Here is a 113,318-nt window from a genome sequence, read left to right on the forward strand (position 1 = left end):
CATCATCATGGCGCCCACCACCACCAGGGCCGCGGCTGCGACCTCGAGCGGAACCACGCTGGTGAGCGGGGTCAGGAACATCGAACCCAGGAACAGCAGACCGGTAACCACCGATGCCAGGCCGGTGCGGGCGCCTTCGCCGATCCCGGCAGCGGAGTCGATGTACACGGTGTTGGACGAGCCCGACGTCGCGCCGCCGGCTACCGCGCCCAGGCCTTCGACGATGAAGGCCGACTTGAGCTTGGGGAACGTCCCGTCCTTGTAGGCCACGCCGGCGCTCTTGGCGAGGCCGGTCATGGTGCCCATGGCGTCGAAGAAGTTGGTGAACACCAGGGTGAACACCAGCATCGTGGCCGCCAAGCCGCCGATCCGCGAGAACGAACCGAAGAGGTCGAAGTGGCCCACCAGGCTGAAGTCCGGGGCGGAAACCAGCTGGCCGGACAGTACCGGGGTGTTGAGGTGCCATCCACCGGGATTGGCGGCGCTGCCAGGCCCGATGTGCAGGACGGCCTCGACGACGGCGGCGAGGACCGTGGTGGCGACGATTCCGATCAGGAGGCCGCCCTGGATCTTACGGGCCACGAGGATTCCCATGACCAGCAGACCGACAATGAAAACAAGGGTAGGTATAGAGGTGATGGAACCATCATTGCCGAGCTGTACCGGCGGTCCGCCTTTTGTGGCGCGGACGAAGCCGGAATCGACGAAGCCGATGAAGGCGATGAACAGGCCGATGCCAACGGTGATGGCGGCCTTGAGTTCCTTGGGGACAGCCTTGAAGATCGCGGTCCGGGCACCCGTGACGCCGAACAGGACAATCAGAATGCCGTTGATAACCACGAGGCCCATGGCTTCCGGCCAGGTGACTTCATGGATGACGGCGACTGCGAGGAAGGAGTTGATTCCCAAGCCTGCGGCGAGCCCGAACGGCAGGTTCGCTATGAGGCCGAAGAGGACCGTCATGACACCGGCGGTCAGGCCGGTGACTGCCCCCACCTGTGCTGCGGACAACCATCCGCCGGCCACATCCGTGGGCGCGTTCTGGGCCGAGAATCCGCCCAGGATCAGGGGGTTGAGGATAACGATGTAGGCCATCGTGAAGAACGTGACGATGCCGCCGCGGAATTCGCGGGCCAGCGTGGAGCCACGCTTAGTGATCTGGAAGAAACGATCCAGGAAGGAGTTCGACGCCGGGGGCCTGGGGCTGCCGCCCCGCTGTGCCAGTCCGGTTGCCGTGTGCTTTTCGCGCGCATCTGTCTGCCCTGCACCGGAAGGCGCAGCCTGCTTTTCAGTTGCCGTTCGCATTTCTGCGGGGTCCAGGATTGTCATTTTCAGCCACCGGCCCTAGTAGTCAATCCTGGAGTCAAGCGTGTTCCAGGTGTTGAAGGGTTCCAGGATCGCCGGTGCCTGGGGGTCGCCCAGTTCCAGCTTGGTGACCGGCATGAGGGTGTCCCGGTCCTCGTTCTCGAAGTATTCGTAGAAGACGGCGTCGTCGAAGCCGACGGACGCGGCGTCGTGCCGGTCTGCTGCGAACACTACGTTGCCGATGCGGGCCCAGAGAGCCGAGGCCAGGCACATGGGGCATGGCTCGCAGCTCGTGTAGAGGGTGGCTCCGCTGAGATCGAAGGTGCCGAGCTCGCGGCAGGCATTGCGGATGGCGGTGACCTCGGCGTGGGCCGTGGGGTCGTTGCTTGCGGTGACCCGGTTGACGCCTTCGAAGGCGCGGCCATCCGCGGTGACAATGACGGCGCCGAACGGCCCGCCGCTGTTGAGGACATTGGCTGTTGCCAGCTCAATGGAAGTGGCCAAGAAATGTTCGGCCGTGACGGTGGTACTCATGTGCGACTTCCTTAGTGCTGAGGAAGCCTGTAACCAGGGAGGCATCTGAACATGACAGACCAGTGCTGCGATTACCAGGCTTCAGCATGTGCTTTTGAAGGTTTCGCCTGGTAGATAGCTTCCCGGAGTCCGGGTGCCCGCCTTTGGCAAATTGAGATTAGCACCGGAGATGTGAGCCGCGCCATAGTTTCTGGAAAAAAAGTTTCGACATGTGAAATTCACGGTTGATGCCGGGCAGGAGGTCGGGCCTGGGCGCCGGTCACATTGACGCACTTCGGCGAGCCACCTACGCTGGGTGCCACCGGCAGGGTTGACCTCCGGAACCTGGATCAGCAGACAGGAACCACTGAGCTGGAACGCATCTACGCCGACCAGACAAGGATTCCCGTGTCCCCGACATCCGATTTCCAGCCAGCAGCCCCGGCAACGGACCCAGCCTCTTCACGGCTCTGGATCAAGAATCCCCTCGACGTGTTCACCGCCAACGGGCTCGACGCCCGGGGCGGCATCGTGGTCAGCGACGGGAAAATCGCGGAGCTCGTCCCCGCAGGAAAGCGCCCTTCCGCGCCATGCCATGAGACCTTCGACGCCGGCAGCCACGTCTTGCTGCCAGGGCTCATCAACACGCACCACCACTTCTACCAAACGCTCACACGTGCCTGGGGCCCGGTGGCCAACGCTCCCTTGTTTCCGTGGCTGCAGAACCTGTATCCCGTGTGGGCGCGGCTGACGCCGGACAGCCTCGAGCTTGCCGTGAAAGTAGCGCTTGCGGAACTGCTGCTCTCGGGCTGCACCACCGCGGCCGACCACCACTACCTCTTCCCCGCGGGACTTGAGGACGCGATCGACGTCGAGGTCGGCGTCGTGCGTGAACTCGGCATGCGCGCCACGCTCACCCGCGGGTCCATGACGCTGGGCGAGGACGACGGCGGCCTCCCGCCGCGGTCCACTGTGCAGCGCCCGGAGGTGATCCTCGCGGACAGCGAACGCCTGATCGGGAAGTACCACGAACGCGGAGACGGCGCGGTCATCCAGATCGCATTGGCCCCCTGCTCGCCGTTCTCGGTGACCAGGGAGATCATGGCCGAGAGCGCCGCCATGGCCGAACGGCTGGATGTCCGGCTTCACACGCACCTCGCGGAAACCATTGACGAGGAAGATTTCTGCCGCGAGATGTTCGGGTTGCGCACCGTGGATTATCTGGACAGCGTCGGCTGGCTCGGAAAGCGCACTTGGCTTGGCCACGGCATCCATTTCGACGACGAGGAGATCGCCCGGCTGGGTGCCTCGGGCACCGCCGTCGCGCATTGCCCGACGTCGAACATGCGGCTCGCGTCCGGCACCGCACGGGTGCTGGAACTTGAGGCCGCCGGGGTTCCGGTAGGGCTGGGAGTGGACGGTTCGGCGTCGAACGATGCCTCCAACATGATCCTCGAAGCGCGGCAGGCTCTGTATCTGCAGCGGCTTCGCTACGGAGCGGACGTCCCGGTGGAACGCGCCCTCGGCTGGGCGACGCGGGGATCTGCTGCGGTGTTGGGCCGCACCGACATCGGCCAGATTGCTCCCGGCATGCAGGCAGACCTTGCCTTTTTCAAGCCCGACGGGCTCCGCTTCTCCGGCAGCCATGACCCCATCGCGGCGTTGTTGCTCTGCGCGGCGGACCGCGCCGACCGCGTCATGGTGGGCGGCAAATGGCGCGTTGTGGACGGCCGGATTCCGGATCTGGACATCCCGGAACTTATTGTCAAACACTCAGCCGCCGCACAGAAAATCATCAGCGGTTAGGAGTAGCCTCTCGATTAGGTCGTAGATCAGGAGGCAAATCATGACCGTCCCCCAGCACAACACGCCGACTCCTCCAGGTTGGTACCCGGACCCCTCGGGCTCCGGGCAACTACGGTGGTGGGACGGTAACGCCTGGACTGGAAACGCTTGGAACCCACCGACCGAGCCCGGCGCGGGTCAGCCCGGCGCGGGTCAGCCCGGCACAGGTCAGCCCGGCACGGGTCAGCCCGGCGCGGCGTGGCCTGCGGCCGCGCGGCCAGGGCAATACGCCGGCCCTCCGCAATACGCAGGACCGGTCCAGCCCGCGCCGCGCCCGGAAATCAGCAGGGGGACGCCGGTCTACAATCCGTTCATCTGGCTCGTCACGCTGCTGCCGGTGATCACGCTGATCATCCTGCTGCTTTGGAATCCGGTCTTTCACGTGCGGTATGTCGGCGCTCGTCGCGTGCCAACCCTCGATCCCAGCGCGTTCAGCGTTCCATATTTCCTGCTCGTTATCTCTTCCTGGCTCATCTACGGGGTCAGCGTTCTCCTGTCCTACCTCGACTGGCAAAAGCTGCAGAGGGACGGGGTGGTCCGCCCCTTCCACTGGGCATGGGCCTTCCTGGGCGCTGGAGTCTACGTGGTGGGCCGTTCAGTGATCGTCCATAAGGTCGCCCCGCAGCGCGGCCTCGCGCCCGTTTGGGCACTGATAGGACTGACCGCCGTGAGCCTGATTCTGGTGTCCGTCAAAGTGAGCATGATCGTTTCGACTATCGCCAAGGCCCTGCCGGCGTAGGGTCCTCCTCGCTCGACGTTGACCGAGATCGTGGGTGTGGCCCGGGTGCTGCGTTCTGGAACGCAGCACCCGGGCCACACCCACGTTCTCACCGAAAAAGGTTCGGCGGGCGGCACCTCACCCGGGCCACACCCACGTATTCGCCTAAGAAGAACGCTGCCGGCCGAATACCGGAAGGGCGCGCAGCCAGCGGGAGAAGGTCCCGGGCATGCGGTCGCAATCGGCCGGAATGTAGAAGTCAGGATCCGTGGCGCCGAACGGCAGGTACAGTTCCTGGCCGGGCGCCGGGAATTCCACGACGTTGTTCTTATCCTGCGAGTCCATCTGTCCTCCTATTTCATGCGCTCAAGTTCTCCACGAATTTTCCGTATCTTGGAAAACATTTTTTGTTATATGGAAATGGTAGGGGGGATCCGCGAACCCCGTCAAGGGGTGCCCAGGGAACCAGGCCCCCGCCGGCAGCCGCCGTCGGTCACAATCAGAAAGTAAGTAACGATTCTCCGGAAGTGATGTACACCACTGGCAAACGTGGGCTACGCTTTCTTCAATTCGTGGCGCAGGTCACGTAACCTGGGAGCAGCAGGCAGGGTCGTAATGAGCTGGCATCAACGGATGCCGGCTCTTTTTTGTTGGGTCGGCTCCACCAGAAACGCGTATGAAACACGCGCTTAATTTCATTGGTGGACCTTAGTGGTTCCACCTCATAGAAGTTGGGATATGACCATGAGCAACAACATCGTCCTCGGCGACAACCAGTACGGCAAGGCAGAAGTCCGCGTCGTCAAGGTCACCCGCGACACCGACCGCCACCAGATCGAAGACCTTAACGTCACCTCGCAATTGCGTGGCGACTTCCAGGCTGCGCACCTCCAAGGCGACAACGCACACGTCGTCGCCACGGACACCCAGAAGAACACCATCTACGCCTTTGCCCGCGACGGTATCGGCTCCCCCGAAGCCTTCCTCCTGCGCCTGAGCGAACACTTCACCTCGGGCTTCGAGTGGGTCACGGGTGGCCGCTGGGAAGCCGAGGCCTACACCTGGGACCGCATCCAGGCACACGGCTCCGAACACGACCACAGCTTTGTCCGCAAGGGGCAGGAAGTCCGCACCGCCGTCGTAGTCCGTGAAGGCAACACAACGCACGTCATCTCCGGCCTCAAGGACCTGACCGTCCTCAAGACCACACAGTCCGGCTTCGTGGGCTATCCCCGCGACCGGTACACCACGCTGCCCGAGACCACGGACCGCATCCTCGCTACCGACGTCTCGGCCCGCTGGCGTTACAACACCGGTCTCGACGCTGCCGGCACCGACTTCAACAAGAGCTACGAGGACATCAAGGCCCTGCTCTTGGAAGGCTTCACGGAGAACTACTCCCACGCCCTGCAGCAGACCCTGTTCGACATGGGCAAGAAGGTCCTGGAGGCCCACAGCGAAGTGGACGAGATCAAATTCTCGATGCCCAACAAGCACCACTTCCTGGTGGACCTCAGCCCGTTCGGCCTCGACAACCCCAACGAGGTCTTCTTCGCCGCGGACCGCCCGTACGGCTTGATCGAAGCCACGGTCCAGCGCGACAACACCACACCTGCCCCGGCTGCGTGGAACGGCATCGCCGGCTTCTGCTAAGCAACCAGGTACCCGCCCAACTGACTCGCAGCAAGTGTCGTTTTGGAGCCCCAAAACGACATCAAATGCGAGTCAGTTGGGCAATCCCCCGCACCCAAAACCACATTGTTAGCCAGACAACGTTAGCCAGACAAAGACGTCTGCCATGAACCAAGAAAGTCTGCCATGAACACGAAGAATAAAACCCGCCCCGCAGCGTCCGGTCCAGCCCGCCCCGAGGACCAGCGCCTCTCGATCGGGAGCACGTTCGCCTACGGCTTCCAGCACGTCCTGACCATGTACGGCGGCATCATCGCCCCGCCCCTCATCATCGGAGCCGCCGCGGGCATGTCCTCGCAGGACATCGGGCTCCTGATCGCGGCCTGCCTGTTTGTCGGCGGCCTCGCCACCATTCTGCAGACTGTCGGCATCCCGTTCTTCGGATCGCAGCTGCCACTGGTCCAGGGCGTGTCCTTCGCCGGCGTTTCCACCATGGTGGCGATCGTCCACGGAGGCGGCGGAATCCAAGCGGTGTTTGGTTCCGTCATTGTGGCGTCATTGATCGGCCTGGCGATCACCCCCCTTTTCTCCAAGATCATCAAGTTTTTCCCGCCTGTGGTCACGGGTACAGTCATCACCACGATCGGGCTGACACTCATGCCGGTCGCGGCGAACTGGGCCATGGGCGGCAACGCCGCCGCCCCCAACTACGGCAGCGTGGCGAACATCGGCCTGGCTGCGGCCACGATGGGCATCGTCCTGCTCCTCAGCAAGGTTGGAAACGCGGCCATCTCGCGTCTTTCCATCCTCCTTGCCATGGTGATCGGGACCGTCATCGCCCTCGCCACGGGAATGGCCGATTTCTCCAAGGTCGGCCAGGGTCCGATCGTAGCTTTCCCCACGCCCTTCGCGTTCGGTGCTCCAACCTTCGAGATCGCGTCCATCGTTTCGATGCTGATCGTCATCCTGGTCACCCTGACCGAGACCTCGGCGGACATCATCGCCGTCGGGGAAATCGTAGGCACCAAGGTCGATTCCAAGCGCATCGGCAACGGCCTGCGCGCGGATATGCTCTCAAGTGCCGTTTCGCCCCTCTTCAACTCCTTCACCCAGAGCGCCTTCGCCCAGAATGTCGGACTCGTGGCCATCACGGGCATCAAGAGCCGCTTCGTGGTCAGCGCCGGCGGGCTCATCCTGGTGGTCCTCGGCGTGCTGCCCGTCCTCGGGCGAGTTGTCGCAGCGGTTCCGACGCCCGTCCTGGGCGGTGCCGGCGTCGTACTCTTCGGAACGGTGGCCGCAAGCGGCATCCGGACGCTCTCGAAGGTGGAGTACCGCAACAATATGAACCTGATCATCGTGGCAGCGTCCATCGGCTTCGGCATGATCCCGATCGCCGCACCGAAGTTCTACGACCAGTTCCCGTCCTGGTTCTCCACGATCTTCCACTCGGGCATCAGCTCGGCCGCCATCATGGCCATCCTGTTGAACGTGCTGTTCAACCACTTCAAGGCCGGCAACTCGGACAACCAGTCGGTGTTCGTCGCAGGTACCGGCCGCGTGGTCAGCGAAGCGGACATTGCGTGCCTTGCGCACGGTGACCGTTTCGAGAACGGCAAACTGATCGACGCCGAAGGCAAGGAAGTGCCGCTCACGTCGGACACTTCGGCCGAGCACTGACCCCTTTGTTCCGCCGAACTGGCAGGTGTTGCCCCTCTCGCAAGGAACGGGGCAGCACCTGCCAGTTCGCGTTGCATACGTTTTTGCCACCTCCGCGTGAGACGGTTGTTTCATGAGGATCGATGAGCGAATCGAACAACACTATTCGGAACTTGGGCCGCAGGAGCAAAAGGCCGCAGACACCCTGCTGGACCGCCTGGGCGACCTGGCTGTCTACAATGCGGCCGAGCTCGCTCAGCTAAGCGGCGTCTCCAAGGCCACCATGAGCAGGCTCTTTCGCCACCTCGGATTCGCCGATTTCAACGAGGTGAAGGAACACACGCGGGGCCTGAGGTCCAGCGGAGTACCGCTCGCCAAACAGGAGGCCGACGGCGGAATCCCCCTGCATTTGGCAACGGAACAGCAGAGCCTGAACCGGCTTTTCGAAACGCTCGACGACGATCGCCTCCGCAAGGTGACGCAGCAATTGGCCGAGGCCAGCAAGGTCTTGCTGATCGGCTTCCGCAACAGTTTCCCTGTAGCCCTCCACCTACGGCAGCAGCTCCTGCATTGCCGCCCCGCGGTAAATCTGGCCCCACAGCCGGGCCAAAGCGTGGGTGAGGAACTGGCAGGGCTGGACGCGAACGACGTCGTGGTCCTGATCGGCTTCCGGCGCCGGCCGGACGGCTTCCACCAGGTCCTGAAGGCCGCCACCGCCACCGGCGCGAGCACCATCCTGATCGCGGACCCGAGCGCCCGTTGGCTTGCGGCGGAGGCCTCCGTTTGGATCGAATGCCCGGTGGAAGGCAGCGCCGCCTTTGACAGCTACGCCTCGGCCATGAGCCTCATGAGCATCCTCGCGAACGGCGTGCTGACCGCGCGGGGGCGTCCGGGAAGGGACCGTGTCAGGGAAATAACCGGCGTCTACGACTCTCTGGGAGAGATCGAGCGGCGGTAGGCGAACGCGGCCCGAACCCGGCGTCGGGCAAGCGTAAAGAAGAGTTAGCGGCCCGGAAACGGCATTGAAACATCTGTTCCATTCAATTGAATCAGTGAAACGACTGCCCCTGTCGTGGATAACCCTGATTCGAGGAACCGATGGCCGAAGCACAACTCGCCCCAGAGAAAACCGGCACAGAGCAACCCGGCACCCTGCTGGGCAGCCCGATTGACGAAGCCGCAGCACACCGCGATCCGCGGCTCAGCAATGAAGACTTGGCGCCCCTGAAGAACCAGCGCTGGAGCAGCTACAACCTCTTCGCGTTCTGGATGTCAGACGTCCACAGCATCGGCGGCTATGTGACGGCGGGCAGCCTCTTCGCCCTCGGTTTGGCCAGCTGGCAAGTGTTGGTCGCCCTGCTGGTGGGCATCGTGATCGTCCAGGTTTTCTGCAACCTCGTGGCGAAACCCAGCCAAAAGACCGGTGTACCGTACCCCGTGATCAACCGCGCGGTCTTCGGCGTCAAGGGCGCCAACATCCCGGCTATCATCCGCGGCTTGATCGCCGTCGCCTGGTACGGAGTTCAAACCTTCCTGGCCTCCGAAGCCTTGGTGATCGTGTTCCTGAAGTTCTTCCCCGCCATGAAACCGTTGTACGACGTCCATCAATACGGCTTCCTTGGCCTCTCTGCCCTGGGTTGGATTTGCTACGGAATCCTCTGGGTGGCCCAGGCCGCATTGTTCTGGAACGGAATGGAAAGCATCCGCAAGTTCATCGACTTCGCCGGTCCAGCCGTATACGTGGTCATGTTGGTCCTTGCCATCTACTTGGTTTCCAAGGCCGGCATCAGCAACATCAGCCTGAACCTGTCCGCCGGCCAACCGCTCGACTTCGCTGCGTCCATCCCGGTCATGATCTCCGCGATCGCCTTGGTCGTGTCCTACTTCTCGGGTCCCATGCTCAACTTCGGCGACTTCGCGCGTTATGGCAAGAGCTTCAAGGCCGTCAAGAAGGGCAATCTCCTGGGCCTGCCGGTCAACTTCCTGTTCTTTTCGCTGCTGACCGTCATCACGGCGTCGGCCACCACCCCGGTCTTCGGGCACCTCATCACGGACCCGGTCAAGACCGTTCAGGAAATCGATTCGGTGTTCGCCGTGCTGCTCGGCGGGCTGACCTTTGTCATCGCAACTGTGGGCATCAACATCGTGGCCAACTTCATCTCGCCGGCGTTCGACTTCTCCAACGTCAGCCCCCAGAAGATCAGTTGGCGCATGGGCGGCATGATCGCCGCGGGCGGATCCGTCATCCTGACCCCTTGGAACTGGTACTCGAACGACGACGCCATCCACTACACGCTCGGCGTGTTGGGGGCGTTGATCGGCCCGCTCTTCGGCATCCTGATCGCCGGCTACTACCTGGTGGGCAAGCAGAAGGTCTGGGTTGAGGACATGTACACGATGAAGCCCGACGGCAAGTACTGGTTCCGCAACGGCTACAACCCCAACGCGGTGAAGGCAGTGGCCTTCAGCGGCGTCGTCTCGATCGCTTCGGTCCTGATCCCCAAGGCGCTCCTGGACTCGGGAGCCACCACGGTCAACGCAACCTGGATCGGCAACTACAGCTGGTTCCTCGGTTGCGCCTTGGGCCTGCTGACCTTCTGGTACTTCGAAAAGCGCTCCCCCATGATCAACCTGGAGCCGAACGGCGTCGAAGCGAACGACGGCGCCCTCGTCTAGGGAACCCCGCGCCTAAGGAACCCCTCCGCCGAGCTGGCAGTTGTTGCCCCTAATTCGCAAGAATAGGGTCAACAGCTGCCCGTTCGCGCGAAAGAAGGCAAGCTTAGTTCTGGTTCAGCTCGGCCGAGATCGCGAGGGCAGCTTCCCGCAGGAGCGGTACGGCGCGGTCGGCGAAGTGCTGGTCCACGCGGGACACGGGTCCGGAAACGGAAATGGCGGTGGGCGTCGGAGCGTTGGGGACTGCCATCGCGAAGCAACGGACGCCGATCTCCTGCTCTTCTTCGTCGATCGAGTAGCCGCGTTCGCGGATCCGGTTCAAATCGGCGAGCAGGGAGTCGATGTCCCCGATGCTCTTTGCCGTAGGAGTCGGCATGCCCGTGCGGGCCACGATCCCGCGGACCACCTCGTCATCCAGCTGGGCCAGGATGGCCTTCCCGACGCCGGTGTCGTGCGTATGGGCGCGGCGGCCCACCTCGGTGAACATGCGCATGGAGTGCAGCGACGGAACCTGGGCAACGTAGATGACCATGTCGGAATCCAGCACGGCCATGTTGGACGTTTCGCCGAGCCGGTCCACGAGGGACTTCAGCTGGGGACGGGCCAAGGCACCGAGCTGCTTGTTGGCGCCTTCGCCAAGCCGGATGAGCCGGGGACCCAGCGCGTAGCGACGATTGGGCAGTTGCCGGATGTAGCCGAGGGACACCAAGGTGCGCAGCAGGCGGTGGATGGTGGGGAGCGGCAGGTCTGTCGACGACGACAGTTCGCTCAACGTGACGTCTCCGCCGGCGTCGGTGATGAGTTCCAGCAGTTCGAAGACGCGCTCGACGGACTGCACGCCTCCCGAGGGCTTTTCAGCCATTCCGTTGTCTCCTATGGCTCGGAATCCGACAACTCTTATCCGCATCGTGAAAAGAGTTGCTTAGAACACTCAAGATACAGCACACGACGCCGGAATGCTTGCCCATCGATGAGGGCTTGTGTTTCCACTTCGTAGATAATAATATCCATAATACGAAAACATTCGGTTTGAGCGGAGGCCCGTTACGGGCCTTGTACGAGGAGGAAATTCAATGGCGAACCCGAGCCCCGGAAATTCGATCACCCTGCGCGTCGCCGCGCCGTCGAGCTTCACTGCCACGAGCGAGTTGGCAGCCGCCGTCGGCGCCGCCGGTGCAGCCGTCACCGCGCTGGATGTGACCGAGTCGCACCATGACACCCTGGTTGTCGACGTCACCTGCAACACCACGGACGAAGACCACGCCAACCGCGTCAAGGACGCCCTCAACGCGCTCGACGGCGTCACGGTCCAGCACGTCTCGGACCGCACCTTCCTCATGCACCTGGGCGGCAAGCTCGAGGTCGTCCCGAAGGTGGCCCTGCGCAATCGCGACGACCTTTCGCGCGCCTACACTCCCGGCGTCGCACGCGTCTGCCTCGCGATCGCCGAAGACCCGGCCGCTGCCCGTAACCTGACGGTCAAGCGCAACACGATCGCCGTCCTGACCGACGGTTCGGCCGTCCTTGGCCTGGGCAACATCGGCCCGGCCGCAGCCCTGCCTGTCATGGAAGGCAAAGCCGCGCTGTTCAAGCAGTTCGCCAACGTCGACGCCTGGCCGGTCTGCCTGGACACCCAGGACACCGAGGAAATCATCATGATCGCCAAGGCCATGGCTCCGGTCTACGGCGGCATCAACCTCGAGGACATCGCAGCCCCGCGCTGCTTCGAAATCGAGAAGCGGCTCCGCGACGAACTGGACATCCCCGTCTTCCATGACGACCAGCACGGAACGGCAATCGTCACGCTCGCAGCGCTCGTCAACGCGCTGCGCGTCGTTGACAAGAAGCTTTCCGAGGTCAAGATCGTGGTCTCCGGCGTCGGCGCTGCCGGCTCGGCGATCATCCAGCTCCTCAAGGCCCAGGGCGCGCAGCACATCGTCGCGGCCGGCCGCTCCGGCGCCATCCACTCGGGCGAAAAGTACGACGACGAGCACCGTTCCTGGATTGCCGCGAACACCAACGAGGCCGGCTTCTCCGGCACGCTGCACGAAGCCCTCGACGGTGCGGACGTGTTCATCGGCGTCAGCGCTCCGCACGTGATCGGCGAAGAGCAGGTCGCCTCGATGGCCGAGGACGCGATCGTGTTCGCCATGGCCAACCCCACCCCGGAAATCGATCCGGTGATCGCGTCCAGGCACGCAGCCGTCGTCGCCACCGGCCGGAGCGACTTCCCCAACCAGATCAACAACGTGCTGGCCTTCCCCGGCTTCTTCCGCGGATTGCTCGACGCCGGAGCGTCGGACATCATCCCGGAAATGCTGGTGGCCGCCGCGGAGGCTATCGCCAACCGGGTTGCAGATGATGAACTGAATGCGAGCTACATTATCCCCAGCGTCTTCGACCCCCACGTTGCCGCCGACGTCGCCGCAGCCGTTGCGAACGCGGCAAACGCAGCAAACACGCGGCAGCAGCAAACGCAGGCCGCTAGCGCTCTCTAGGAAAGGACCATCCCATGGCTCTCACAGTCACAGACCCCCGGCCGATCGAACGAGCCGAGGAGATCCTGACTCCCAAGGCGTTGGCCTTCGTGGAGGAACTGCACCGCCGTTTCGCGGGCACCCGCAATGAGCTCCTGGCAGCCCGTGTCGCCAAGCGTGAAGAAGTGGCCCGCACCGGCCGCCTCGACTTCCTGCCCGAAACGCAGGACATCCGCGACGGTGACTGGAAGGTCGCCGAAGCACCGCAGGCCCTGCAGGACCGCCGGGTCGAGATGACCGGCCCGGCGTCCCCCGCCAAGATGGCCATCAACGCCCTGAATTCCGGCGCCAAGGTATGGCTCGCCGACCTCGAGGACGCCAGCACCCCGACGTGGGCGAACGTCATCGACGCCATCCTCAACCTCCGCGACGCCGCCCAGGGCACCCTGAGCTACACCTCCCCGGAGGGCAAGGAATACCGGCTCCGCACGGACGCGCCGCTCGCCGTCGTCGTCGCCCGCCCCCGCGGCTGGCACATGGACGAACGGCACTTGCTGCTCGACGGCGAACCGACCGTTGGCGCGCTGGTGGACTTCGGCCTGCACTTCTTCCACGTGGCCAAGCAGCTCCTGCTCAACGGCCAGGGCCCGTACTACTACCTGCCCAAGATGGAAAGCCACCTCGAGGCCCGCCTGTGGAACGACATCTTCGTCTTCGCCCAGGACTACCTCGGGATCCCGCAGGGCAGCGTGCGTGCCACCATGCTGATCGAAACCATCCCGGCCGCATTCGAAATGGATGAGTTCCTCTACGAACTGCGGGACCACGCGTCCGGCCTGAACGCCGGCCGTTGGGACTACCTCTTCAGCATCGTCAAGTACTTCCGCGACGCCGGCGAGTCCTTCATCCTGCCGGACCGCGCGTCCGTGGTCATGACTGCTCCGTTCATGCGCGCCTACACCGAGCTGCTGGTCAAGACCTGCCACAAGCGCGGCGCCTTCGCCATGGGTGGCATGGCTGCCGTCATCCCGAACCGCCGCGAGCCCGAAGTCACGGCCCAGGCCTTCGAGAAGGTGCGCGCGGACAAGACCCGCGAAGCCAACGATGGTTTCGATGGTTCCTGGGTGGCGCACCCGGACCTCGTCTCCACCTGCCGCGAGGTGTTCGACTCGGTCCTGGGCGACAAGCCGAACCAACTGGACAAGCAGCGCCCGGAGGTCTCCGTGACCGCCGAACAGCTGCTGGACATCTCCTCCGCCGGCGGCCACGTGACCGAGGCCGGGCTCCGGCTGAATCTCTACGTCGCCGTCGCGTACACCGCAGTCTGGCTTTCCGGCAGCGGCGCCGTCGCGATCCACAACCTCATGGAAGACGCCGCCACCGCGGAAATCTCCCGTTCCCAGGTGTGGCAGCAGATCCGCAACAAGTCCGTCCTTGCCGACACAGGCAATACGGTCACCCGCGAACTGGTCACCCGGATCCTCGGCGAAGAGACCGACCGCCTGCGCAGCGAGGTTGACGCCGAGTCCTTCGAGAAGTTCTACGAGCCGGCCAGCCGCCTGATCGCGGACATCTGTCTGTCCGAGGATTACACGGACTTCCTCACCACTCCCGCCTACGAGCTGGTGTAGGAATGGCCGCATCCTCCTTCCCGGCTTCTTTGACTCCGTCGGATTTCGCCGCGATCGACTCCCAGCTGGCCGCTACCGACCGGCTCCTGGAGCGCAACTACCCCGGCGACGACGGCACCCGCCAGCCCGTGCACACGGTATACGTCCCGGCGGACCGTTTCACGCCGTCGCTCTCCGCGGAATGGGGCGCCCAGGCGATCACGACGGCGGAGGCCCACGGCGGTCTCGAAAGGCTCGGTGCGCTGCTGGGCCAGGAGCCCGAACTGGCTGCCGCCGTCGCCACCCGCGTGGCTGCCAAACTGCGTAGCGAGCCGATTGAGGACTTGCGCCTCGACTTCGAGGACGGCTACGGCGACCGGGGCGACGAAGCAGAAGACGTCGCGGCCGTAGCGGCTGCGCAGGCCGTCAGCGAAGCCGTTGCCGCGGGTTCCGCCCCGCCGTTCATCGGCATCCGGTTCAAGTGCTTCGAGGCGCCCACCCGGACACGTGGCCTGAAGACCCTGGACCTGTTCGTCTCCACTTTGGCCTCGGCCGGTGAGCTGCCCGAGGGACTCCTCCTGACCCTGCCGAAAGTCACCACAGTGGCCCAGGTACAGGCCATGGACTTCGCGGTCTCCCGGCTCGAAGAGATCCACTCCCTTCCGGCGGGCCGGCTCCGTTTTGAAGTCCAAGTGGAAACACCCCAGCTGATCCTCGGCCCGGAGGGGACCTCTCCCGTGGCCCAGCTTCCGCACGCAGTTCCGGGCCGCATCAGCGCACTGCACTACGGTACCTACGACTACTCCGCTTCGCTGCAGATCTCCGCGGAGTACCAGTCCATGGAGCACCCGGTGGCGGATTTCGCGAAGGAAGTCATGCAGTTGGCCGTTGCGGGCACGGGCATCCGGCTCTCCGACGGGTCCACCAACATCATCCCGGTGGGCGACAACGTGGAAAATGCGTGGAAGCTGCACGGCCGGCTGGTCCGCCGTTCCCTTGAACGCGGCTACTACCAGGGCTGGGACCTGCACGCTGCCCAGTTGCCGAGCCGGTTCGCGGCAACGTATGCCTTCTACCGCGAGGGCCTGCCTGCTGCCGCGGCCCGCCTCCGCAACTACGTGGACCGCACCGAAGGCGGCGTCATGGACGAACCCGCCACTGCCCGTGCCCTCGCCGCCTTCGTCCTGCGCGGCGTCCAGTGCGGAGCGGTGGGTTCCGAAGAAGTGCTGGCGCTTGCCGGCGTCGAACTCTCCCGGCTGACTGCACTGGCGCATCCCCGGCTGGCACAATCTACCTCCAAGTAAGGATCCAATGATGGGAAAGTACTACTACCCCCAGGGCGGGCTGCCGCCGCAGACCCACCTCACGACGGAACGGGCCATCGTCACTGAGGCCTACACCGTGATCCCCAAGGGTGTCATGACCGACATCGTGACCAGCACCCTGCCGGGTTTCTCCAACACCCGTTCCTGGATCCTGGCCCGCCCGATTTCCGGATTCGCCACCACGTTCTCCCAGTTGATCGTGGAGATTGGCCCGGGTGGCGGCGCTCCCAAGGCCGAGTTCGAGGCAGGCGTCGAAGGCGTCGTCTTCGTCACCAAGGGCAAGGTCAACCTGACCCTCGACGGCGAACTGCACGAGCTCGAGGAGGGCGGTTATGCCTACCTGGCCGCCGGTTCCTCTTGGGGCCTGGAAAACGTCTCCGATGACATCGTCTCCTTCCAATGGATCCGCAAGGCCTACGAACGGCTTGAGGGTTACGAGGCAAAGTCCTTCGTGACGAGTGATGCCGAGGTGGAACCCACCGCGATGCCTGACACCGACGGCGCTTGGAAGACCACCCGGTTCACGGATTCCAGCGACCTGGCCCACGATATGCAGGTTAACATTGTGACGTTCCAGCCAGGCGGGGTCATCCCGTTCCCGGAGACCCACGTCATGGAGCACGGCCTCTACGTCCTTGAGGGCAAAGCCATGTACCTGCTCAACAATGACTGGGTGGAAGTGGAAGCCGGCGACTTCATGTGGCTCCGCGCCTTCTGCCCGCAGGCCTGCTACGCCGGCGGTCCGGGCCAGTTCCGATACTTGCTGTACAAGGACATGAACCGGCAGATCAAACTGACCTAGGGGTTTCCTGCCCGGCCACCCAACTGACTCGCAGTTAATGTCGTTATGAGCGCTCATAACGACAACTACTGCGAGTCAGTTGGGTTTGGGCCGCACCCAGGTTCCCAGCGTTGACCCCCTCGCTTCCGAAGAGGACGATCGAAACTACGGGGGCAAGGGCGCCAGCCGTTGCCCTGCGGCGTAGCTTCAGGAGGCAGCCATGGAGGCTGCGCGGGCCTCTCGGACTTCCCGCGTATCCCGGACTTCCCGGCGAGCGCGGGCGGCCTTCGTCTTGGCTTTGACCTTGGCGTCCGGCGCCTGCACCTACCCTCCGACACGTGAACCCCCGGCAAGTAGCTCATCGTTCGATTCGCAAGCAGCACTTCCGGAATCCCCTGTTGTGGACTTCTTCGCGCATGAAATGCTCAACCGGGGCGCGCCGGCCGTTGTCGTCCAGATCAAAGTCCGGGGCCGGGAATGGTCCCAGGCCTACGGGAGCCAAGACGTCGAGACCGGCGAACCGGTAGCCGTGAACGACCGGATCCAGGCTGGCGGCATCACGCAGTCGATGGTGGCGGTCTCGGTGCTCAAGCTGGTCCAGGAAGGAAAGCTGGGCCTAGAGGACCCCGTCACGCAGTACTTCCCGGAATTCGAGCAGCTCGTCCACCCGCCCGGCCCCGTCACAGTCCGCTCCCTGTTGAACCACAGCTCCGGCCTGCCCGACGCCCCGGAAGCCATCTTGAAGGCCATGCCGCCCAAGCAGGCCATCGACACGAGGTTCAGCATCGAGGACTACCTCCGGATGGCCGGGACCGTGCCGTGGGCGCACGCCAACTTCCAGCTGTTCCGCTACTCGGATGCCAACTACTTCGCTCTGGCCGCGATCGTACAAAAACTCCGCGGCCGGCCGATCGGGGATGTCCTGAAGTCAGATATCTTTGTGCCGCTCGGAATGAGCCACACCTCGCTGGCGGCCGAGCCGGACCGGGATGCCCGCGACATGATCCAGAGCTACGAATTCATCGACGGCGAGCGTATCAATGCCTCGCACCCGGAGTACCTCGTCGCTTCTCCCGCAGAGGGAGCCATCTCCACGGTGGGCGATATCAACACGTTCTATGCAGCGCTCATGCAAGGCAGGCTACTCACAGCGGATACCCTCCGCGACATGCAAACCCTGTGGCAGGAGAACCACGGACTCGGGTTGCAGCGTTGGAATGACGAATGCAGGAACGGCTTCTACTACGGTTACGGCGGCAGCACCTGGTTTGCGAGCATCGCACTGTCCACGAGCGACGGGAGCCGCCAGATAGCCATGAGCTTCGCTTATCCATCCGACACGGACAAACACATTGAGTCGACGGACGGCAGCGGCCAACCGGAATTCGCGCAACTCCGCGAGGTGGCCATCGCGGCGCTGAACGGGCTCTGCTGAGCCGCGCCGCATCCTGCTAGGGTCTGACCATGGATGAGAAATTGGGGAAATTCATCGAGGACTTCGGAACACTGACAAGACTGGCCCAGTCCGGATTGGACCAGGCGGACGACGGCGAGCAGCTACTACAGGCGTTGACCGGGCACCTCACCGTTCCCGCGCACGAACTCTCGGTCGTGACGGAGGAGATCCCGCCGCACCGCCTGGTGGATGTGGACATCGTCATGGAAGGGCTGGCTGGCCGGGATCCGGACTACCGGCTGGTGGGCATCGGAGGCGGCGATCAACGCCACCATATGTCGTTCAGCGATATGCTCCAGCAGTCCCGCAGCTACCCGCGCTTCCCCCTCGCCCAGCCGGACTACACCAATCTGGCCACGGGTCCGGAGCAGCAGCGCCAGGCCGTGGCGCTGGGACTCTGGCTTTTCCACTATGACGGCTCGCCTGTGGCGGTGCTCCAGCGCGGGGCAAAGATCGACCGTGGCCGGCAGACTGCCTCGCTCGAAGTTCTGGCCACCAGCCCCGCCGTCGCTTCCGGGCTCCTGGCCGAAGTGCGGCGCGATATGGAGCACCAGAGCGTTTTCAAGGGCCAGATCATTGCCCTCGCGGTCAGCGATTACGGGCCGAGCATCAGTGGGGTGACCTTCATAAGGCGCCCGGAGCTGGCCAGCAGCGATGTGGTCCTTCCGGATGGACTCCTCGACAAAGTGGAGGGCCACACCCTGGGCATTGCCCGGCAAGCAGACGTGTTGGCAGCACACGCGCAGCACCTCAAGCGCGGCCTCCTTCTCTACGGGCCGCCCGGCACCGGCAAAACACACACGGTCCGGTACCTGCTGAGCCAAAGCGAGGGTACGACGGCGGTGCTCCTCTCCGGCGGTTCGCTTGCCAGGATTGCCGAGGCAGCCAAGGTTGCCCGGGCCTTGGCGCCGTCGATCGTGGTGCTGGAGGATTGCGACCTGATCGCCGAGGACCGCAGCTTCGGCCATGGGCCCAAACCGCTGCTCTTCGAGGTGCTCGATGCGATGGACGGGCTCGACGACGATGCCGACGTCGCGTTCGTGCTGACCACCAACCGCGTGGACCTTTTGGAGCGGGCGCTCGCCCAGCGGCCAGGGCGCGTGGACCTGGCAGTGGAAATCCCGCTTCCGTCCAAGCACGAGCGGGTGGAACTTTTGAAGCTGTATTCCAACGGAGTCGCGTTCTCCCGCCCGGCTATCGAAGCCGCCGCGGCCCACACGGCCGGCACCACGGCGTCGTTCGCGAAGGAGCTGATCCGGCGTTCAGTCGTCGCGGCAGCGCTGGCCGGCGAGACTCCCGGCGATTCGCACCTGGTCTCCGCGGTGGGACAGCTCATGGCCGACGGTGAGGCCCTGACCCGTAGCCTGCTCGGGAGCAACGGCCGCGAGCCCATCGCAAAGGAGTAGCCCCGCTTGAGCTCAGGACGCGCTCACTCCGCGGTTCCCTTTTGTTCGGACTCCTGGTCCGCGGGCGTCCACGTGAGCTTGACCGTGGCTCCGTCGTTGTTCTCGTCGATCCTCATGCTCAATTCCTCGCCATAGAGGAACTCGTGTTCAAAATGCCGTCCGTCAATGCGAGCCGCATCCAGGAGCTTCGTCATCGCCGTTGCCATCGCCCGGCCCCAGTCATGCGGATTCTTGCTGGACGCTTGTTCAAGGGCTGAATAGCTGACCATAAATCAATTGTTCTCCGGCGCGCGGACTTCTGCCAGCTTCAATCTTGGCGCAGGGTTCATGACCTTGGGGACGGGTCAGTTGGCGGTGTCCGGGGGCAGGCGTAGTCCCGCCGCGGCCATATCCGCGGCCAGGACACCGCCGAGCTTGGCATGCCCGGCTGGGTTCAAGTGCACACCGTCCACGAGATCCCCCTCCACGTGATATTTGGTGATCCAGTCCCCAACGCTAAAGAATGTCGCTCCGGCCTTTGCCGCGATATCTCCCAGCAGTGCGTCAACCTGCGTACGGCGGCCCCCGCCGGCGTCGGCGCCCTTGGCGAGGGTTCCGATCATCGCGATCTTCGCCAGCGGATACCTCTTTCTGAGGGCTGCAATGAGCCTGTTGGCATTGCTCGTGATCTGCTCATCACTCACTTTGCGGGCAGCGTCGTTACCTCCGCCTTGGACCACGATCAGGGGTGGTGCCCCATAGGGGAGCACCCAGTCTCCGCGTTGCAGCGCGTCGATGTAATTGCCGGTGTCGCTCGTCGCGGCTACGAAGCCCGTGCCTCCGCGGCCAACTGTGTACACCTTGTAGCCGATGGAGCCCAGGGCGGCCCGTGGCCAAGATCCCTCAGGCTGGGCCTGGGAGTCCCCGATGAGGATGGCGGTGTGCCGGACGTCCGCGAGGATGATCTCGTTCCGGTTGTTGCTGGGGTTCTTGTACAAGGACCCCACAGGAAGCTTTGACGGATCCTGCCCGGAATCAGGTTTCTTGGGACCTTGGCCCGCTGCCGCCGGACTCCCCGAGGGAGCAACGGGTGCCGCTGCCTGCCTTCCGCTGGATGGGTCGCTCGGTTGAGCAGGCGCCTGTGAACAGCCCGCCAAAAGGACTCCGGCGGCGATCACGGATGCAGCGGAGCGGAATATGCGAGATTTGTGCATCGACCTGTCCCGGGCTTGCTTTCTGTTCGTCTAAGCGTTGCAGGAGCAACTTTCCATTGCTCATAGACCGGTGGCGGAACGAGCCGACAGCCTGCCTACGTCGGAGTCTATTGGATCGGGACGGGGAAGGTCACGGCGAGGTGGGAATTATCCTCGCCGGGCGGTCGGTGTGGAAGAATTTCATTTCGCAGCCCCATCCTTCCGACGCACAGAGAGGAACCCCGTGCACGCACCGGCGCCCGAGCCGGAAATCCAAGCCGTCCCCGATGTCCGCTTGCGGCGATCATGGACGGGAAGACTGCGCTCAGCGCAGCTCACGTTGGGTTTTGTCATCGTTTTCTGGGGATTGGGCGCGCTGACCTCCAGCGTCGCCACGGGGCCGGATGCGCAATTGCGGCTCAATTTCGCCCTTACGCCCCGCTCGATACCTGATCACTGGTGGGCCGCTGTGACCTCCGCCTTCTGGGCCAGGGACCTCGGGGGCTACGTTCTGGAAACTGCTTTGGTGCTGCTGCTGGGTGTTCCGTTGGAACGGCGAATGGGACGGCGGGCGTACGGAATCGCCGCGGTCTCCACCCAGATTCTGGGCGTTGGCATTGCCCTCGGATTCCTTGCCTTGGCCCAAGGGTTGCTCGGCAGCTGGACAGCGGAGATAGGCAGCCACCTCTTCGTGGGTCCTAGTGCGTTCATCATCGGTACCACCATGGCGGGTACTGCGTCCATGGCGACCCTGTGGAGGCGCAGGATCCGGCTTGTCGCCTTCGCCTTGCTGCTCCTCCTGGCCCTGTACAGCGGAGGATTTGCGGACCTGGTCAGGCTCGGCGCCGCAGGTGCGGGCACAGTCCTCGGGCCGCTGCTGATGGGCCGTCGGCCACGGTTTGCGCGCCCGGTCAGTTCCCGGCACGAAGGCCGGGTGCTGCTCTCGCTGCTCATTGCCGCATCGGCGATCGGTCCGGTAGTCGCCGGCCTCATACCGCATGCGGTAGGACCGCTGTCCATCCTGCGTTTCCTGTTTACCAACATCCAGCCCGTCGATCCCCAAACGCTCCAGGCCGTGTGCTCGGATCCGGCGCAAGCGAAAGACTGCGCCGTCGCGCAGCTGCAGTTGCGCGCCGGCGCCGGCGGAATCTTCATGGCCATCCTTCCGTCTTTCCTCCTGCTGTTGCTTGCGGAGGGCCTCCGTCGCGGACGGCGCTTTGCCTGGGTGGCGACACTTTTGATACAAGTAGGCCTTTCCGTCCTGGCCGGAATTGCACTGGCCGGAGTCTTGCAGCCGGCTGCTTCGGCTACCGGCGCGAGCGAGGGGATTGTCGCCATCGAAGGATCGGCTTCCACGCAGCCGTTCACCTTGGCCTTGCCGCTGCTTCTGCCCCTCGCGCTGACCATCATTCTGCTCGCGACCAGGCGGCTGTTTCATGTGCAGGCGCCGAAAGGGACGTACAGACGCCTCGCCGTGCGGGTACTTGCAATAGCGGCTGTGCTCAGTGTCGTCTATGTCGGCGCAGGGCTCTTGCTCGCGCAGGAATTCTCCCCAGTACCGGGGCTGCCGGATCTACTGGCGGATGTTCCTGACCGGTTCCTTCCGCTGGGCTTCGTCCTGGATGTGCCGCCGGCGATCTTCCCCCAAGGCACGTCCGCCGTCCTCGTGTACGAAGGCGTCGGGGTCGTCTTTTGGGCTGTCGCGGGTGTCCTGATCTTCAGGACGTTCCTCCACCAGGCCCACACCCGGCACGACGCCAGTACTGAGCGTGCCCGGAAGGTCATCAAGGCGTGGGAGGGAAGCTCGCTGTCCTGGATGACCACTTGGCCGGGAAACATGTACTGGTTCTCCGCTTCCGGACTGTCCTTTGTTGCCTACCGGGTCAGCACGGGGGTTGCGCTCACGCTGGGCGGCCCGGTGGGACCCAAATCCGAGATGACCACTGTCTTCGAAGAATTTGCCCGCTACTGCAGGGGCAACGGGTGGACGCCGTGTTTCTACTCCGTACCCCAGGAATTGCGCGACCACGCGGATTCCTCCGGATGGAGCTCTGCACAAGTGGCCCAAGAGACGGTCCTGCCATTGCATTCGGTCTCCTTCAAGGGAAAGAAGTTCCAGGACATCCGTACGGCGTTGAACAATGCCGCCAAGGCGGGCATCCGCTACGAATGGACGAGTTACGCCTCGGCTCCTTTCTCGGTCCAGGTCCAAATCGAGGAAATCTCCGAAGAGTGGGTGGCAGACAGGAACATGCCTGAAATGGGCTTTACCTTGGGCAGCCTCGATGAACTCGACGACCCCGAGGTGCGCTGCTTGCTTGCAATCGACAAGCGCCACACAGTCCACGCAGTCACGTCCTGGTTGCCCGTATACCGCAACGGGCACATCGTGGGCTGGACCCTTGATTTCATGCGTCGCCGTAGCGGCGGCTTCCGCGCCAGCATCGAATTCCTGATCGCTTCCGCGGCCCTCAGCCTCAAGGATGAAGGATGCGAATTCGTGAGCCTCTCCGGAGCGCCCCTGGCTCGGGTCGAAGAGGATCCTTCCGAGATGCCGCTCCCAAGGCGACGATCCCGGCCTCCAGGCAACCTCGACCGCTTGCTCGACTGGTTGGGGGCGACTTTGGAACCGGTGTACGGGTTCAGGTCCCTCCTGGCATTCAAGGCGAAATTCCAGCCCCGGTACGAGCCGCTCTACATGCTCTACCCGGACGCCGCTTCCCTGCCTGCCGTCGGGACCGCAGTGGCACGGGCCTACCTGCCAATGCTCAATCTCGGAGCGGGTCTGGCCTTGGCAGGCCGGATCTTCCGCTGGCCAAAGCGCTCCGGAACGTCAGGTCAGAGCCGCCCCTGAAGCCGCCGACGACGAGTCCGACGGGGGGCCCGACGTCGGGACCCCACCGATCGGGACATTGCTGTGGTGAGCTTTGCCGTGGTGGAGCTGCAAGGCACTGAGCACCAGGCCGAAATGGCTGAAGGCCTGGGGCGTATTGCCGAGTTGGCGGCCCGCATGTGCGTCCCATTCTTCGCTCAGGAGGCCAACATCGTTGCGCAGGGCCAGGAGCCTGTCGAAGAGGGCTGTCGCCTCTGCCCTGCGTCCCGCGCCCAAGAGGGCGTCGACCATCCAGAAGGAACACGCAAGGAAGACGCCCTCCCCGCCCGGCAGTCCGTCGTCGCTGTCTTGCGGACGGTAGCGCAGCACAAAGCCGTCTTCCGTCAGCTCACGCTGGATGGCGTCAATGGTGCCGATCACGCGCGGATCGTCGTGCGGCAGGAAGCCCACTTTGGGGATGAGGAGAAGGCTCGCGTCCAGTTCCTTGCTCCCGTAGGACTGGACGAAAGTATTGCGGACCGCGTCGAATCCGTGGGTCATGACTTCGTCATGGATGGTGTCCCGCAAAGCCTCCCAGCGATCTAGCGGACCGGGCATCCCGGATTCACGGATTCCGCGGACCATGCGGTCAGCCGCGACCCAGGCCATCACCTTTGAGTGCACGAAATGGCGACGCGGGCCGCGTACTTCCCAGAGCCCGTTGTCCGGTTTGTCCCAGGTGCTCTCGAGGTGGCGCATCAGTGCGGTCTGGATAGCCCAGGACTCATCGCCGACTGTCATCAGCGATGCCCGGGTCAGGGACAGGCAATCAAGGACTTCCCCCCAGACGTCCAGCTGGAGCTGCTCCGCGGCCGCATTCCCGATGCGCACGGGCTTCGAACCCTGGTATCCGGAAAGCCACGTCAGCTCCGTCTCGGGCAAGCGCCGGCGACCGTGCAGGCTGTACATGATCTGGAGGTCGGCCGGGTCGCCGGCCACTGCGCGGAGTAGCCAATCCCGCCACGCGCTGGCCTCCTCGGTATAACCCGCGGCCAGGAAGGCTTGAAGGGTCAGCGTGGCATCACGCAGCCAGCAATAGCGGTAATCCCAGTTCCGCGGTCCGCCGATCTGTTCGGGGAGCGAGGTGGTGGCGGCGGCAACAATTCCCCCGGTAGGCGCATAGGTGAGGGCCTTCAGCGTGATCAAGGAACGCTGAACGGCTTTCCGGTAGGGTCCCCGGACGTTGCAACGCCTGGACCAATCCGTCCAGAATGCCGCCGTGTCCTCGAGGGCGATATCTGCCTCGACGGTGCGGGGCCGCCGTTCGTGGCTGGGTGCCCAAGTCAGGACGAAGGGGATGTGGTCACCGGCGTTCACCGTGAACTCGCTGACCGTGGTGAAGTCCTTGCCTACCAACGGCGCCGGGGTCTTGAGATAGACGGAGTCCGGACCGGCAACGGCGCGGAGGCCGTGCCTGTCGCGGCGCACCCAGGGCACCACGTGTCCATAGTCGAATCTCAGGATCAGTTCCCCGCGCATCTTGACCGTACCGCGGATCCCTTCCACCACGCGCACGATGTCCGCGACGGCGTCGCGCGGCGGCATGAAGTCGATGACCCGGACATGCCCTTCTTTGGTTTCCCACTCCGTTTCCAGGATGAGCGTTCCGTCCCGGTACTGGCGGCGCGTGCAGATTCCCCCGGTTTCAGGTGCCAAGAGCCAGCGCCCTGCTTGGGGGGAATCCAGGAGCGCGGCGAAGCATGCGGGCGAATCGAAACGCGGGAGGCACAGCCAGTCTATGGAGCCCGCCGTGCTGACCAGGGCTGCTGTGTGCAGGTCCCCGATCATTGCATAGTCTTCGATTCTTTGGCCGGTAGAGGGTTGACCGTTCACAGTCCCTTCCCTAGTGCTGATTCGATGGCGGCTATGGCCTTGGCCGTGATCTCTTCCCGCCGGCCGGAACCATCCACGGCGAGCACGATTCCGCGTTCGGAGTATCGCTCGACCACTGCCTGTGTCTCGTTGCGGTAAAGCTCCAGGCGACGCCGGATCACCGGTGCCGTGTCATCGCTTCGGCCCTGTTCCTGCGCCCTGAGGAGCATCCGCGCGACGAGCTGGTCGTCGTCGACCGTTAGTTCGACGACGGCATCGAGTTGCTGCTGGTTGCCGGCCAAAATGCCGTCCAGTGCCTCGATCTGCGCCGTCGTTCGGGGATATCCGTCCAGGAGGAATCCTGCCAGGACATCGGCGTTGCCAAGCCGCTGACGGACCATGGCATTCGTGACGTGATCCGGGACGAACTCGCCGCTGTCCATGTACTTGCTCGCTTCGGCTCCGAGTTCTGTCTTGCCCCCGACGTGCGCGCGGAAGATGTCTCCCGTGGAAATGGCAGGTATGCCGAAATGAACGGCGATGTGCTCAGCCTGGGTACCTTTGCCCGAGCCAGGAGGCCCCATGATGATCAATCGCAAGTGTCACCTATCCGTTCGTGAAGCGGTTTTGCGTGCCCCGGCGTTGTGGCTCGAGCTTAGCAACTGTGGAGCGCTCGTGGCAGGGCTGCGGCAGGCTGCTTCAGACCGTCGCGGGGTCGGTGTTGGCGCCGCAGAGGATCACGGCCACCCGTTCCCCTTCTGCCGGAACATATGCTCCGGAGTTCACGGCCGCGAAAGCGGCGGCTGCGCCATGCTCCACGACAATCCGGTACTGCTCCCAGAGCAGGGCGCGCGCCGCGGCGATGTCGTCGTCGGACACCAGCACCGTCCGGACTCCGGTGCGGACGGCCACCTCGAAGCCGATCCGGCCGATCTGCCGGGCGCCCAGGGAATCCGCGGCGATCCCGGAGACTGCTACGTCAACGGGTGCGCCCGCAGCTAGTGCCGAATAGAGGGTGGGAGCGTTGTCCGGCTCGACGCCGACAACCCTGGCGTGGCCTTCGACGGCGGCCGCGATTCCCGCCATGAGGCCGCCGCCTCCTACGGCCACCACCACGGTGTCTATCCCGCCCAGTTGTTCCAGGAGTTCCGAGCCGACGGTGCCGGCGCCAGCGGCGATTTCGGGCTGATCGTAGGCGTGGCAGTAGATTGCGCCGGTTTCCGCGGCGTAGTCGAGGGCGGCCTCGAACGCTTCGGCGTACTCGGTTCCGCGCTGGACCACGGTGGCTCCGCTGGCCTTGAGCTTCTTGACCTTCACGGCAGGTGCGGTCTCGGGGACAAAAACGGTCGCCGGCACACCGAGTTGTGACGCGGCATAGGCATTCGCAAGCCCCGCGTTGCCTCCCGAGGCGACGACGATTCCAACATCGTCCTTCAACTCCCCGCGCTCCCGCGCGGCGAGCACGCGGTTGAAAGCGCCCCTCGCCTTGAACGTCCCCGTGTGCTGCATGAACTCGCATTTGAACCACAATTGCCCGGGCACCGTTCCGGCATCGGCTTCGAAAACGGGTGTGCGGCGGATCCTCCCGGCAATCCGGGCGGCAGCTTCATCGACGTCGACGCGTGTGATCATGGGAAGTCCTCGTTCCGGGCGGTCAGAGCAGGTGCAGGGCTAAGACTCAGGCTATCGCCTAAAGCGTGGGCCCACGCCGCCAGGGTTCCGGTGGGGACTAGAGGGATTCGACGTCGGCTGTTCCGAGCTGCTGCCGGCGAGCCTGGCGGTTCCGCAACCAACGGCGGGCAAGGTCAACTGCGGCCCAGATTCCGGCGAGGGGAGAGAGCACCACCACGCCGTAGATGAAGATCAACCACGTCAAGATGGCCAAGGGCTGCTGTGCTCCGCTCAACCAGGACAACCCGCCGAGCAAGCCGAGTGTCCAGAACAAAACCACGCCCAAGAGCACTGCTCCCGCCGGAAAATACTCACTCCTCACAACAGCCATCAGTGTCTCCACCGGCTGCCACCTGCCTTCCATCACCGCGCCCGAATAACTTCAGTATGCATCCGGAAAAACGCCAGACAGGGTCAGCGCGCGGGCGAAGTGACGAACATAACCGCGGGGGGCGTGTCGCCACGGATTTCGGGGCCTATGTGACGCGTGGAACGGCGGCGTAGTCTGTAAACACGCACGGTTGATAGCTGGAAAAATGGCTCCGAAGAACAACCCGAAAAGTGGTTTGGCCAGGGTCCTGCGAAGGGTCTTCGGATTCTTCCTGGTGAGCGCCATCTGTGGCGTGCTGGCCGCCGGATTGGCAGTCCCCGGTGTGGCGTCGGCCGGGCTGGCCGTCAGCGGTTCGATCAAGTACTTCGACAACCTACCGGGTGATCTGGTGGTCAACGCGCCGTCACAGTCGACCAAAGTGCTCAGCGCAGACGGAAAGACGATTGCTACCTTCTATGCGGAGAACCGTGTTCGGGTCAGCCTGGACCAGATGTCGCCCGACATCAAGGACGCGATTGTCGCCATCGAGGACAGCCGCTTCTACGCGCACGGCGGCATCGATCCCCAAGGGATTCTCAGGGCCTTAGCGTCCAACTTCACGAAGGGCACCAACGAGGGCGCGTCCACCCTGACCCAGCAGTACGTGACAAACGTCCTGAACGAGTCCCGTTTGGCGGCAGGCCAGACCGGTCAGGTGGTACTCAGCGGTCAGAAGACCATCGGCGACAAACTGCGCGAGATGAAGCTCGCCGTCGAACTCGAGAAGAAATTCACGAAGGACCAGATCCTGGAGGGCTACCTCAATATCGTGTTCTTCAACAGGGACGCGTACGGAATCGAAGCGGCGGCACAGCACTTCTTCAGCGTTTCAGCCAAGGACCTCAGCCTTCCACAGGCCGCGCTTCTCGCCGGCCTGGTCAACAGTCCCAGCTACTTCGACCCCTCCGTCCATCCCGACAACTCCATCCAACGGCGCAACCTTGTGCTGTCCGACATGCTCGCGCAGCACAAGATCCAGCAGGCAGCGTATGCAGCGGCCGTTGCCACTCCCCTCAAGCTCAATATCACCCCTGGAAAGCAAGGCTGCGCCGCAGCAGATATTGCCGTGTATTTCTGCGACTACATCTCCCACCTCATCCTCAATGATCCGGCCTACGGTGCCAGCGTCACGGACCGGGAACAGCTTCTGTACCGCGGCGGGCTGACGATCACCACCACCTTGGACAGCCGCCTGCAGGGGGTGGCACAGCAGCAGGTCGATGCCACGGCAGGGGCGAACCCGGACAAGTGGGGCGCCTCCTTGGTCTCGGTGCAGCCCGGCACGGGCAAGATCCTGGCCATGGCACAGAACACGGTTTTCCTGGCCGCGCCCGGCAAATTCGATACCCAGCTCAACTTCAACGTTGATTCCGTGGACGCCAACGGCAGTGACCTCAACGGAGCCGGAGGCTTCCAGCCAGGTTCTGCCATGAAGCCGTTCACTTTCACCGAATGGCTCAACGAGGGCAAGTCCTTGACCACAGTGGTGGACGCGTCGCAGAGGGTTTATCCACTCGGATTCCCTTGGAAGGACAGCTGCGGGAAGGTACTCGGCGGCTACAGCACGGCCCAGAAAATCGCCGGCCTTGGCACGGCTGACGATCTCCGCAACAACGACGAGGGCTACTACCGCCCGATGCCCGTCAACTACGGGCTCTACAACTCCATCAACACCGCAACCTTCGCCGAGGCGGCCCAGCTCGACTTCTGCGGCATCCAGAAAGTGGTCGACGCGGTGGGTCTCCACAGCGGCGTGGACAACTCGCCCGTGAACATGCACCAGCTGGGCAATCTCCTTGGCGGCACCGAAATATCGCCCCTCGTGATGGCCGACGCCTTTGCCACGTTCGCCAACGACGGCACGTACTGCGCGCCGATCGCGATTGTGGGCATCACGGATCCATCCGGCGGGAAGCTGCCCGCCCAAGCCAGTTCATGCCGCCCGGCCATCAAGCCCGAGGTTGCCCGCGGCGTCGACTCCGTGCTCCAGGACGTCCTGAAACGGGGATCCGGCATCTACATTCAACCGAAGGTCCAGGACCTGTTCCCTACCGCGGCAAAAACGGGAACGAACAACAGCAACGGCTCTACCTGGGTGGTCGGATTCACCACCGGGCTCGCCACGGCGTCCTTCTTCGGCGACACCATGGCCGGGCAGAGCCGGGCCGGACAGAACGTCACCATCAACGGCAAGTTCTACACGGCCATCGACGGCTACATGCTCGCTGGGCCGCAATGGGCCAATTACATGACGCAGGTCGCCGGACTGTACCCGGCAACAGCATTTCCTGCGCCGCCCGCGTCCATGGCGGGAACGCCCACGCCGAGTCCTACCCGCTGAGTTTCAGAATTTCTGTCCAGTAGCACGGATCATCACTTCGGAGACGTCGACGCCGGGTGGCTGGGCAAGTGCCCAGAGCATGGTTCCTGCCACGGACTCCGGGTGGATAGCGGCGTCGGGAGCGTCCGTCCATAAGGGAGTGTCTACATGGCCGGGGGCGATGTGCAGCACCCGGACGCCGGTTCCCACGAGCTGCTGACGGAGGGATTCGGCGTAACCGGTCACGGCCCATTTCGTGGCCGTGTAGAGGTTTCCGGGGTACACCTTGCGCCCTGCCGTGCTGCCCATGAGCACCATGTGCCCCCGGTTGGCCTTGAGCTGCGGCAGGGCGGCCTTGGCCAGTATCGCGGGGCCGTACACGTTGGTCAGCACCATGTCCCGCCAGCGATCCGGGTCGCCGTCGGCAAGATCTCCTGCGGCGGAGAAACCGGCGTTGGCTACCGCGACGTCGATTCCGCCGAGGAAGTCCGCTGCAGCGTGGACGGCTCCACGGGTCCGTTCCCAGTCCCCTGCGTCTGCCACCACTCCGCCCACGTGCCCGAGCCTCGAGCACGACTCGAGGAACGCCGCGAGCCGCCCGGCGTCGCGTCCGGTGGTGAAAACGGAGTGGCCGGCGCGGAGTGATTCCCGCACGAGGGCGGCGCCGATCCCACTGGTGCCGCCCGTGACCATGATGCGCACTATGCCCGCGTTCCCATCAGGGAGGGATCCGCGATGCCGATGTAGCGGGTTTCAAGGTATTCTTCGATGCCTTCGCTGCCGCCTTCACGGCCCAGCCCGGACTGCTTCACACCGCCGAAGGGGGCCGCTGGGTTGGACACGATGCCGGTATTCAGCCCGAACATGCCCACGTCCACCCGCTCGGAAAGCCGGATGCCGCGGTTCAGGTCCCGGGTGTAGGCGTAGGCGACGAGTCCGAATTCGGTGTCGTTGGCCAGCGCGATGGCTTCGGCCTCGGTTCGGAAGCTGACCACGGGTGCCACTGGTCCGAAGACTTCTTCCTGCAGGATCCGCGCGCTGGACGGCACGTTCGTAAGTACCGTGGGCGGGTAGAAGTAGCCATCACCGTCCGACGGCGCACCCCCCGTAAGTGCCGTGGCTCCCCCGGCGATGGCGTCCTGCACCAATTCATCCACCTTGGCGCGGCTCTTGGCGTCGATGAGGGGCCCGATGTTGGTGCCCCCGGCCGAGCCGCGGCCAAGCTTGAGTGATCCCATGCGGTCCGCGAGGCCCTGGCTGAATTGAAGGGCGAGCGACTCGTGGACAATAAAGCGGTTGGCCGCCGTGCAGGCCTCCCCCATGTTCCGCAGCTTGGCCAGCATGGCTCCGTCCAACGCCGCCTCCAGGTCCGCATCCTCGAAGACCAGGAACGGCGCGTTGCCGCCCAGCTCCATGGAGGTCCGCAGCACTTGGTGGGCGGAGTCGGCGATGAGCTGCCGGCCCACTCCGGTGGAACCGGTAAAGGACAATTTCCGCAGCCTGCTGTCCCGGATCAACGGTCCGGTCACATCGCCCGGGCGCGTGGTGGGGATGACGTTGAGGACCCCCGCAGGCAGGCCCGCTTCCTGGAACACATCCGTGAGCAGCAGGGCCGTCAGCGGGGTCAGATTGGCCGGTTTGAGCACCATGGTGCAGCCTGCGGCGACGGCCGGCGCGATCTTGCGGGTGGCCATGGCGAGCGGGAAGTTCCACGGCGTGATGAACAGGCATGGACCCACGGGCCGCTTGGTGACCAGAAGCCGGGACTTGCCATCCGGCGCCGTGGAATAGCGGCCGGAGATACGCACGGCTTCCTCGGAAAACCAGCGCAGGAACTCGGCGCCGTAGGCCACTTCGCCCCGGGATTCTGCCAGTGGTTTTCCCATTTCCAAGGTCATCGCCAGGGCGAAATCGTCGGCACGCGCGGTGACCAGCTCGAAGGCGCGACGCAGGATTTCGCCGCGTTCGCGCGGCGGCGTCGCGGCCCAGCTGTCCTGGACCCGGGCGGCGGCGGCCAGCGCGCGCTCACCGTCGGACGGTGAGGCATCCGCGATCCACGCCAGCGTGGCACCCGTCGAGGGGTCCTCGACCGCGGAAGTGGCGCCGTCGAACGCGTCGATCCATTCGCCGTCGATGAAAAGCTGCTTCGGCAGCGATGCGATGAAATCCAGTTCCGGGTCGATCGTGGCGGGTGCGGGCACGGCGGGCGCAAGGGTGTTTTCCACTTAGAGTGCTTTCTCGAGGATCGTGCGGATTTCGACGGCGGTGGGCGGCACCGGCGTGTTGTTGATGACGGCATCGGCCAGGGTGTCTTCCACGAGCGAATCGAGGTCCGCCAGAGTGACGCCGAAATCAGCCAGTCGGGCCGTCATGCCGACGTCGCGGGCCAGGGTGGCGACGGCGGCGATCGCGGCCTCGGCGTTGGCCTCGACGGCGGCAGCCGTATCCCCCACGCCCAGGGCGAAGGCCAAGCGGGCGGTGCGGTCCAGGCGGTTGCGTAGGTTCAGCCGGAGCACGTCCTCGATCACCAGGCACAGCGCCAAGCCGTGCGGTATGTTGAAGCGGCCGCCCAGCGGGTGGGCGATGGCGTGGACTAGACCGAGACCCGTGTGGGAGAAGCCGACGCCAGCGATGTGCGACGCCAGGAGCAGCTGGGAGCGGGCCTCGATGTCCGATCCGTCAGCCACTGCCCGGGGCAGGAACTCGGCCACCATGGACACCACGTGGAGGGCGATGCCGTCCGAATAGGGGTTCCGTCGGATGGAGGAGTAGGACTCGATCGCGTGGGTGAGCGCGTCCATCCCCGTGGCAGCGGTCGCCTTCGGCGGCAGTCCGAGCGTCAGCTCAGGGTCGAGGACGGCCGCCTTGGGCAACGCGGATTCGTGGCCGACGTAGAACTTCCGGTGGGCCTCGACGTCGGTGACCACACCGAAAGCGTTGACTTCGGCGCCGGTGCCGGCCGTCGTCGGGACCGCCACGATGGGCAGCGCCGGGTTGGCGAAGTGGTTGCTATAGTCCAGCCCTGCACCGCGGGCCGGGTTCACGGCTCCCAGCGAGATCCCCTTGGCGGCGTCCATGGAAGATCCGCCGCCCACGGCCACGAGGACGTCCACTCCGGAGGACGCGGCCAGGTCCGCGCCAGCGTCGACGCAAGTGGTGGTCGGGTTGGGGGTAACGCCGTCGAAGACAGTGACGCCCAGTCCGGACGCCTCCAGCGAGGCACGGACGGCGGCCACGACATCGGTGGTGGCGAGGAACGGGTCCGTGACGATCATCGCCGACGTGGCGCCGAGCGCGACCACGATCCCGCCCACCTCGGCGACCTTCCCTCGGCCGAAGTACGCCGTTGGTTTGGGATCAAGGGTCAGTTCGCTGGAGGCGAGCTCCGCGTGGATCAGCATCCGGGTGTGCATGTCAGGCTCCTTCTGCTGCGATAGCGGGCACGATTGCGGCCCGCAACTGCATTCCGATGGCGTCTTCGTAAAGTTTCACGGGCGTCATTTCGCCGGCTTTATCGCCGTAGAGGGCCTTGGCCCGGCGGTAGAGCTGCTCCACGAGCGACGACAGTTCCACGGGGACCCCCACGGAACGGGCGAGGTCCACCGAGAGGCCGAGGTCCTTGCAAGCCAGGGCTATCGCGAAGCCTTCGTCGTAGTCACCGTGGTTCAGGATGGACAAGACATCGTTCTGGACGAAGTTCGAGTTGGCCGGGCTGGCGACGAGGGCCTGCCGTAGGACTTCCAAGTCCACGCCTGCCTTAACTCCGGTGCTCAGGACCTCTGCCGTGGCTACGAGGTGGGAGAACCACAGCTGGTTGATCATGAGCTTCACGGCGTAGCCTGCTCCGTGGCCGCCCACATGCAGGATCCGCTCGGGGTCCCCCATTGCCTCGAACACCGGGCGGAGGCGCTCGACGTCGGCAGCCTCGCCGCCGATGAAGATCTGCAGCATGCCGTTCGCGGCCCCGACAGACATACCGCTCACGGGCGCGTCCAGGACGCGGACGCCGCGGGCCTCCCCGGCTTCGCGGACCCGGTTCGCCACGTCCGGAACGGAAGTGGACATGTCCACCCATGTCCCGCCGTCGGGCAGTCCCTCAAGGATGCCTCCCGGACCCATGGCGACGGATTCGACGTGCTTAGGGGTGGGGAGCATGGTGATCACGACGTCGGAGCCGGCGGCGACTGCCGCTGCGGTGTCCGCCCATTCGGCGCCATTGGCAAGGAGTTCGGCGGCGGACCCTTTGCGGACGTCGTTGACGACCAGATGGAAGCCGGCGGACTGGAGATTGCGGGTCATGCCAGAACCCATGTTGCCGAGCCCAATGAAGCCGATGCGGACCGTTCCTGGGGTGAAGGCCGGTTCGGGGGAAGCCGCCCCGGCGGCAGGATCGTGGGTTGTTGCTGTCATATCAAGTCTCGATTCCGATAGTCAGGCGTCATCCAGGGCTGCGTCGCCCAGGTTGATCCATGTGGTTTTCAGGGCGGAGTATGCGTCAAGGGCGTGCAGAGAACGGTCCCTGCCGAAACCCGATTCCTTGAAGCCGCCAAAGGGAGTGATGATGTCTGCGACGTCGAAGGTATTCACCCACACGGTGCCGGCGCGCAATTCGCGGGCCACGGTATGTGCCTTCGTGATGTCCTGCGTCCAGACACTTGCCGCGAGTCCGTACTTGCTGTCGTTGGCCATCCGGACGCCCTCCGCGGCGCCGCGGAACGTGCTGACGGCTAGGACCGGCCCGAAGATTTCCTCCTGGCCGATGCGCCCGGAGTTGTTGACGCGGTCCAGGACCGTGGGCTCCAGGTAGTAGCCGTTTTCGACGCCGGACGGACGGATCCGGGTGCCTCCGCTGGCGACCGTGATGCCCTCGGACTCGGCGACGCGGTAGTAGCCCAGGATGCTCTCCAGCTGGCGCTCGTCGACGATGGCGCCGATCTGCGTTGCAGGGTCCAGCGGGTCGCCGAGCTGCAGGGAACGGCCCACCTTGATGACTTCTTCGAGGAGTTCGTCGTGCACACGCTCGTCTACGAGGAGGCGGGAGCCGCCGTGGCAGGTCTGGCCGGCGTTGTAGAAGATGCCCCATGCGACGGCGGACGCGCACGCTGCGATGTCGCCGACGTCGTGCAGCACCACTTGGGGGGACTTTCCGCCGAGCTCCAACGCCACCTGCTTGCCGTTGGATTCGGAGGCGTAACGCTGGAAGTACCTGCCCACCTCCGGGGATCCGGTGAAGGTGATTTTGTCGACCAACGGGTGGCGGCCCAGGGTGGCTCCGGCCACGTGTCCCAGGCCGGGAACGACGTTGAACACGCCGTCCGGGACACCGGCCTCTGTGGCCAGCTCGGCAAGGCGCAGGGCGCTGAGGCTCGTCTGTTCGGAAGGCTTGAGTACGACGGAGTTCCCGGCTGCCAGGGCCGGGGCCACTTTCCAGGCGGAGATGATCAGCGGGTAGTTCCACGGAACGACGGCGCCGATCACGCCGAGCGGTTCCCGCGAGATGAGGGCGAGCGCGTTGCGCGGAGTGGGCGCGACGTCGTCGTACACCTTGTCGAGGGCTTCCGCGTACCAGCGGAAGGTCCGGGCGCAGCTTGGCACGTCGACGGCGAGCGCGTCGCTGATCGGGTGGCCGCTGTCCGTGGATTCCAGGAGGGCGAGTTCCTCGAGGTTCTCCAGGATGAGTTCGGAGAGCCGCGTGAGGACCTGTTGGCGGTGGCGCCGGTCGGTCTTGGACCACGCACCGGCCTCGAAGGAGCGGTGCGCGGCGACGACGGCGTCGTCAACGTCCTGCTCCCCGGCTGCCGCGACGCGGGCGGTGACCGAGCCGTCGCGGGGCGAGACCGTGGGGAACGTTTCGCCGCTTCGGGCGTCGCGGAAGCCGCCGTCGATGTACAAACCAGTGGAAGGGCGCTGGGCGCCAGCCCTCTGGATCCAGTCGTTCTTCGTTGCTGTCATTGCGGGTTCCTTAGACCGAGTACTTCTTGACGGCGTCGTAGTCGATGACGGCGCCCAGGCCCGGAAGGTCGGGTACGCGGAGCGCACCGTCGGCGTCGATGTCCAGCGGCTCCATGAAGAAGTCGCGTCGTTCGGGAGTCCAGCCGGGCGGATCGTAGGGGAATTCCAAGTATGGCCCCGCGTCCACGCCGGCGGCTACGTGCAGATTGGCCAGCAGGCCCAGTCCGTTGCTCCAGGTGTGCGGAGTGAAGAAGCGGTGCTTGAGGTTGGCGGTCTCGGCCACTTGCCGGGCCCGGTACATGCCTACAGCCAGAGCGACATCGGGCTGGTAGATGTCGTAGGCGTCGGCTTCAATGAGTGCCATCATCTCGGGCATGCTCCGGACCATTTCTCCGCCCGAAACCTGGATGCCGGTCTGCTCGCGAACACGCTGGGCACCCTTGATGTCGGATTGCGGCAGCGGCTCCTCGAGCCAGCGGACATCCAATTCGGCCAACTGCGTTGCGAGCTTGTGGACCTTCGCCAACTCCAGAGCCGGTTCGATGTCGCCGCTCATGCGCCACATCTGGTTGAGGTCCACCATGAGGTCGAAATCGCTGCCGACGGCTTCCCGGGCCGCACGGACGGATTCCACGCCTTCCTCAAGGTGGTCCCGGGCGATCCTGATCTTCATCGCCTTGAAGCCGCGGTCCTTGGCAGCGAGCGCGGATTCGGCCCGGGCAGCAGGGGCCTTGAGTTCGCCGGAAGAGGCGTAGGCCAGCAGTTTGTTGCGCGCTCCCCCGAAAAGAATGGCCACGGGCAGCTCGGCCACCTTGCCGATGATGTCCCAGAGCGCCGCTTCCAAAGGCCAGTAGCGGCCGCCATGGAAGTTGATGGTTTCGATGCGGCGGACCTGGTTGAGGATGGCCAGCGGATCCGTGCCGATGAACAAGTGCTCGTAGGCCTCGAACCCGTCCATGGTGTCGCCCGAGCCAACGCCAGTGATGCCTTCGTCTGTTTCCACTTCCACGAGCGTGGCCGGGAACGTGGTACGCGGTACGGGGTCCCACGCTGCGTTGAAGGGCGGGTCGAGGGGCAGAACCATGCGGGTCAGCCGGATGGCGGTGATCTTCATTGTTGTCAGCCTCGCGGAGTGAAGAAGGGATTGGACGGGACGTTGCGGGCCTCGATGACGGCCGCCGTTGAGGGCAACTGTTGCGCCCCGTTTTCCAGGGCGGTGCGTGCGGACTCGCGGTTGTTCCGGTAGACGGCGTCTTCGTCGTCCGCGCCAGGGTTGACCCAGACGGCGGCGATCACCACATGGGAATCCGCCTGTTCCGCGGTGACGGTACCCTCTGCCAAGGCATCCGCGACGCCCGCCGCGATGCCTGCCTGCGCGGCGCCCCAGATGAGGTTGCCGTGCCGCTCATTGGCGGGAGCCGCTTTGGTGACGAACAGTGTCAACGGCTTGACTGGCAGGGAGGGCCGGAGGACGGTGACGAAGGGGACATGTCCAGCGCTGGGCGTTGCGAGGGCAGTGGCCCAGGCGGTGCCCGCCGGGCCATCCCTGTGGCCGAGGACCGTGTTCACATGGGCCGCGTTGAGGCCGTCGCCTACGAATGATTCGCCGATCTGCACCGCAGTCATCGCTAGATCAGTCCTTCCGACTTCAGCCAGTCGCTGGCAATCTTGTCCGGATCGTCTCCATCGACGTCGGCCTTGGCATTGAGCTTCTGCATGACCTCGGTGGTGAGCTTCGGGGAGACCTTAGCCATGATGTCCGCGATGGCGGGGTACTTGGCGAGCATGTCCGCCTTGATGGTGAGGGCGCCCTGGTAGATCGGGAAGAACTGCTTGTCGTCCTGCATGACCTGGAGCTTCAGTGCCGAGATTCGGCCGTCGGTTTCGAAGACTTCACCGAAATTGCAGTCCTGGCCCTTCTGGGTGGCGGTGTAGATGACGCCGGTGTCCAGCATCGAGACCTTCGCGTCGGGACTGAGGCCGTAGGCCTTCTTCAGCCCGGGCCAGCCGTCGTCGCGGGTGGAGAATTCACTTTCCATGCAGAAGGTCTGCTCCTTGGCCGGCAGTTTCGCGATGTCGGAAAGGGACTTGATGTTGAGCTCCTTGGCCTTGTCCTCGCGGATAGCGAAGGCATAGGTGTTGTTCAACGGCGCCGGGTCCAACCATGCGATGCCCTTTTTGGCGTCGGTGGCCTTCACGGCGTCGAACATTTCCTTCTTGTCCTTGATCGGGGTGGTCTGCTTGTTGTACGTGATCCAGGACGTGCCCGTGTACTCCCAGTAGCCCGCGAACTGGCCGGTTTCGAAAGCCGTACGGACATTGGCGGAACCAACCACCTTGGTGTTGGTAGTGGTCTTGGCGCCGTGGGCGTTGAGCACCTGGCTTGCGATGTTTGACAGGATGAACTGCTCGGAGAAGTCCTTGGCTCCAAAGACGCCGGTCAGTCCGTCGAGCTCTTTGCCCTTGGCCGTGTCCGTGGATGAGCTCGCGGAGCCGCCACATGCGGTCAGGCTCAGGGCGGCAACGACGCCGGTGGCCAGGAGTGCGAGTACTGGTTTCTTCATGTTGGGTCCTTTGCTGAAGTGGGCAGGCGCCACTGGGGGAAGGCTTGGAGGATTTTGGGGTTTTGGTTCAGGAGGGTTCTTGGTGTCAAAGGCGTGGGGACTCAGAGGCCTTTGGGTTTGAGCAGGTCTTCGGCCAGCCCCGCGATCCAGTCGATGGCCAGGGCGATGCAGGAAACCACTACGGCTCCGGTGATGAGCACGGGCCAACGCTGGAGTTTGAGGCCGTTGACGATCATGTCGCCCAAGCCACCGGCGTTGATGAAGGTGGCCACTGTGGCCACCCCGACGCAGAACACCAAGGCGGTGCGCAGGCCGCCCACGATCACCGGGATCGCCAGGGGCAGCTCGATCCGGGTAAGGACCTGGAGGGGGTGCATGCCCATTCCCCGGGCCGCTTCAGTGAGGCTCGAGTCCACTTGTTCCAGGCCCACGAGGGTGTTCCGCAGGACGGGCAGGACGGAGTAGGCCACGAGGCCGACGAGGGCCACTTCGAAGCCGAGCTTCCAGACAATGGCCAACAGGATCACCAAGCCGATTGCCGGAGTGGACTGGCCGACGTTGGCAATGCCGAACACCACCGCGTGGACAGTCCTTGAGTGGATACGGCTCAGCGCGATGCCGGCCGGGATGGCAATGACGGCGACAATCGCTGACGCGACAACCGTCAACCGCAAGTGCTCGAAGGTGCGGTCCTGGAGGTATTGCCAGTTCAGGGTCCGTTGTTCGATTGAGTCCAGGGAAAGCGATCCGAGCCACAAGAACAGCGCGAGCAACGCGAGCACGATGACAACCGGGGTGCCGAAGCGCTTGACGGCGAAGTACTTCCCTCGCCGGTTGGATGCCGTTCCGAAGGCCGTGGCAAGATCCAAGGTGGCCTGGGCTGTCATGGCCGGGCTCCGCTCAACGTTCCGCCGGCCAATGCGTCGGGGAGGACTTCGGCCCCCAGGACGGCGGAGATCTTCTGGATGTCGATGGAGCCGACAGCCCGGCCATGCGCGTTGACTACTGCAACTGGGGTCCCGCCGGAGAGGACCAGGGCATCCAGCGCGTCACGGAGCGAGTCGGTGAGGCTGACCTCGATGGCACCGCGGACAGCGACGGTGGGGCCGAGCGTGGCTTGGTTCACCGGGATTAGCCCCAGGCGTTTGAGGGCCGCGCCGTGTCCGACAAACTGCGAGACGTAGTCGTTGGCCGGATGTGCCAGGATGTTCGCCGGGGTGTCGAATTGCTCAATCTGCGAGCGCTCGGACAGGACAGCGATGCGATCGCCGAGCCGGACCGCTTCGTCGAAGTCGTGGGTCACGAAGACGATCGTCTTGCTCAGCTTTTCCTGCAAGCGGAGGAATTCGCTCTGCAGCTTTTCGCGGGTGATGGGGTCCGTTGCGCCAAAGGGCTCGTCCATGAGCATGACGGGCGGATCCGCAGCCAGGGCCCGTGCCACGCCCACCCGCTGCTGCTGGCCGCCGGATAGCTGGCGCGGGTAGCGGGAAGCGAACACCTTGGGGTCAAGTTCGACGACGGAGAGCAGCTCTTCGACGCGGGCTTGGGTCTTGTTCTTGTCCCAGCCGAGCAACTTGGGGACCACGGAGATGTTCTCGGCGATGGTCATGTGCGGGAACAGGCCGATTTGCTGGATCACGTAACCGATCCGCCGGCGGAGCTCGTTGGGGTTCAGCGAGAGGATGTCTTCGCCGTCGATGGTGATCGATCCAGACGTCGGCTCAATGATTCGGTTGATCATCTTCATGGTGGTGGTCTTGCCGCAACCCGAGGGGCCAACGAACATGATCAACTCGCCTGGAGCGATGTCCATGGAAAAGGAATCGACGGCGGGTCCGGCCTGGCCGGGATATGTCTTGGTGACGTCTTTGAGGACGATCCGGGCGCCGGCTGCCGGACGCAAGATTGTTTCAGACACGAAGTCCCCTTGAGGTAGTGAGGCGGCGGATGGCAACGAACGCTGCATCCAGCAGCAGGGCGAGAACAATGACGCCGACGGTTCCGACGACGGCGAAGTTGAGGGCATTCTTTGAACCAAGGCTGGACAAGCCTTTGAAGATCATTCCGCCCAGGCCTGGTCCGCCCACATAGGCGGCAATCGCGGCGATTCCCATGGAGAGCTGCGCGGAGACCCGCACGCCGGTAAGGACGACGGGCCATGCCATGGGCAGCTGCACCCGGAACAGCGTCTTTACTGTTCCCATTCCCATTCCGAGGGCGGATTCGGAGACCGCGGGTGGGACCTCGCGCAGTCCAACAACCGTGTTGCGGATGATGGGCAGCAGCGCATAAAAGGCGAGTCCCACGATGGTGGGGGTCCAGCCGAGGCCCAAGACCGGGATGAGCAGCGCGAGCAAGGCCATGGATGGGATCGTCAGGCCGACGCCTGCACCGGCAATGGCTACCGAGCGGCTGATCGGCTTGTTCCAGACAAGCACTCCGATGCCGACGCCGACTACCGTGGCGATCAGCAAGGAAACCAAAACAACCACAAGATGCTGGGTGGCGGATTCGGCGATGTCTGCCGATCTCTTTGTGAGGAACAAACCGAAGTCCGAGAAGAACGAGTCGTTCAACGTGATCCTCCTTTTCACTTCGTCGGGTCAAGGATGGGGACTCACAACTGCGTGAGCCATGCCACAACCGTATGAGGTGAGTTCCCTTTTGCGCAATGCGAGTTGTTGATATGTCAACTCGACATTGCTATGGTCGTTTTGTGAGTGACTCAAATGCTTCAGCTGCCCCCCGCCCTGCGCGGCGCAATTCATCCGGCCTGCGGCGCGATCTGGAGCTTCTGGAAATCCTGGGCTCCCCGGAGTCGGTGGCCGCCTCCGGATTGGGCGTGAGCAAGGTCGCCGAAATCGCGGGCCGGGACAAGGCCCAGGTGTCCCGGACGCTTGCCACCCTCGCAGAGGCCGGCCTGGTCGACAGGGACCCGGATAGCCTCCTGTACAGCCTTGGATACGGGCTCTACGCCTTGGCCGCGCGGACCGCGGAAGCCAGGATGGTCAGTGCTTCGACTCCGTTCCTCAAGCGCGTCTCGGCAGCCACCCACGAAACCACGCACCTCTGCGTGCTGCGTGGCGGCACTGTGCTTACTTTGAAGAGTGAGATGTCCAACCACACGTACAGGGCACTCGGCTGGGAAGGCGTCAGCGTTGACGCGTGGGGCACATCCTCCGGCCGCGTGCTGGTCAGTGACTGGGACGCCACAGCCCTTCGCGATTGGTATGACACCAACGCCGCCAAAGCCTCGGAATTGCAGGATCTCTCCCCCCTGGCGTTGGAAGCAGGGCAAGGCCAACCCGGCCACCGGCCCAACAAGATCCAGAGTTTCGAGGACCTTTGCGCCGAAATTTCCCTGATTCGCCGGCGCGGCTATGCAGTGGTGGACGAAGAGTTCGAACTAGGAGTGGTGGGCGTTTCAGCTCCTGTCTACGACTTCAAGAAACGGATCGTAGCGGCGTTCAATGTCAGTGCCCCGAAGCAGCGCTTCGGCCGCCATCTGGAGCAGGCCGGGGCTCTGGCGGCGAAAGTGGCAATGGAGTTCTCGGCATCACTGGGTGCGCCGCTCGGGTAGCGCGATGACGTGGTCGAGGAGCACCTCCCTGTTGACGCCAAGGAGGGCCGCGGCGAGACTCGCGATCAGGTCGAGCACATAGTCTTTGCTGGCATTGCCGGCCAGCACATCCATGACCAGCCCGTCCTCCTGGGCCACGAGGGTGCGCGCGATCTTGGGCGGAGCAAATACTGGAAGGAACTCACCGGCCTCCACGCCCTCGGCAATGACCCTTTCGTAGATGAGCTGTTGGGCGCTGGTGAGTTCGTTTTGCATCCGCCGATGCTCCGCGTCCCTGAGCGAGTGGGGCCAGTACTCGTAGAGTATCCGGGAGACATCGTTATCCAACCCTGCGGTGGTTCCTGCCCGAATAACCGCGGCGAGGCGGACAGTCGGGCTCATATCGGCGCTGACCGCCTCCGACAGCTTTGCAAGCAGGCGGTCGGAGGAAGCCTTGACCGCGGCGGCCGTGATATCGGCAAGGCTCCCGTAGTAGTACAGGACGGCGTTGGCGGCCATACCGGCCTCCGCGGCTATTGCGCGCAGCGTTGCGCCTTCCGCACCATCCCGGGCGGCGACAGCTTGCGCCGCTGCCACGATCTCCCGTCGACGCACTTCCCTTTTGCTGAGCCCTGCCATTGCCGTCCCCCGCTTCGATGCCTGTTGACAACCAGCCTAATCGAGTATTGAATGGCATTCAAATTTGAATGTGATTCAAATAACTTGATTCGATGAGGAGTCTCCATGTCACATCACCTTCCACCCCCCACCGCTCCACCCCTCGCTGCTCCGCCCCCCGCTACCACCAAAGGACTGAAAGCCGGATCGATCGGCATCGGCCCAACAGTGGCCTTGGGGCTCGCCGCGGTTGCCCCGGCGTACAGCCTTGCCGTAACCCTCGGCTTCGTTGTCCTCGCAGTGGGGACGAGCACGCCCGCCGCGTTCCTTCTGGGGTTCCTGCCCATCTTGTTCACGGCCTTCGCGTTCCGGGACCTCAACCGGGAAATGCCCGACTGCGGCGGAGTTTTCGTCTGGATCTCACGAGTGTTCGGGCCGTGGGCCGGCTGGTTTTTCGGTGGTTGGGTGCCTCAGATCGCCACCTTCATCGCCAGTGCGGCCCTGGCCCAGGTAGCCACGACATACCTCCTCACCTTTCTGGGGCTGGGCTGGGCGGCCTCCCAACCCGTAATCGTCGTCGCCATCGCGGGCGGGATGATCGCCCTCAGTGCTGTTGTGGCAGCCAGGGGCATCGAATTATCCGCCTGGCTCCAGTACGCACTGATTGCCTTGCAGCTGGTTGCCCTAGGCGGGTTCTGCATTGGAGCCTTTACCGCCATGGCCGCCGGCAGTTCAGTAGCCGGTGCGGAGACGCCGGTCCTGGACTGGTTCAATCCCTTTGCCTCCGGCGATCTTTCCGGCCTGGTCCACGGCGTCATCCTGTGCCTGTTCATCTACTGGGGCTGGGATTCGCTCATAGCGGTCAATGAGGAAACGACCGATCGCAAAGGCACACCCGGGCGGGCCGTGGTCATCACCACCGTGATCCTGCTGTTCTTCTACGTCGTGACCGCGACCGCCGCCGTCGGATTTGCCGGGACCAAGGGGATCACGGATCCGGCGACCGTCTCGGACGTCCTGTCCGTGCTCGGTCCACAAGCCACCGGCGGCATCTTCGGACAGGTCATCATTCTCGCCGTCGGGATCTCGGCATTGGCGGCCCTGATGACCGTCGCGATCAGCACTCCCCGGTCCTGGCTGAGCATGGGAACGTACGGCGCGCTGTCCGCAGCCACAACGAAGATGCATCCCTCCCGGGGGACACCCACCACGTCAATCGCCTGGTGGGCCTTCCTGAGCATTGCCGTGACAATAGTGCTCGCATCGATCAGCGCCGACTTCATCGGCCTCGCCATTCTTTCAGTCGGCCTGATGATCGCCGCATACTACGCCGTAACCGCACTGGCCTGTGTGGTCTACTTTTCCCCCGAGATGCGCACTTCAGCGCCTGCCCTCCTGCTCAAGGGCATCCTCCCTGGCCTGGGTGCCCTCCTGATGACTGGTGCGTTTGCGTACAGCGCCATCGACATGTTGTCACCCGAATACGCGGGGCTCTCCTGGCTTGGCATCGGAACGGTGTTCTGGATCGGAATCGGGGCCCTCGCCCTGGGCGTCCTGGTCATCGCGATCATCCGCCCGAAACTGCCTTCCTACTTTTCCGGACAAACGATCCCCAGGGGAACCTTCTCCACCCGAAACGAATTGCAATCCATACTCAGCACCGAAACCGAGGCATAAATGCGAGTCCTTTCCATTGCGGCAATCCAGACGAAGCCCGTTCCCTACGATGTCGAAGCAACGTGGGAACGGTTTGCCGCCCAGGCCGAAACCGCCAAGCACCTCGGCCCTGGAGTCGATGTCATCGTCGCACCCGAACTGCTGCTCGCAGCGCCCGGGGAATTCCTGATCCCGGACCCGGACGGCGAGACGCGTTCAGCCGGGCCCATCCCAAGTCAACTCACACATCGCATTTCCGCTCTGGCCCGCCGCCTGGGAGTCTGGCTCGTACCCGGATCCCTCTTGGAAACAGACGGGGGAAACACCTACAACACGGCAATCGCAGTTTCCCCTGAAGGCGAGATCGTTGCCCGATACCGGAAGCTCTTTCCGTGGCGTCCGTTCGAAACCACCACTCCCGGCGACTCGTTCGTGACTTTCGACATCCCTGGCCGCGGACGGGTGGGCCTCGCCATCTGCTTCGACGGGAGCTTTCCGGAAGTATCCCGGCAGCTGGCATGGCTGGGCGCAGAAGTCATCATCCAGCCCACCCTCACCACAACCCGAGACAGGGAAATGGAAATCGTGATGTCGCGAGCCAACGCCTTCGCGAACCAGGTATACGTGGTCAACGTCAACGGCGCCGACCCATCGGCTGTGGGAGAAAGTGTCATCGTCGATCCGGAAGGCACCATCATGCAGCAGGCCAGGGGAGGCGAAGAGATCCTCTTTGCCGTCCTGGACCTCGACAGGGTCACGCAGGTCCGGCGCTACGGCACACTCGGCATCAACAGGCCTTGGTCGCAGCTCCAGGACCAACAAGGAATCTTGGCCTACCCCATGTTCGGCGGAGCGCATTTCCAGCCGCCTTCGTGGACCACTTCCGGCATGGACGATCCACGCGCGAACCAATTCAGCTCCTCGGCTTCCTGACAGTCTCGTTGAAAGGGCAACGTCCCTGCCAAGTAGCACGCGTACCCCCGGCCGCCCGGGGGTACGCGGATTTCCTGTGAGTTTCGGAAGAGTTGGGCTACCCGCAATTGAATCTGTCGTGAACGTTCCGCGGTGAGGCCCATTCGGCGAGACGGATCCCTTCCCTGCAACAAGAATCATCCGGGGACGCATTCTCGATCGATAAGAACGCAATAGCGAAGGGTCTTACTTTGATGAAGACAGCCAAGAAAAAAGGGCTTGCCTCAGCAGCGGTCCTCGGAGCCGTACTGATGGCAGGATCCGCGGTGGCGCCGGCGATGGCCGACGACGCTTCCCGTGGCGGCCAGGACGTTCAGGGCAAGCAAGGATCAGACAGCAAGGGCCAAGGCGGCCAGGGCGAAACATCGAAGCACGTCCTGCTGCTTTCGGTGGACGGCCTCCACCAGAAGGACCTGGATTTGTACGTGAAGAACCACCCGACGTCGGCACTGGCGTCGCTGGTCAACCACGGCACCAGTTATACCCACGCCCAGACTCCCGTGCCTTCGGACTCCTTCCCCGGCATGGTCGGCCAGATGACCGGCGGAAATCCCGGGACCACCGGCGTCTACTATGACGACACCTTCAACAGGGCACTCCTGCCGGCAGGCACAACTGACTGCAAGAACACTGCGCCCGGCGCCGAAGTGGCCTTCACCGAAGCCGCCGACAAGAACCCGAACGCCCTCGACGCCGGCCAGGGCCTGTCCGGGCTTCCGGCGAGCATCCTGAACATGACGGGACAGCCCGGTGCACTCCTTGACCCGGCCGCGCTCCCGGTTGACCCGGCAACTTGCAAGCCGGTTTACCCGCACCAGTACTTGAAGGTGAACACGGTTTTCGAGGTGGCGAAGAGCGCCGGCCTGACCACGGCGTGGTCGGACAAGCACCCGGCCTACGAGATCCTGAACGGCCCCTCAGGCAAGGGCCTGGATGACCTGTTCACCCCTGAGATTAACAGCAAGGCCGCCGCTCCGTTCACTGGCGACTGGACGCAGGACAACGCCGCAACCCAGCAGTACGACGGCTACAAGGTCCAGGCCGTGCTGAACGAAATCGACGGCAAGGACCACTCAGGCACCAAGGCGGCCGCAGTACCGGGCATCTTCGGGATGAACTTCCAGGCCGTCTCGACGGCTCAGAAGCTCCCGACGTCGGACGGCCTCACCGGCGGTTACCTCCAGGGCGGCACCGTCCCCGGGCCGCTCTTGAGCAAAGCCCTGGACTTCGTCAACGCTTCCGTGGGTAAGTTCGAGTCAGCGCTGGCGGCTTCCGGCCATGCAAAGGACACCACGGTGATCCTTTCTGCCAAGCACGGACAGTCGCCGATGGACGCTTCGACGCTGACGAGGGTGCCTGACGGCGCGATCATCGACGGCCTGAACGCAGCATGGAAGTCGGCCCACCCCGGCTCCGCGGACCTCGTGGCGTTCTCCACCGACGACGACATCATGCAGCTGTGGCTTTCGGACCACTCGCAGGCCGCAGCGCAGTTCGCCAAGGACTACCTCGCAACGCACGGTGCCGCCGGGAACGACATCAACGGAGCTGCCAAGACCGTGACAACCTCGGGGTTGAGCAAGGTCTATGCGGGCAGCGAAGTTGCAAACTACTTCGGCACCCAAACCAGCGATGCACGCTACCCGGACATCCTGGGGATCGCCCAGACCGGCGTTGTTTACACAGGCGGCAAGTCCAAGATCGCCGAACACGGCGGAGCCAGCGCGGACGACCGCGATGTGCCGCTCGTGATCTCCGGGGCCAATGACGAACACGCCCGGACCGTGACCACCACGGTCGAGACGACGCAGATTGCGCCGACCATCCTCAAGACCCTTGGCCTGGATCCCAACAAGCTGCAGGCCGTGCAGATCGAGGGGACCAAAGCACTCCCCCAGCGCTGATCCAGCGCACTTCGAACACTGGAGGGGTTCCGCGGCCGGACGGCCGAGGGGCCCCTCCCTTGTACTCATCCGAGCCTGGGCTGTACGAAAAGGACCGTTCCGCTGGCTAAGCCTGCATTGGGCGCCACGCCGCATCTGCTTACAATCAAACGTCAGCAACTACTGAGGGAACCATGAAGAAAATCACCACAACCCTGCTCGCGGCCGGGCTCCTCCTCTCCGCTTCAGCCTGCTCGGCACCGCAGCAGCTGAGCACCGCGGACACCTGCAGCCGGGTCAAGACCGTTATCTCGAACCCCACGAACACCACGGACAAAACGGGAACCATCCGCGTAGCCAACCAGCTCCGCCCGATCGAAGTCGTGTCCTCGGATGAGCTGAAGCCCACCCTGAAGACGCTTGTGGACTACCTGGACGAGTCCTCAAAGGACAAGCCGGATACCGCGAAGCTCGATGCCATGAAGAACGATTACCAGAACGCGGGCACCAATTACGGCAAGTACTGCGGCGGCTAAAGGCGGCTTGCATTCCCGACCCGAGGACTGGCCATCGGCGCCCGGTCCTCGGGTGGCCGTCATCGCCACAAGTGTCCGCTTTATCGGGTTTTTCCTGCCAATGAACGGACGCTGAAAGCCCATGGATGGTCCGAACCCGCAGGACGTTTTCCGGATTCCCGGATACCTGGCTTTCTGGTCGGCCTACACGGTGTCAGGCTTTGGAACCTACATCACTACCTTGGCGCTGCAGGTCTTGGTGCTGGATGGGCTCGGAGGCACCGCGACCGACGTCGGATTGCTGAACGCGGGCCGGTGGCTTCCTTACCTCGCTTTCGGATTGGTTGCTGGTGCCCTCGTCGACCGACGGCCACGGAAGCCCGTGCTCATAGGGACAGACCTCGCGCGGGGGATCCTTCTGCTGGCCATTCCGGTTCTCTACGCCGTCGGCCGGCTGAACCTCGTTGTCCTCATCGTCTTCGTTTCATTTTTCGGAGTGTTCTCTCTCTTCGGCGACGCCGCATCCCAGTCGTTTTTCCCACGGATCGTGGCCAAGCGGGATTTACTCGCGGCACACGCGAGGGCCGACCAAAGTGATGCCGTCGCCCAGACTTCCGGTCCGCTCATTGCCGGCGGCTTGGTCACTCTCCTGGGAGCTCCCTTCGCCGTCCTCGCAGACGCCGCATCCTACTTATTTTCCGCGCTGGCGATCTCCCGGGTTCGCGTTCTGGAGCCCCGGGAAGCTTCCGGTACGTCCCTGCGCGGTCTCCGCCCGGACATCGCCGAGGGACTCCGCTGGGTCTACCGCCACCGCGTCCTTGCACCAATGGCTGTCGGATCCCACGTGTGGTTCCTCTCCAACAGCATGCTCGGAACCGTCTTCGTGTCCTTCGTCCTGCTCGAACTGAGGTTGTCTCCGTTCGAACTTGGCATCACGCTTGCGACCGCTGGAGCCGCCGGGCTGATCGGAAGCAGCTTCTCGACCAGGTTCGGGATGAGATGGGGAGCCGGACGGGCAGTGATCATCTGCAACGGCTTCATGTCCATCGCTTGGGCGATCATCGCCGTCGTGCCTGCCGGCAGCAGCCAGAAGTGGCTCGTGATTCTCTTCCTGGCCGCCGGGCAAGCCCTCTATGGACTCGCCCTCGGGCTGAGCAACGCGAACGAGATGGGCTACCGGCAAGCGGTAACCCCGGACCACCTGCAAGGACGCATGAACACCACAATACGGTCCGCGAACCGGGCGATGATTGTGGTCGGCGCACCCGCAGGCGGTCTGCTCGCGGTATCAATCGGATACCAACCGACTCTGTGGATCGGTATCGCGGGATTCATGGCGGCTGCGGTGTTCCTTGCGGCATCGCCGTTCCGTTCGGCGCGGCACGGAGACGCTGTCCAGGGCAACCTCCAGTAGCGGCTGCGGCTCCGCCCGCAGCCCGGCGCCCGCGTTACAGCGCGGTGTGCTTCCCGAACGGATGGTGGCCCGTCGCCGGCTGTCCGTGGCTCCCCAGCCATTCGGACAGGGCCTCGCGCAGGATCTCGCTGGGCGTGAGGCTGAGCGTTTGCGAAGCCGACTCCAAGGCGCGATCCAATTCCTGGGGAATCTGGAAATCCAGGGGCGAGGGATGGTTGCCTTCCCGGGCATCGGCAGGCAAACCATCACCGCGCAACAGCTTGCCGACGGCCGGCTTCATGTCGTTTTCGGTCCACGCCGAAAGGCGCTCGAAATGAGTCACATCCCGTGTCATGATTTTCCCTCCCAACAATCAAGCATCCTCCGTTGGCGGGTCGCAGTCACCATCTGTGAGTAATTACTCTCTAACTATCGCTGCAATCGCGTTCCGGCGCGGTCGTCGACGTCGGTGTGCCCCGTGCATGGAACAGCCACGGGGATCATTTCCCGCTTCGGCGGCCTGCCAGTCGCTGGAGCACCGCCACGATTTTCGGCGGCCCGGGCTGTTTGACGACGCCCAACTGGAGCATCGCCGTCAGGTCATCGCGGGTGGCCCAATGCTCAGCCAGCTTGCCGTCCTCGATCCTGAACCAGTGCGATTGACGCGCGGACATGCGTTTGCCGGTGGCAGGACCCCGCCCGTTAAGCCGCCCGAGGTTGGTGCCTTCCGACAAGACGCGGACGGCCACCGTGTCGCCGTCGGCGGCAATCGCCTCGATCGTCATGGTGATGTCGGGAAACTGGGCAAGTAGCCACTGCACTGTTTCACGCATCGCCTTGGGGCCTACGACGGCGCCCGGCTCGGTAGTCCCGAAAGGAGCCCAGGCGTGTTCCACATATGAGTCGGCCATGATTTCGTCGCAAACGTCCAGCTGTCTCTGGTTCCAGATTTCCTCGAAGTGGCGCCGCACCAGCTCCTTGTTGGCTTCACTCATTGGAAGGCCTCCTCCGGATAGGCGGTCCCAGCGGAGGTCGACCGGGCCCGTTCGAAGACCCAGGAGTCGCGGAACGGACCCGGCGCTCACGCTTAAGGGTGAGACCGCGACGGACATCGATCAGCCAGGGCTGGTGCCGTCAGAGTGATCTTAGGGCTTGGGCCGATTCCGGTCTAGGGAATCGGACGCCGGGGACCGCAAAAAGTTCATCGGCGCAAGAGGTAGTCCGCAACGCCAGCCGGATTCGACAGCCCAAGGAGATGCCCGCCGGGCAGGACATCCGGCTCAAGCCCTAGGCGATCGCGGGCTACCCTGCGTTGGAATCCGAGCGGGAAGAACCGGTCTCCCTCACCGCTGAGCACTCTGATGGGCACGGCCGGCCATTCCACGAATTCGCAGCTCGACGCGAAGACCGCATTTGCCTCGGGCCGCTGATACGGTTCCCCCTCCGCCGCGATCTCTGGTGGAACGTCATGCAGGAAGTACTCGTTCGGATCGAACTCTGCGCTGTAACCACCGGCTGCCGCAGCGCGCTTGCGCGCCCCTTCCCAGCCCGTGTTGTCCCACCAGGCACCGGGGGTCTCCCCCGGGTTGGGAATCATCGCGTTGACGAAGACGATCTCCCCGACGCCGGTGCGGGCAGCCACCATGGGCGCTGTGAAACCGCCCAGCGATTGCGCAACAAGCACGACGTCGTTCCGGCCACCGATTGCCGCCTCAACCAAGCGCGTGTACTCGGGCAGGCCTGCGTCTTCGTCATCCCCCGGCAGATCAACAGCGACGGCATCTTGGCCCGCCTCCTGCAAGAAGGGGACGACGCGGCTCCAATACCAGGCTGAGCCGCCTGCTCCGGGCACGAGCACGAACAATCTCACGGGGCATCCCCTGTGAAGCCATCAGCAATCGGACCAAGGCCCGGCGTCGAAGTCATGCCCACATTCTTCCCCAGATCGCCGCGCCCGCAAGGGATCCGCCGCAGATGCCTTGGACCGGTCTTTCCCTGCGGGAGGCCTAGTGGGAGGATGCCTATAGGTGCGGACCCGCTACGTGAAGGACCGGAAACGACATGTCGACCCAGGAATCCTTGGAAACAGAACGCAAGTACGACGCTGACTTGGAAACACCCCTTCCCGTGTTCGTGGACATCACCGGCGTCGAGCAGGTCGCTGACCCTGCCGATCATCAACTCGAGGCCGTCTACTTCGACACGGACGGCCTCATCCTTGCCAAGCACCGCATTACCTTGCGGCGCCGCACCGGCGGCACCGATTCCGGCTGGCATCTGAAGCTGCCCGCAGACCGGGACGCCCGTGTGGAAATCCATGCGCCGCTAGGGCAGCCCGAGACCGTTCCCGAGGAACTGGCGGAGAAGCTCCTGGTCTTCACCCGCGGCGAAGAGCTCCGCCCCGTGGCCCGGATCCATACCCGCCGCACGTTGCATCGGCTGCACGGAAGCGATGATGTCACCCTGGCCGACTTCGTGGATGACCATGTGACCGCCGAGACCTTGCACCCAATGCAATTGGAGCGGCGATGGCGGGAATGGGAAATCGAGCTGGTCCACGGCGACGAAGCCCTGTTTGAGAGTGCGGAGCGGGTTCTGTCAGGGGCGGGCGCAACCCCTTCCGGGCATGCTTCCAAACTGGCCCGTGCCTTCGGGACCGCCTGGCCATCCCCCTTGCCCACACCACCAAAAGCGCGCCGGAAGGGTTCCGCGGGAGACGCAGTGGTTGCCTACATTGCAGCACAGATCGCCGAAATCACCGCACTGGACTCCGGAGTCCGGCAAGGCGTCGACGACGCCGTTCACCGCATGCGCTCGGCCGCCCGTAGGCTCCGCTCGACTTTGTCCGCCTACGGCAGGCTCTTCGACGCCGACGCCGCGGATCGGCTCAAGGCAGAACTGAAATGGCTGACCAAGGTCCTGGGCAAGGCCCGGGATGCTGAGGTGCTGCGCGACCGGATCGGGGAACTGCTGAATGACCAAGCCGATGGCGTCGTGCCCGCTACAGCCGCCTCCAGGATCAGCGACGAACTCGAGGCTGCCTTCAACTCCGGTTACCGCGAGATGCTCCGCTCCTTGGGAACGAAACGATATTTCCGGCTCCTGGACGCCCTTGAAACGTTCCGCGACGATCCTCCTACAAGACCTCGAGCCAGAAAAAAGGCCCGTCCCGTCACGGCCAAGCTCACCGCGAAAGCGATCAAGCGGGTGCGTCGTTCCCAGAAGGAAGCGGCCCAGCAGGCTGGAGCGCAACGTGACCTGGCATTGCACCAAGTCCGCAAAGATGCGAAACGGCTGCGGCATGCAGCCGAAGCCCTGCAGGACGTCCACGGCAAACCCGCTGCGAAGCTGGCACGCAACGCCCAGAAGATCCAGAAGATCCTAGGCGAGCACCAGGACAGCGTTGTAAGCCGTTCGGTGCTGCTCCGCCTCGCAAACGATACCGACGGGTCAGTGGAGGACAACTCGCCTTACGGCCCCCTGCTCGCTGCCGAAGAGCAGCGAGCCGCGGACTCCGGGGCCCGCTATGAAAAGCTCGCCAGGAAGAAGCGCCTGAATCCCCTGTGATGAACGCAACTGTGTGGGACGCAACTGTGAGGGACCGGGCCGGGCCTGAGTGAATCAGCCTTCGCACTCCACGCAGTACGCGTGGCCGTTCTTCTCGCGGGCGATTTGGGAGCGGTGACGGACGAGGAAACACGAGTAGCACGTGAACTCGTCTTCCTTCTGGGGAACGACCGCAATGATGAGTTCCTCGGCCACGAATTCGCCACCTGGTACCTCATTGCCTTCAAAAGCATCGGCCTCGTCCAGCTCCCGTACAACGCTGCGGGCGTCCGGAGCATTGGCAGACTGCAGGGCCTGAAGTGACGTGCTTTGGGATTCCGCGACGTCGGAGCGGAGTTCGTCGTAATCGGTTGCCACCTGGGGTTATCTCTTCTCTTGTATATTTGCTGGCGAATGTGCAACATACACCATGCAGCTGCTATTCCCCACATAATGGCGAAAATCGTGGCCCGATCGTCATGACAGCTTTCGACGGCGGCACGCGGCTCGAGCGCCCGATCAGGCCTATCGGGCTCGATCAGGTCCGCCGTCAGGTCCCGCATCGCGTCCGACATCGCGGTGGAGGTCCCTGTCCAGCCCGTGGCCGCTGGCGAGCTGCGCCAGCAGCACGTCGAGCTGGCCAATCTGCTCAGTTGTCAGCGGGGCCAGAAGCTCCGCTTCATGCTGTTCCGCGATCCCGCGCAGTTCCCGCAGTATGCCGTTGCCAGCGTCGGTGAGGTGTAATTCATAGTTCCGCCTGTCTGTGCTGCTGCGCACCCTCTCCACGAGGCCGCGTTGCTGAAGCGAGTCGATGAGTGAAACCACCCGGCTGGGGACGGCACCGAGCCTGTCCGCAAGGGAGCGCTGGCTCAACCCGGGGACGCGTCCGAGCAGGCGGATGACACCGGCGTCACTGGGCGTGAGGCCAATCTCCCGAGTGCGGTCGGCAAAGCGTGACGACGCGACGGCGCCCAGCTGCGACAAAAGAAAAGCGGTCCGTTTCGGCCGGCCCGGCGTGGCTAAGTCCATGGATTCAGAATACAGGCTTGACAGAATAATTCTAGAGGTGAACTATTTCAGTAGTGACGCAATTATGGAAAGTTCAGCCACTACTAGAAAGGTTCAGCCATGAGTAGCCGTTCGATTCCCGATGACGGCCGTCCAGCCCGGTCAGGCGGCCCACACCCCGGCGTTCTTGCCCTCGTCAGCCTGGGCATCTTCCTCGCCGGCCTCATCACGTCCGCGATCCTGACAGGTGGCCAAACCTTCGTCTCCCCCTTTGCCTCGACGGGGCAGGTGGCCGCATTCTTCCAGCAAAACGTCGCTGCCATGCGGGTAGGCGGAATGCTCCAATTCGGCTCCGCCGTGCCATTGGGGATCTTCGCGGCCACCGTCTACGCCCGGCAGCTCCGGCTCGGCGTACGCGTTCCCGGGCCGGCCATTGGCTTCTTCGGCGGCGTCAGCGCAGCCATCTTCCTGATGCTCTCGGGTTCCGTGACCTGGCTGCTGAGCCGGCCGGAAATCACCACGGATGTCACGCTCACCCACGCACTCGCGTTCCTCGCGTTCATCACCGGCGGGGTCGGCTTCGTCGTCGGAATCGGCCTCCTCATGGCGGGCATCGCCGTCCCGGCACTGATCCTGGGCTTCATGCCCCGCTGGCTGGCCTGGACCGGACTGGTCATTGCCGCACTGTCCGAGTTGAGCTTCCTGTCCATGGCGATCGAGCCTCTTCAGTTCCTGCTGCCGGTCGGACGCTTCGGCGGCCTTCTCTGGCTCGTTGCTGCGGGCTTCCTGCTCCCACGCAACCGGGCTGCCGCGAACCAAGAGCCGCGGGCGCACGCGCCCGGCGCAAGCCGAATGCACGGCACAAGCCAAACGCCCGGCGCAAGCCGGACAGCGCCATGACGACGCCGGATCCCACCCGGCCGCTGTCCGGCAAGGTCATGCTCGTCACCGGAGCCAGCCGCGGAATCGGTGCGGAGATCGCGGCTGCGCTGGCTGGCGCCGGCGCACACGTTGTCCTTGCCTCACGTGACAGCGCCGGCCTGTCCGAGCACGTCAACGCCATCACGGCGGCAGGCGGGAATGCCGTAGCCATCCCCGCGGATGTGAGTGATGAGGACTCGGTGAAAGCCCTAATGGCACAAATCCAGGACCGCTTCGGCCGGCTCGACGCCGCGGTCAACAATGCCGCAGGTGGCGGGCGGGCCCCGGCGCCCCTGGCCGAGTGGGCGAGCGCGGAGTTCGATAGCGCCATCGCCGTCAACCTGCGCGGAGTGTTCCTCTGCCTGAAGTACGAAATCGAGCTCATGCTGGCAAACGGGAACGGCGGGGCGATCGTGAACATGTCCTCCACAGCCGGCGAACAAGGCGTCGCCGGCATGAGCGGCTATGTGGCGAGCAAGTTCGGCGTCGGAGGTCTGACCCGGGTGGCCGCGCTCGACTACGCCTCACAAGGGATCCGGGTCAACGCGATCGCTCCCGGACCCATCCTCACCGAGCGACTCACCGGCGCCGGCCAAGCCGCCCAAGACCATGTGGCCGCGGCCGTGCCGCTGGGCCGGATCGGCTCGACGGCCGAGGTTGCTGCTGCCGCCGTCTGGCTCTGCTCGGACCAGTCCTCGTTCGTCACCGGAACCGTTCTCGCCGTCGACGGCGGCCGGCTGGCAGGAACGCCTGCGTTCAACACAAGCAGGAAGGAAACCCAGCCATGAGTGAACCCCGTTCTGACATCGAAGAGCTCAGCGTTCTCTGGGCAAGCGCCGAACGGAACAATGACGCCGCGACACTGGACAAGCTGCTGGCGGAAGACTTCACGGCCGTCGGCCCGCTTGGATTCGTCCTCACACGAGTCCAGTGGCTCGATCGTTACCGCGAAGCAGCCTTCGTCAACGAACAGTTCGAGTGGACCATCAACGGCGTTCGCAGCTACGGCGACTCGGCCGTCGTTATTGGGATCCAGAACCAAACGGCCGCCTACCGTGGACATCCTTCCAGTGGCCAGTTCCGCGTTACGCAGATCATGATCCGGCGGGACGGGCGGTGGCAGCTCGCGGGCCTGCACCTGTCACCCATTGCGCAGCCCGAGGCGCCTGCCGAATAGGGAAGGCTTGGGTGCCGGCTTCGAGACCAGGATGACTGGATGCAGAGGCCGCCTTCCCACCCATGGACCTCCGGCCAGCTGCGCAAGCTTGGCAACTGTCTGCGCGACGGGCTAGAGAGAGGGTGAGTAGCATTTCAGGATTCCTGATTGTGTATAACCGGCGGACATTCGACCGCCAGGTAACTGAGTTCCCCGGAGCCGATGGGCCCCGCGAAACGCTCAAGCAGCGACTGCGCCTTGAACGCGAACGCCACGACCACGAGATCGAAATCGAAATCGCCTCATTGAACAGCGACTCCATCGAAACCATCCAGCGAACCCACTCCCGATACTTCACGGGCAAAGAACGCCTCGTAACTATCTAGCTCAATAGCGCGCTAGAGGGGCAGCCACCGCGTCATGGCTGCCCCTCTACTTTTTTGTGCGGTATCAGAATCGGCGGTTGTTGGATCCGGGAACCCCGGCCTAGCCGGGACCGTTCCAGATGCGACGCCACCACGGCCGCTTGCCCGCAAGTTCCTGGTTCACGGCTTCCTGGGCCGCACTTGCCTCGGCTGCCGCCGCCCGGCGCTCGCGCCAGCGTTCCAGCTCGACGCCGACGTCGCGGGTTTTCGTGATCACCGGCGGGCCGCCCTGGAGCTGGCGCCGCGCGTCGATGACCCGGGCGTTGAAGTCCTCCACCAGATCGCGCACCTGCTTTTCCGAGTACAGCGCATCGAGCTTTGCATCCAGTTCGGCATCCTCGGTGCGGAGCAGAATGGCCTTCGGGCCAAGGCCACTGAGATGCTCGCGCTGAATGAGGCCTTTGACCCACCAATCGGGATCGTAGCGCTCCCCCAGCCCCGGGATCGGCTTGCCCGCGTACTTCAGGTTGTCGAATTTACCTTGTGCCATGGCGTCGCGGATCAGGTATTCCACCCGCGCGGCGTCGTCCACCTTCTTGCGCTTCTGCCGCTCTTCTTCCTCGGCGGCCTCAACTTCGGCTTCTTCCTCGGCCGTCATTCCGGTCGCGCGGACATTCCGCAACTCCATGGCCCGCTCCAGCCGGCGCTTGAACGCACTGTCTTCGCCATTCACGGCTAATCACCGCCTCTGCTTGCGGAAATCCTGGATCTGCGTCCAAGTATTCCGCAAACGGGAGATTGCCGGGATGGCTCGCACGGAACGCTGCCTCTGTTCACGCCCAGCGCAGCTCACTAACCTGACTGGTAACGGCTAGTTCAGGAAGAGGGTCACCATGGACGAACAGGGCATTCTGCACCGCATCCAATCGCTGGTGGAGGAGGAGCGGGAGCTCCGGGAGAAGGCCGAGGCGGCCCCGCCGGGCCCTGCGCACGCCCCGGACCGCGCAAGACTGGAGCGCATCGAGCAGGACCTGGATCAGTGCTGGGACCTGTTGCGGCAACGGCGGGCCAAGAGACAGTACGGGGAGAACCCGAACGAAGCCAAGCCACGGCCCCCAAAACAGGTGGAAGGTTACACGGGCTGAAGCCTCAGGAACACGGGACGACGACGGCGGGAGGCTCCCGCCGTCGTCGTTTTGCCGTTAAAGCTCCCTACAGCGCCGCCCAACGGCATTCACACAGGCTCCTGGCTAGCCCCGGATACTGAGGTAGATACCTGTGTGGTCCAGCTCGCCAAGCCCCTGAGAAACCATTGTCTGAAATGCACGGCGGACACTGTTGGAAACCGGAAGATCGAGTCCAGCTTCTGCCGCGACCTCGGCAATGAAGGTCAAGTCCTTTAGCTGGTTCTTTGCAGATCCGCCGCCTTCGAAATCGGCGTCGATCCAGCGTTGGCCCTTCTGCCGCAGGACTTCGGAATTTGCCAGGCCACCGGCAAGTATTGACTGCACGGCACCAAGATCCAGCTCGGATGCCTCGGCTAGCGCCATGGCCTCCGAGATTGCCGTTACTGTTGCAGCCACGACGATCTGGTTGCAGGCCTTGACGATGGATCCAGCGCCCGTTTCCCCGAACCGCAAAACGGTGGAACTGTAGAGCCCGAAAAGTGACCCGAGACGCTCAACGATGTCCAAAGGCCCGCCGGCCATGATGCTCAGCCGCCCCTCTTCGGCGCCGATAGTACCGCCACTGAGCGGGGCGTCGATGACGGTTACTCCATGGACCTTCCGGTATGTTGCGGCGAACGCCGCGACAGCGACCGGCGACACCGTGCCGTGCACTACCAGGATCGGGCTTTCAATCCTGGCCGCCCTCCACCCCGCGAGGAGGCCGGCGGGTCCGTCAAGCAGCCCCTCGACCTGGGGAAGATCGGGTAGGACAGTCAGGACCACCTCGCTGGCGGCTTCCGCCGGAGAGTCCACGGCACGTCCTCCGGGGATCGCCCTGGCCTTGTGGGCCGTACGGTTCCAGAGTTTCAGCGGCACGCCGGCAGCGATCAAGTTCCGGGCAATCGGGGCGCCCATTGGTCCCGTACCCAGAAGGGCCACGGAAAAAGGAACAGCAGAGGACTCAGCGTTAGTCATCTTTGCCATTGCCTAGAACGGGATCAGTCCGGCCAGGGCGGGCAGGAAGGTACTAAACCACGGCACCGCCGCGAGCACCAGAAGCCCAACGAAAAGGGCAAGCAAATACGGCCAGAAGTGTTTGAGGCTGTTTTCCACTGTCTCCCGTGCGGTTGCACACGCCACGTAGAAGCCAACACCGGCCGGAGGAGCGAACGAGCCTATGCCCATGGAGATGATGAGCACCATGGCGTACTGCACCGGGTTGACGCCGAAGTCGGTCGCGATCGGCAGCAACAGCGGGGCGAAGATCAGCACGGCAGGGAGTCCCTCGAGGAGCTGGCCCATGATGACGAGCAGGATGACGGTAAACAGCATGAAGAGGATCGGGGAATCTCCAAGGCTGGACATGAGGTCGTGAATTTGCTGCGAGACACCGGCTAGGGCAAGGGTCTGGGCGAGCGGAGAGGCGGCAGCGATGATGAAGAGCACCATCCCCGCCGTCGTCGTCGTTTCGCGGAGGGTGTCGCCGAGCAGTCGCTTGCTGCCCCGGCGGTAGGCCGCGGCAAGGACGAATGCGTAGGCGACGGCGACGGAGGAAACTTCCGTCGGCGTCGCGAAACCGCTCAGGATCCCGGCGACCATGCCAACAGGCAGGAGAAGCGTGGGAAGCGCGAAGAACGTGGCCGAACCGCGTGCCCGCCAGCTCGCCTTGGGGCTGCCGACTCCACCTTGTTTGCGTGCTCGCAGGAACACGAGCGCCATGACCACGAGAGCCAGGAAAGCAGCAGGCACAAAACCGGCAAGGAACAGCGTAGTGGTCGAAATCGTGGTGATGGAGCCAAGGACGAGAAGCACGATACTGGGCGGGATGGTTTCACCCATGATGGCAGACGCCGACAGTACGGCGACAACCTCGCCGCGCGGATATTTGCGTTCTTCGAGCATGCCGCGCATGGTGGTGCCGACGGCCGCGACGTCGGCAACTTTGGACCCCGAGATGCCGGAGAAAATGTACATCGTCACGACGACCACCTGGAGCAGTCCCCCGCGCAGATGCCCGATGAGTGCATCGACGAGCTTGGCCAACGGGAGGGTGAGTCCTGCGGAGTTCATCACTGTGCCGGCGAGGATGAAGAAGGGGATCGCCAACAGCACGAATCCCTTTGCGCCCGAGGCCATGCCGATCGGAATGGCGCTGACTTCGGAAATTCCTCCGAGGTAGAGATAGATCCCGGAGGCCAGGGCGAGGACGAAGGCGATAGGGAGTCCGAGGAACAGCAGGATGAACAGAACCGCGAGCACGGTGCCGAGGAGGACGTTCGGCGAGGCGTAGTAAAAGAGTGGAGGGGCGAGAAGTACGACGCCGACAAGGGCGGCCGCGATAGCGGCGGCAATCAGGACGGCGCGCCGTCGCTGCCGCCAAAGCTTGACGAGTGCGAACCAGGCAATGAGGACCATGCCCAGCGAGAACGGCATGGAGACCCAGAACACAGGGAGCTGGAGGATGGGGGTCTTTTCCTCGATTTGCTGGATGAGGGTGGGGACGAAGAGGGCCAGGGCTCCGGCGCTCATCACGAAGACGAGCCAATCCACCAGTGCGGCCAAATAGGGCTTCCACTTAACGGGGAGCCTCATGATCAGTGCCTGCACGGACATGTGGGCGCCCTTGGGATATGCGATGGCCCCACCCATGAACGCGATGGTCAGTAGTGCGATCTCGGAGACTTCCTGGGTCCAAAGAACTGAATCGCCGGTGATGACGCGGACCGTGATGTTCAGCAGGATGACGACGAGCTCGGCGAGGATCGCGGCGCCCACAATCCACTCCAAAGTCCGGTCCAGCCATTTCGCGCCGCTCCAGCCCGAGGCGACGTGGCCCGTGTGCAGGATCTCTTCGGCATCGGGCGGGAGGGTCTCTTCCAGGTCCCGGGGGGCGGCGAGGGTGTGTTCCATTGTGTCCAGACTTTCGACGTTGAGAGCGGAATTGGCGGGCAGGGTGGGCATTGGGGTGGGAACCCGGGAGGGCTCCCACCCGGTAACGGATTACTTGGCGGGCGCGAAGGCCACCGCTTGGTCGAAGAAGTCTTTTCCAATGAGCTTCGAGAAGTCCGGGTACAAGCTCTTCGAGACGGCCTTGAACTCTTCGATGCTGGAAGCGCTGAGCTCGTTGGCCTTCATGCCCTTGGCGGTCAACTCGTCCAACTGCTTCTTCGCTTGATCTGTGTCGTAGGTCGTTTTGAACGAGGCAGTTTCCGTCGAAGCGTCAGTGAGCGCTTTTTGCTGGTCCGCGCTGAGTGTCCCCCATTTCTTTGACGACAAGGCGAGTACCCAGGCGTCGTTGATGTGGTTGGTCAGCGAGACATACTTCTGCACTTCCGAGAACTTGTTGGTCCACGGCACCTCGATCGGATTCTCCTGGCCGTCAATGGTGCCGGTTTGCAGGCCGGTAAAGACTTCTGAGAACGCCATGGTGGTGGGGCTCGCGCCGAGCTTGCCGAAGAAGTCCGTCCACAACGTATTGCCTGGTACCCGGATCTTCAGTCCCTTGAGGTCCGAAGGCTGGGTAATAGGACGAACAGAGTTGGTGATTTCACGGCCTGTCCTGGTGAGGAAGCTCAGGGCGACAGTGTCCTTCTTGGCGAGCTTGTCCTTCAGGTCTTGGCCGGGTTTACCCGCCAGGAACGCGGCCTCTTCGGTGGTGTCCTTGAAGAGGTAGGGGATGCTGATCGCGTTCATTTCCGGCACCACCGAGGCGTAAACCGAGGTTGAGAGGATCAGGGCGTCCAGCGAGCCGCCCTGCAGCCGCGTGACGGCGGCGTTCTGGTCGCCGCTGAAGCTCGTGCCATTGGGAACGACGGTAACCACGACCGATCCGCTGGATGTCTTCTTTACCTGGTCCGCGAAGTGCTGCGCAGACACGCCTACGGAAGAAGTGAGCGGGTCAGGAATCGACAATTGGATCTTGGCGACCGGTGCGGCCTGGCCGCCACTGGATGCGCCGGCGGCGGCACATCCAGCAAGGGCAGTTGCAGCCAGGCTGCAGGCGAGGACTCCGGTGATGGCGCGGGTCTTGGTGTTCATGCGATGCCTTTCTTCATTGGAAGGATGCGATCCGGATGACGGAAGCAAGGAGGTTGGGTCAAGCGCCCACGGAGGCGGTCTGGGCGATGAACGCTTCGGTTTCGCGGCGCAGCTCAAGCGCCTGGGAAAGCGAGTCATCAATCACGACGTCGTCCCAGCGGACAATCGCTCCCTTGGCGACGTCGTTGCACAGTTCCACGTGGTGGGCCAGTGCCACCGGCAGTGCACCGGTAGCCACCGAGTGCTTGGCCGAAACCAGCTTGCCCCACACCGTAAATCCGCCCTCGCCGTCGAGGAATTCGCCGGCCTTGAGATCCTTCTTTGCGGTGGCGACCACGTCTCCGAAGAAGCCGATGGGCGCGCCTGTGGCAATTCCCCGAATCGCCGCATTTGCGATCGATACGTTCAGCTCGAGGCCGACGTAGTGGTACGGGCGGTAAAGAGCTGCGTACTGGCCGGTGGGGTCCGAGTGCCAGGGATATTCGTTGAAGCAGCTGGAAACGTAAGCGTTTGTTGCCTTGACGACGACGAAGACGCCCTCCTGCGTGTTGTGGCTGATCCAGCTGCCATCACGGTTCACGCTGGACATGACGTCCACGCTGCCTTCATGGGCCAGCGAGCCCCCGACGTCGTTTGGCCGGCAGATCGTGGCGATCTCCTCGACGTTGCCCGGCGTGAAGCTGAGCCCGGAGTCCGACGGTTCCAGGCCCGCACCGTTGGCGACGGCGGCCATCTCGATTGCCGCTTTTGTGCCGTCCCGGAACGAGGTGTGCATGTACGGGTTGAGCTGCCCGGAGTCCGTGAGTTCCTTCGAAAATTCCCAGTTCTCCCAGACATTGTCAGGATTCATCGCGTGATAGTGCTCAAGGTACTTGGCACCCTTGCCCGCGCAGACCACGTCGAAACCGCTGGTACGTGCCCAGTCCACCAATTCCATGATGAGGGCAGGCTGGTCGCCGTAGGCCATCGAATACACAACACCGGCCGCTTCAGCACGCTTGGCCAGAGCCGGGCCCGCCAGCGCGTCAGCCTCAACGGTCACCATGATGATGTGCTTCTTGGTTTCGATGGCCCGCAGTGCGTGCTTGATTCCCACGATCGGGTTGCCTGTGGCTTCCACGATCACGTCGATGTCTACGTCGAACAGTTCGTCCGCGTTGGCCACGATGGCCGTGGTGCGGTTCTTGAGCGCCGTGGCAATGTCGGGAGCAATCTGCTCGACCGGCCATTCAACCAAGGCGAAGGCCCCTTCCGCGCGCTTCACGTTGATATCGGCGATGGCGACGACGTGAATCCCCGGAATGTTGTTGGCCTGGGCGAGGTACATGGTGCCGTAACGTCCCGCACCAATGAGGCCGACCCTGATCGGACGACCTTCCTGCTCGCGGTCGCCAAGGAGTTTGTGAAGGTTCACTGGAGTCTCTCTTCATTGGGGTGCGATGCGAAGGAAACCTGGCCGCTTGAGCGGATGGCACAACTTCTTCGTCGCATACTGGCTGAAATCAATCCGGAGTGGAACCGGTTCCACTTTTGTACCACTCAGTGCTAAGCTGTGTCAACGGCTCCGAGCCAAGCGCATCCATGAGGAGGACTGCTGGCCACGTGGAGCCGAAGCATGGACTTACGCCCAATGAATTCCCCCAAGGAGGAGTGGTGAAGAAGGCTCCGACCATCCGCGATGTCGCGGCGACTGCGGGAGTATCGGTCTCAGTGGTGTCACGGGTGCTGAACCCGGACTCAGGCCCCGTCGCGCCGGCTAAACGGCAGGAAGTCCTCAGGGTCATCGATGAACTGGGCTACCGTCCGCGGGCCGCGGCCCGCGAACTGAGCGCGGGTCACGCGCTCACCATTGGACTGGTGGTCACCGACCTCTCCAACCCGTTCTTCGCGCGGCTCGCGGACCGAATTGTCTGGGAGGCCCGCGGCCATGGCGTCCAGGTGGTCTTGATGACAACGCAAGAGGATCCGCACTTGGAAGCGGATTCACTGGACACCCTCCTGGACCGCTCTGTCAGCGGAGTCATAGCAACCCCAACCGGTGGAAACATCGAAAAGTGGGCGCGTCTTCAGGATCTGGGGGTGAACGTAGTGTTCGTCGACAGGACCATCGAGGAACTCGCCGACGTGGACGTTGTCAGCATCGAGAACTTTGACTCGGCCCGACGCTCCACGGAGTACCTCATCGGCCTCGGCCACACCCGGATAGCACTCGTGACGGGCCCACGCAGCACGTCGACGGGGCGATCAAGGATCAGCGGATACCGGGCCGCCCATGAGGACGCATCCCTCGCCATCGATCCCCTTCTCATCCGTGACGTGCCGTTTCGTGGAGACTCGGGCGGTGACGCCGTCGGCTCCCTTCTTGCCATGTCGCAGCCCCCAACCGGTCTCATCGTGGCCAACACCGCCCAGGTTCAAAGTTCGGTCCGGCGGCTGGTCCAGGGCGGAATAAAGATCCCGGACGAACTCTCCGTGATCGTCTTCGATGACAACCCGTGGACCGAGCTGATGTCGCCGCCGCTCAGCGTCATCCGACAGCCGCTTGACATGCTCGCAGTTCATTCCCTTGAGCTCGTCCTGGGTCGAATGCAGGGCAAATTGCCCGAGGGTCCCCGTCTTATCGAGGTCAAGGCAGATTTCCTGCCGCGCAGCAGCTGCGCACCGCTCACCCAAACCGCTATTCACTAAGGAGAACCCATGCCCGTCGTCGTCACCGCCACATTCACCCCCAAGGAAGGATTGTTTGACCAGGTCGTCGCCGCCCTGTCTCCGGCCATCGCGGAAGTCCATCAGGAGCCCGGCTGCCTGCTGTACGCCATCCACGACTCACCGAACGGCCAGATCCTCATGATCGAGAAGTGGGAGTCCGCCGAATTGCTTGACGCCCACGGCGACGGCGAGCCGGTCAAGAGGCTCAACGCTGCCCTTGACGGACTCCTTGACTGCCCGGTCGACGTGATGCGCCACGAGCCGATCCCTGCGGGTACTCCGCTCCAAGGCGCGCTCTAGAAGCAAGAAAAAACACAGGACGACGACGGCGGGAGGCTCCCGCCGTCGTCGTCCTGTTTTAAGATGCGCGCTACAGCGCCGACCAGCCGCCGTCGGAAGCGAGGATGGCGCCGTTGACGTTGGTGCCGTCGTCGCTGAGCAGGAAGGTGATGGAGGCCGCCAACTGCGCGGCTGTGGCCGGCGTGGGGACGGTGGCCTGCATCAGCGGACCGCGGCGTTCGGCGGCCAACTGGGATCCCCACACCGCCTCGATGTTGGTGAGGGTGGGCCCGGGGGCCACTGCGTTGAAGCGCAGCCCCTTCGGCCCGTACATCACGGCCGAGTTCTTGGTCAGGCCGACTACGGCGTGCTTCGACGCCGTGTAGGTAGCACCTGCGGCGGAGCCGCGCAGCCCGGCCTCGGAGGCGACGTTGACCACGGAGCCGGCGCCAGCCTCGAGCATCAGGGGCACCACCGCGCGGGGCAAGCGCATGAGCGCTGTGACGTTGATCCGGAAGACCCGCTCCCACATGGCGTCGTCCACTTCGTGAATCGGAGCGAAGTTATCCATGATGCCGGCGATGTTGGCGAGGGCGTCCACGCGGCCGCCGGCGGCAACGACGACGGCGGCAACGGTCTCCTCGGAGGAGATGTCGCCCGCCACGGGCACGAGGTCCAGGCTTCCGTTTTCGTCCACCAAGGCATCCAGTCGCTCCTTGCTGATGTCGGCGGCGATGACGCGCCCGCCTTCCTTCGCGACGCGCAGGGCCGTAGCCTGGCCGATGCCCGAGCCCGCCCCGGTGACGATCACCGTCTTCCCGGCAAAACGGCCAGTGATGGCGGCTTCCTGCCATGCAGTCTCGTTGCCCATGTTGTTCCTCCGAACGTGTTGGTGGCGTTTCCCTTACCTTATGACACTCCGTGTCATTATGTAAGAGTGGATACTGGAGAGATGCCCTCAGACCATACGAAGCCCGGCGTCGGGCGCTCCACCGGACGCCCGGCGACAATTGATCCGGACGCCGTGGCCGGCGTCGCGCTCCGTCTTTTTGCCGAGAACGGCTACGAACGGACATCAATGGAGGACATCGCACGCGCGGCGGGAATCGGACGGAAGAGCCTCTACCGCTACTTCCCGAACAAAGCTGACCTCGTGTGGGGCGGCATGGAACCGGTGGTGGAAGCCTCCGGACAGGTGCTGGAGGCCGCTCGCGCAGCGGAGACGTCCGACAGCGATGAGGGTGACGGCGACATTTCCGACGGCGGCGTCCTCGCAGGACTGCGGGCGGCCGCCATCGCCGGGGCTTCGGCGATCCCGGACCTTTCCGTCACGCGTGGGCGCCTGCGCCTGATCGCGGAGCACCCTGAGCTGGCGAGCAGAAGCTACGATGCCCTGGCTCCACAGCGGGAACGGGCGCGGCTTTACCTCGTGGCGCAAGGCGTCAGCGAAAGCGCGTCGGGCTATCTGTGCGCCGCCTATCTCGGGGCGACCTTCGAGGCCTGGATGCAGTGGGCCGCCGGCACGGATGCGGATCCGGTCCCGTATTTGGTAGAGGCCTTGGGAGTGCTGCGGGTTCCGGGTGCCCGGCCCGGCGGATAACCTATGCCTGGGAGGGCAAATGACTGTTCGAAGCGCGGGAATTCTGTTGTACCGTCGGCGCTCCACGGCGGAACTGGAAGTGTGGATAGCCCACATGGGCGGCCCGTTCTGGGCCCACAAGGATGCGCGCGCCTGGTCCATTCCCAAAGGTGAATACCTCGAAGACGAGGATTCCCTTGTGGCCGCCAAGCGTGAATTCGCCGAGGAGATGGGCACTCCCCCGCCCGCCGTCGAATATCACCAGCTGGGCATCTTCCGACAACCGTCGGGCAAACTCGTGGCGGCTTTCACGGCGGAGTCGGACTTCGACCCCGTGAGAATCGTGAGCAACACCTTCGAGCTGGAATGGCCGCGGGGATCCGGCGTCATCCGGAGCTATCCGGAGATCGACGACGCCATCTGGGCCACGGAGGCAGTTGCCCGCACCAAATTGGTCAGCGGGCAGGTGCCGATCCTTGACGCGTTGATCCGGCACCTTGGGAGCCACTAGGCCTGGACGATCGACTCGATGGGCCGCGGGGAAAGTATCGGATCCGCGTGACGGTGGAGAACCTTCCACTCCCCGTCTTCCCGGCGGAAAATCGTCGTCACCCGAAGGGGTATCGGGGACACCTCATCAGACCCGCCAACCTTGGCCCGTGCCCATTCGATTTCGACGATGTACGCAAGCTCCGTCCCGACATACCCGGAGATTCGTTCGAATCTGATGGGCTCGCCCTCCCTCAGCCCGGAAGACGCACGATCCATGGTCGCTTCGACCGCACTCGAGCCCCGCGCAGGCGGGCCGAGCGGATTAGCGAGCGTCACGTCACCGCGCTTTGAGAACAGCTTCTTCTGCTGCTCCGGGTCTCCCTTGACGAACGCATCGAGCGCTCGATGGTACTTCTCCACCATCAGATCGAGATCGGAATCGGACATTGGTTCCTCCAGCCTCGCTTCGCCTTGGCGCGGTACGCCAGGGGCCATGTTCGGCCATCGTGGCACCGCTCAACAGGGATGTCCATAGAACGAAACTCCCGGGCCCAGACCGGTCAGGAATGGAGAAGCGCCGCTTCCGGGCCGCGCCTAGAATGGCGGTCATGGACAACACCGTCCACGCCAGCTTCGTCCCCTAATGACTTCAGGAGTGATCATGAGCGACTCTTCCAACGAAGGAATCAAGACCGTGCTGCATCCCGTTACGGACCTCGCCGCGGCGAAGGCTGTGTACACGGCTTTGCTCGGCATAGCGCCGCAGGCCGATGGGCCGTATTACGTCGGCTTCGACGTCGCGGGCCAGCACATCGGGCTCGTTCCGGGAGGCGGACCGCAGGCCATGACCTCGCCCGTTGCTTACTGGCACGTTTCGGACATCGAGGCGAAGCTGGCCGAGGTGACTGCCGCCGGCGCTACCCTGAAGGAAGCAGCCCGCGACGTCGGGGGCGGCCGTCTGGTTGCCACCGTGACCGACCCGGACGGCAACGTCCTGGGGCTGCTTCAAGATCCCCAATAGCCAACCAGACTCGCCGACGAAGACCGCGAAGACGACCCCGCGTAAAAGATGGAGACACCATGAGCACGGCCACGAGCACGGACACGCAGTCGCCTGAGCTGCATACTGCCGACACCCACGATCTGATTCGCGTGCAGGGTGCCCGGGAGAACAATCTCAAGGACATCAGCATCGAGCTGCCTAAGCGCCGGCTGACGGTGTTCACGGGCGTCTCCGGTTCGGGCAAGAGCTCCCTCGTGTTCGCCACGATCGCCGCGGAATCGCAGCGCATGATCAACGAAACGTACAGCACCTTCGTGCAAGGTTTCATGCCGACTATGGCCCGGCCGGACGTGGACCTGCTCGAAGGACTCACGACCGCGATCATCGTCGACCAGGAGCGAATGGGCGCAAACCCCCGTTCCACAGTGGGTACCGCCACCGACGCCAACGCCATGCTGCGCATGCTCTTCAGCCGGCTTGGCCAGCCGCACATCGGATCGCCGCAAGCGTTCTCGTTCAATGTCGCCTCGATCTCGGGCGCGGGCGCGGTCACCGTAGAGCGCGGCGGCACCACGACGAAAGAGCGCCGCAGTTTCAGCATCACGGGCGGCATGTGCCCGCGCTGCGAAGGGCGGGGTTCGGTCACGGATTTCGATCTGACCGCCCTGTACGACGGCGGCAAGTCGCTCGCCGAGGGCGCCCTCACGATCCCCGGCTACAGCATGGACGGCTGGTACGGCCGCATCTTCAGCGGCTCCGGCTTCTTCGACATGGACAAGCCGATCAGCAAGTACACCAAGAAGGAACTCCACGACCTGCTCCACAAGGAGCCGACCAAGATCAAGGTCGAGGGAATCAACCTGACCTACGAGGGCCTGATTCCCAAGATCCAGAAGTCTATGCTTTCCAAGGACCCGGAGGGGATGCAGCCACATATCCGCGCCTTCGTCGAGCGGGCCATCACCTTCACGACCTGTCCCGATTGCGATGGCACCCGGCTCACCGAGGCGGCCCGCTCGTCAAAGATCAAGGGAATCAGCATCGCGGACGCGTGCTCGATGCAGATCAGCGACCTTGCCGAATGGGTGCGCGGGCTCGACGAACCGTCGGTGGCACCGCTCCTCAAAGGGCTGCGGCACCTCCTTGACTCGTTCGCTGAGATCGGGCTCGGCTATCTCTCGCTCGACCGGCCGGCAGGAACGCTCTCCGGCGGTGAGGCGCAGCGCACCAAGATGATCCGGCATCTGGGATCCTCGCTCACGGACGTCACCTACGTCTTCGATGAACCCACGATCGGATTGCACCCGCACGACATCGAGCGCATGAACAAGCTGCTGCTGCAACTGCGCGACAAGGGCAACACCGTGCTCGTCGTGGAGCACAAACCGGAGGCGATAGCGATCGCCGACCACGTGGTCGACCTCGGTCCCGGCGCAGGCTCCGCCGGTGGCGAAGTGGTCTTTGAGGGCACCCTCGAGGGGCTGCGTTCCAGCGGCACCCTGACCGGGCGCCACCTCGAGGACCGCTCAACCCTCAAGAAGACCGCACGGAAACCCGCGGGCGCACTGGAGATTCGTGGCGCGGCTGCGAACAACCTGCGCGACGTCGACATCGACATTCCGCTCGGGGTCCTGGTTGTCGTCACGGGCGTCGCCGGATCCGGCAAAAGCTCGCTGATTCACGGCTCGCTGTCCGGGAGGGACGGCGTCGTGTCGATCGATCAGGCGGGGATCAAGGGCTCGCGGCGGAGCAACCCCGCGACGTACACCGGGCTGCTCGAGCCCATACGCAAGGCGTTCGCGAAGGCCAATGGCGTGAAGCCGGCACTGTTCAGCGCGAATTCCGAGGGCGCATGCCCCACCTGCAACGGCGCGGGCGTCATCTACACGGATCTCGGGTTCATGGATACCGTGTCCACCCCCTGCGAAGAGTGCGAAGGCAAACGGTTCCAGGCATCGGTGCTCGAATACCGCCTCGGCGGCCGCAACATCGCGGAGGTGCTGGCGATGTCCGTGAAAGAGGCCGAGGAGTTCTTCTCCGACGGCGAGGCCCGCATTCCGGCGGCCCACGCGATCCTGCAGCGGCTGGCCGACGTCGGACTCGGCTACCTCAGCCTCGGCCAACCGCTCACCACACTTTCCGGCGGCGAGCGGCAGCGGATCAAACTCGCCACCCACATGGGCGAAAAGGGCGGTGTGCTGATTCTCGATGAGCCCACCTCGGGCCTGCACCTCGCCGACGTCGAACAGCTGCTTGACTTGCTGGACCGGCTCGTGGACTCCGGGAAGTCTGTCATCGTTATCGAGCACCACCAGGCGGTCATGACGCATGCCGACTGGATCATCGATCTCGGCCCGGGCGCGGGTCACGACGGCGGCCGGATCGTTTTTGAGGGCACGCCCGCCGATCTCGTCGCCGCCCGCTCAACCCTTACAGGCCAGCACCTGGCGGCCTACGTGGGCGGGTGACCTGGCGGTAAACGTGCCCAGAGAAAGGGACCCAGAAGCAGTCAATAGAATAATTTCGCCAACCACTTGCAGGAAAGGAAAGTTCACCCTGTCATAACTAGCGGCCAAGTCCGAGGGTGCAACCGGTGCCCACCCCCTCACGGAGCGAGAAATCGGTGGTTGATTCTGAATCGATCTAGTTTAAGCAAGACAAAGGAGAGTCGCTCACGCACAGTAGGGAACCGTTCGAATCCACCGGCCCGGGCGTCGGTGCCGAACAGCCCCCTGTGAGACATGGAGCATCTTAGGCAAATCTTGAGCGAATTCTAAACTGTTCTTGGGGTTGGAATGACATACTTGTAATACCACATATTGTGGTTGCGTGAATGGGCTACTACCATATGTAGTACTTGGATTCGAAGCTTTGCAAGTACCGCCAATGGCGTCCACCAAGCAGATCGGCTCAAACGAAGGGGACAGGATGGCTTTGCTTAGTGGGGAATTCTCAACGGCGCTAGGACGTATTGAACCGGGGGCTGACAAGGAAAACGCCCCGGAAGCTCATCAATTGGTTCGAAGCGTGCTTGAATCGGACGCAACACTAGCTGAGTACGGGATCAAGAGTGTGCTGATCGGCTCCTACAAGCGACGCGTCTCGATTCGACGAGTAAAAGACGTTGATGTTTTTTGCATGCTTGAGGAACTTCCAGTCGGTGTGACGTCCAAAGAAATCCTGGACAAATTCTTCGAGGTTCTACACGGAGCTTTCGGCCGTGACTCCAGCGGGCACCAGCGAACGAAACGTCAGGACCGCAGCCTTCAGGTGGATTTCCCAGAGTTCGACCTATACGTCGATGCCGTGCCGGCGCGACCTCATTGGGACAAGAACTCCTGGGAGATCCCCAAACGCGGTCAAGACAATGACTGGCAGCAGACGAATCCGGATCTTCTGACCTCGCTGACGCAGCAAATGAACGACGCGCATGCCGCGATGTATGTCCCCACCGTCAAGTTACTGCGCCAAACGCGTAGGGCACTCATGGGCCATTCGAAGCCGGGCGGCTTCTTCATCGAAATTGCCACCTATCAGGCGTTTGCGAGTGGGGCAGTGGTGGGGCAGAACCAAGCAGACTATTACGCTTCCGCACTGGCCGTAGTCGCAAAGTTGATCAAGAACCACGTTGACTACGGACTCAGCATCGGAGATCCCACGCTGCCCGGGCTCCCACTCTCAGTGCGTGCCAAGACGGAAGAATTTGAGCGCCTAAAGACCACGTTTGCGGGAGCGTCTGAGTCGGCAGCCCGGGCCTTGGCAGAAGAAGACCGTGGAAAGGCGGCCCTGGGATTCCGGAATCTTTTGGGCGTAAACGGTGACGGTGAAGAGGTCTTTCCGATGCCTGCAGGCTACGAGGAAGACGGGACAAAGAAGGAGCGTCTCATCGTACCGGGCGACGCGCATGTCCCGGCAGGGAGCCGCAACTTCGGGTGAAAGCGGCATGGGATGAGGAACTTGCATCACACCGGGCCGAATTCGAGGAGGGCCTGGCCAGAGCGGGATTCCGGCTAAAGGAGTCCGAGTGGCGCGGCACTGTTGATCGTGGTGGATCAACAGCACAGGTCACAGTGGTTCTGCCCGATCAGTTCCCGTTGTCGCGCCCGAAAGTCTACCCAGCCGACGAAGCGTCAGTTCCCTGGTCTTGGCATCGAGAGAGAGATGGAGCGCTCTGCCTCATAGCTGAGGAAGACTACTCCGATCTCTGGTGGATCAATGTTGGTGACTTCCTTGCCCACGTCTCGCGCTGGTTCGTCGAGGCGGATCGAGGATGGCCGAACGACAGACCAGACCTTGATCTGGACCGATACTTCGAATCGAGCACGGATTCAACACTCATTCTCTACGGCGACTTGGACAGGTATAGGAACGCCTATGTGCGGTTCGCCCGCCAGGCCAACAACACACTCGTCCTCAAGGGACTTGGACGCCGCAAAGGAAACTCCTACCGAAAGTCCTTCTATGGATACATCGGAGAACTTGGAGAACTCACGGTGCCCCCAAGGTCTTGGGAGGACATTGTTGCGCTGTTGCCGGAAGGGACGACGCTTGAGTCTGCCATTACTGCCGACTGTGTGAGGCTCCTCCTCTTACGCTACACACGCGGAGAACACCATGGCGTACTCACCCTCGACGTCCAACCTAACTCCAACGGAGGCATGAGCGTTCAAAGCCGCGTCAGCGCCAGCACGGTATTGGATGCACGAACACTTCGAGCGGGTCCAAACCGTCGTGTTCTTTGCCGAAAGTCCGTGGCCATAGTCGGGGTGGGCGCCATAGGCTCACACACCGCAGATCTTATGATGCGCGCAGGCATTGCGAAGATGACCTTGGTGGACTCCGACGTGCTCAAGCCCGGAAACGTCGTAAGGCATCTCGCCGGCCCTGCCCATGTCGGGTTACCGAAAGTCGAGGCGGTTGCGAGGACCTTGAAAACCAGCGATGGAGTGAAAGCCATTGACGTCATACCCAAAGTCACGAGGATCTCCCGAGGCGAGGAAGCGCTGAAATTGGTCGAGCAGCATGACCTCGTTATCGACACATCCGCCGACTTCAGCTGCACAGCCCTACTTAGGGCCGCGGCACACGCCGCGGGCAAGCAGATCGTCAGCGGATGCATCCAGAACCGCGGGCGAACGGCTCGTGTCGACATCCTGCCAGCCCGGGCCGATCAGCAACCAGTACCGGATTCCCGTGGTCTTCAATTCAACGAGGACAACGTCCCAGACCTTTATGAAACCGGTTGTGCTAGCCCCGTTTCTCCGGCGACGCCGCACATAGTTGGTCTGGCGGCGGCCCTGACATCCCACTACGCCGTGGAACTTCTGTCAGAAAAGCCAATTGCGCTGGCCGGGCACGTCGTTCATCTTGGTCTCGAGGCACCGACATGAGGCCGCGCCAGCCGATCGTCCATCTGTCCCACCAATCTGCCGCACGTATTCTCGGCCTGGCCGAGCTGGCCCTTCCGTTTGAAAGCGGCGGCATCCTCGTCGGTTACCGCGAATCAGACGACATTGTCGTGTCCGAGGTGTTGCTCGTTCCACCAGAGTCCGTCGGTTCGAGTCATTACCGGCGCGATGGCAGAGTCGCCGACACGCTTCTTCAGGAATATTTGCAGACCGGTAGCGAAATAGAGGGATACGTCGGCGAGTGGCACAGCCATCCAGCCCCAATTGGACCAAGCCGCCTAGATCTCAGAACTCTCAAGGAACTCGCGGCGGTCGCAGAGGGGTCGGTGGCGCTCATCGTCTGTGCTTTCACCAAGGATCAGTCCCACCACACCTTTCATCTGCGTTGGGCCCGTCGCACGGCGGGCCACCGGATTTCACTAACGACCCCAGAGTTACGTCAGAGCTACTCCGCACCAAGCACTCCCGTTCCCGATCAGGAGATCCGTCAATGAATACATTGAAGCCAGAAATTTCCCCGGATGGCCCGTATTTCGTGTCTTACCGGCAGAGCGATGGCACGGACACCGCTGTCCCTGTTGCTTGGCTCTTGCGCGCCGCAGGACTGCCGGTGTGGCACGACCAAACGGACCTTCCGCCGGGGAATACCGAAACCAGGCTCGATGAAGCTCTAACGGGTGGACTTGCCGGCGCGGTACTCGTTGTGACCCCGGAAATGCAGTTTAGCGGGGTCGTTCGGCACAGAGAATTACCCAAACTGCTAGAACTGGACAGAGATCCGCGCTTTGGGTTTGGCATTGCCAACACGGTTCGAAGCACGTCCGGTCGCGTCGACTACGCTGCACCGGATCGAATACTTGATCAGGTGCCCGGAACGTTGTCAAACAAGAAGCAGCACTCCGTGGACACCGCCGGGGAACGGAGACAACTCATTAGAGATCTAGTCATTGCCCATATCCACCAAAAGAGGGCGGCGATCCGCGACGCCGATTCGACCATTCGAATCATGACCCAGACTAGGACACCACCCCAAGCATGGGAGGAGGATACGGCCGATCTGAAGGTCCGCATCCGGCCCGGCCAAACAGGACGGCTTCCAAATCTCGAGGGTTTGGAAGACCTTGCACTGGCGTTGCCCATCGTTGCGGACGGTGTTTCGGCCAGTGGCGCGAAAACAGTTCACATCAGTGGCGGCATGCATCTCTCTGTCGCACTTGCCGTCGGCGCCGCGCTGCCTTCGACCATCGTCAGGAAGATTCTTGTGGAGGATGTCGACGGCAACGTATGGGTGTCGGGGCCGGCTACGCAAGCGCATAGTGATCCCGAACTTCTCGTTCGGCACAACCACCTAGTCAATACAATCAGTCCGGACGGCAGCTCGAAGGTGCTCGTATACATGGACCTCATGCCGACGCCGAGCGATGCGGCGCTAAAAACTGTCCTTAGAGACAGGGCGGGCGAGTTTGTATCCTTTGAGCATTTCAAGTCTCGCTCCGGCCAGATGATGAGTCACACCGATGCGCCGTCTTTGGCCGCTGAAATGCTCCATAAGATCAAAAAGATCTCGGGCGAGAATTCGAATGCGGAGATTCACCTTCTCTTCCGCGGCCCATACGCGCTTGCGGTGCTGCTTGGAAGACTGCTCAACACCCTAAGGGTCGTGGCATACGAGTGGGATGACACCCCCACAAAACCTGATTCCGGACCAGCACCAAGGTACGAGCCGGTCCTGACTCTGTGCCCGAGTGTTCCAGAAGGACCAATCAGCAGGATCCATCCGCGGCAGGAACCGGATGCTGTGATGGCGACCGCAACCAAAAACTGACCGAGAATGCAGCCTGTGTTGTGACCTGCCGGGCTCGAATTTTGAACGCCCGAGCCAGTCGGGTCAGTCTTCGAAGTCGGCCAGGGCTCTTTGTCTCCGGGTACGTGCTGTTTCGAAATGAACTTTGACAAAGTCTTAGTGTGCCGCGGATCGATTTGCCTCACTCAGGTAGGTTACGGCGCGCTACATCAGGGCACAGTGCGGTGCTCGCGGTCTTCCTTCTTCACCGTTGCCTTGATCGTCTGTGTCCTAACGGACCTGATTTTCCGGCCGCCAGCAGGCTCCAAGGAAATGCGAAGAACACGGGCATGACAGCCGAAGTGTAAGACGGTTGGCGGTATGGCGATGCTTGATCAGCTCCTACCGGCGTCCGGCGAGTGGATGAAAAGGCTGGCGAGCGCGGTGAGAAGAAGAAGCGACGCCGCGATGATGAAGCTGGTCTGCATACCGTGGACGAAGTTCGTGCGGTCTGCGATGAGAGCGCCGAAGACGGCGATGGCGACCGCGCCGCCCACTTGGCGGAAGGTGTTGAAGACCGCGCTTGCCGTGCCCGCTTTTTCGCTCGGGACGCTCGCGAGTACGACGGCGGTGACCTGCGGCATCGCGATCGATCCCCCCGAACCCGTGAAAATCAAGAAGACACCGACGAGCAGCGGCGACCCCAGCGGCGCCGTGAGAAGCATCGCAGTGAGCCCCACCACCATGGACGTCAATCCGACGACCACCGGCACCCGCGTCCCGAACCGGTTCGAGAGGGTACCGCTGACGATGTTCCCGACGATGCTGAACGCCGCCGAAGGAAGGAACGTGAAACCGGCCTGAAGAGGTGTCAGCCCGAGGTGCTGTTGGAGAAACAGACTGACCACAAAGACGGTCCCGAAGTGGCCAACCATGAACGCGAAACCGACCGAGAGCGAAATTCTCATGCCAGTGGAGCGAAACAGCTCAAGCGGCATCATCGGGTGCCGGCCGCGCGCCTGGATCAAAAGGAAAGCCGCGAGGCTAACCCCTGCGAGCACCAAGCTACCAATCACGGGTACCGTGCCGAAGCCCTCGGTCCCTCCCGTAATGAGTCCGTACATCAACGCGGTCAGGGCAACGATCGCCGCGGCCTGGCCTGCCCAGTCGAACGGAGTCGGCCGTCGCGGGGACGTCGCAACGGAAGCCAGGAGCACCAGCATCGCGATGCACACGGGAAGGTTGATGCCGAACACGAGCCGCCAGTCCAGTGTGGTGAGGAGGCCGCCGACAAGCGGTCCCACGGCTCCGGCGACTGCCCCGCCAACCGCCCAGATCCCGAGTGCATGTGCGCGACGGCGGGGATCGGGAAAAGCTTGCCGGATCAGCGCCATCGACGCCGGCAGCATGATCGATGCGGCACCTCCTTGGAGGAAGCGGGCGGCAATGAGCACTCCCGACGTCGGCGCGAGTGCGCACGCGACCGACGCCACCAGAAACAGTGCGATACCCCATCCCAGCGCCCTTTTAGCACCGATCCGATCCGAAAGGTTCCCTGCGAACAGCAACAACGCGGCGAACATCAGCGTGTAACCGTCGATCACCCATTGCAGGCTGGCCGTTCCGCCCCCGAGTTCCTTACCGATGCTGGTAAGCGCGACATTGACGATCAGGATGTCGAGGGTGATGAGGAAGAACCCCAGCGACGCAATCATGAGCGTGAGCCGTGCCCGGGGTGCATCGGCCATGGCTGAGGGAGGAACCGGAGCCGGAAAAGTGGTTTCGGGACGAGTCATGGTTTAAAGGAAACAGCCTATGCAGAAAACAAGGGAGACTCTGTCCTGAGGGGTACTGGCAGTGACCCCTTCAGAGGCGCCGTTACCGCAGTTGGGCGCCGCCGTCGGGCACCCGCCGTCGGGCGCTTAGGCGACCAGCACCGCGGCAGCGCTGTCCATGTGCTCGAGGATGGTCTTGCGCGCCAGCGATGCATCACCGGTCTCGATGGCCGCCACGATGTCGTGGTGCCGCTCGACGCTCATGTTCTTGACGCCCTTTTCCAGTCCGGCAAACATGATGGACATCCGGATGGATCCCTCCAGCGACTCCCAGGAATGGAGCAGGGTCTCGTTTCCGGTAAGGCGACACATGGTGCGGTGGAATTCCAGATCGGACTCGATCCGTTCCTCGAGGCTTCCCTTGGCCGCGGCGGCCATGGCATCGATGGCGGAGCGCAGGGAGGCGATCACCTGTTGGCGGTCCGGCAACTCGCAGAGCGTGCGCGCAGCGAGGGACTCCAGGGCTGCCCGCACGGAGTAGATATCGCGGATTTCCTTGGCGTCGAGATGGCGGACGGAGAGCCGGCCGCGCGGACCAGCGGACAGCAGGCCTTCCTGCTCGAGTTGCCGCAAGGCTTCCCGGAGCGTCCCGCGGCTGATCTGGAGCATGTCCGACAGCTCGGTTTCCACCAAATGGCGTCCCGGCGCCAGCTCGCCGCTGGTGATGGCGGTGCGCAGGGCAGAGAGCGCCTGCTCGCGGAGGCTCTTCTTTTCCAGTCCCAGAAGGGGTGCTGTTGCTCCGGCCATCATGTCCGTCCTCAATGTCAGTGGTCGACTGTTTACAGTCGGCGTGTTAACTGTTGATCTTACGGCAGGAGCGCGGAACCGGCCCATGCCTGCTCCGCGCTCCTGCCAACGAATTGCCAGGCTCAGCCCAGTTCAGCGAGGACCTTCGCCACGATCCGCTGTACCGACAATCCGTAGCGCTCGTGCAGGGTGGGCAGCGCACCGGCGTCGAGGAACTCATCCGGAAGCGCCACCGGAACCACCCGCTTGCCCAGCCCAGCCGTGACCACGGCGGAGGCCACGGTTTCGAACAAGCCGCCCACCACGCTGTGGTTCTCCAACGTGACGGCCAGGCGGTCGGTGTTCAGTTCCGCCAGGACGGTGGCGGCGTCGAACGGTTTGATGGTGGGCGCATGCACGACGGCGACGTCCACCTTGTGCGCGGCAAGCGCCTCCGCTGCCTGCAGCGCACGCATGGTCATCAGCCCGCTGGACACGAACACGACGTCGTTGCCACCACGAAGCACCTTCGCCTTGCCGAGTTCGAACGCGTAGTCGTACTCGTCCAGCACAGTGGGCACGTTGCCGCGGAGGAGGCGCAGGTAAGTGGGACCGTCGCTGGCGGCCAGTTGCGGCACAGCTTGTTCGATGTCCACGGAGTCGCATGGATCGACGATGGTCAGATTCGGCATGCCGCGGAATATCGCCATGTCTTCGGTGGCCTGGTGGCTGGGGCCGTACCCCGTGGTCAGCCCAGGGAGTCCGCCGACGATGTTCACGTTGAGGTTCGGCTCGGCGATGTCGAGGCACAGGAAATCGTAGGCCCGGCGCGCGGCGAACACGGAATAGGTCGAGGCGAACGGCACCAAGCCGGTCTCGGCCAACCCTGCGGCCGCACCGAAGAGCAACTGCTCAGCCATGCCCATCTGGAAAAACCGCTCCGGGAACGCCTTCGCGAAGATATGCATGTCCGTGTATTTGCCCAGGTCGGCGGTGAGCCCGACGATTCGCGGGTCAGCCTCGGCGGCCTTCACCAACGCGTGCCCGAAGGGTGCGGCAGAAGTCTTCTGGCCCGGATCCGCGAAGGACGCGATCATGGCCGAGGTTTTCAGCTTGGGGGCTGCACCCTTCGAAGCGGTGACGGTGCTCATCGGCCGGCCTTCCCGTTGGATCCTGCAGTCAGTTGCTTGCGGCAGAGCTGCCATTCGTGTTCTTCGATGCGCATGAAGTGCGCCTTTTCACGTTCCTCGAGCAGCGGCACGCCGCGCCCCACCTTCGTGTCGCACAGGATGACGGAAGGACGCCCGACGGCGGCGGCCTGGGCGGCTGCGTTGTCGAACGCGGCCAGCAACGCGCCGACGTCGTTCCCGTCCACCCTCTGGGTATACCAGCCGAAGGCCTTCCACTTCTCCATCACGGGTTCGGTCCGGAGGACGGTGTCCGTCTTGCCATCTGCCTGGAGGGCGTTGATATCCACCATCGCGGTGAGGTTCCCCAGTTGGTGGTGGTGCGCGCCCATGGCGGCTTCCCAGGTGGATCCTTCGTCCAGCTCGCCGTCAGAGAGGAAGTTGTACACCCTTGCCCCGGAGCCCTCTTCCGATTGAGCGCGGTGCCGGAGGCCAAGGGCCATTCCGACGGCGATGGAGAGCCCGTGGCCAAGCGACCCTCCGGAGATTTCCATGCCCGGCGTGTATGTCGACATCCCTGACATGGGGAGGCGGGAATCGTCTGAGCCGTAGCTTTCGAGTTCCTCCACGGGAATGATTCCGGCCTCGGCCAGGGCTGCGTAGTGGCCGATCGCGTAATGGCCCGTGGAGAGGAGGAAACGGTCCCGGCCCTCCCACTCGGGATCATTGGCACGGTAGCGGAGCTGGTCCGCGTAGACCGCGGCTAGCATGTCCGCCGCACCGAGTGCCTGGCCAACGTAGCCCTGCCCCTGGACTTCGCCCATGTTGAGGGCGTGGTGCCGGATCCGGGTGGCGGCTGCGCCCACGCGTTCGATACGTTCCATCGCCGTTTCTCCGATTCGTCCTGCCGTTTTTTGGTCCTGGGCCACCGTCATTAGACATTCACCGACTGGGGGGTGCTTTTGGTGGCCTCATCGGCCAACTCGCGTTCCCGCTTGCCCCAGGTTTCTCGGGTAGCCAAAGCCGCCCAAAGACCGATGGCCGCGTACAGGCCGAAGAGCAATGCCGGGCCCATCCATCCGATGGCGACGAAGAGCAGGGTGGTGATGAAGGGGGTGAAGCCCGAGATCGTGGCCGAGATCTGATAGGCCAGTGAAGCTCCCGAAGCGCGGGTTTTCGCCTGGAACAGCTCGGGGAACCAGGCGCCCTGGGCGCCGGCAAGCGAGTTCTGGCAGACGCCGTAGGAGACGGCGATCGTGGCAATGATGAAGATGAACAAACCGGTGTTGACCAGCAGGAACATCGGGATGGCAAAGAGCACTGCAAAGGCGCAGGACCAGATGTAGACGGGACGCCGTCCGATCCGGTCCGTCAGCCGTGCCCAGGCCTGGGTTGCGAAGATGCCGATGGCCGAAGCGATGCAGAGGGCCACCAGGGTCTGGGTCTTATCCGCCAAGTGCTGGCTGTTCAGGTAGGAGATCATGTACGTGATGGAGACGGCGTAGCCTGCGGTCTCGGCAATGCGGAGGCCGATTCCCTTGACGATGTTGCGCCAGTCGGTCTTCAGGACCTCGACGATGGGCGACTTCACGATTGCGCCGCTCTCCTTGACCTCGTCGAAGACCGGGGATTCCGGGACCTTGGAGCGGATGATCAAGCCGACGACAACCAACACGATGCTGGCGAGGAACGGAATGCGCCAGGCGAGTTCGCCGCCAAGCTGGACGCTGACAAGGAACGTCAGGTTGGCCAGCAGGAGTCCCACGGGGAATCCGGCCTGGACGATGCCCGTGTACTTTCCCTTCTTCTTCCACGGAGCGTGCTCATAGCTCATCAGGATGGCGCCGCCCCACTCGGCCCCGAAGGCCAGGCCTTGGACGATGCGGACGAATACGAGGAGCGCGGGCGCCAGGAGGCCCACTTGGCTGTAGGTGGGAAGAAGGCCGATCAGGAACGTAGCCACACCCATCAGGATCAACGAGGCCACGAGGACGGGCTTGCGTCCCAGCTTGTCGCCCAGGTGGCCGCCGATGATGCCGCCGATAGGCCGGGCAGCGAAGCCGACGCCGAGGGTCGCGAAAGCGGCGAGGGTTCCGGTCACGGGATCGCCCGTCGGGAAGAAGGCCGTTCCGAAATACAGGGCAGCCGCGGTGCCGAAGCCGATGAAGTCATAGGTTTCGATGACTGCGCCCACGCCGGAGCCGATGGCGACGCGCCTGGCGTCCTTGGTGCCGTGGACCGGACCGCGCATGGTCAGAGCTTCTTTGCTCATTGGTGAATCCCTTTCGAAGAGCGACTGAGGCTAGGCGCTTCAGCACTGTCGACTGTTAACACATGATACGCCAGTGTGACCTGCATCATCCATTTCTGTCAACAGTCAACTTCAAGGGTTGACTGTTAACAGTTAACTTAGCTACTGTGGTTCCCATCACTACTGCCTTCGGGCACAACTGGAGGAAACGAAGATGTTCAACTCCCGACTCGGTTGCTCGTCCATCAGCTTCCGGCACCAGGATCTACCCACGGCATTGCGCACCATCAATGGCCTGGGCTTTGAGGAAATCGACCTCGGCGCACTGCCGGGCGTCTGCGATCACGTCCCCTATGAGCTTGATTCCGACGCCGTCGCGGCCGTGGCTGCGGAGGTTGCCGCCTCGGGGTTGCGGGTCCGCTCGGTCAACGGCGATATAGGCGACCTCAATGCAGTGCTCGACGCCGGCCAGCGCGTCGCCCGCCAAAGTCACCTTGATGCGCTCCTCACCCTCACCGCCAACACCGGCGCGAAGGCCCTGGTCCTCCCCTGCGGCGCCTTGTCACACGATCCTGTCCGGAGCCTCGACGAGGACCTGGACACCATCGCAGCCCAACTCATTGGTGCCGGACAGCGCGCGGCGGAGTTCGGCGTCGAACTCTGGACCGAATCCCTGCACTTCCTCCGGTTCTGCTGGAACCTCGGCCGCGCGGACCAGCTGGCCGCGCGGCTGGCGGGCTCCGGCGTCGGGATTGTCATGGACTTCAGCCACATCGTCGCCGCGGGCGAAGACCCGCTCGAGTACATCGAACGCCATCAGGGCCGGATAGCACATGTCCACCTGCGGGACGCGGTACCGGGCAACATCAACCTCAGCATCGGAAACGGCCAGGCTGACTTCGCCGCCGGACTCAGCTCGCTGGCAGCCACCGGCTACAGCGGCCATTTCTCGCTCGAGCTCGAAACCCGCGATGTCACCCACGACGAACGCCCGGCAGCGGCCGCCAAAGCCGCCAGCTTCATCACAGACCTCATCTGACTTTCACAACAACAAACCCAAGGAGCATCATGACCACCACCATCCAGCGAACCGCCGTCCTGACCGGGGCAACCTCGGACCGGGGCATCGGCATCACCACCGCACGCCGCTACGCCAGTAACGGCTGGGCAGTGGTGATCCTGGACCTCGACGGCGAGAAGTCCGCCAAGGTCGCAGCGGAAATCGGCAACCAGTTCAACGTCCCTGCGTTCGGGTACGAGATCGACGTCGCCAACGAAGCTTCCGTCAACGCGGCGTACAAGGCAGTCGCCGCCGAGATCAGCGCAGGCAACCTCCCCGCCGTCGGCGCGCTCGCCAACATCGCGGGCATCACCTCCCCTGTGCCGTTCCTCGAAACCACGCTCGAACTCTGGCACAAGATCATGGACGTGAACGCTACCGGCACCTACCTGGTGACCAAGGCTTTCCTGCCTGACATGATCGCCAGCGGCTGGGGCCGCATCGTCAACATGTCCTCCGTCTCCGCCCAGCGCGGCGGCGGCGTCTTCGGCAAGGTCCCCTACTCCGCCGCAAAGGCAGCCATCCTCGGCTTCACCAAGGCATTGGCGCGCGAAATCGGCGCAACCGGCGTCACCGTGAACGCCATCACTCCGGGCGCCGTGGACACGAACATCCGCGTCGGCAGCACCGACGAGCAGGAAGCCGCCATCAACGCTGGGATCCCGCTGGGCCGCAACGCCACCACCGAGGAAATCGCCGCCGTCATCACGTTCCTGTCGTCCGAGGAATCCGCCTACCTCACCGGCACCACCATCGACATCAACGGTGGAAGCCACATCCACTAGCAGTCCCCGCATCCGTAGCCGAAAGAGCCCACGATGACCAAAATCTTCAACGATCCCGCCGATTTCGCGGACGAAGCCCTCGCCGGCTTCTGCGACCTCCACTCTGGCCTGGTACGCCAGGTTCCCGGCGGCGCAGTGCGCCGCCACCGCCCCGAGCAGCCCAAGGTCGCGGTCCTGGCCGGCGGCGGATCCGGGCACTACCCGGCATTCGCCGGACTCATCGGCGCGGGATTTGCCGACGGCGCCGTCGTGGGCAACATCTTCACCTCGCCGTCCGCCCAACAGGCCTACTCCGTGGCCAAGGCCGCGGACTCCGGCGCCGGAGTGGTGTTCACTTACGGCAACTACGCCGGGGACGTCCTGAACTTCGGCATGGCGAGCGAGCGCTTGGCTGCGGAAGGCATCGCCGTGGAAAACGTCCTGGTGACGGACGACATCGCGAGCGCGCCGCCGTCGGAATCTGCCAAACGCCGTGGCATCGCGGGCGACTTCACGGTCTTCAAGGTCATGGGCGCCGCCGCCGAAGCGGGAGTCGGGCTGGCCGACGTCGTGCGCTTGGGCCGGAAGGCCAATAGCCTGACCCGTACCATCGGCAGTGCCTTCCACGGCTGCACCTTCCCCGGCGCCGAAGCGCCGCTGTTCACGCTCAAGGACAAGCAGATGGGACTCGGCTTGGGCATCCACGGCGAGCCAGGATTGTTCGACACCGATCTTCCGCCGGCCAAGGAACTCGGCCAGGAGCTCGTTGCGCGGCTGTTGGCGGAGACTCCGCACGGAGCGGGCAACCGCATCGCGGTCATCCTCAACGGACTCGGCTCCACCAAGCACGAAGAACTCTTCGTCCTGTGGCTAACCGTGGCTCCGTTGCTGCGCGCAGCCGGGTACATTTTGGTCCTGCCGGAGGTCGGCGAACTGGTCACCAGTCTGGACATGTCCGGCGTCTCCCTCACCATCACCTGGCTCGACGAGGAACTCGAACCGCTTTGGACGGCGCCGGCCGAAACGCCCGCTTACCGGCGCGGCAACGCGGCGCTTGCTGGCGGTTTGTTTGCCGAGGAAGCGTACGACGGCGGCCCAGTCGCCACGGAGTTTGCGGCCACCCTCGACTCGCGCAACTACGCCGCGAACTGCGCTACCGCGCTCGAGGCGGCCCGGAAAGCACTGCACGACGCCGAATCTCACCTTGGCGACATGGACGCGGTAGCGGGCGACGGCGATCACGGCCGCGGGATGGTCCGCGGAATCGACGCCGCCTCTGCCGCAGCCGCGAAGGCCTTGGCCGATGGTGCCGGAGCCGGCGATATGTTGGCAGCCGCAGGCGACGCCTGGGCGGACAAGGCCGGCGGAACGTCGGGCGTCCTGTGGGGCGCGGGCCTCCGGGCATTCGGCGAGTCCCTCGGCAATGACGAGGCGCCGGAACCGGCTGAACTTGCCGCGGCCGTGACGGCGTTCGCTGCACGGATCACTGATCTGGGCAAGGCCGAGATCGGCGACAAGACCATGGTGGATGCCCTGCTCCCCTTCGCCGAAACCTTCAGCAAGCGCGTCTCCGAGGGTGTCCTTCCGGATGTTGCCTGGGCCGAAGCCGCGGCGGCGGCCACCTCGGCCGCGCAAGCCACGGCTTCTCTCCGTCCGCTCAAAGGACGGGCCCGGCCGCTCGCCGAGAAGAGCGTGGGCACAGCCGACCCCGGAGCCACATCGCTGGCAATGATCTTCACAGTCATGGGCCCGCATCTTGTGAGTGCCGGGAAGGTCGCAGCATGACTACGAAAGGTTTCCGACTCATCCTGGGCGCCGATGAAGCAGGCGTGGACTACAAAGACCGGATCATGGCGGACTTGCGGGACGATCCCCGGGTCAGCGAAATCATCGATATCGGCGTCAACCGCGGCGACTCCCCGGAGGACTTCACCACGCCCTATCCGTACGTCGGGATCAAGGCGGGCGAACTCATCCGGGACGGCCGTGCTGACCGGGCGATCCTGTTCTGCGGCACGGGAATCGGCGTGGCCATCGCGGCGAACAAGGTGGACGGCATCCGCGCCACCACGGCCCACGATTCCTTCTCGGTGGAGCGATCCATCCTGTCCAACGATTGCCAGGTACTCACCATGGGCCAGCGCGTCGTCGGGGTGGAACTGGCCAGCAGGTTGGCACGGGAATGGCTCGGCTACGCCTTCGATCCGGCCTCCGCGTCGGCCGACAAGGTCAAGGTGCTCACGGATTTCGAGGGCTGCTGATTCCCGTCCCCCGGTCCCAACTGACTCGCATTTGTTGTCGTTTAGGGGCCTCATAACGACAACAACTGCGAGTCAGTTGGGTCTTACACCACCCGGGGTGGGCCTCAATTTGGGGCAGGCGTAGGGTGGAATGTGGACGATAGGAGCACTTCATGAAGAAAATCCTCATGGTACTGACCAGCGTTTCCGAGCTCGGCGATACAGGAAAGAAGACCGGCTACAACGTGGCCGAGGCCGCACATCCCTGGAAAGTCTTCAAGGATTCCGGACACTTCGTCGACTTCGCATCCATCAAGGGCGGCCAGCCGCCGCAGGATGAAGTGGACCCGCAGGATCCCATCCAGGTCGCCTTCACGACAGACGAGACTACGCGCGCCGGTCTCTACAACACGGCCCGCGTGGACGTCGTTGATCCGGGACAGTACGACGCAGTCTTCCTCGTGGGAGGCCACGGCACAATGTGGGACTTCCCGGACAGCGAAGGCCTGCAGAACCTGGTTGCGAGCGTCTACGACGCCGGTGGTGTGGTTGGCGCCGTCTGCCACGGACCGGCGGGTTTGGTGAACGTGGACCTGGCCGACGGGTTCCGGCTCATCGGCGGCCGGGAAGTGGCGGCCTTCACCAACGACGAAGAAGTTGCCGCAGGCATGGACAAGGTCATCCCGTTCTTCCTGGCCGACCGGCTCAAGGAACAGGGCGCGATCCACGTGTTCGCCGATGTCTTCGCAGAGAAGGTCGCTGTCTCCGAGCGGTTGGTGACCGGGCAGAACCCTGCCTCTGCCGCTGGTGTTGCGAAAGAGATGGAGAAGCTCCTGGCGGTGGTCATCCGCCAGGAAAAGGCCGAGGAACAGCACGAGGCCGAGGCCCTTCGCGCAGAGAAGGACGCCAAAAAGGCCGCTGCGGCAGACACAGAGCAGTAACGCCTGCAGCTTATTGATACTGGCGGCCGCCCCGATGACGGGGCGGCCGCCATTTTCGTCGGAGCTGCCGCCGGTATCGGCGACTGCCGAGAAGCGACTCGCGAATTCCACCCCAATTTCTTGCTTGCTCTTGACAATGGCTCCCTGAACCGGTTCAGTAGAGGTAACAAAACCGGTTCAGTGATCCCAATCACCAAGTGGCAATGAGGCAAACATGACAGTGACCATCAACGACGTTGCGCAGGCAGCCGGCGTGAGCAAGGGTGCCGTCTCGTACGCGTTGAATGGGCAGCCCGGCGTCAGTGATGACACCCGGGAGCGCATTCTCAGGGTAGCCAGGGAACTGGGGTGGAAGCCGAATCTTCGCGCCAAGAGCCTGTCTTCGGCCAAGGCCTTCGCCGTCGGGTTGGTTGTGGCAAGGGACCCCCGGCTTTTGGGCACGGACCCTTTCTTCCCCGCGTTCATCGCCGGGATCGAGACCACGTTGGTTGAGCACGAATACGTCTTGGTCCTCACAGTCGCCGCCAGCGCCGACGCCGAGGAACTGGGCTATCGGAAGCTGGCCGCCGATAGCCGCGTGGACGGAGTCATCCTTACGGACATGAGGGTTGACGACTCCCGGATCGCTTTGTTGAAGAGCCTCAAGATTCCGGCCGTCACCCTTAATCGGCCCGAAACCCCCTCGCCGTTCCCTGCTGTCTGCATGGACGATACCGAAGGCATCGCGGCCGCCGTCGAACACCTCGTTTCGCTGGGACACACCAGAATCGGGCACGTGGGCGGACCGCAGAGTTACATTCACGGCCGAAGCCGGCGCTTGGCTTGGCAAAATGCCATGTCGAAAGCGGGGCTCGAGGCCGGTTCCTTCATTGAGGCGGACTTCACGGCAGCCGGCGGATTGGCGGCTACTGCGGAACTGCTTCGCTCGACCCAGCGGCCCACAGCGATCATCTACGCGAACGACCTCATGGCCACTGCCGGACAGTCCTACGCCCAGTCCCTCGGGCTGGCTGTTCCGGGTGATTTATCCATCACGGGCTACGACGACACCGAGCTCGCCAGGTACCTCAACCCTCCGTTGACCACTGTCCCAGCCGATCCGTTGCTCTGGGGCCGTGTTGCCGCGCAGCAGTTACTGAGCCTCCTCGGCGGAGCTCCTGCGGAAGACGTCTATCTGCCCTCCCCGAAGCTGGTAGTCCGCGCCTCCACCGGACCTGCCCCCGGCACGCCGGATAACTAACCGCCTTCCACGTCCAGTCTTACGAATATCGATTTACCCGCAATTGTGTGGGGTTATTTGCCATTCCCGTTTGAAGGCAATGTCGCCGCCGCATATTCAGTTTTCACCCGCAAAAGGAGTTGCAATGAAGCACGGAAAAATTAGTTCGAGAGTCCTCTCCCTTACCGCTATTGCCGTTATCGGAGCCGGCCTGGCCGCATGCGGTGGAGGCGCCTCCAGCGGCACAGCTTCTGGAGCGAACTCTGCCACCACAGCCAAGGGTCCCATCAAGATCTGGTACTCCAACAACGAGTTCGAGGTGAAATGGGGCAAGGACATGGTGGCCTCATGGAACGCTGCCCACCCGGACCAGCAAGTCGATGCACAGGAAATCCCGGCAGGCAAGAGCTCCGAAGAGGTTATCGGGGCAGCAATTACCGCCGGTAACGCCCCCTGCCTGGTCTTCAACACGGCTCCCGTGGCGGTTCCGCAGTTCCAGAAGCAGGGTGGCCTGGTCCCGCTGGACTCCTTCCCGGACGGCGCCCAGTACATCAAGGACCGCACCGGCGATCTCGCCAATCAGTACAAGTCCTCCGACGGCAAGATGTACCAGCTTCCGTGGAAGTCCAACCCGGTGGTCCTCTTCTACAACAAGGACGTCTTCGCGAAGGCCGGACTGGACCCGGCAAACCCCAAGCTTGCCACCCAGTCTGAGTTCCTGGATACTGCCCGCACCCTCGTGAAGTCCGGCGCGGTTGCCAACGCCGTGTGGCCTTCGCCCACGAGCGACTTCTACCAGCCCTGGTTCGACTTCTACCCGTTCTATGCAGCCAGTTCAGGTGGCACCACCCTGCTCAAGGATGGCAAGTCCACCTTTGACAGCGATCAAGGCAAGCAGGTCGCCACGATGTTCCAGACCCTCTACAAGGAGAACCTGGCATCCAAGGAAGCGTACAAGGGGGACTCCTTCGCCGACGGCAAGGCCGGCATGTCCCTCGCAGGCCCTTGGGCCGTCGCCGCTTACAAGGGCAAGGTGAACTGGGGCACGGTCCCGGTCCCGGGTACCCAAGCCCAGACCAACGGCTCCACCTTCTCCGACGCCAAGAACATCGCCATGTACTCCTCGTGCAAGAACCAGGGCACCGCGTGGGAGGTCATGAAGTTCGCCACCAGCAAGGAACAAGACGGCAAACTCCTCTCCGGTACCGGCCAGATGCCGATGCGCAAGGATTTGGCCACCACGTACGCGGACTACTTCAGCCAGAACCCGGCCTACAAGACCTTCGCCGACGAAGCCGCACGCACCGTGGAAGTCCCCAACGTGTCCAACTCAGTCCAGATCTGGCAGACCTTCCGTGATGCTTGGAGCAAGTCCGTGATCTTCGGCAACCAGAGCATCGACGACGCTTTCAAGGGTGCTTCTGACAAGATCAACCAACTGGCAGCCCAGAAGTAGCAGGCGAATCCCCATGTCACTTCGCTCAGCTGGGGGTCCCGCTACGGGAGACACTGCCGGGCGGACCGTGGACCAGCGGCAGGCGCCCAGGAAACGCAAGAACTTCCTGGGCCGCCAGCCGCTGGGACTGCTGTTCAGCGCCCCCTACGTCATCTTCGTCCTTGGAGTGTTGGCATATCCCCTGGGGTACGCCGTCTACATCTCCTTCCACCGGTTCTTCTTCACCGCTCCGGGCGTCGAGGTTGACCGTCCCTTCGTGGGGTTGGACAACTACATCAACGTCTTGTCCGATCCTGAGGTACAGCGTTCCTTCGCCAATATCGGCATCTTCCTGATCATCAACGTGCCGCTGACCGTGGGCCTGTCCCTGGTCCTGGCCAACGCTTTGAACCGCGTGACGCGGCTCAAGACCTTCTTCCGGGTCAGTTACTACGTCCCGTACGTCACGGCGAGCGTCGCCGTCGTCGGGGTCTGGCTGTTCCTGTTCCAGCAGAACGGGCTGGTCAACGCCATTCTGGGGCCGCTGGCCCCGAACCCCTCGTGGTTGACGAATTCCTGGCTGGCAATGCCAACGGTTGCTTTGTACGTGACGTGGAAGCAGTTGGGATTCTTCATCCTGCTGTACCTGGCCGCGCTCCAGAACATCCCGGACGAGCTCTACGAGTCCGCCTCGGTGGACGGCGGGAACAAATGGGTCCAGTTCTGGAACATCACCGTTCCGGGAGTGCGCTCGGCCAGCGTGCTGGTGACCCTGCTCGCCACCATCACCGGAGCGAACCTGTTCACCGAGCCCTATCTGCTCACTGGCGGAGGCGGCCCGGACGGAGCCTCGACGTCGCCCGTGTTCCTGATGTACCAGAAGGGAATCCTGCAGGGGAATCCCGATGTGGCAGCAGCGCTGGGTGTGGTGCTGGTGATCGGCGTGTTGCTGATCGCCCTGATCCAGAAACGCCTCGTAGGCGGGAAGGAGGACTGACGTGTCGATTTTCAATAAAGCGCCTCTCAGGAACGACGACGACGACGCCCGCCGGCCACGTGCCGGCGCTTCCGAAAGCGCGGCCTCCGAAGCCCCGGCACCCGCATCCGCGGCCTCCCGCAAGGGCGGTTCCGTGGCGAAGCGCAAGAACCTGGGCGTGGGCAGCTTCTTGCTGCTGGCCCTGGGAGCCTTCGTCTTCCTCTTCCCGTTTTACTACATGTTCATCGGCTCGCTGCAGAGCAATCCGGACACTTCCGTGGGCGGAGCGTTCCCTAGCCCGGCAAACATCACCGGCGAGAACTACAGCAACATCAACAACTCGATCGACCTGCTGAAAGGCCTGGTCAACTCGGGTGTTTTCACCGGCGGCGTCATCTTCTTCACAGTGGTGTTCGGGCTCCTGGTGGGCTATGCGCTCGCCCAGATGCAATTCCGCGGTAAAGGGTTTGTCTTCGGGATGATGCTGCTGGTGCAGATGATTCCGTTCCAGCTCCTCCTCATCCCGCTGTACGTCATGATCGTGCGGGACTACGGACTCGCGGACACGTACCTGGGCATGATCCTGCCGTTCGCGATCAATTCCACCGCAGTGTTCGTCTTCCGTCAGTACTTCATGCAGCTGCCCTCCACCTTGTTCGAGGCCGCCCGCATCGACGGAGCCAGCGAACTGAGGATCCTCTGGCAGATCGCGATCCCCTTGGTCCGGCCCGCCATTGTCACGGCAGTCCTGCTGACTTTCATCGGCCCGTGGAATGAGTTCCTGTGGCCGTTCCTCGTCACCAAGGACCAAGCCATCCAGCCGCTCGCCGTCTCACTGGCGAACTACATCTCGAACATCGCCGCCACGGCATCCAACCCGTTCGGCGCCATCCTTGCCGGTGCCTGCGTTCTCGCGGCCCCCGCCGTCGCGCTGTTCATCTTCTTCCAGCGCCAATTCATTTCCACCAATATCGGATCAAGCGTAAAGGGCTAAGCTCTATGACTTCCTCAACTTCAGCACTCCCCACCGTCCCGTTCACCCTCACCCGCGCCGGGGTCATCATGACCCCGGAGGACGGGAACGAGTTCGAAGCCGAAGGCGTCCTCAACCCGGCCAGCGGCCGGGGACCCGACGGTGAGCTGTACCTCCTGCCGCGCCTCGTGGCGAAGGGCAATGTCTCCCGCGTCGGGCTCGCCAAGGTGATCATCGGCGACGACGGCGTCCCGTCCGGCGTCGAACGCCAGGGCGTTGTCCTGGCACCGGACGAAGGGTGGGAACGGGGCCTCAACAACGCGGGAACGGAAGATCCCCGCGTCACCTGGGTACCGTCCCTCGGCCGGCACCTGATGACCTATGTAGCCTACGGACCGCTGGGTCCCCGCCTGGCCTTCGCCCATTCCGAAGACCTGCGCACGTGGGACCGCCTGGGGCCCTGCCATTTCGAGTACCAGGCCGACTTGTCCATGGACTTGAACCTGTTCGCCAACAAGGACGCCGTGTTCTTCCCGGAACCGGTCAACGATCCCGACGGCGTCCCCTCCTACGCTTTGCTGCACCGCCCCATGTGGGACCTGGGTTGGATCCGCGAAGGCGAAGGCGAGCACCTGCCGGCCGGCCTCGATGACAACCGCCCGGGTATCTGGATTTCCTACGTCGCAGTTGCCGACGTCGAGAAGGACATTCGCAACCTCGTCCACATGCGCAAGCACAAGCTCGTGGCCCTGAGCGAGTTTCCTTTCGAAGAACTCAAGATCGGCGGCGGACCGGCACCGATCCGGATCGACGAGGGCTGGCTCCTGATCTACCACGGCGTCTCCGGGTCGATGGAAAAGTCTGCCTTCGACCACCAGCAGAACGTCAACTACACCGCCGCTGCGATGATCCTCGACAGTGACGATCCCTCCATCGTGATCGCCCGCAGCGACAAGCCGCTCCTGGCACCGGAAACGGAAGACGAGATCTCAGGCATCGTCCCCAACGTCGTTTTCCCCACGGCAATAGAGAAGATCGGCGAGCAGCTTTTCGTCTTCTATGGCATGGCCGATTCGAAGATCGGCGTTGCACGCCTGGACCGCGAGTAAAAGCAGTATCGCTTCGGTAGTCCAGCCCTTCTTCCATGCCCCTAGGAGTTAGACATGACACCTCCCCTTGTAAATGCACGGCTGAAATCCGCCCCGATCGCAGTTGTTGCAACGCTGTCGATGCTCCTGGCCGGGGCAGGGGTTGCCTCAGCGACGCAGCCGGTTCCAGCTACGGTGACGCAACCCGCTGCGTCGCAGGCGCCGGCCACGGCGTCACAGGCGCCGTTGACCAATCTGTCCCACCTGAATTTCCTGCTGGATACCGTTCCCCTGCACGCCGTGGATGGCCACACGACGTACCAGATCGGTGAACATCCCGCAGCACAAGCACCGTGGACGTACGCCAACAGGAATGCCGACGGCAGCTACACGCGGGTAGGAGGAGGTTCCAAGGACGCAACCACGGGTTACTGGAGCCAGGGGGCCTTCAACGCGGACGACATCGCCCGCACCGCCGTCGTCTACTTGCGCCACTGGCAGCAGACCGGCGACGCCTCGAGCCGCACCCGCGCGTTCGACATGCTGCGTGAGCTGACATATTTGCAGACGTCGTCCGGCCCCAATGCCGGAAACGTGGTTTTGTGGCAGCAAGCCGATGGCACACTGACGCCCAGCGCCAAGCCTGTAGAACTTCCCGACCCCAGCGATTCAGCCGAATCGTACTGGCTTGCCCGGACCGTGTGGGCGCTGGGCGAAGGGTATGCGGCGTTCAAGTCTGCCGATCCCCAGTTTGCCGCGTTCCTGCAGTCCAGGCTGGACCTCGCCGTCGGATCCCTGAACAAGCAGTCCCTCGCCAAGTACGGGAAGTACGACATTGCAGACGGCGCCAAGGTCCCTGCCTGGCTCATCACAGGTGGTGCGGACGCCTCGGCGGAAGCCGTGCTCGGACTCTCCGCCTACTCGAAGGCCGCACCCGACGACGGTGCTGCCGCCACCGCGCTGAGCCAGCTCACCGAAGGTGTCGCCGGGATGTCCTCGGGATCGGTTCAGCAGTGGCCCTTCGGCGCGATTCTTCCGTGGAACCAATCCCGGACACTGTGGCATGCCTGGGGCGGAATGGCCGCGGCCGCCGTCGCGAATGCGTCCCCGGTACTGCACCGGCCTGACCTGCTCACCGCCGCCGTGAAGGACTCCGCCCAATTCACTCCGCAGCTCCTCGCCGCGGGCGGACCGGACAATGCCTGGAGCCCGACCCCGGGCGAGGCACAGATAGCCTACGGCGTGGACTCACGGGTCGAAGGACTCGTGGCGACCGCCAAGGCCGCGAATGCTCCGGGCCTGCTGGACGTCGCAGCAGTCGCTGCCGGCTGGTACTTCGGTGCCAATCGCAGTGGAAAGCCCGCCTACAACCCGGCAACAGGCACAGCGATCGACGGCATTGAAACCGACGGCCGCGTCAACCCCAACTCCGGGGCGGAATCCACCATCCACACGTTGTTGTCCATGCTTGCTCTGGACGCCAATCCGGAGCTCAGGGCCAAAGCCTTGGGAATCAGCAGCACTGTGGGGACCGACGGACTCAAGGTGGCCGAAGCCGAAACCGGGACCATCACCGGCGGCGCGGTCGTCAAGCCTGCCTCCGCGTGGACCGGCGAGGCGAACTGGTCCGGCGGCGCATACGTCGCCCTCAACAGGGGCGGCACCCTGAAGATCACGGTCCCGCCATCGGACCAGGCACGCAATGCGTACCCGATCGTGAATCAGCGACCCGAAGCCGCCGGAACGACGTCATGGACATCCGGAAGCACATTCCTCGGCAGCACGCCCAACGGTGGCGCCGGCGAGCAAGGCATCACGGCAGCTCCGGGCAAGCTCTTCCCGTTCTCCCTTGACCACGCAATACCGGCGGGCCAGGCCAGCCTGACCGCCAAGGCCGGAAGCGACGTGTCGATCGACGGCGTGCTGCTGCAGCCGCAGATCTCCTCGGTTTCCGTCTCCGGCCCCGGAGGCCAATCGACGCTGTACATCAGTGCCGCGCCGGGAAGCACCGATCGAAAGGTGGACATGCCCCAAGGGTTCCACCTGAGCCAGCAGGCATTTGACGCTTCCGGCCAGCCCGTCACACCAGGTCCAGACCAGAACGGCGCAGACCACTCCGGCCGCGTCACCGTAGCCCCGGGTGGGTTCACCTGGGTGACCCTGGTCCGCAACTAGTCCCCACCGGCTCCCAGCCTTCACAAGCTCAGGCCGGGGCCCTCGCCGGTGTGGGCCCACCACCGGCTCCCAGCCTTCACAAGCTCAGGCCTGGGCCCTCGCCGGTGTGGGCCCACCACCGGCTCCCAGCCTTCGCCACAGGAAGAAACCATGCAGAAAATCACCAAAGAAGCCCTCCTCCACAGCTACGAGGGAGCACTCACGTTCAGCAATCCGCTGACCGACACCATTTCCACCGATCAGTTTTCCGCCGAATACCCCGAGCACCCGGAATGGGCTGTGGGCCCGTTCCGCAAGGACGATTCCCTGACGTTCCGGCAAGTCCAGGACTGGGCCGATCCGACCGGCATCGGCTGGACCGCGGATTCAATCTTCAATCCCTCGGTCATGGAGCGCGACGGCAAGCTCTATCTTTTCTACCGCGCATCCCCGCGGAAGGAATCGGTCTCAAGCCGTATCGGCGTCGCGGTCTACGATCCCGAAACCGGGTGGCAGGACAGCCCGTCCAATCCCGCGATCTACCCCACCCAGGACAATGAGATCCTTGGCTGCGAAGATCCCAAGGTGTACCAGGCCAATGGACGTTACTACATGTTCTACAACGGGATCTGGACGATCGACCGGAGCGGAGAGCAGGCCGGCCAGGACCCGGATGTCTATCCCCTTGGCGATGTCGGCTGCGACATCAACGTCGCGGTGTCCGATGACCTGATCCATTGGGAAAAGCTTGGCCTGGCTGTCCCTTACGAGGTTTCGCGGTTCTGGGCCAAGGGGGCGGTCATCCCCCGAAACGCCCAAGGCGACGCCGTCAAGATCGGTGGTCACTACTTGATGTACCTGTCCGAGGGCTGCGGCGGAACCACGCATGTGGGACGGTCCACCGACATGGTGAACTGGACGTTTGAGCCGCAGGAGTACCTAGACCTTGGGCCGCTGGGCGGCTCTTTGCACGAAGTGGCCTGCGCCATTGTCGACGACGGCGACGGCGACGGGGGCGACGGCGGCAAGCTCGTGCTCGACTTCTTCTACGGCGACGCAGACGGCCAATTCTCCGCCGCGCAGGCGCTCTACGACGTGAGCCAGCCATTCGCCCAGAAAGCGATGCACAGGGGTGGATCACTGGCTTGGGGCGGACTTCTCAAGTTCGGCGGAAGCTGGATGTTCGCCCAAGGCTGGGATGCCCCTTCGGGGTCGAGGGAGATGTACTTCTACCGCGCGGACCCGAGCTAGTGGCACCAGCCAACATCGGCGCTGTCGTAGGTCTGGACATCGGAGGTTCAAAGACGCGCGGCATCAAATGGCTGAATGGCACCGCCGTCGCCGATACTTCGGGCGGCAGCGCCAATGTCCAGAACGTGAGCCGCGCCCAAGCCCGCAGCAACCTGGAGGGTGTCTTCGCCACCCTCCAGGGCGGGTCCGTTGCCCGGGTGGTGGTTGGTTCGGGAGGGATCGACACCGCCCACGACGCCCAAGCGCTGACGGAGCTGATCCAGCCATTGGCTCCCGACGCCGTCGTCTCCGTTGTCCATGACACGCGCCTTCTGCTGGCTGCCGCGGGATGCAGCACTGGAATCGCCGTGATCGCAGGCACTGGATCCGCGGCCTGGGGCACTAACGGCGGGGACGAGGCGCGTGCGGGCGGCTGGGGTTACTTGCTTGGCGACGAAGGCAGCGGATACTGGTTCGGTCGTGAAGCGGTGAGGTACAGCCTCGAACGCATGAACAACGGGCTGCGCCCCGACGAGTTGACGAAAGCTCTTGTGAAGTCTTGCGGACTCCTCGGCCCGGAGGGTCTGATTGCCCTCTTCCATGGAGACGCAGGCCGCGAGTTTTGGGCTTCCAAATCACCGATTGTCTTCGAGTGTGCGGCCTCGGGGCATACCGCGTCCCTGGACATGATCCTCCAAGCAGGCGCCGATCTTGCCTCGTTGGCGGCGAAATGCGCTGAGCAGCTGAACATCGAGGGACCCATTGTCCTCGGTGGTGGCCTTGGGATGAACCAGCCCCCGCTGCAGACAGCCATGCGAATAGCCCTTGCCGCTCGAGGCCTCGAAACTTTGCAGGTCCTTACCCGGGATCCCGTCTTCGGCGCATTGCAACTCGCATCCCACTGAACACCGCTGTGATGAGTCTCACTAGCAACAAACGCCGTTCTGGCTTGAGCAGTCCGCGCCTCGCTGTGCACTATGGAAAAGCTGTACGGCGGCTTTCGCACTGGCGCGATAGCCGGATTTCCGGATTCATGAATGGAAGCACTGAACAATGACGTTTGAAACTGCCGATTCCGTAACCCTCAAGATTTGGGACCGCTCAACCACCCACCACACGTTGGACGCGCTCGTGCACGATTTCTCGGTGCGCCACAACACCTCCAAGGCCAGCATCGCGGTCACCTGCAGCGGGCCCAACACCTTCACCGTCAGCCTCTCCGGCACCGCGGCCAAGGCCACCTCCTTCGAGGCGCACTCCTTGTAACAGCGACCTTTCAGGCGCAAAGCGACGACGACGGCGGGAGTCACCTCCCGCCGTCGTTCGCGTGTCCGGACCAATCCGGGCAGTAAGTGTCACGCGAGGCAGGTTTTTAGCCGCTGCCGGCGTCCGAACTCCCGGGTTTCCGGGGTTCTCCCTGAGCCGAGGCGCCAAAAAGTTGCTCAGCGTGACACAACTAGCTGCCGAACTTCAGCGGAGTCCAACCGAACGGAATCGGGCCGCGTACTTTGGCCCGGCATCTGTCGGCTTCGTCCGACCAACCCTGCCCAGAGCTTGCAACTGGAACACCACAGGCGCCGCGCGCCACGCGGAAACCCACATCCTCCAGGCCGGCATCGGGAGCACTACCCCGCCGTACCGACGCACGCACATTCCAGGCTTCGTCAGCCCAGCCACCGCCACGGAATACCCTGTAGTCTCCGTATCTGGCCGGATCCGCATAGTCCCAGCACCACTCCCAGACATTGCCGAGCATGTCATACGCACCGAACTCGTTGGGTTTTTTGAGTCCGACCTCGGCGGGTGCCCCCGCTCCATCCTTCGCCGTCCATGCAATTTCGTTGAGCGGACCATAGTGCGGCCCAACTGATCCGGCGCGGCAGGCATGCTCCCATTCCGCCTCGGTGGGCAGCCGGTAGCCGTCGGCCGCGACGTTCCATTCGACGCTCCGGCCGGTGCGGACATATGCCGGACTAAGGCCTTCCGCTTCAGATGCCGCGTTGCACCAATCGATGGCCTCAAACCAGGTGACGCCGTGTGCTGGAGTCCGCGGGTCCGTCAGCTCGCATCCGGCGGTTGCGGCGAATTCTGCCCGCGTCACTGCTGTCCTTCCGATCTCGAAGGCAACAAGGTCCACCAGATTGGTGCGGCCGCTGCGTGCGTCGCGGAGTTCAATGTGGCCACCCGGAAGGCTGAGGAGCTGTGGCGGGTTGATGTCCATGGGATCCAAGCCTAGTCCGCGCCGTCTTCACCGCTTCCGGGCAAGAGTGAGCATCACGCGAGGCAGGTTTTTGACTGCTGGCCGCGTCCGAACTCCCGGATTTCCGGGCTCCTCCCTGACCCAGGGCCCCAAAAAGTTGCTCAGTGTGACACGGTTACGCCGCCGGACGGCCAATTCTCCCGCGCCCAAGTACCGCAAGAACCTCCGCAACCATGGCTTCCGCGTCATGGACCACGTCCGAGTAGTAGTAACGGAGTACCGTGTAGCCCTGAACCACGGACGAGTTGGTACGGCGATGGTCCTTCTTTACCTGCCGCCACTCCGCATGGTGCCGGCCGTCGAGTTCCACCAACAGCCAACCGTCCAGCAACAGGTCCATGTAGCCCACGCCGTCGAGATAGAACTGCGGCTGGACGTGGATTCCGGCCCTCCGGAAGTAGGTCCGGGCCAGCGTCTCCAACATCGATTCGGCCCCGCGATCCACGCAACGTAGAACCTCGCGTGCCTTGCCGTTCCGTTTCCCCGGCAGCCGCTCCCGCAGGAATCCCACCGTCATGTCACCCCGGGCCACAGCACACTCCACCATCACCAAGGAGTCCTGCCAGGGCAGGCAGCGCAATGCGTGGATCAGGACATCTGCCAGGGCGGCCACTGGTCTGTGGGGATGCGCGTGCAGCAGCAAACCACCGTGATGCAGGACATCGCAGGCGCCTTGGTTGCGCCTGTGGTGCACGTGCAGCGGGCCGGACTGGTCAATGACCCACAAGCCGTAGAACGGGGCAGCACTGACGCAGGTCCGTATTTGGCGGTTCAGGACCAGGGCCACATCGGCGACGGGTGCCGAAGCCAGCGCGTAGACCCCGCGCGCGGGTTGTTCCACGCCGCGGCGGACCGGCCTTCCTCAGCTGGCCGTCGGTGATGCCAAGGCGCGCCAGCACGGGCCTTCGCGCTACACCCCCACAGAGATTTAGCGCCTTTTCGACATCCATGTAGCCATCGTGCGGGGCCTCGGCCCGTCTGCGTCACCCCCGGCACGCCGTATGTGGACAGAGCCCCTAGACTTCAGCCACCGGCGCCGCGAACTGGGCTTCATACAGCCTTGAATAGGCCCCACCCGCAGCCAGGAGCTCCGCATGGGTGCCTTGCTCCACGATCTGCCCGGCCTCCATCACCAGGATGAGGTTGGCGTCGCGAATCGTGGAGAGGCGGTGCGCGATCACGAAGCTCGTCCGGTCAGAACGCAGGGCATTCATGGCCTTCTGCACCAGAACTTCGGTCCGGGTGTCCACCGAGCTCGTGGCCTCGTCAAGAATCAAGACTGACGGACGGGCCAGGAACGCCCGGGCGATAGTGAGCAGCTGCATCTCACCCGCGGAAACGTTGTTGCCTTCGTCGTCGAGCACTGTGTCGTAGCCCTCGGGGAGGGAGTGTACGAAGCGATCCACGTACGTCGCTTGCGCGGCCTCCAGAATCTCGGCTTCGGTGGCGTCGGGCCGTCCGTAGGCGATGTTGTCCCGGATGGTGCCGCCGAAGAGCCACGTGTCCTGGAGCACCATGCCCATCCGCGAGCGCAGCTCGTAGCGGGACATCGCGGCGACGTCGACGCCGTCGAGCGTTATCCGCCCGGCGTCGAGCTCGTAGAAGCGCATCATGAGGTTCACAAGAGTGGTCTTGCCCGCCCCAGTGGGCCCTACGATCGCCACGGACTGGCCAGGCTCAGCCACCAGGCTCAGGTCCTGGATCAGCGGTTTGTCGGGCGAGTAGGAGAAGGAAATGTTCTCGAACACCAAGCGCCCGCGCGTCACTTCGGGAACAACCGAGGGCTCAGGATCAGCGCTTTGCTCCTCGGTGTCGAGCAGCGCGAAGACGCGTTCCGCGGATGCCACGCCCGACTGGAGCAGATTGGCCATTGAACCGAGCTGGGCCAGGGGCTGCGTGAACTGCCGGGAGTACTGGATGAAGGCCTGGACGTCACCCAACTGCATGGCGCCAGAGGCTACCTGCAGGCCACCCACGACGGCGATCCCGACATAGACCAGGTTGCCGATGAACGTCAGTGCCGGCATGATCAAGCCGCTGATGAACTGGGCGCCGAAGCTGGCCGAGAACAACTCTGCATTTTTCTCGTGGAACCGCTCCTCCACTTCGCGCTGGCGGCCGAACACCTTCACGAGCGCATGGCCGGTGTAGGTTTCTTCGATCTGCCCGTTCAGCTCGCCGGTGTTCTTCCACTGGGCCACGAACAGCTTCTGCGAGCGCTTGGCAATCAGCACGGTGGTCACCAGCGTCAACGGCACGGTGACCAGGGTGATAAACGCCAGAATCGGCGAGAGCAGGAACATCATGAAGATGACGCCGGCCACCGTGAGGAGGGACGTGACCGCCTGGCTGATGGATTGTTGGAGGCTTTGCGAAATGTTGTCGACGTCGTTGGTTACGCGGCTGAGCAGCTCGCCCCGCTGCACCGAATCGAAATAGCGCAGCGGAAGCCGGTTGATTTTCGCTTCGATCTGCTCGCGGAGCCGGTACACCGTCCGCTGCACGACGCCGTTGAGCACGTACGCCTGAATCCAGCCGAATGCTGAGGCCAGGACATACAAGACCAGCACCCACAGCAGGATCGAGGACAACGCCCCGAAGTCGATTCCGACGCCGGGATTCAGGTCCATGCCCTTCAACATGTCCGCTTTGGCGCCCTGGCCGGAAGCGCGCAGTCCCTCGATGACCTGTTCCTTGCTCACCCCGGCGGGAAGTTGCTTGGACACGACGCCGGCGAAGATCAGGTTGGTGCCCTCACCGAGAAGCCGGGGGCCGATCACGGACAGGGTCACGCTTGCCACCGCGAGGAAGAGAACCAGGGTCAGCCACAAGCGCTCGGGCCGCAGCGTGCCCAGGAGCCGTTTGGCCGAGGGCAGGAAGTTCATGGCCTTTTCGGCCGGGATGCTCATTCCCGCGAAGGGTCCGCCGCGGCCTGGCCCCATCGGGGGACGCTGCGGGCGGTTCGCGGTGCCTGCCGTGCCGGTGCTGGGTGCGCTGCTCATGCCGCCTCCTCCGCTGCCAGCTGCGAGGAAACTATCTCACGGTATGTTTCGGAAGTTTCCAACAACTCGTCGTGGGTTCCGCGCCCCACCAGATGCCCGTCGTCGAGCACCAAAATCTGCTCGGCGTCGGCGATGCTGGACACCCGCTGGGCGATGATGACCATGGTGGCGCCGGACGTGTGGCGCTTGAGTGCCTGGCGGAGCCTGGCGTCGGTGGCGGTGTCCAACGATGAGAAGGAGTCGTCGAAGATGTAGAGCTCGGGTTGCTTCACGAGTGCCCGCGCGATGGCGAGGCGCTGGCGTTGTCCGCCGGAAACGTTGGTGCCGCCTTGCGAGATCGGAGCGTCAAGGCCGCCCTCCATCTCCTCGACGAAGTCCTGGGCCTGGGCGATGGAAAGCGCCCGCCAGAGTTCTTCCTCCGTGGCGTCGGGCTTGCCGTAGAGGAGGTTGCTGCGCACCGTGCCGGAGAACAGGTAGGGCTTTTGCGGGACCAGTCCGATGTGCCCCCACAAAAGGTCCGGGTGCAGCTCGCGGACGTCGACGTCGTCGATCCGCACCGAGCCGCTGCTCGCGTCGAAGAGCCGTGGCAGCAAGTTGACCAACGTGGTCTTGCCCGCGCCCGTGCTGCCGATGATCGCCGTCGTCTGGCCTGCGCGTGCCCGGAAACTGATGCCGCTCAGGACAGGCTGCTCGGCACCCGGGTAGGCGAATCCGACGTCGAGCAATTCCAGCTCGCCGCGGCCGGCGGTCTCCGTCACCGGATTCACGGGAGGCCGCACGCTCGATTCGGTCTCCAAGACCTGCCCGATACGGTCCGCCGAAACAGCAGCGCGAGGGATCATGACGGCCATGAACGTCGCCATCATGACCGACATGAGGATCTGCATGAGGTAGCTCAGGAAGGCGATCAGTGTGCCTACCTGCATGGAACCGTCGTCGATCCTGAACGATCCGAACCAGATCACGGCCACGCTGGAGACGTTGAGCACCAGCATCACTACCGGAAACATGAGGGCCATGAGCCGTCCGGCGCGCAGAGCCATCTCCGTGACGTCCTGGTTGGCCGAGGCGAAGCGTTCCGTCTCCATGTCCTCGCGCACGAACGCGCGCACCACGCGGATGCCTGCAAGCTGTTCGCGGAGCACGCGGTTCACGGTGTCGATCCGGACCTGCATCTTGCGGAACAGCGGCACCATCCGGCTCACAATGAGGCCCACCGCAACGAGCAATACGGGGACGCTGACGGCAATCAGCCAGGACAACTGTGCATCCTGCCGGACCGCCATGATCACCCCGCCGATGCTGAGCATGGGCGCCGCGACCATGAGGGTGCAGGACATCAGGACGAGCTGCTGGACCTGCTGCACGTCGTTAGTTGAACGCGTGATCAGCGACGGTGCGCCGAAGCGGGTGACCTCCTGCTCGGAGAACTCCCCCACCCTCGTGAAAATAGCGCCGCGCAGGTCCCGTCCCAGCCCCATGGCGGCTTTCGCGCCAAAGTACACGGCCGTGATCGAGCACGCGATCTGCAGGAGCGTGATGAGCAGCATGAGGCTGCCGGTGCCCAGGATGTAGCCGGTATCCCCCTTGGCCACGCCTTCGTCAATGATGTCGGCATTCAGTGTGGGCAAATACAGCGACGCTATGGACTGCGCCAACTGGAAAACGACGACGGCGATCAGCAGCCGCCGATGTGGCCGCAGGTACTGAACGAGAAGTTTCCAGAGCATCGGTCTCCAACTCACGTAGTGATTCGAAGGCCAGTCTACGACTGGTTGCTGGGGGCAACTAGAGGGAATTCACAGCGCTTTTGGATGCCCCTGCCTCGACGTCTGGCCAGCCTAGATCACGGCTTTCCTATTCAACCCCAGGAGGGCAGCCTGGGTCCCGGTTCCGCCCTTGGGTAGATAGGTGAACAAACGGAGGGCAGGAAACCTCGGGACGCCCAAGACCATGGGAGCGAAGCTGAGCCTGCCCAGCGACTGATGGTCGTAGACCACGTCCACATGATATGAATCGCCCACCACTTGGCGCTCCCACAACCCACGGAAAGCGTCGGAAACCTCGCACAAGCTGCGCGCCATAATGTCGAACCGGGGATCGTCCGGGAACTTGGCCGACTGTGCGCGGAACTGCGCCACCATGGATCGGGCCATCATCTCCTGGTGCACGTGTGGCCGGGCTAGCTCCGGATCGGTAAAGAACCGTTGAAGGCAGCTTTCGCCTAGGCGGGTATCGAAGGTGTCCGCAGCGGCAGAATTCATGGCGACGACGGTCCACAACGGGTCTGCGATGTAACTGGGGTTCGCCATGGCGTCCACCAGCTGCTGCAGAAGGGCGAGCTCGCCGTGATCGACGTCGAAACGCTGTGCCCCGGGCTGTGCACCGGGCCATCCACCCTCCTGGCGCGGCTGGCCGGCCAGGTTACTGTCGGCCCATTTGGTGGAGCGGCGCCCGGAAGCAAGCCGTCCGACATATGTCCTGTCTTCAGGACTGAGTTGAAGGGCGTTCGAGATCGCGTCGAGGATTTCCTCCGAGGCACCTATGGCCCGTCCCTGCTCCAGCCAGGTGTACCAAGAGACCCCAACGTTCGCGAGAACAGCGACTTCTTCGCGCCTGAGTCCGGGAGTCCGGCGTCGTGAGCTGACCGGTAACCCGACGTCCTCGGGACGGGTCTGTTCCCGGCGGGTGCGGAAAAACTCACCGAGGCGCGCGTGGTTGGAGCGCACTTGATGGGACAACGCTTGGCTGGAAGGTGGCTGATCGGTACGCATGGGTTCTCCACTAAGGACGAGCGTCCGGCCGACCGCTGCACAGCGGTCGGCCGGACGAACCGGTGAGCGGAATCCGAATCTTGGATCCGGAGGATTCCTGGCTACTGCAAGACGCGCTCCCGCTCGGAGCGGACATCGAGCCTCGCGTATTCCTCGGAGGCCCGCCGTGTGGCCTCCGCTGGACTCATACGCGGCTCAAGGCTGAACAAGGAAGCGACCTGCTCAAGGCGTTCCTCCACCGAGCCGGACACCACGTAGAACGGGATGCCCAACTCCTCCATGGTCTGCTGCAGGATCGAATCCGACATGTTCCGGAACTGGTCGTTGACCGGACGGTGCCCGTCGGCAGAGAGCGGAAGCTCGTTCTTCAAGTGAACGAAGACGTCGAAGGAGTTCTTGACGTGCCTCTTGAAGCTGTTGCCGAGGCTCGCCATCACCTCTTCGAAGAACACCAGTTCCGGCGTCTTCTCCACTGTTTCCCCCGGCTTCAGGTATGCCGAAGCACTGGGGTTCAGGCCGAGGGATACGCGCACGGACCCGTAGATCCATTCCTGCAGGGAGGACCCGTCCGAAATGAAGCCGTCCGAGAGCTTGTCCTCGTACACGGCCCGTTCTACGTGACGCGTCACGATCATCTGGATGAGCTCCGCTGCTGTGCATTCCTCAAGGATCTTGCCCGGCGCTGCCTCGGGCAGGATTTCGCGCATAGTCCTGGCTCGGGTCCGGGGCAGGCCCGTGTAGTGGGAGAGAGCCATGGACGTGAACGTCTTGCCGGAGGAGTAAGTACCCGAAATGCCGATGCGCATTGTTACCGCCCTAGTCGTTGACGAGCTGGAGGGTTCCCGCGGCGCTGAGCTTGCCTGCGAACTCGATAGCGGCATCGCTGAGGTCAGCCTCGGCAACCTTGCGGGTGCCGTCCACGTCCCCGTTAAGAACCGTGGGGGCGAAGCGGATGTGCGTGGCATCCTCAATGCCCACAAAGTTCAACCAGTCAGCAAAAAAGGTGCTGCTGAAGTCAGAGCCGAAAGCTGCCGGAACCCCTGGAGCGTAGACGCCGCTGGTGTGGATGGCGAGGGCCTGCTTACCCTCCATCAGGCCGCGGTAACCCTGCTCGGGGTCGAAACCGAAGCTCCAGCCGGGCTGGGTGATGATGTCGATCCACTGCTTCAAGACGTAGGGAACTCCGGAGTTCCACATGGGGATGTTGAAAACGTAGGCGTCGGCGGCGGCGAACTGGTCGAACACGGCGCGGGCGGATTCCCAAGCCGCGACCTGCTCCGGCGTCTGATCCTGACCGGTGAAAACGGCCATCTTGGCGGCGGCGGCGATCCGTCCGAAAACGGGCAGCGCACCGTCGTCGAACAGGTTCAGGGTCTCCAGCTCAAAGCTCTCGGGACCGGCGGCCTGAACGGAGTCGATGAAATGCCGCGCCAGCCGCAGGGAGTCACTGTTGGCGTAACGGGGAGAGGCATTGATGTGGAGGATGGTAGGCATTGGCTTCCTTTCGAGGCTTTGCTGCGGGGACGCGTTGTGCCCCGTTATCGATCCTCACCCGACACCTCTGTGGTGCGTAAGAACGCACTTTCTTGTGCCTAGGGCACCTCAAAGTGCCCTCCCCTTGGAGGCTTCCACGGGCCGAAAAGGCCCCTAGGATTCTTCCTGTGGAAGAATCCGGACGCCCGTCCCGCGGACAAAGCCAGGCCGCCTACACCGACATCGACGGCACCGTCACCGCCTACAACACCATCTTCGAGTTCCTTCGATTCGATGCCGCGAAACGCTCCTGCGAAGCTGAGGCCGAGGATTTGCTGGCCGGCCTGCGGTCTGCAGCCAGGAATGGGGCGCCCAGGTCCGTAACCAACGCCCGGTACTTCTGTTGGTGGCGCGGACGGAGCGTCGCTGAGATCGATGAACTCGGCGAGCGTTGGGCAGACGCCCAAGCTGAGTCTCCGGAGGAGTGGCCTTTCCTGGAACCCGTGACGTCTCTCTTGGACGCTCACACGAGATCCGGTCGGCGGATCGTTGCGGTGACGGTGTCGTTCGAACCGGCGCTGGTGCGCGTGCGTCGGCGCTGGCCAAACCTTGAAATGCTGTGCACGCTCCCCCGGACGCACAAGGGTAGGTATACGGGCGACATCGAGGAAGCACTGGTGGGTGGCGCCAAAGAGCGGGCCGTCGCGTCCCACGCGGCCGAATATGCGGTGGACCTGTCAGCGAGCTTCGCCTACGGCGACCACCACTCGGATCTTCAGTTCATGGCGCTGGCGGGCGAATCGCTGTTGGTAATCCCCACGGTGAAGGACGGGCCGGCCCCCAACGGGTTAAGGTTTGCGACGCAGTTTTCCCGGCCGTAACAACCCCCAAGTATGCTGTGCCTCACCAGTCAATTTGATGAGGAAAGTATTGGGGATATGACTCTCACGGCTGAACAGAAACGTCAGAAGGCCCAGAAGCACTACAACGCTTCCTTGGACCTTTGCCCTGCGCGGCAACTCCTTGAGGCCATCAGCAGCAAATGGGTCACGCTGGTGATGCTTGCCTTGGAGGATGGGCAGCAACGCCACAGTGACCTGCGCAAGCGGATTCCCGGAGCCAGCCAGAAGATGCTGACTTCCACGTTGCGGTCACTCGAACGTGACGGACTGGTTTTGCGGCATGTCACGGTGTCCGTTCCCGTGCGCACGGACTACGAACTCACTCCGCGCGGCCGTTCGCTTCTCAGGATCATCTTTGAAATGAAGGAATGGGCCGAGGAACACATGGATGACGTGGCCGCATCCCGCATGGAGCACGATCGCCACCGGCTCGCCTTCAACTAGCGCCAAGGACACCGGCGTGCACCTGTTTTGCCTCCATCACGCGGGCGGAACCACGGCAAGCTTCGCGGCGTGGCGCTTCCCGGGCCTCGAGGTCACCAGGCTTGGCTACCGCGGGAGGGACTTCGCAACGTTTGCGTCCGCTGCGGATGCCCTCGCTGAGCGGATCGAAGCATCCCCGTCGCCGGAGCTTGCCCTTTATGGACACAGCATGGGCGCAATCCTCGCCTTCGAGGCCGCCCTCCGCCTCCAGGGCACCGGACGAGTAGCGCACGTTTTCCTGGCGGCCGCACGTCCGCCGTCGGGAATGCACGACGGCGTGGCCGCCGCGGCTGCCGCTTCCGGCGGGCTGTCCGAGCGCGCCCGCGAAGTATTGCTTGAGGACCTGGCGTTGCTGGCGGAGTATCCGGGCAGGCCGCCGGCCAACCAATTGGAGGTGCCCGCCACCCTTCTTTACAGCACCGATGATCCTGTGGTGCCTGCTTCCGACTCCCTGCGCTGGGCATCCTGGTGCTCGGCGGCGCCGCGGGTGCATGACGTTCCCGGCGGCGGCCACCTCTTCCACCGTTCCAACCCGAAGGTGCTCAAGATCGTGGAAAACACGCTGTCCCCGGTCCCGCTGGATGATCCTGCGGCACCAGGGACAGCATCTGGGTTGGAAGTTTGAGCTGCTAGGCCCCAGTGCTGACGAGATCGCGGTCCATCGCGATCCTGCCGGCAGCGAAGATCGAGGCGATGTCCGCCACCCTCCTGCCTAAGTGCCCGGCCGTCGCTATGTCCGCGGGATGAACGCCTTCGATGCCCACGTCCGAGAACGTCTGGGCTGCGGCACCGTTGAAGTATCCGAAGCGGTTGAGGTCGTTTTCGGTGCCTTTTGTGCTCTTCCACCCCGGGAGGAGGCCGAGGTTGATCCAGTTCATGCCGTGCTGCGCGGCAAAAGTAGAGAAGTAATCCAGAGTGGAGTTCTTGTCCCCCGCCTTGCACGCGGCATTGGTAAAGCCTGCCCCCAGCTTGTTGCGCCATTTCTGCACGGCCCAACGGCCTGCGGTCTTTTCAGCGAAGGCATGGAACACCGAAGGCGCAGTCCCCATGTACGTCGGAGCCCCGAAAATGATGGCGTCGGCCTCGTCGATGAAACTCCAGGACTCCTCAGTGAGTTCATCCACCCGCAACAGAGCCGCGGTGGCACCGGCCGAGACGGCAGCGGCAACCACTGCGTCCGCCAGGACTTTGGTGTGGCCGGAGCCTGAATAGTAAACAACTGCAATTGCCGGATTGGCCATGGTTATCCTCACTGTTTGGGCTGGGTCTTTGGGTCTTGAAGGACGTCGGTTCTTTTGATTTTTTGTGGCTAGACGGCAAGCTGAAGGGCCAGCTTTTCGGTGACTACGCTTGACACCGCCCGGGCAGTGCCTGCCTCCGCGAGCTCGAATTCGTCTACCCGCACGCCGAACTTGTTGCTAAGGATCACGGCGGCTTCAACGAGTGAGAGTGAATCGATGTCCAGGTCCGCGAACGGGTCGTCCGGGCCGATGTGGCTCAGCTCGTCCATGGTGGAACGGATCGCATCGACGACGTCCAGAGCAGTGATTTCCATTGGTTTCCCCCTTGTACGGGTGGCCCGGGATGGCCGGTGCCACGGTGGTCCTGCACGGCACCCGGCCCGCAGGAATCGGCGGTGCGTCCCTAGTGCGGGTCGACAACCGAGATCGATGGCCATGTCATGGCAATGGCGCCCCAGGTGGTTCCTCCGCCAAATGCCGTCAGGACCACCTTGTCGCCCGGAGTCCTGTGGCCTTTGGTTCCGGCGTCGGTCATGGCCAACGGAATAGAGGCGGCCGATGTGTTTCCCACCCTGTCCAGGTGGACTTCGGCCCTGGACCCGGGGATGCCGGTGACAGAGGCCACCGTGTTCAGGATCCGGAGGTTCGCTTGGTGTGCGATCAGGGAATCCACCTCAGCCGCCGCCCATCCAACGCTCCGCAGCACGGTTTCCACGGACTCCGACATCGCTGACACGGCCTGCGTGAACACCTCCTTCCCCTGCATCTCGAAGAAGCCCCCGGCGTTGCGTGGCACCTGGATGAGCGTTTCTCCGTTGCCGTCCGAGTGGAGCGTGGAGGCAAGGATGGCGCCAGGCTCGTCTGGGGTACCGGCAGAGAGGTAAGCCGCGCCTGCCCCGTCCCCAAAGATCACGGAAGTGGTCCGGTCCGTCGGATCGAGCAAGCGCGTGAATGTGTCCGCACCGATGACGAGGGCCGAGTCCACAGAGCCCGAGGTGATGGCCCAGCTGGCCGTAGCCAGGGCGTAGACGAACCCCGAGCAGACGGCGGAGACGTCGAAAGCCGCGATGCCTTGAAGCCCAAGGTTCGCCGCGACCTTCGGTGCCGTCGCCGGGCAGACTTTGTCCGGCGTCGACGTCGCAACAATCAGCAGCCCCACGGAAGGGACGCCGGCACTCGCCAACGCGCGCTGGGCGGCTGAGGTCGCGAGGACGCTGGTGCTCTCGGTTTCGTCCGAATGGCGTCGCTCGGCGATGCCGGTCCGGCGCCTGATCCATTCGTCCGAAGTGTCCATGATGGTGGATAAGTGCTCATTGGTGACCACTCGTTCGGGCAGTGCTCCGCCCAGACCCCGGACGACGGCCGCTCGCGCGCTCATTGATCGACCCCAGCGGCCACGACTGCACCGTGAGCGGGCAGTTGGTGAGCCACGCTGCACACCACTTCACAGCCGTCGAAGGTTCCTACAACGTCAGCGCAACGCCACGACTCGCTTCACTATCAACCGGCTCTTGCGTAGCCGCACGGTGAGGCCGGTTCCCTGCCCACTCGCCGTTTTCAAGTCCGGACCGCAGAGGGTGATGCGGGTCTTGCGCATCCACAGCGTGTTGCTGTCCGTTCGGTTCATGGCGTCAAGCCGGTAGAGCAGCACCTGCCCCAATTGCAAGGTGGCCACGAAATATTCGACGGCGGATAGCGCGTGCGGGTAGGCGGCTTCGAGTCCGCGGCGGTGGCCCAGGCGCTGGTTGAGAGAGGGCTGCTGGCGGAAAGAGACGGTGGCGCGGGCGGTTTCGTGGTCCGGTTCGAGGACCAGGTCCAGCAGTGACACTTGCCGTTCTGCCCAGAGATCGCCGTAAAGGCGCGTGCCGGCGTTGCCCACCAAGGCTTCCTCGGACGGCGACTGGACCGAGGCAAGTCCGAGTCCAGCCGGGGCATGAGCTACTTCCAACGTGGCTGTCATGGATGCGACCGAGCACCGAAGAACGGAAGCGGTTCCGTCGCTCACGTTTTGCAGCGTTGCCCGGCATTCGAGGTCGCCGAGCGCGCCCTCCACGGGTTCACCACCGCCGGAGATGGACACCGACCTCACGTAGGCCTTGGGCAACAGTTCGGGAGAATAGCGGCTGGCCAGCAGGGCCTCTGCCATTCTGCAGGCAAGTACAAGGACGTCCGTGGTGCCCAGATGCGGAACCTGCTCCGATTCTCCTTTGACTGACCAGATTCCCTCCACACCCAACCCGGCGCGTGCCGAAAGCGTGGATTCGGACACCGTGTGGGCCACTCGGAGTTCATGCAGCCGCGGGTTGGTGGACTTGTAGCCATGGCTGAAGAAGCGGCGGCGTCCATCGCCCAGGAGGTCGTCGATGGAAGCGTAACTCTTGGTGGCGGAGCGTAGAGCAAGTGGCATGGGTGTTCCTTGGATCGTCATCGGCGGTGATCCAAGGATCCGCCCCGGCGTCGCCGGTAGCCAGTGTCCCCGGATGGTGGTGGTGGCAGCACCACCCTCCGCCACCGAACGCGAGGCACCCTAGGGTGAGGGGTGCCTCGAAAGCGTGTGCCGCCGTCGTGCCCGGACAGTAGGCTGGAAACGCTCGGCAAGATCCGCTACGAAAGGACCGTAGTCATGGCTTACATCACCGTCGGAAACGAAAACAGCACCGAGATCGAGATCTACTACGAAGACCACGGGACCGGCCAGCCAGTGGTCCTTATCCACGGCTATCCCCTGGATGGTTCGTCGTGGGAAAAGCAGACCGCCGCACTGCTCAACGCCGGCTACCGCGTCATCACCTACGATCGCCGCGGCTTCGGCAAGTCCGGCAAGCCCACGGTCGGCTACGACTACGACACCTTCGCCGCGGACCTGAACACCCTCCTGGAAGCACTGAATCTCAACGACGCCGTCCTGGTCGGCTTCTCGATGGGTACAGGCGAAGTGGGCCGCTACCTTGGCACTTATGGCTCGGCCCGGGTGGCGAAGGCCGTGTTCATTTCATCCTTGGAGCCGTTCCTCCTTCAGACCGAGGACAACCCCGGAGGCGTCCCGCAGTCCGTGTTCGACGGACTGTCCGAAGCCGTCATTTCCGATCGCTACGCTTTCTTCACCGAATTCTTCAACAACTTCTACAACGCATCCACTTTCCTCGGAACGCACCGCCTGAGCCATGAAGCAGTCGCCGCCAGCTGGAATCTGGCGGCCCAGTCTGGTGCCTACGCCTCGGTGGCCGCGCAGCCCACGTGGCTCACCGATTTCCGCGCCGACATCCCCAAGATCGACGTGCCCGCCTTGATCGTGCATGGCACCGCGGACAACATCCTGCCCATCGACGTCACCGGCCGGCGGTTCGCGGAGGCTCTCCCCGGCGCCGAGTATGTGGAGATCGACGGCGCGCCGCACGGCTTGCTGTGGACGCATGGCGCCGAGGTCAACCAGGCGTTGCTCGGCTTCCTTGCGAAGTAGGAGAAATTCCTGACAAAAAATTAGGACGAAACTAACTGAATATCGCGGGAACCTTAACTCCTCTGGTCCAGTCTTAATGCAAGCACAGGCGGAACGCACCCGCCGGCGAAAGCACCAAAGCTGCAAGGGGAGCAGGACCGGCCATGAAGACAACAACAGCCCTGGACGACGTTACCGCCATCAATGGCGTGATCACCGATCAGCAACCCGTTGACTTCCATGCCCTGGGGCTCGCGGGCTGCATCGACCGATTGGCCGCACCGCTCCGCCGCCAAGGGACCGAAATCCACTGGGAGACCCCGCACCATGGTGTCGAAATCTCGTCCGGCTCCGCTTCCTTGCTCTACCACGCCGCCAAGGAAGTCCTCAGCAATGCGTTCAAGTACGCGCACGCCCACGACGTCACCGTCCGGCTCGCCGCCGTTTACCATGGGATCCGGCTGACAGTCACGGACAACGGTGCCGGATTCGACAGGCAGGGTGCGCCCGCCGGCGCACACCACGGATTCGGGCTCCGCCTCATGTCCATCGCCGTCAGCGAAGTGGGCGGCGACGTCTCCATCGTGTCCAGTCCGGGCAACGGAACCTGCGTAACGGTCACTTTGCCGCTCGACTGATAAGGGTGAGTGCCCGACGGCGGCAGGCACCCGCCGTCGTCGGTTTCGGCACTGCTGGTTCGCTATTCAAGTGAATCTGGTATGAAAGGCGAATGACCCCGTACAAATCCGAACCGCCCCTGGGCGGTTCCCGCGCGCACATCAAGTCGATTTTCCCCTCGCTGGCTCCCAGCGAACAGCGCGTGGCGCAGTTGTGCCTTGATTCCCCGGAGACCGTGGCCAGGATGTCGGTGGCGGATCTGGTCACCCAGACGGGGACATCGCCCGCGACGATCGTGCGGGCGTGCAAGAGCATGGGCTTTGACGGATTCCAGCACCTGCGCCAGGTCCTGCTGCGCGATCTGGGCGCCGCGGCACGGGACAGCATCCAACAGGAAGAGTCCGGGGCAACCGGCGAACCCGGATCCTCCGAACACCTGGTTTCAGGGATCTTTTCCCGGGCCTCCCAGGACATCCGCGGAGCATTGGGGTCTTTGGACTTCGAGGCCTTCGACGCCGCTGTGAAAGCGATTCGCCAGGGCGGGCGCCTGCTGGTGGTGGCCAACGGAGCGTCACTCGCTCCCGCCCAATCCCTCGCCCTGCGGTTCCTGTCGGCCGGAGTGCAATGCGAGGCGCCATCCGACATTGTCTCGCAGCACATCTCCGCCAAGCTCCTCTCAGCGGGGGATGTCTGCATCGCCGTGAGTGACAGCGGAATGAACTCCTTCACGATTGGTTCTGCGCGGATCGCGGCTGAACGCAAGGCAACCGTGATCGGGGTCACCAGCTATGCGAAATCCGAACTCGCCGACCTCTCGACCCACACGCTCGTGGCCGGGGCTGAATTCCATTCGTGGAACGACCAGCTGCCCATTGGGAATATCGTCCAGATGCTGGTGCTGTCCGCCCTGCACGCCGCGGTGACGGCAGATTCTCCCGACGTTGAGCGCGCGCGTTCCGCTGTGTTCGAAGAAGTCCTCCACATGGTGGAAAACCCGGAATAACTTCCGGCATGAAACGCGGGCGGTTTCAACTGTTTCCTGTCAGCGCACGGGGAGTTAATCAACTCCGCACCGACTGTTAATAATCGAGCCCCACCCTTCAAGGGTAAGACGTTTCCTAAATAATTCGATTTAGGAAACATCGTTTCCCCGGAGGTGCTCGTGGGCCGACTAGTGCTCAACCAGTTGTCGCGTTCATTCAAGAACGTGTCGGCGGTAAAGAACGTATCGCTCACCGTCGAAGACGGTGACTTCCTGGTCCTGCTCGGCCCCAGTGGCTGCGGCAAGACCACCCTGCTCCGCATGATCGCGGGCCTCTTGGAACCGACGTCGGGCTCGCTCGAACTGGACGGAACCGACATCACCACCGCCCCGTCCAAGAAGCGCGACTTGGCCATGGTGTTCCAGAGCTACGCCCTGTACCCGCACCTCAGCGTGGCGAAAAACCTTGCCTTCCCGCTCCACGTGCGGCGCACCGACAAGCAGGAAGTCAAGAAGCGCGTGGAGGCCGTGGCCGAAATGGTGGAGATAGGCCACCTCCTGGACCGCAAGCCGAAGGAACTGTCCGGCGGCCAGCGCCAACGCGTCGCAGTTGCGCGCGCCTTGGTACGGGAGCCCAAGGCCTTCCTCATGGACGAACCCCTGTCCAACCTGGATGCCAAGCTCCGCACCGCGACCCGGCAGGAGCTGGCCGGATTGCACAAGCGCCTCGGTGCCACGTTCATCTACGTCACACATGACCAAGTGGAAGCCATGACCATGGCAACCAAGATCGCGCTGCTCAACGGAGGCCAGCTCGAGCAACTCGGCACGCCGGAAGAGCTCTACGACAAGCCGGCATCCGTGTTCGCGGCAGGCTTCCTGGGCTCCCCGGCCACCAACCTGATCGACGCCGAACTTTCCACCAGCAACGGTTCCATCACCGTCATGGCGCCGTCCCTGGAAGCGGTGCTATGGGACGGGGAAACACCCCGGCGGGACGTCGTGCTGGGCATCCGCCCCGAGCACCTGAGCATCCACGCACCCGGCTCTTCCGCAGCGGCGCCGAGCTCCGGGGCAGCCCTTCGGGGCATCGTTGACCTGAGCGAAAACCTTGGCAGCGAACAGGTCATCTACTGCCGGGTCGGCGATAACCGCGTGGCCGTCCGCGCCCCGCGCGGCCAACACTGGGAGCCGGGCAACGCCGTCGTACTCAGTGCCGAAGCCAAAAACCTCCACCTCTTTGACCGCGTAAGCGGCAGGCGACTCGAATGGCACGCAGACGCGAAGCACGCGCCCACTGCGAGCTCGGCGCAGCCAGCGGCCTCGGTCTAACAGCCGCTCTTCCCCCATACTCCGGCCCCAAACCGGAACCTGCAGTACCCACCCAACCCAGCAATCAAGGAAATATTGTGCGCCCTCTCCGTTCAATTGCACTGACCATCGCCGCTGGCACCGCCGCATTGGCGCTCGCTGGCTGTTCCGGCACCTCGCAGGCCAGCACCGTGAGCAACCAGGTCATCCCGGAACTCACGGCAGACCAGCAAGTCAACATCACCTTCGAAAGCTACAACCTGGCCCAGGCCGGCGTCTGGACCGATACCGTCAAAGGCCTGGTAGCCGACTTCGAAAAGGCCCACCCGAACATCCACGTCACCGCGCAGGCACCGCAGGGCGGCGGCGCCGTCGGATCCAACACGGTCAGCAGCGTCCAGACGCAGCTACTCGCCGGACACGCGCCCGACGTCGCGCAGTTGACGTTCGATTCCCTCGACTTCGCCGCCACCCAACTTGGCGCTCAGCCCATCAGCGACCTGGTCGGCCAGAAAGCCGTCGACGACGCCCTCGGCGGCGCCCACCCGTTCCACCCCAACGCGAAGCACCTCGCCGACTGGAACGGCAAGACCTACGGCATTCCCTACGTCTTCTCCACCCCTGTCCTCTTC

General features: G+C 63.7%; 109 protein-coding genes and 1 pseudogene (2 of these 110 running past the window's edge). 59 read left to right on the plus strand and 51 right to left on the minus strand.

The annotated features are described in order from the left end of the window. Together LFT47_RS18085 and LFT47_RS18090 are read right to left on the minus strand one after the other, a co-directional pair. Nucleotides 1–1,329 carry the 5' portion of an NCS2 family permease gene (locus LFT47_RS18085; RefSeq protein ID WP_442863416.1) on the minus strand. It extends 243 nt beyond the left edge of the window, so the window shows 1,329 of its 1,572 coding nt (coding positions 1–1,329); the start codon lies at nt 1,327–1,329; its stop codon lies beyond the left edge, outside the window. Between the two features lie 15 nt (nt 1,330–1,344). Next, a complete protein-coding gene (locus tag LFT47_RS18090; RefSeq protein ID WP_236812822.1) occupies nt 1,345–1,839 on the minus strand; it encodes a nucleoside deaminase in 495 nt (164 codons plus the stop codon). Nucleotides 1,840–2,226: 387 nt separating this feature from the next. On the opposite strand from LFT47_RS18090, the gene LFT47_RS18095 reads away from it, so the two are divergent. Both LFT47_RS18095 and LFT47_RS18100 read left to right on the plus strand, forming a co-directional pair. Continuing rightward, on the plus strand, nt 2,227–3,624 hold the full coding sequence (locus LFT47_RS18095; RefSeq protein WP_236818679.1) for an 8-oxoguanine deaminase: 1,398 nt from the start codon (nt 2,227–2,229) through the stop codon (nt 3,622–3,624). A 40-nt stretch (nt 3,625–3,664) separates the two neighbouring features. Beyond that, nucleotides 3,665–4,402 carry a DUF2510 domain-containing protein gene (locus LFT47_RS18100; protein WP_236812824.1) on the plus strand — a complete coding sequence of 246 codons (738 nt, stop codon included), beginning with the start codon at nt 3,665–3,667 and terminating at the stop codon, nt 4,400–4,402. A gap of 144 nt (nt 4,403–4,546) precedes the next feature. Here the strand turns inward: LFT47_RS18100 and LFT47_RS18105 are convergent, their stop codons facing one another. After that, nucleotides 4,547–4,726, minus strand: a complete 180-nt coding sequence (locus LFT47_RS18105; RefSeq protein ID WP_236812825.1) for a hypothetical protein — start codon at nt 4,724–4,726, stop codon at nt 4,547–4,549. A gap of 393 nt (nt 4,727–5,119) precedes the next feature. Between LFT47_RS18105 and pucL the strand changes: the two genes are divergently transcribed. The 4 genes from pucL to LFT47_RS18125 all read left to right on the plus strand — a co-directional run bounded on the left by pucL (nt 5,120) and on the right by LFT47_RS18125 (nt 10,345). Further along, the gene (gene pucL, locus LFT47_RS18110) at nt 5,120–6,034 is read left to right on the plus strand and encodes a factor-independent urate hydroxylase (protein ID WP_236812827.1); all 915 of its coding nucleotides are present in this window, start codon (nt 5,120–5,122) and stop codon (nt 6,032–6,034) included. A 165-nt stretch (nt 6,035–6,199) separates the two neighbouring features. Beyond that, entirely contained in the window at nt 6,200–7,690 is a 1,491-nt protein-coding gene (locus LFT47_RS18115; RefSeq protein WP_236812829.1) for a nucleobase:cation symporter-2 family protein, read from the plus strand. A 112-nt stretch (nt 7,691–7,802) separates the two neighbouring features. Next, entirely contained in the window at nt 7,803–8,627 is an 825-nt protein-coding gene (locus tag LFT47_RS18120) for a MurR/RpiR family transcriptional regulator (protein ID WP_236812831.1), read from the plus strand. 140 nt (nt 8,628–8,767) lie between these two features. Beyond that, a complete protein-coding gene (locus LFT47_RS18125; RefSeq protein ID WP_236812833.1) occupies nt 8,768–10,345 on the plus strand; it encodes an NCS1 family nucleobase:cation symporter-1 in 1,578 nt (525 codons plus the stop codon). A gap of 103 nt (nt 10,346–10,448) precedes the next feature. Here the strand turns inward: LFT47_RS18125 and LFT47_RS18130 are convergent, their stop codons facing one another. Beyond that, complete coding sequence (locus tag LFT47_RS18130) at nt 10,449–11,204, minus strand: IclR family transcriptional regulator (protein WP_059389461.1); 756 nt, start codon at nt 11,202–11,204, stop codon at nt 10,449–10,451. Nucleotides 11,205–11,415: 211 nt separating this feature from the next. On the opposite strand from LFT47_RS18130, the gene LFT47_RS18135 reads away from it, so the two are divergent. The 6 genes from LFT47_RS18135 (at nt 11,416) to LFT47_RS18160 (ending at nt 19,397) form a co-directional block, all read left to right on the plus strand. Further along, entirely contained in the window at nt 11,416–12,840 is a 1,425-nt protein-coding gene (locus LFT47_RS18135; protein ID WP_236812835.1) for an NAD-dependent malic enzyme, read from the plus strand. A 14-nt stretch (nt 12,841–12,854) separates the two neighbouring features. Then, entirely contained in the window at nt 12,855–14,450 is a 1,596-nt protein-coding gene (gene aceB, locus LFT47_RS18140) for a malate synthase A (RefSeq protein ID WP_236812837.1), read from the plus strand. Nucleotides 14,451–14,452: 2 nt separating this feature from the next. After that, a complete protein-coding gene (locus LFT47_RS18145) occupies nt 14,453–15,733 on the plus strand; it encodes a DUF6986 family protein (protein ID WP_236812838.1) in 1,281 nt (426 codons plus the stop codon). 10 nt (nt 15,734–15,743) lie between these two features. Further along, on the plus strand, nt 15,744–16,556 hold the full coding sequence (locus LFT47_RS18150; RefSeq protein ID WP_236812840.1) for a bifunctional allantoicase/(S)-ureidoglycine aminohydrolase: 813 nt from the start codon (nt 15,744–15,746) through the stop codon (nt 16,554–16,556). A gap of 379 nt (nt 16,557–16,935) precedes the next feature. Continuing rightward, nucleotides 16,936–17,970 (plus strand): serine hydrolase domain-containing protein, encoded by a 1,035-nt coding sequence (locus LFT47_RS18155; protein WP_236812842.1) that lies wholly within the window; start codon nt 16,936–16,938, stop codon nt 17,968–17,970. A gap of 29 nt (nt 17,971–17,999) precedes the next feature. Then, complete coding sequence (locus tag LFT47_RS18160) at nt 18,000–19,397, plus strand: AAA family ATPase (protein WP_236812844.1); 1,398 nt, start codon at nt 18,000–18,002, stop codon at nt 19,395–19,397. A 23-nt stretch (nt 19,398–19,420) separates the two neighbouring features. On the opposite strand, the gene LFT47_RS18165 is transcribed toward LFT47_RS18160, so the two are convergent. Further along, the gene (locus LFT47_RS18165) at nt 19,421–19,666 is read right to left on the minus strand and encodes a hypothetical protein (protein ID WP_236812846.1); all 246 of its coding nucleotides are present in this window, start codon (nt 19,664–19,666) and stop codon (nt 19,421–19,423) included. A gap of 75 nt (nt 19,667–19,741) precedes the next feature. Continuing rightward, nucleotides 19,742–20,374: an SGNH/GDSL hydrolase family protein gene (locus LFT47_RS18170; protein ID WP_236812848.1), complete on the minus strand. Its 633-nt coding sequence runs from the start codon at nt 20,372–20,374 to the stop codon at nt 19,742–19,744. 439 nt (nt 20,375–20,813) lie between these two features. On the opposite strand from LFT47_RS18170, the gene LFT47_RS18175 reads away from it, so the two are divergent. Next, entirely contained in the window at nt 20,814–23,423 is a 2,610-nt protein-coding gene (locus tag LFT47_RS18175) for a bifunctional lysylphosphatidylglycerol flippase/synthetase MprF (RefSeq protein WP_236812850.1), read from the plus strand. Here the strand turns inward: LFT47_RS18175 and LFT47_RS18180 are convergent. The 4 genes from LFT47_RS18180 to LFT47_RS18195 all read right to left on the minus strand — a co-directional run bounded on the left by LFT47_RS18180 (nt 23,403) and on the right by LFT47_RS18195 (nt 27,255). Continuing rightward, on the minus strand, nt 23,403–25,229 hold the full coding sequence (locus LFT47_RS18180) for a glycoside hydrolase family 15 protein (RefSeq protein ID WP_236818681.1): 1,827 nt from the start codon (nt 25,227–25,229) through the stop codon (nt 23,403–23,405). The genes LFT47_RS18175 and LFT47_RS18180 overlap by 21 nt on opposite strands. 41 nt (nt 25,230–25,270) lie before the next feature. Then, nucleotides 25,271–25,846: an adenylate kinase gene (locus LFT47_RS18185; RefSeq protein WP_236818683.1), complete on the minus strand. Its 576-nt coding sequence runs from the start codon at nt 25,844–25,846 to the stop codon at nt 25,271–25,273. A gap of 106 nt (nt 25,847–25,952) precedes the next feature. After that, nucleotides 25,953–26,885, minus strand: a complete 933-nt coding sequence (locus tag LFT47_RS18190; protein ID WP_236812852.1) for a threonine/serine dehydratase — start codon at nt 26,883–26,885, stop codon at nt 25,953–25,955. Between the two features lie 97 nt (nt 26,886–26,982). After that, complete coding sequence (locus LFT47_RS18195; RefSeq protein ID WP_236812853.1) at nt 26,983–27,255, minus strand: hypothetical protein; 273 nt, start codon at nt 27,253–27,255, stop codon at nt 26,983–26,985. A 205-nt stretch (nt 27,256–27,460) separates the two neighbouring features. Here LFT47_RS18195 and LFT47_RS18200 point away from each other — a divergent pair, with 205 nt between their 5' ends. Then, on the plus strand, nt 27,461–29,635 hold the full coding sequence (locus tag LFT47_RS18200; protein WP_236812855.1) for a transglycosylase domain-containing protein: 2,175 nt from the start codon (nt 27,461–27,463) through the stop codon (nt 29,633–29,635). A gap of 3 nt (nt 29,636–29,638) precedes the next feature. Here the strand turns inward: LFT47_RS18200 and LFT47_RS18205 are convergent, their stop codons facing one another. From LFT47_RS18205 to LFT47_RS18255, 11 genes are all read right to left on the minus strand, one after another. After that, nucleotides 29,639–30,307: an SDR family oxidoreductase gene (locus LFT47_RS18205; RefSeq protein WP_236818685.1), complete on the minus strand. Its 669-nt coding sequence runs from the start codon at nt 30,305–30,307 to the stop codon at nt 29,639–29,641. A gap of 8 nt (nt 30,308–30,315) precedes the next feature. Beyond that, entirely contained in the window at nt 30,316–31,839 is a 1,524-nt protein-coding gene (locus tag LFT47_RS18210) for an NAD-dependent succinate-semialdehyde dehydrogenase (RefSeq protein WP_442863417.1), read from the minus strand. Continuing rightward, nucleotides 31,840–33,027 carry an iron-containing alcohol dehydrogenase family protein gene (locus LFT47_RS18215; RefSeq protein ID WP_236812858.1) on the minus strand — a complete coding sequence of 396 codons (1,188 nt, stop codon included), beginning with the start codon at nt 33,025–33,027 and terminating at the stop codon, nt 31,840–31,842. 1 nt (nt 33,028) lies between these two features. Next, on the minus strand, nt 33,029–34,024 hold the full coding sequence (locus LFT47_RS18220; protein ID WP_236812859.1) for an NAD(P)-dependent oxidoreductase: 996 nt from the start codon (nt 34,022–34,024) through the stop codon (nt 33,029–33,031). A 21-nt stretch (nt 34,025–34,045) separates the two neighbouring features. Further along, complete coding sequence (locus tag LFT47_RS18225; protein ID WP_236812860.1) at nt 34,046–35,566, minus strand: aldehyde dehydrogenase; 1,521 nt, start codon at nt 35,564–35,566, stop codon at nt 34,046–34,048. A gap of 10 nt (nt 35,567–35,576) precedes the next feature. Further along, nucleotides 35,577–36,680, minus strand: a complete 1,104-nt coding sequence (locus tag LFT47_RS18230; RefSeq protein WP_236812861.1) for a mandelate racemase/muconate lactonizing enzyme family protein — start codon at nt 36,678–36,680, stop codon at nt 35,577–35,579. A gap of 5 nt (nt 36,681–36,685) precedes the next feature. Continuing rightward, on the minus strand, nt 36,686–37,192 hold the full coding sequence (gene fae / locus LFT47_RS18235; RefSeq protein ID WP_236812862.1) for a formaldehyde-activating enzyme: 507 nt from the start codon (nt 37,190–37,192) through the stop codon (nt 36,686–36,688). Nucleotides 37,193–37,194: 2 nt separating this feature from the next. After that, the gene (locus LFT47_RS18240) at nt 37,195–38,130 is read right to left on the minus strand and encodes a glycine betaine ABC transporter substrate-binding protein (RefSeq protein ID WP_236812864.1); all 936 of its coding nucleotides are present in this window, start codon (nt 38,128–38,130) and stop codon (nt 37,195–37,197) included. A gap of 101 nt (nt 38,131–38,231) precedes the next feature. After that, the gene (locus tag LFT47_RS18245) at nt 38,232–39,017 is read right to left on the minus strand and encodes an ABC transporter permease (protein ID WP_236812865.1); all 786 of its coding nucleotides are present in this window, start codon (nt 39,015–39,017) and stop codon (nt 38,232–38,234) included. Then, nucleotides 39,014–40,048: an ABC transporter ATP-binding protein gene (locus tag LFT47_RS18250; protein WP_236812867.1), complete on the minus strand. Its 1,035-nt coding sequence runs from the start codon at nt 40,046–40,048 to the stop codon at nt 39,014–39,016. The genes LFT47_RS18245 and LFT47_RS18250 overlap by 4 nt, the downstream gene beginning before the upstream one ends. Beyond that, the gene (locus tag LFT47_RS18255; RefSeq protein WP_236812869.1) at nt 40,041–40,706 is read right to left on the minus strand and encodes an ABC transporter permease; all 666 of its coding nucleotides are present in this window, start codon (nt 40,704–40,706) and stop codon (nt 40,041–40,043) included. The genes LFT47_RS18250 and LFT47_RS18255 overlap by 8 nt, the downstream gene beginning before the upstream one ends. Before the next feature lie 140 nt (nt 40,707–40,846). Here LFT47_RS18255 and LFT47_RS18260 point away from each other — a divergent pair, with 140 nt between their 5' ends. Then, nucleotides 40,847–41,710 carry an IclR family transcriptional regulator gene (locus tag LFT47_RS18260; protein ID WP_236812871.1) on the plus strand — a complete coding sequence of 288 codons (864 nt, stop codon included), beginning with the start codon at nt 40,847–40,849 and terminating at the stop codon, nt 41,708–41,710. Here LFT47_RS18260 and LFT47_RS18265 read toward each other — a convergent pair. Next, entirely contained in the window at nt 41,687–42,328 is a 642-nt protein-coding gene (locus LFT47_RS18265; protein ID WP_236812873.1) for a TetR family transcriptional regulator C-terminal domain-containing protein, read from the minus strand. The two genes, LFT47_RS18260 and LFT47_RS18265, sit on opposite strands and share 24 nt — an antisense overlap. 105 nt (nt 42,329–42,433) lie before the next feature. Between LFT47_RS18265 and LFT47_RS18270 the strand changes: the two genes are divergently transcribed. The 5 genes from LFT47_RS18270 to LFT47_RS18290 all read left to right on the plus strand — a co-directional run bounded on the left by LFT47_RS18270 (nt 42,434) and on the right by LFT47_RS18290 (nt 48,747). After that, nucleotides 42,434–43,984, plus strand: a complete 1,551-nt coding sequence (locus tag LFT47_RS18270; protein ID WP_236812875.1) for an APC family permease — start codon at nt 42,434–42,436, stop codon at nt 43,982–43,984. Continuing rightward, entirely contained in the window at nt 43,985–44,896 is a 912-nt protein-coding gene (locus LFT47_RS18275) for a carbon-nitrogen hydrolase family protein (protein WP_236812877.1), read from the plus strand. It abuts the gene before it with no gap. Nucleotides 44,897–45,129: 233 nt separating this feature from the next. Beyond that, a complete protein-coding gene (locus LFT47_RS18280) occupies nt 45,130–46,839 on the plus strand; it encodes an alkaline phosphatase family protein (RefSeq protein WP_236812878.1) in 1,710 nt (569 codons plus the stop codon). Between the two features lie 173 nt (nt 46,840–47,012). Then, nucleotides 47,013–47,354: a hypothetical protein gene (locus LFT47_RS18285; protein ID WP_236812879.1), complete on the plus strand. Its 342-nt coding sequence runs from the start codon at nt 47,013–47,015 to the stop codon at nt 47,352–47,354. A gap of 121 nt (nt 47,355–47,475) precedes the next feature. Further along, the gene (locus LFT47_RS18290; protein ID WP_236812881.1) at nt 47,476–48,747 is read left to right on the plus strand and encodes an MFS transporter; all 1,272 of its coding nucleotides are present in this window, start codon (nt 47,476–47,478) and stop codon (nt 48,745–48,747) included. A gap of 34 nt (nt 48,748–48,781) precedes the next feature. Here the strand turns inward: LFT47_RS18290 and LFT47_RS18295 are convergent, their stop codons facing one another. The 3 genes from LFT47_RS18295 to LFT47_RS18305 all read right to left on the minus strand — a co-directional run bounded on the left by LFT47_RS18295 (nt 48,782) and on the right by LFT47_RS18305 (nt 50,596). Continuing rightward, the gene (locus tag LFT47_RS18295) at nt 48,782–49,081 is read right to left on the minus strand and encodes a ribbon-helix-helix domain-containing protein (protein ID WP_236812883.1); all 300 of its coding nucleotides are present in this window, start codon (nt 49,079–49,081) and stop codon (nt 48,782–48,784) included. Nucleotides 49,082–49,226: 145 nt separating this feature from the next. After that, on the minus strand, nt 49,227–49,721 hold the full coding sequence (locus LFT47_RS18300) for an ester cyclase (RefSeq protein ID WP_236812885.1): 495 nt from the start codon (nt 49,719–49,721) through the stop codon (nt 49,227–49,229). A 206-nt stretch (nt 49,722–49,927) separates the two neighbouring features. Continuing rightward, nucleotides 49,928–50,596 carry an alpha/beta fold hydrolase gene (locus tag LFT47_RS18305; RefSeq protein WP_236812887.1) on the minus strand — a complete coding sequence of 223 codons (669 nt, stop codon included), beginning with the start codon at nt 50,594–50,596 and terminating at the stop codon, nt 49,928–49,930. A 191-nt stretch (nt 50,597–50,787) separates the two neighbouring features. Between LFT47_RS18305 and LFT47_RS18310 the strand changes: the two genes are divergently transcribed. Next, on the plus strand, nt 50,788–52,293 hold the full coding sequence (locus LFT47_RS18310; RefSeq protein ID WP_236812889.1) for a CYTH and CHAD domain-containing protein: 1,506 nt from the start codon (nt 50,788–50,790) through the stop codon (nt 52,291–52,293). A gap of 54 nt (nt 52,294–52,347) precedes the next feature. On the opposite strand, the gene LFT47_RS18315 is transcribed toward LFT47_RS18310, so the two are convergent. Both LFT47_RS18315 and LFT47_RS18320 read right to left on the minus strand, forming a co-directional pair. Next, nucleotides 52,348–52,650: a DUF4193 domain-containing protein gene (locus LFT47_RS18315; protein ID WP_059389433.1), complete on the minus strand. Its 303-nt coding sequence runs from the start codon at nt 52,648–52,650 to the stop codon at nt 52,348–52,350. Nucleotides 52,651–52,797: 147 nt separating this feature from the next. Further along, on the minus strand, nt 52,798–53,301 hold the full coding sequence (locus LFT47_RS18320; RefSeq protein ID WP_236812891.1) for a MarR family winged helix-turn-helix transcriptional regulator: 504 nt from the start codon (nt 53,299–53,301) through the stop codon (nt 52,798–52,800). A gap of 99 nt (nt 53,302–53,400) precedes the next feature. Here LFT47_RS18320 and LFT47_RS18325 point away from each other — a divergent pair, with 99 nt between their 5' ends. From LFT47_RS18325 to LFT47_RS18340, 4 genes are all read left to right on the plus strand, one after another. After that, nucleotides 53,401–54,180 carry a hypothetical protein gene (locus tag LFT47_RS18325; RefSeq protein WP_236812893.1) on the plus strand — a complete coding sequence of 260 codons (780 nt, stop codon included), beginning with the start codon at nt 53,401–53,403 and terminating at the stop codon, nt 54,178–54,180. Further along, nucleotides 54,177–54,989: an SDR family NAD(P)-dependent oxidoreductase gene (locus LFT47_RS18330; RefSeq protein WP_236812895.1), complete on the plus strand. Its 813-nt coding sequence runs from the start codon at nt 54,177–54,179 to the stop codon at nt 54,987–54,989. The genes LFT47_RS18325 and LFT47_RS18330 overlap by 4 nt, the downstream gene beginning before the upstream one ends. Beyond that, a complete protein-coding gene (locus LFT47_RS18335) occupies nt 54,986–55,378 on the plus strand; it encodes a nuclear transport factor 2 family protein (protein ID WP_236812896.1) in 393 nt (130 codons plus the stop codon). Before LFT47_RS18330 ends, LFT47_RS18335 begins: the two co-directional genes overlap by 4 nt. 122 nt (nt 55,379–55,500) lie before the next feature. Beyond that, nucleotides 55,501–55,743, plus strand: coding sequence for a hypothetical protein (locus LFT47_RS18340; protein WP_236812898.1), 243 nt, complete (start codon nt 55,501–55,503; stop codon nt 55,741–55,743). A gap of 100 nt (nt 55,744–55,843) precedes the next feature. On the opposite strand, the gene LFT47_RS18345 is transcribed toward LFT47_RS18340, so the two are convergent. After that, nucleotides 55,844–56,455: a J-domain-containing protein gene (locus LFT47_RS18345; protein WP_236812900.1), complete on the minus strand. Its 612-nt coding sequence runs from the start codon at nt 56,453–56,455 to the stop codon at nt 55,844–55,846. Between the two features lie 160 nt (nt 56,456–56,615). Here LFT47_RS18345 and LFT47_RS18350 point away from each other — a divergent pair, with 160 nt between their 5' ends. Then, nucleotides 56,616–56,867: a DUF2630 family protein gene (locus tag LFT47_RS18350; RefSeq protein ID WP_234753344.1), complete on the plus strand. Its 252-nt coding sequence runs from the start codon at nt 56,616–56,618 to the stop codon at nt 56,865–56,867. A 105-nt stretch (nt 56,868–56,972) separates the two neighbouring features. Here LFT47_RS18350 and LFT47_RS18355 read toward each other — a convergent pair whose 3' ends face one another. The 4 genes from LFT47_RS18355 to LFT47_RS18370 form a co-directional block, all read right to left on the minus strand. Beyond that, a complete protein-coding gene (locus LFT47_RS18355) occupies nt 56,973–57,866 on the minus strand; it encodes an NAD(P)-dependent oxidoreductase (RefSeq protein WP_236812902.1) in 894 nt (297 codons plus the stop codon). Nucleotides 57,867–57,878: 12 nt separating this feature from the next. Beyond that, nucleotides 57,879–59,801 (minus strand): TRAP transporter large permease, encoded by a 1,923-nt coding sequence (locus tag LFT47_RS18360; RefSeq protein ID WP_236812904.1) that lies wholly within the window; start codon nt 59,799–59,801, stop codon nt 57,879–57,881. Between the two features lie 90 nt (nt 59,802–59,891). Continuing rightward, on the minus strand, nt 59,892–60,929 hold the full coding sequence (locus LFT47_RS18365; protein ID WP_236812906.1) for a DctP family TRAP transporter solute-binding subunit: 1,038 nt from the start codon (nt 60,927–60,929) through the stop codon (nt 59,892–59,894). A 58-nt stretch (nt 60,930–60,987) separates the two neighbouring features. Continuing rightward, on the minus strand, nt 60,988–62,343 hold the full coding sequence (locus LFT47_RS18370) for an NAD(P)H-dependent oxidoreductase (RefSeq protein WP_236812908.1): 1,356 nt from the start codon (nt 62,341–62,343) through the stop codon (nt 60,988–60,990). Between the two features lie 239 nt (nt 62,344–62,582). Between LFT47_RS18370 and LFT47_RS18375 the strand changes: the two genes are divergently transcribed. Together LFT47_RS18375 and LFT47_RS18380 are read left to right on the plus strand one after the other, a co-directional pair. Continuing rightward, the gene (locus LFT47_RS18375; protein WP_236812910.1) at nt 62,583–63,617 is read left to right on the plus strand and encodes a LacI family DNA-binding transcriptional regulator; all 1,035 of its coding nucleotides are present in this window, start codon (nt 62,583–62,585) and stop codon (nt 63,615–63,617) included. Between the two features lie 9 nt (nt 63,618–63,626). Continuing rightward, nucleotides 63,627–63,938 carry a putative quinol monooxygenase gene (locus tag LFT47_RS18380; RefSeq protein ID WP_236812912.1) on the plus strand — a complete coding sequence of 104 codons (312 nt, stop codon included), beginning with the start codon at nt 63,627–63,629 and terminating at the stop codon, nt 63,936–63,938. A gap of 70 nt (nt 63,939–64,008) precedes the next feature. On the opposite strand, the gene LFT47_RS18385 is transcribed toward LFT47_RS18380, so the two are convergent. Beyond that, a complete protein-coding gene (locus LFT47_RS18385; protein WP_236812914.1) occupies nt 64,009–64,788 on the minus strand; it encodes an SDR family NAD(P)-dependent oxidoreductase in 780 nt (259 codons plus the stop codon). 81 nt (nt 64,789–64,869) lie between these two features. Here LFT47_RS18385 and LFT47_RS18390 point away from each other — a divergent pair, with 81 nt between their 5' ends. Both LFT47_RS18390 and LFT47_RS18395 read left to right on the plus strand, forming a co-directional pair. After that, the gene (locus LFT47_RS18390) at nt 64,870–65,517 is read left to right on the plus strand and encodes a TetR family transcriptional regulator (RefSeq protein ID WP_236812915.1); all 648 of its coding nucleotides are present in this window, start codon (nt 64,870–64,872) and stop codon (nt 65,515–65,517) included. Nucleotides 65,518–65,536: 19 nt separating this feature from the next. Next, nucleotides 65,537–66,007, plus strand: a complete 471-nt coding sequence (locus LFT47_RS18395) for an NUDIX domain-containing protein (protein ID WP_236812917.1) — start codon at nt 65,537–65,539, stop codon at nt 66,005–66,007. On the opposite strand, the gene LFT47_RS18400 is transcribed toward LFT47_RS18395, so the two are convergent. After that, the gene (locus LFT47_RS18400) at nt 66,004–66,435 is read right to left on the minus strand and encodes a YybH family protein (protein WP_236812919.1); all 432 of its coding nucleotides are present in this window, start codon (nt 66,433–66,435) and stop codon (nt 66,004–66,006) included. The two genes, LFT47_RS18395 and LFT47_RS18400, sit on opposite strands and share 4 nt — an antisense overlap. 214 nt (nt 66,436–66,649) lie before the next feature. Here LFT47_RS18400 and LFT47_RS18405 point away from each other — a divergent pair, with 214 nt between their 5' ends. From LFT47_RS18405 to LFT47_RS18430, 6 genes are all read left to right on the plus strand, one after another. Then, on the plus strand, nt 66,650–67,009 hold the full coding sequence (locus tag LFT47_RS18405; RefSeq protein WP_236812921.1) for a VOC family protein: 360 nt from the start codon (nt 66,650–66,652) through the stop codon (nt 67,007–67,009). 59 nt (nt 67,010–67,068) lie between these two features. Then, entirely contained in the window at nt 67,069–69,459 is a 2,391-nt protein-coding gene (locus tag LFT47_RS18410) for an ATP-binding cassette domain-containing protein (protein ID WP_236812923.1), read from the plus strand. Nucleotides 69,460–69,877: 418 nt separating this feature from the next. Further along, nucleotides 69,878–70,927: a nucleotidyltransferase domain-containing protein gene (locus tag LFT47_RS18415; RefSeq protein ID WP_236812925.1), complete on the plus strand. Its 1,050-nt coding sequence runs from the start codon at nt 69,878–69,880 to the stop codon at nt 70,925–70,927. Then, nucleotides 70,924–72,381 (plus strand): ThiF family adenylyltransferase, encoded by a 1,458-nt coding sequence (locus LFT47_RS18420; RefSeq protein WP_236812927.1) that lies wholly within the window; start codon nt 70,924–70,926, stop codon nt 72,379–72,381. Before LFT47_RS18415 ends, LFT47_RS18420 begins: the two co-directional genes overlap by 4 nt. Beyond that, nucleotides 72,378–72,893: a Mov34/MPN/PAD-1 family protein gene (locus LFT47_RS18425; RefSeq protein ID WP_236812929.1), complete on the plus strand. Its 516-nt coding sequence runs from the start codon at nt 72,378–72,380 to the stop codon at nt 72,891–72,893. The genes LFT47_RS18420 and LFT47_RS18425 overlap by 4 nt, the downstream gene beginning before the upstream one ends. After that, the gene (locus LFT47_RS18430) at nt 72,890–74,224 is read left to right on the plus strand and encodes an SAVED domain-containing protein (RefSeq protein ID WP_236812931.1); all 1,335 of its coding nucleotides are present in this window, start codon (nt 72,890–72,892) and stop codon (nt 74,222–74,224) included. The genes LFT47_RS18425 and LFT47_RS18430 overlap by 4 nt, the downstream gene beginning before the upstream one ends. Before the next feature lie 353 nt (nt 74,225–74,577). Here LFT47_RS18430 and LFT47_RS18435 read toward each other — a convergent pair whose 3' ends face one another. The 5 genes from LFT47_RS18435 to LFT47_RS18455 form a co-directional block, all read right to left on the minus strand. Beyond that, on the minus strand, nt 74,578–75,978 hold the full coding sequence (locus LFT47_RS18435) for an MFS transporter (protein WP_236812933.1): 1,401 nt from the start codon (nt 75,976–75,978) through the stop codon (nt 74,578–74,580). 126 nt (nt 75,979–76,104) lie between these two features. Continuing rightward, entirely contained in the window at nt 76,105–76,764 is a 660-nt protein-coding gene (locus LFT47_RS18440) for a GntR family transcriptional regulator (RefSeq protein WP_236818689.1), read from the minus strand. A gap of 122 nt (nt 76,765–76,886) precedes the next feature. Next, nucleotides 76,887–77,894 (minus strand): transketolase family protein, encoded by a 1,008-nt coding sequence (locus tag LFT47_RS18445; protein ID WP_236812935.1) that lies wholly within the window; start codon nt 77,892–77,894, stop codon nt 76,887–76,889. Continuing rightward, nucleotides 77,891–78,754 carry a transketolase gene (locus LFT47_RS18450; protein WP_236812937.1) on the minus strand — a complete coding sequence of 288 codons (864 nt, stop codon included), beginning with the start codon at nt 78,752–78,754 and terminating at the stop codon, nt 77,891–77,893. Before LFT47_RS18450 ends, LFT47_RS18445 begins: the two co-directional genes overlap by 4 nt. Before the next feature lie 50 nt (nt 78,755–78,804). Then, nucleotides 78,805–80,142, minus strand: a complete 1,338-nt coding sequence (locus LFT47_RS18455; protein ID WP_236812938.1) for an MFS transporter — start codon at nt 80,140–80,142, stop codon at nt 78,805–78,807. 193 nt (nt 80,143–80,335) lie between these two features. Between LFT47_RS18455 and LFT47_RS18460 the strand changes: the two genes are divergently transcribed. The 14 genes from LFT47_RS18460 to LFT47_RS18525 all read left to right on the plus strand — a co-directional run bounded on the left by LFT47_RS18460 (nt 80,336) and on the right by LFT47_RS18525 (nt 95,467). Beyond that, the gene (locus tag LFT47_RS18460; RefSeq protein ID WP_236812940.1) at nt 80,336–81,160 is read left to right on the plus strand and encodes a sugar phosphate isomerase/epimerase family protein; all 825 of its coding nucleotides are present in this window, start codon (nt 80,336–80,338) and stop codon (nt 81,158–81,160) included. 29 nt (nt 81,161–81,189) lie between these two features. Beyond that, nucleotides 81,190–81,966, plus strand: a complete 777-nt coding sequence (locus tag LFT47_RS18465; RefSeq protein ID WP_236812942.1) for an SDR family NAD(P)-dependent oxidoreductase — start codon at nt 81,190–81,192, stop codon at nt 81,964–81,966. Nucleotides 81,967–81,999: 33 nt separating this feature from the next. Beyond that, a complete protein-coding gene (locus LFT47_RS18470) occupies nt 82,000–83,730 on the plus strand; it encodes a dihydroxyacetone kinase family protein (RefSeq protein WP_236812944.1) in 1,731 nt (576 codons plus the stop codon). Continuing rightward, nucleotides 83,727–84,206, plus strand: a complete 480-nt coding sequence (locus LFT47_RS18475; protein ID WP_236812945.1) for an RpiB/LacA/LacB family sugar-phosphate isomerase — start codon at nt 83,727–83,729, stop codon at nt 84,204–84,206. The genes LFT47_RS18470 and LFT47_RS18475 overlap by 4 nt, the downstream gene beginning before the upstream one ends. Before the next feature lie 152 nt (nt 84,207–84,358). Then, the gene (locus LFT47_RS18480) at nt 84,359–85,126 is read left to right on the plus strand and encodes a type 1 glutamine amidotransferase domain-containing protein (protein WP_236812947.1); all 768 of its coding nucleotides are present in this window, start codon (nt 84,359–84,361) and stop codon (nt 85,124–85,126) included. Between the two features lie 214 nt (nt 85,127–85,340). Next, complete coding sequence (locus LFT47_RS18485; RefSeq protein ID WP_236812949.1) at nt 85,341–86,366, plus strand: LacI family DNA-binding transcriptional regulator; 1,026 nt, start codon at nt 85,341–85,343, stop codon at nt 86,364–86,366. A gap of 124 nt (nt 86,367–86,490) precedes the next feature. Further along, nucleotides 86,491–87,801 carry an extracellular solute-binding protein gene (locus LFT47_RS18490; protein WP_236812951.1) on the plus strand — a complete coding sequence of 437 codons (1,311 nt, stop codon included), beginning with the start codon at nt 86,491–86,493 and terminating at the stop codon, nt 87,799–87,801. Nucleotides 87,802–87,814: 13 nt separating this feature from the next. After that, nucleotides 87,815–88,777 (plus strand): carbohydrate ABC transporter permease, encoded by a 963-nt coding sequence (locus LFT47_RS18495; RefSeq protein WP_236812953.1) that lies wholly within the window; start codon nt 87,815–87,817, stop codon nt 88,775–88,777. Nucleotides 88,778–88,994: 217 nt separating this feature from the next. After that, nucleotides 88,995–89,750: a carbohydrate ABC transporter permease gene (locus LFT47_RS18500; protein WP_236818691.1), complete on the plus strand. Its 756-nt coding sequence runs from the start codon at nt 88,995–88,997 to the stop codon at nt 89,748–89,750. A 5-nt stretch (nt 89,751–89,755) separates the two neighbouring features. Further along, complete coding sequence (locus LFT47_RS18505; RefSeq protein WP_236812955.1) at nt 89,756–90,838, plus strand: glycoside hydrolase family 130 protein; 1,083 nt, start codon at nt 89,756–89,758, stop codon at nt 90,836–90,838. 54 nt (nt 90,839–90,892) lie between these two features. Next, complete coding sequence (locus LFT47_RS18510; RefSeq protein WP_236812957.1) at nt 90,893–92,992, plus strand: hypothetical protein; 2,100 nt, start codon at nt 90,893–90,895, stop codon at nt 92,990–92,992. Nucleotides 92,993–93,142: 150 nt separating this feature from the next. Then, complete coding sequence (locus tag LFT47_RS18515; RefSeq protein ID WP_236812959.1) at nt 93,143–94,222, plus strand: hypothetical protein; 1,080 nt, start codon at nt 93,143–93,145, stop codon at nt 94,220–94,222. Further along, a complete protein-coding gene (locus tag LFT47_RS18520) occupies nt 94,222–95,106 on the plus strand; it encodes an N-acetylglucosamine kinase (RefSeq protein ID WP_236812960.1) in 885 nt (294 codons plus the stop codon). The genes LFT47_RS18515 and LFT47_RS18520 overlap by 1 nt, the downstream gene beginning before the upstream one ends. 148 nt (nt 95,107–95,254) lie before the next feature. Continuing rightward, a complete protein-coding gene (locus tag LFT47_RS18525) occupies nt 95,255–95,467 on the plus strand; it encodes a hypothetical protein (RefSeq protein ID WP_236812962.1) in 213 nt (70 codons plus the stop codon). Between the two features lie 190 nt (nt 95,468–95,657). Here the strand turns inward: LFT47_RS18525 and LFT47_RS18530 are convergent, their stop codons facing one another. The 7 genes from LFT47_RS18530 to LFT47_RS18560 form a co-directional block, all read right to left on the minus strand. After that, nucleotides 95,658–96,422, minus strand: a complete 765-nt coding sequence (locus LFT47_RS18530) for a formylglycine-generating enzyme family protein (protein ID WP_236812964.1) — start codon at nt 96,420–96,422, stop codon at nt 95,658–95,660. A 154-nt stretch (nt 96,423–96,576) separates the two neighbouring features. Beyond that, entirely contained in the window at nt 96,577–97,302 is a 726-nt protein-coding gene (locus LFT47_RS18535) for an endonuclease domain-containing protein (RefSeq protein ID WP_236812966.1), read from the minus strand. Between the two features lie 175 nt (nt 97,303–97,477). Further along, nucleotides 97,478–99,463, minus strand: a complete 1,986-nt coding sequence (locus tag LFT47_RS18540) for an ABC transporter ATP-binding protein (protein ID WP_272909593.1) — start codon at nt 99,461–99,463, stop codon at nt 97,478–97,480. Then, nucleotides 99,460–101,193 (minus strand): ABC transporter ATP-binding protein, encoded by a 1,734-nt coding sequence (locus LFT47_RS18545; RefSeq protein ID WP_236818695.1) that lies wholly within the window; start codon nt 101,191–101,193, stop codon nt 99,460–99,462. The genes LFT47_RS18540 and LFT47_RS18545 overlap by 4 nt, the downstream gene beginning before the upstream one ends. Nucleotides 101,194–101,304: 111 nt before the next feature. After that, entirely contained in the window at nt 101,305–102,237 is a 933-nt protein-coding gene (locus tag LFT47_RS18550; RefSeq protein WP_236812968.1) for a helix-turn-helix transcriptional regulator, read from the minus strand. 101 nt (nt 102,238–102,338) lie between these two features. Next, complete coding sequence (locus LFT47_RS18555; RefSeq protein ID WP_236812970.1) at nt 102,339–103,043, minus strand: AAA family ATPase; 705 nt, start codon at nt 103,041–103,043, stop codon at nt 102,339–102,341. 10 nt (nt 103,044–103,053) lie between these two features. Then, nucleotides 103,054–103,731, minus strand: a complete 678-nt coding sequence (locus tag LFT47_RS18560) for an FMN-dependent NADH-azoreductase (protein ID WP_236812972.1) — start codon at nt 103,729–103,731, stop codon at nt 103,054–103,056. Nucleotides 103,732–103,898: 167 nt separating this feature from the next. On the opposite strand from LFT47_RS18560, the gene LFT47_RS18565 reads away from it, so the two are divergent. From LFT47_RS18565 to LFT47_RS18575, 3 genes are read left to right on the plus strand one after another with little or no spacing between them, the layout of a single operon-like run. Then, nucleotides 103,899–104,591 (plus strand): HAD family hydrolase, encoded by a 693-nt coding sequence (locus tag LFT47_RS18565; protein ID WP_236812974.1) that lies wholly within the window; start codon nt 103,899–103,901, stop codon nt 104,589–104,591. Nucleotides 104,592–104,648: 57 nt separating this feature from the next. After that, nucleotides 104,649–105,056, plus strand: a complete 408-nt coding sequence (locus LFT47_RS18570) for a winged helix-turn-helix transcriptional regulator (RefSeq protein ID WP_236812976.1) — start codon at nt 104,649–104,651, stop codon at nt 105,054–105,056. Then, nucleotides 105,001–105,720, plus strand: coding sequence for a thioesterase II family protein (locus tag LFT47_RS18575; protein WP_236812978.1), 720 nt, complete (start codon nt 105,001–105,003; stop codon nt 105,718–105,720). The genes LFT47_RS18570 and LFT47_RS18575 overlap by 56 nt, the downstream gene beginning before the upstream one ends. Before the next feature lie 4 nt (nt 105,721–105,724). Here LFT47_RS18575 and LFT47_RS18580 read toward each other — a convergent pair whose 3' ends face one another. The 5 genes and pseudogenes from LFT47_RS18580 to LFT47_RS18595 form a co-directional block, all read right to left on the minus strand. Continuing rightward, entirely contained in the window at nt 105,725–106,336 is a 612-nt protein-coding gene (locus LFT47_RS18580) for a flavodoxin family protein (RefSeq protein WP_236812980.1), read from the minus strand. A 68-nt stretch (nt 106,337–106,404) separates the two neighbouring features. Then, a complete protein-coding gene (locus tag LFT47_RS18585; RefSeq protein ID WP_236812982.1) occupies nt 106,405–106,650 on the minus strand; it encodes an acyl carrier protein in 246 nt (81 codons plus the stop codon). Nucleotides 106,651–106,739: 89 nt separating this feature from the next. Then, nucleotides 106,740–107,714 (minus strand): beta-ketoacyl-ACP synthase III, encoded by a 975-nt coding sequence (locus tag LFT47_RS18590; protein WP_236812984.1) that lies wholly within the window; start codon nt 107,712–107,714, stop codon nt 106,740–106,742. Next, a pseudogene (locus LFT47_RS21560) lies at nt 107,711–107,791 on the minus strand (hypothetical protein); the annotation flags it as partial. The gene LFT47_RS18590 and the pseudogene LFT47_RS21560, both read right to left, overlap by 4 nt. Nucleotides 107,792–107,807: 16 nt before the next feature. After that, nucleotides 107,808–108,743, minus strand: coding sequence for an AvrD family protein (locus LFT47_RS18595; protein ID WP_236812985.1), 936 nt, complete (start codon nt 108,741–108,743; stop codon nt 107,808–107,810). Between LFT47_RS18595 and LFT47_RS21405 the strand changes: the two genes are divergently transcribed. The 6 genes from LFT47_RS21405 to LFT47_RS18620 form a co-directional block, all read left to right on the plus strand. After that, the gene (locus LFT47_RS21405) at nt 108,742–108,867 is read left to right on the plus strand and encodes a hypothetical protein (RefSeq protein ID WP_272909594.1); all 126 of its coding nucleotides are present in this window, start codon (nt 108,742–108,744) and stop codon (nt 108,865–108,867) included. The genes LFT47_RS18595 and LFT47_RS21405 overlap by 2 nt on opposite strands. A gap of 92 nt (nt 108,868–108,959) precedes the next feature. Beyond that, a complete protein-coding gene (locus LFT47_RS18600) occupies nt 108,960–109,796 on the plus strand; it encodes an alpha/beta fold hydrolase (RefSeq protein WP_236812987.1) in 837 nt (278 codons plus the stop codon). A 143-nt stretch (nt 109,797–109,939) separates the two neighbouring features. Then, nucleotides 109,940–110,413 carry a sensor histidine kinase gene (locus LFT47_RS18605; protein WP_236812990.1) on the plus strand — a complete coding sequence of 158 codons (474 nt, stop codon included), beginning with the start codon at nt 109,940–109,942 and terminating at the stop codon, nt 110,411–110,413. 92 nt (nt 110,414–110,505) lie between these two features. Then, nucleotides 110,506–111,396: a MurR/RpiR family transcriptional regulator gene (locus LFT47_RS18610; RefSeq protein ID WP_236812991.1), complete on the plus strand. Its 891-nt coding sequence runs from the start codon at nt 110,506–110,508 to the stop codon at nt 111,394–111,396. A gap of 204 nt (nt 111,397–111,600) precedes the next feature. Then, a complete protein-coding gene (locus LFT47_RS18615; protein WP_236812993.1) occupies nt 111,601–112,707 on the plus strand; it encodes an ABC transporter ATP-binding protein in 1,107 nt (368 codons plus the stop codon). Nucleotides 112,708–112,784: 77 nt separating this feature from the next. Continuing rightward, nucleotides 112,785–113,318, plus strand: the 5' end (the start) of a protein-coding gene (locus LFT47_RS18620) for an ABC transporter substrate-binding protein (protein WP_236812995.1). The gene runs 822 nt beyond the window's last position; the window shows 534 of its 1,356 coding nt (coding positions 1–534); its start codon is at nt 112,785–112,787; its stop codon lies beyond the right edge, outside the window.

Source organism: Arthrobacter sp. FW306-2-2C-D06B (assembly GCF_021789175.1).
Lineage (GTDB): Bacteria > Actinomycetota > Actinomycetes > Actinomycetales > Micrococcaceae > Arthrobacter.

Excerpts from the sequence above, each read along its gene's own strand:
- LFT47_RS18090 (WP_236812822.1), bottom strand. The coding sequence starts at position 1,839 with ATGAGTACCACCGTCACGGCCGAACATTTCTTGGCCACTTCCATTGAG.
- LFT47_RS18100 (WP_236812824.1), top strand. The coding sequence starts at position 3,665 with ATGACCGTCCCCCAGCACAACACGCCGACTCCTCCAGGTTGGTACCCG.
- LFT47_RS18105 (WP_236812825.1), bottom strand. The coding sequence starts at position 4,726 with ATGGACTCGCAGGATAAGAACAACGTCGTGGAATTCCCGGCGCCCGGC.
- pucL (WP_236812827.1), top strand. The coding sequence starts at position 5,120 with ATGACCATGAGCAACAACATCGTCCTCGGCGACAACCAGTACGGCAAG.
- LFT47_RS18115 (WP_236812829.1), top strand. The coding sequence starts at position 6,200 with ATGAACACGAAGAATAAAACCCGCCCCGCAGCGTCCGGTCCAGCCCGC.
- LFT47_RS18120 (WP_236812831.1), top strand. The coding sequence starts at position 7,803 with ATGAGGATCGATGAGCGAATCGAACAACACTATTCGGAACTTGGGCCG.
- LFT47_RS18125 (WP_236812833.1), top strand. The coding sequence starts at position 8,768 with ATGGCCGAAGCACAACTCGCCCCAGAGAAAACCGGCACAGAGCAACCC.
- LFT47_RS18130 (WP_059389461.1), bottom strand. The coding sequence starts at position 11,204 with ATGGCTGAAAAGCCCTCGGGAGGCGTGCAGTCCGTCGAGCGCGTCTTC.
- LFT47_RS18135 (WP_236812835.1), top strand. The coding sequence starts at position 11,416 with ATGGCGAACCCGAGCCCCGGAAATTCGATCACCCTGCGCGTCGCCGCG.
- aceB (WP_236812837.1), top strand. The coding sequence starts at position 12,855 with ATGGCTCTCACAGTCACAGACCCCCGGCCGATCGAACGAGCCGAGGAG.
- LFT47_RS18145 (WP_236812838.1), top strand. The coding sequence starts at position 14,453 with ATGGCCGCATCCTCCTTCCCGGCTTCTTTGACTCCGTCGGATTTCGCC.
- LFT47_RS18150 (WP_236812840.1), top strand. The coding sequence starts at position 15,744 with ATGGGAAAGTACTACTACCCCCAGGGCGGGCTGCCGCCGCAGACCCAC.
- LFT47_RS18160 (WP_236812844.1), top strand. The coding sequence starts at position 18,000 with ATGGATGAGAAATTGGGGAAATTCATCGAGGACTTCGGAACACTGACA.
- LFT47_RS18165 (WP_236812846.1), bottom strand. The coding sequence starts at position 19,666 with ATGGTCAGCTATTCAGCCCTTGAACAAGCGTCCAGCAAGAATCCGCAT.
- LFT47_RS18180 (WP_236818681.1), bottom strand. The coding sequence starts at position 25,229 with ATGATCGGGGACCTGCACACAGCAGCCCTGGTCAGCACGGCGGGCTCC.
- LFT47_RS18190 (WP_236812852.1), bottom strand. The coding sequence starts at position 26,885 with ATGATCACACGCGTCGACGTCGATGAAGCTGCCGCCCGGATTGCCGGG.
- LFT47_RS18195 (WP_236812853.1), bottom strand. The coding sequence starts at position 27,255 with ATGGCTGTTGTGAGGAGTGAGTATTTTCCGGCGGGAGCAGTGCTCTTG.
- LFT47_RS18200 (WP_236812855.1), top strand. The coding sequence starts at position 27,461 with ATGGCTCCGAAGAACAACCCGAAAAGTGGTTTGGCCAGGGTCCTGCGA.
- LFT47_RS18205 (WP_236818685.1), bottom strand. The coding sequence starts at position 30,307 with ATGGTCACGGGCGGCACCAGTGGGATCGGCGCCGCCCTCGTGCGGGAA.
- LFT47_RS18215 (WP_236812858.1), bottom strand. The coding sequence starts at position 33,027 with ATGCACACCCGGATGCTGATCCACGCGGAGCTCGCCTCCAGCGAACTG.
- LFT47_RS18220 (WP_236812859.1), bottom strand. The coding sequence starts at position 34,024 with ATGACAGCAACAACCCACGATCCTGCCGCCGGGGCGGCTTCCCCCGAA.
- LFT47_RS18225 (WP_236812860.1), bottom strand. The coding sequence starts at position 35,566 with ATGACAGCAACGAAGAACGACTGGATCCAGAGGGCTGGCGCCCAGCGC.
- LFT47_RS18230 (WP_236812861.1), bottom strand. The coding sequence starts at position 36,680 with ATGAAGATCACCGCCATCCGGCTGACCCGCATGGTTCTGCCCCTCGAC.
- fae (WP_236812862.1), bottom strand. The coding sequence starts at position 37,192 with ATGACTGCGGTGCAGATCGGCGAATCATTCGTAGGCGACGGCCTCAAC.
- LFT47_RS18240 (WP_236812864.1), bottom strand. The coding sequence starts at position 38,130 with ATGAAGAAACCAGTACTCGCACTCCTGGCCACCGGCGTCGTTGCCGCC.
- LFT47_RS18245 (WP_236812865.1), bottom strand. The coding sequence starts at position 39,017 with ATGACAGCCCAGGCCACCTTGGATCTTGCCACGGCCTTCGGAACGGCA.
- LFT47_RS18265 (WP_236812873.1), bottom strand. The coding sequence starts at position 42,328 with ATGGCAGGGCTCAGCAAAAGGGAAGTGCGTCGACGGGAGATCGTGGCA.
- LFT47_RS18270 (WP_236812875.1), top strand. The coding sequence starts at position 42,434 with ATGTCACATCACCTTCCACCCCCCACCGCTCCACCCCTCGCTGCTCCG.
- LFT47_RS18275 (WP_236812877.1), top strand. The coding sequence starts at position 43,985 with ATGCGAGTCCTTTCCATTGCGGCAATCCAGACGAAGCCCGTTCCCTAC.
- LFT47_RS18280 (WP_236812878.1), top strand. The coding sequence starts at position 45,130 with ATGAAGACAGCCAAGAAAAAAGGGCTTGCCTCAGCAGCGGTCCTCGGA.
- LFT47_RS18285 (WP_236812879.1), top strand. The coding sequence starts at position 47,013 with ATGAAGAAAATCACCACAACCCTGCTCGCGGCCGGGCTCCTCCTCTCC.
- LFT47_RS18290 (WP_236812881.1), top strand. The coding sequence starts at position 47,476 with ATGGATGGTCCGAACCCGCAGGACGTTTTCCGGATTCCCGGATACCTG.
- LFT47_RS18295 (WP_236812883.1), bottom strand. The coding sequence starts at position 49,081 with ATGACACGGGATGTGACTCATTTCGAGCGCCTTTCGGCGTGGACCGAA.
- LFT47_RS18300 (WP_236812885.1), bottom strand. The coding sequence starts at position 49,721 with ATGAGTGAAGCCAACAAGGAGCTGGTGCGGCGCCACTTCGAGGAAATC.
- LFT47_RS18310 (WP_236812889.1), top strand. The coding sequence starts at position 50,788 with ATGTCGACCCAGGAATCCTTGGAAACAGAACGCAAGTACGACGCTGAC.
- LFT47_RS18320 (WP_236812891.1), bottom strand. The coding sequence starts at position 53,301 with ATGGACTTAGCCACGCCGGGCCGGCCGAAACGGACCGCTTTTCTTTTG.
- LFT47_RS18325 (WP_236812893.1), top strand. The coding sequence starts at position 53,401 with ATGAGTAGCCGTTCGATTCCCGATGACGGCCGTCCAGCCCGGTCAGGC.
- LFT47_RS18330 (WP_236812895.1), top strand. The coding sequence starts at position 54,177 with ATGACGACGCCGGATCCCACCCGGCCGCTGTCCGGCAAGGTCATGCTC.
- LFT47_RS18335 (WP_236812896.1), top strand. The coding sequence starts at position 54,986 with ATGAGTGAACCCCGTTCTGACATCGAAGAGCTCAGCGTTCTCTGGGCA.
- LFT47_RS18350 (WP_234753344.1), top strand. The coding sequence starts at position 56,616 with ATGGACGAACAGGGCATTCTGCACCGCATCCAATCGCTGGTGGAGGAG.
- LFT47_RS18355 (WP_236812902.1), bottom strand. The coding sequence starts at position 57,866 with ATGACTAACGCTGAGTCCTCTGCTGTTCCTTTTTCCGTGGCCCTTCTG.
- LFT47_RS18360 (WP_236812904.1), bottom strand. The coding sequence starts at position 59,801 with ATGGAACACACCCTCGCCGCCCCCCGGGACCTGGAAGAGACCCTCCCG.
- LFT47_RS18365 (WP_236812906.1), bottom strand. The coding sequence starts at position 60,929 with ATGAACACCAAGACCCGCGCCATCACCGGAGTCCTCGCCTGCAGCCTG.
- LFT47_RS18380 (WP_236812912.1), top strand. The coding sequence starts at position 63,627 with ATGCCCGTCGTCGTCACCGCCACATTCACCCCCAAGGAAGGATTGTTT.
- LFT47_RS18385 (WP_236812914.1), bottom strand. The coding sequence starts at position 64,788 with ATGGGCAACGAGACTGCATGGCAGGAAGCCGCCATCACTGGCCGTTTT.
- LFT47_RS18390 (WP_236812915.1), top strand. The coding sequence starts at position 64,870 with ATGCCCTCAGACCATACGAAGCCCGGCGTCGGGCGCTCCACCGGACGC.
- LFT47_RS18395 (WP_236812917.1), top strand. The coding sequence starts at position 65,537 with ATGACTGTTCGAAGCGCGGGAATTCTGTTGTACCGTCGGCGCTCCACG.
- LFT47_RS18400 (WP_236812919.1), bottom strand. The coding sequence starts at position 66,435 with ATGTCCGATTCCGATCTCGATCTGATGGTGGAGAAGTACCATCGAGCG.
- LFT47_RS18405 (WP_236812921.1), top strand. The coding sequence starts at position 66,650 with ATGAGCGACTCTTCCAACGAAGGAATCAAGACCGTGCTGCATCCCGTT.
- LFT47_RS18410 (WP_236812923.1), top strand. The coding sequence starts at position 67,069 with ATGAGCACGGCCACGAGCACGGACACGCAGTCGCCTGAGCTGCATACT.
- LFT47_RS18415 (WP_236812925.1), top strand. The coding sequence starts at position 69,878 with ATGGCGTCCACCAAGCAGATCGGCTCAAACGAAGGGGACAGGATGGCT.
- LFT47_RS18425 (WP_236812929.1), top strand. The coding sequence starts at position 72,378 with ATGAGGCCGCGCCAGCCGATCGTCCATCTGTCCCACCAATCTGCCGCA.
- LFT47_RS18430 (WP_236812931.1), top strand. The coding sequence starts at position 72,890 with ATGAATACATTGAAGCCAGAAATTTCCCCGGATGGCCCGTATTTCGTG.
- LFT47_RS18435 (WP_236812933.1), bottom strand. The coding sequence starts at position 75,978 with ATGACTCGTCCCGAAACCACTTTTCCGGCTCCGGTTCCTCCCTCAGCC.
- LFT47_RS18440 (WP_236818689.1), bottom strand. The coding sequence starts at position 76,764 with ATGGCCGGAGCAACAGCACCCCTTCTGGGACTGGAAAAGAAGAGCCTC.
- LFT47_RS18445 (WP_236812935.1), bottom strand. The coding sequence starts at position 77,894 with ATGAGCACCGTCACCGCTTCGAAGGGTGCAGCCCCCAAGCTGAAAACC.
- LFT47_RS18450 (WP_236812937.1), bottom strand. The coding sequence starts at position 78,754 with ATGGAACGTATCGAACGCGTGGGCGCAGCCGCCACCCGGATCCGGCAC.
- LFT47_RS18455 (WP_236812938.1), bottom strand. The coding sequence starts at position 80,142 with ATGAGCAAAGAAGCTCTGACCATGCGCGGTCCGGTCCACGGCACCAAG.
- LFT47_RS18460 (WP_236812940.1), top strand. The coding sequence starts at position 80,336 with ATGTTCAACTCCCGACTCGGTTGCTCGTCCATCAGCTTCCGGCACCAG.
- LFT47_RS18465 (WP_236812942.1), top strand. The coding sequence starts at position 81,190 with ATGACCACCACCATCCAGCGAACCGCCGTCCTGACCGGGGCAACCTCG.
- LFT47_RS18470 (WP_236812944.1), top strand. The coding sequence starts at position 82,000 with ATGACCAAAATCTTCAACGATCCCGCCGATTTCGCGGACGAAGCCCTC.
- LFT47_RS18475 (WP_236812945.1), top strand. The coding sequence starts at position 83,727 with ATGACTACGAAAGGTTTCCGACTCATCCTGGGCGCCGATGAAGCAGGC.
- LFT47_RS18480 (WP_236812947.1), top strand. The coding sequence starts at position 84,359 with ATGAAGAAAATCCTCATGGTACTGACCAGCGTTTCCGAGCTCGGCGAT.
- LFT47_RS18485 (WP_236812949.1), top strand. The coding sequence starts at position 85,341 with ATGACAGTGACCATCAACGACGTTGCGCAGGCAGCCGGCGTGAGCAAG.
- LFT47_RS18490 (WP_236812951.1), top strand. The coding sequence starts at position 86,491 with ATGAAGCACGGAAAAATTAGTTCGAGAGTCCTCTCCCTTACCGCTATT.
- LFT47_RS18495 (WP_236812953.1), top strand. The coding sequence starts at position 87,815 with ATGTCACTTCGCTCAGCTGGGGGTCCCGCTACGGGAGACACTGCCGGG.
- LFT47_RS18500 (WP_236818691.1), top strand. The coding sequence starts at position 88,995 with ATGTTCATCGGCTCGCTGCAGAGCAATCCGGACACTTCCGTGGGCGGA.
- LFT47_RS18505 (WP_236812955.1), top strand. The coding sequence starts at position 89,756 with ATGACTTCCTCAACTTCAGCACTCCCCACCGTCCCGTTCACCCTCACC.
- LFT47_RS18510 (WP_236812957.1), top strand. The coding sequence starts at position 90,893 with ATGACACCTCCCCTTGTAAATGCACGGCTGAAATCCGCCCCGATCGCA.
- LFT47_RS18515 (WP_236812959.1), top strand. The coding sequence starts at position 93,143 with ATGCAGAAAATCACCAAAGAAGCCCTCCTCCACAGCTACGAGGGAGCA.
- LFT47_RS18525 (WP_236812962.1), top strand. The coding sequence starts at position 95,255 with ATGACGTTTGAAACTGCCGATTCCGTAACCCTCAAGATTTGGGACCGC.
- LFT47_RS18530 (WP_236812964.1), bottom strand. The coding sequence starts at position 96,422 with ATGGACATCAACCCGCCACAGCTCCTCAGCCTTCCGGGTGGCCACATT.
- LFT47_RS18540 (WP_272909593.1), bottom strand. The coding sequence starts at position 99,463 with ATGAGCAGCGCACCCAGCACCGGCACGGCAGGCACCGCGAACCGCCCG.
- LFT47_RS18545 (WP_236818695.1), bottom strand. The coding sequence starts at position 101,193 with ATGCTCTGGAAACTTCTCGTTCAGTACCTGCGGCCACATCGGCGGCTG.
- LFT47_RS18550 (WP_236812968.1), bottom strand. The coding sequence starts at position 102,237 with ATGCGTACCGATCAGCCACCTTCCAGCCAAGCGTTGTCCCATCAAGTG.
- LFT47_RS18555 (WP_236812970.1), bottom strand. The coding sequence starts at position 103,043 with ATGCGCATCGGCATTTCGGGTACTTACTCCTCCGGCAAGACGTTCACG.
- LFT47_RS18560 (WP_236812972.1), bottom strand. The coding sequence starts at position 103,731 with ATGCCTACCATCCTCCACATCAATGCCTCTCCCCGTTACGCCAACAGT.
- LFT47_RS18570 (WP_236812976.1), top strand. The coding sequence starts at position 104,649 with ATGACTCTCACGGCTGAACAGAAACGTCAGAAGGCCCAGAAGCACTAC.
- LFT47_RS18575 (WP_236812978.1), top strand. The coding sequence starts at position 105,001 with ATGACGTGGCCGCATCCCGCATGGAGCACGATCGCCACCGGCTCGCCT.
- LFT47_RS18580 (WP_236812980.1), bottom strand. The coding sequence starts at position 106,336 with ATGGCCAATCCGGCAATTGCAGTTGTTTACTATTCAGGCTCCGGCCAC.
- LFT47_RS18585 (WP_236812982.1), bottom strand. The coding sequence starts at position 106,650 with ATGGAAATCACTGCTCTGGACGTCGTCGATGCGATCCGTTCCACCATG.
- LFT47_RS18590 (WP_236812984.1), bottom strand. The coding sequence starts at position 107,714 with ATGAGCGCGCGAGCGGCCGTCGTCCGGGGTCTGGGCGGAGCACTGCCC.
- LFT47_RS21405 (WP_272909594.1), top strand. The coding sequence starts at position 108,742 with ATGGGTGTTCCTTGGATCGTCATCGGCGGTGATCCAAGGATCCGCCCC.
- LFT47_RS18595 (WP_236812985.1), bottom strand. The coding sequence starts at position 108,743 with ATGCCACTTGCTCTACGCTCCGCCACCAAGAGTTACGCTTCCATCGAC.
- LFT47_RS18600 (WP_236812987.1), top strand. The coding sequence starts at position 108,960 with ATGGCTTACATCACCGTCGGAAACGAAAACAGCACCGAGATCGAGATC.
- LFT47_RS18605 (WP_236812990.1), top strand. The coding sequence starts at position 109,940 with ATGAAGACAACAACAGCCCTGGACGACGTTACCGCCATCAATGGCGTG.
- LFT47_RS18610 (WP_236812991.1), top strand. The coding sequence starts at position 110,506 with ATGACCCCGTACAAATCCGAACCGCCCCTGGGCGGTTCCCGCGCGCAC.